This window comes from Delftia sp. Lp-1 (assembly GCF_020523835.1).
GTDB lineage: Bacteria > Pseudomonadota > Gammaproteobacteria > Burkholderiales > Burkholderiaceae_C > Comamonas > Comamonas acidovorans.
This window is the reverse complement of the sequence record NZ_JAJALJ010000001.1, coordinates 1,023,673-1,136,537: the sequence shown is the minus strand read 5'-3', so window position 1 is coordinate 1,136,537 and position 112,865 is coordinate 1,023,673. Positions and strand designations below refer to the sequence as shown.

Sequence of the window (112,865 nt, the reverse complement as noted above, 5' to 3'; positions counted from 1 at the left end):
GGTCAGCGCAGCCGCTTCCTGCAGGGTCCGCATGCGCTGGCGGCGCTCACGCCACCAGATGGCGGCGCACATGGCCGCATAGAGCAGGACCAGCACGGCGGCTGCGAGTACGCGCAGCCCGGTTTCGGACAAGGTCATGGCGAGGACCGGAAATCTACACGGCGGAAAAATGGAAGGAAACGCTCACGGCAGCAGCGCGGCAAAAGCCGTTGTCATCGCCATGGCAGGGCCTTGGGCAGTGCGCTCGCACAGCAGCGCCGCCACGCCGCGCTGCTCGGCAAAGTCCAGGCCCTCGCGCGGCCCCAGCACGGTGAGCACGGTGGCCAGGGCGTCGGCCTGCATGCATTCGGCATGCAGCACGGTGACGCTGGTCAGGCCATGCGCCACGGGCTCGCCGCTGCGCGGATCGATGGTGTGGGAGTAGCGGCGCCCGCCTTGCTCGAAGGCATGCCAGTGGTCGCCCGAGGTGGCGATGGCCATGTCGCGCAGCGGCAGCGCCAGCGGCGTGGACTGGTCCGCCATGCTGGCCACGGCCACGCGCCAGGGCTGGTTGCCAGGGCGCTGACCACAGGCCCGCAGCTCGCCGCCCACCTCGACGAGGAAATCGGTATGGCCCAGCGCCTGCAGGCGCTCGGCGACCAGGTCCACCGAATAGCCTTTGGCGATGCCGCTGAAGTCCACATGGACGGCGCCGGGCTGCAGCGCGCGCCGGCCTGCCAGGTCCAGCACGATGCGCTGGTAGCCCACGCGCTCGCGCACCCGCCGCAGCGCATCGGCATCGGGGATGCCGGCGCCCTGCGACTTTTCCGCACGCGGGCCGAAGCCCCACAGATCGACCAGCGGCCCCACGGTAGGGTCCCAGGCGCCGCCGCTGGCCTGTGCCCAATCGAGTGCACAGGTCAGCACGGTGAAGAATTCGGGCGGCAGTGCATGCCAGCTGCCGGGCTCGGCGCGGTTGAAGCGCGAGATGTCGGAGTCGGCTTCCCAGTTGCTCATCTGGCGCACGACCAGGGTCAGCGCAGCCTCTATGGCCTGGCGCGCCTCATCGAGCGGGCGGAAATCCGGGTTGTGCAGGCGCACGCTCCAGGTCGTGCCCATGGCCTCGCCGGTGAGTGTTTGTAGCGCGGCGGGGTCTGCCCGCCGCACGGCCTGCGGCGCGTAGCCGGAGACGGCAAAGGACGCCGCGCCTGTGGACACAGGCGCGGCAAGGCCCCGGCCTGCGCTGCCCTGCAACAGGGCGGGCGCGAAGCTCACGCGCACGGGCGCGGGCGCAGACGGAGCCCCGGGTGGGGACGCAAGGCTCAGGGCAGCACCTCGAACGTGCCCACGTAGGACAGGCGGCGCTCCTTGGCCTGGGGCAGCGATGTCTTGCTGTCCTGGGCATCGGCATCCACCCAGTACATGCCGGCGTTGGGCCAGGTCACGCTGAACTCGCCCTTGGCGTCGGTCGTGGCCTTGATCTCGCCCTTGTTGTCGCGGTAGCGCGTGGCGCCGGGCACCAGCACGACTTCCAGGTTGGCGGCGGGCTTGCCGTCCACATGGAAGGCGAAGGTGGCCTTCTCGCCCTTGACCAGGTCGTTGGGATGGGTCACGGGCACCAGCTCCAGCCCCTTGCCGGAAGGCTTGACGGCGCTGGGCTTGCCCACGGTCACGAAGGTCTCGATGCGGCCCACGGACTGGGTCACCTTCAGGTCCTGCGCGTCGGCGGGCACATCGGCGGCGAACTTCTCGGGCGAGCCGCGCCAGCGGCGGTTCTGGCCCGTGGCCTTGTCCTTCCAGGAGGCAAACAGGCCGTCGTTGACGATGGCCAGGCGGTAGGTGCCGCTTTGCTGCAGGTCCAGGTCGAACACGCTGCGCAGCTTGCCGCGATGGGCATTCTGCGGCGCGACGGCCGAGCCGTCCGGCGCCGAGACAACGAGGTTGTCCAGGCCCAGCGGCACGTGGTTGAAGAAGAACAGGTCGTTGGAGACAGCGGCATCCACTGTGATCCATTCGGCCTTGGACAGCACCGTGGTCGAGGGCAGCAGCCACAGGTTGTGGGCCTGCGCGGCCTGGAAGGCGCCGCAGGCAATGGCGAGGCTGGCAGCCAGACGGACGGCAAAGCGGGTCTTGGACTTCATGAAAAAATCTCCTTGGTTCATGGATGGGTCTGGCACGTGGATCCCCCGCAAGATGCGTGGCCCACCAACATGCAGGGCTCAGCTCAGGGGTGCCGAGCAAGGGCCTGGCCGCCCCGCGGCGATGGCGTCGTCCCCCTCGTGAGGGAGAAGGCGCACAGCGCCTCGGCGGCTTTCAAATTCAAGGCTTGAGCTCGACGCTGATCTCGCCCAGCTCGCTGCTGCCCTTGGCGCTCAGTTGCTCGGCCTTGGCCGCGGGCCACTTGAAGGGCACGGTGACCACTTCGCGGCCGCCGACTTCGCGCGCGGCCTCGACCACGAGCTTGTATTCACCGGGCGGCAGCTTGGCGAAGGGATTGGCGCCTTCGGTGAAGCTCAGCTGGTGCTTGCCCACGGGACGCGTGGGGCTGGTCACGCCATCGATCGGCAACGTCAGGTCACGGCCCGTGCGGCGCCACCACTGGCGCATGTCCTTGAGCCACTTCGTGCCTTCGGCATTGCGCATCTTCACGTCGTACCAGACCGACAGCGTGGAGGCCACCGAAGCGTCGGCGCGCTCGATCCACACGGCCACGTAGGGGCGGTGGTATTCGGCGACATCCAGGCGCGGAATTTCCACGCCCACGTTCAGGCCGGCGGCAAAGACCGGGACCGCGCCCAGGCAGGCGCCAAGCGCCATGGTGTAGCGCAGAGAGAAGTGCGGATTCATCAAGGCTCTTTCGGTTCTCAGTGGATCAACAGGAGGGCCAGCAGCATGGGAATCACCAGCCCCATGCCGACCATGGGCCAGGTGAAGGGGCGGTTGCCTGCATGCATCTTCAGGATGAACAGGCCCGTGACGGTGAACACCAGGCAGGCTGCGGCAAAGATGTCGATGAACCAGCTCCAGGCGGCGCCCGTGTTGCGGCCCTTGTGCAGGTCGTTCAGATAGGCGATCCAGCCCCGGTCGGTGCGCTCGTATTCGGCCTCGCCATCGGCCAGGGCAACGCGCACCCAGGCATCGCCGCCGGGGCGTGGCAGGGAGACATAGAGTTCGTCGGCCGTCCATTCGGCCTCGCGGCCCTCGGCCTCAAGGCCCCACTGGCCGCGCACCCAGTCCGCAAACGGCGCAGGCACGGGCGCCCGGTCGCGCGACTGGCTGGCCTGCTGCTGGACCAACTGCACGCGCAGCGCATCGGGCAATGCCGCCTCGCCACGCACGATGCGCGGCTTGGACTCGATCTGCCCCGCATGGTTGAGCGTGAACCCCGTGACGGCGAACAGCAGCATGCCGATCAGGCACAGCGCGGAGCTGACCCAGTGCCACTCGTGCAGTGTCTTGAGCCAGTAGGAACGGCGCCGAGGGTCCGGTTTGGGGGATGTCATCGCAACAGAAAAAGGCGGCAGCGCCACGCGGCGTCAACCATCACGGATGGCGGGCACGGGAGCCCAGGAAAGGAAAGGCCCGGGGATTCTACCGCCCACAAATAAGAATTGATCGCATTTACACAAGCTTTACCGGCTTAATCGTGCGCCACGCCAAGGCAGTGCCAGCATCACCCAAAGTAAAATAAGAATGCTTATCACTTGCATCCCCCCTCTTCACCCTTCGTGTCCTGTCCCGCCGTGACTCCCCACCAGGCCCTTGCCCATCTCTACCAGCAGCACCATGGCTGGCTGCGCACCTGGCTGCAGCGCCGGCTGGGCCATGCAGGCGATGCGGCAGATTTCGCACAGGACACCTACGTGCGCGTGATGGAGTCCCGCACCGAACTGTCCGAGATCCGGGAGCCCCGCGCCTTCCTCACCACGGTGGCCAAGCGCGTGATGGCCAACCACCTGCGCCGCCGAGAAATTGAACGTGCCTATCTGGACACGCTGGCGCTGCAGCCCGAGCCGCTGGCGCCCTCGCCCGAGGAACGTGCCATCGTGCTGGAGACGCTGTGCGAGCTGGACCGTCTGCTCGACGGCCTGCCGCCCAAAGTGCGCGCGGCCTTTTTGCACGCCCAGCTGGACGGCATGGCCTATGCCGAGATCGCCTTGCTGCTGCAGGTCTCGGTCAGCTCGGTCAAGCAGTACATGGCGCGCGCCATCCGGCATTGCTATTTCCCGGAACATGCGGCATGACACAGCGCTGCGCTGCCGGGCGCGTCCATGGCGCCGATGGCTCCACCCATAGTGCCGACCCCGCGCTGCCGCCTGACGTGGTCCACAGCGCCGTGGACTGGCTGGTGCAGCTGTGGTCAGGCGATTGCACAGAGGAACAACGCGCGCAATGGCTGGACTGGCGCGCGGCCCATCCGCTGCATGAGCGGGCCTGGCAGCGCATCGAGGCCACGAATGCGCAGCTCAGGCTGCCTGACGCACGCCCGAACAGCGGCCCCCTCAATGGACCCCTTGCCACGGCCACGCTGGCGCGCAGCCTCAAGACCGCCCAGTCACGCCGCCGCCTGCTGGCCAGCGTCGCTGGCCTGGCCGGCGCAGGTGCTGCGGCATGGACTGCGCATGAGCGCCTGCCCTGGCAGGCCTGGAATGCCGATGTCAACACCGCCAAGGGCGAGCGGCGCTCCCTGCAGTTGCCCGATGGCACGCAGCTGCTGCTCAACACCGAGACGTCCGTGGACCTTGCCTTCGACGACCAGCTGCGCCGCGTGCTGCTGTTGCGCGGCGAGCTGATGGTCACCACCGCCCATGACACGGCCCAGCCCGCGCGCCCCTTTGTGGTGGACACGCCCGCGGGCAGGCTGCGCGCCCTGGGCACGCGTTTCACGGTGCGCCATGACATGGAGACTGCGGATACGCGCGTGGCCGTTTTCGAGGGTGCGGTCGAGGCCCGCAGCCGCACGGGCGAGTTGCTGCGTGTCGACAGCGGCGAAGCCGCAAGGCTCAGTGCCACGCAGGCGCTGCCGGCCGGCGCGGCCGGCGAGGGGCCGGGCTGGGACGAAGGCGTGCTCGTGGCCTCGGACATGCGCCTGGACCGCTTCATCGACGAACTGCGCCGCTACCGACCCGGGCTGATCACGCTGGCACCCGAGGTGGCCGGGTTGCGCCTGTCGGGCGTCTTCCCGCTCGCCGATACGGACCGCATCCTGCAGTCCCTGGTACAGGTGCTACCCGTGCGCATCCATGTGCCGGTGCGCTACTGGGTGCGCATAGGTCCGGCATGAAGAAAAGGCGGCGGGACAACCCGGCCCGGTGACATCGGTCTGTACCTTTTCCCATCTCGCGTGACAAGCAGGGGAGAGGCGCTTTGCGGCGCCATGTTTCCTCCCTGATCCAAAGACCGCACCAACATGTCCGACCTCCATCACCAGCGCCGCCTCGCTACCGCGGCGGCACGCGTCCTCCGCCCCGCGCAGCCTGCGCCCGTGTTCCACCTGTCCGCATTGACCATGGCCCTGGCCGTCGCACTGGCCAGCCTGTCCGCCCTGCCCTTGCCCGCGAATGCCCAGGCCCAGACAGGTACCGAGCGCGCCCAGGCCTACGACATTCCGGCAGGACCGCTGGAGGCCGCGCTCACGCGCTTCGCCAAGGCCTCGGGCGTGCTGCTGGCCTATACGCCCGAGCTGGTGCGCGATCTGCAAAGCCCGGGCCTGCAGGGCAGCCATGCACCGGCCGAGGCGCTGACCCGCCTGCTGGCGGGCTCGGGCCTGGCGGCCGCGACCTCGGGCAACGGCGGCTATACGCTGCGCCGCTCGCAGGCATCGCCTGCGTCCTCGACAGCGCCTGCCGCCTCAGCCGTGGGCGCCACCACGCTGGGCGAGGTGCACGTCACCGCCAAGGCCGAGGTCGGCAGCGCCACGGAAGGCACGGGCGCCTACACCGCGACCGGAGCCAGCAGCACGGCCACGGGCCTGGGCCTGTCGCTGCGCGAGACGCCGCAGTCGGTGAGCGTGATGACGCGCCAGCGCATGGACGACTTCAAGCTGGAGACGCTGACCGACGTGCTGGAGCAGACGCCCGGCGTGGCCGTGGTCCGCCAAAGCGAGATGACCACCTTCAACGTGCGCGGCTCCAGCGTCAACCTGCAGACCGATGGCAACCGCCAGCTCACCAATGGCTGGGGCTGGAACACGCACATCATGTACTCGCTGGACGATCTGGCCGAGATCGACCGCGTTGAAGTGCTCAAGGGCTCGTCGGGCCTGATCAATGGCGACGGCGCCTACGGAGCCACGGTCAACCTGATCCGCAAGCGCCCCACGCGCGACTTCCAGGCCAGCGCAATGGCCAGCGCGGGCAGCTGGGGCACCTACCGTGCCGATGCCGACATTGCCGGTCCGCTGAACCAGGAAGGCAGCCTGCGCGGCCGCCTGGTGGCCTCGCGCAAGAGCGGCGACAGCTTCCGCGACCACCAGCACAGCAACAGCTCCATGCTGTACGGCACGCTGGAATACGACCTCACCCCCGACACCCTGCTGAGCGCCGGCATCACCTACCGCCAGCGCGAGCTGCGCGGCTCGGGCGGCACCACGCCCATCCAGGGCTACACGGGCACCGGCCAGTTCGTCGGCTGGATGCCGCGCTCGCTGAACATCGCCGCGCCCTGGTCGGGCTACGAGCAGGAGTCGCTCAACAGCTTCGCGCGCCTGGAGCACCGCTTTGCCAGCGGCTGGAAGGCCAAGCTGCAGATGTCGCATGAAGAGGTGAAGACGCCAGACATGCAGATCGGCCTGCTGCGCTATGCCCTGCCCAGCTCGGCCCAGTTCGCGGCCTACAAGGACATCGAGTCCCGCAACCAGAACATCAGCATCGACGTGCAGGGCCCGTTCACGCTGTTCGGCCGCCAGCATGAGTTGCTGGTGGGTGCGGGCGCCGCACGCAACCGCACCACGCTGCTGCGCGGCGCGCGCCCCGGCCTGGACCTGCCGCAGGTGGACTTCAGCCAGGGCGGCGCCGCCATCCCGGCGCCAGCGGACAACATCCCCTATTCCAACGACCTGTTCAGCAACAAGCGCAGCTATCTCTACAGCGCGGCACGCCTCAATCTGGCCGATCCGCTGAAGCTGATCGCCGGCCTGCGCGTGACCAACTACGACCAGAAGGATGTGACCGACATCAGCTGGTACAACTACAACATGCGCGAGCACGGCGTGGTCACGCCCTATGCGGGCCTGGTGTATGACGTCAGCCCGAACATCTCGCTGTATGGCAGCTACGCCAGCATCTTCAAGGCGCAAAGCGCCAAGGATCTGCAGGAACGCACCCTGCCGCCCGAGGAGGGCCTGACCTACGAGATCGGCGCCAAGGGCGAATTCTTCGACAAGCGGTTGAACGCCAGCGTCGCCCATTTCTGGATGCGCACCGACAACACGGCCGTGGAAGACGGGCTCATGCCCAATGGCGAAACGGCCTACCGCGCGGTCCAGGGCGCGCGCAGGCGCGGCTTCGAACTGGAACTGTCCGGCGAGCTGGCCAAGGGCTGGCAGGCCCAGGGCAGCTACGTGACCATCAACAGCAATCTGGACAACGCCGCCACCAGCCCGCGCCACCAGTTCAAGCTGGGCACCACCTACCGCTTCGCGCAGGGCGCGCTGTCCGGCCTGACCGTGGGTGGCGCCGCGCGCTGGCAAAGCGCCATCTCCACCAGCCGCGGCGCCGCCACGCTGCGCCAGGACGCCTACTGGGTGATGGACCTGATGGCGCGCTACCAGATCAACCGCCATCTCAGCATCGCGGCCAACGTCAACAACCTGTTCGACAAGCACTATTTCTCGGGCGTGACCAACTTCAATGCCCAGGGCCTTTACTACACCTGGGGTGCGCCGCGCAGCGTCAACGTGAGCATGCGTTACGACTTCTGAGCGCTGAGGGACCGCACCAGCGCAGGAACCCGGAGCCGCGCGGGCCGGACTGCGCTGTACTGTGTTGTGTCAAGCAGCTGACGCACATGCTTACATAATCTGCCTTTCTGATTCATTTGCGCCCACAATGGCGCGCGAACCCGATTGGAGACTGCATGCGCCTTCCGAGCTTTTCGCAAACCGCCGCCAACGCCGCCCATACCGCCGCCCATACCGCCGATGGAACGCGCCAGAACCGCCGCCAGATGCTGGCCCAGGGCGCTGCCCTGGCCATGCTGTGCTCTCCTCTGGCCCATGCCGCACCGCCAGCGGCAGCACCTGCAGCCCATGCGCCACGGGCTGCCGGCAGCGCCCAGCGCGTGGCGACCAGCCTGCGCATCGTCATTCCGGCCAATGCCGGCGGCGGCTGGGACCAGACCGGCCGCGCGCTGGGCGCGGCGCTGGTGGCCAGCGGCGCGGCCGAGCGCGTGGAGTATGAAAACGTGGGCGGCAAGGGAGGCACCATCGGCCTGGCCCAGTTTGCCGAGCGCCATGGCAAGGACTCCGACGCCTTGCTGATCGGCGGCATGGTGATGGTCGGTGCGGTGGCACTGCAAAAGCCGGCCGTCAACATGTCGCATGTGCAGCCGATTGCCCGCCTGACCAGCGACTACCTGGTCGTGGCCGTACCGGCCGACTCCCCCATCCGCAATGCCAAGGACCTGGTGGCCGCGCTGCGCAGCGACCTGGCCCACCAGTCGTTTGCGGGTGGCTCGGCCGGTGGCGTGGACCACATGTTCGCCGGCCTGCTCACGCGCGCGGCCAAGGCGGCGCCCGAGCAACTGGTCTACAAGCCCTTTCCTGGCGGCGCCCAGGTGGTGGAGGCCTTGCTCAAGGGCGATGCGCGCATGGGCGTGTCCGGCTACAGCGAGTTCAGCGAAGCGCTGGCCAGCGGTAAGCTGCGCGCCATCGGCGTGTCCTCGCGCCGCAGCCTGTTCGGCCTGCCCTCGTTCCGCGAGCAGGGGCTGGATGCGGACATGGCCAACTGGCGCGCCGTCTTCACCGGCAAGCAGGTCAGCGCCGCACGTGCCCAGGCCCTGCTGGGCGCCGTGGAGCAGGCCACGCAGCACGAGAGCTGGCAACGCGCCCTGCGCCAGAACCGCTGGGAGCCTTCCTGGCAGGCGGGCCGCGATTTCAACGGCTTTCTGGAGCTGGAGCACACCACGGCCAGCGTGATGACCTATCTGCTCAAACTCAAGAGCTGAGAAACCGCCGCGCAGCGGGCAGGCCACGTGGCGGGCCTGCAACACTGGCTTGGTCATACGCGTATTCCTCTAGCGTGGGGCATTGCCGCTGTGGGTTTTGAGCTACCAAACTTGTAGCAGAATGGATCCAGAGCTATAGTTCCCCGGGACTTGGCTCGGCGCGCGTCCCACCCGGACGCACCCGCCGGCTCACCCACACCATTGCGCAAGGAGAAGCGTCATGAGCTCCAAGGAAAACGCCGCCATCAACCAGCTGTTCGAGAAACTCGAATGCCGCTACGCGTTGCGCGTGCTGTGGGCGCTGCGTGACGGCCATCCTCAGACCTTTCGACTGCTGCAAGACAGCGTGGGCGGCATCACGCCCAACACGCTGAACACCCGCATCAAGGAGCTGCGCGAGTGCGGGCTGCTGGAGCATGGCTCCGACGGCTACACCGTGACGCTGGCCGGCCAGGACCTGCTCAAGCGCCTGTCCGATGTGCAGGCCTTTGCCAACCGCTGGGTGGCCGCGCGCGCCAAGAAGTGATGTCAGGCCGGGCGCGGCACCAGGCGCCACGGCCTCTTCCCGCGCAGGGCCACCGGCCCGCCGGGTCGTCTCCTTTCCCCCTACCGTTTCTCTCTCAAGGAATACCACCATGGCTTTCACCACCACCGCATCCGGCCTGCAGTATGAAGACACCGTCGTGGGCGACGGCGCCGAAGCCCAGCGCGGCCGCAGCGTGACCGTGCACTACACGGGCTGGCTCTACAACAACGGCGTGCAGGGCGCCAAGTTCGACTCCAGCAAGGACCGCAACGATCCCTTCGTCTTCCCCCTGGGCGGCGGCATGGTGATCAAGGGCTGGGACGAAGGCGTGCAAGGCATGAAGGTGGGCGGCCAGCGCACCCTGATCATCCCGGCCGAGCTGGGCTATGGCGCCCGCGGCGCCGGCGGCGTGATCCCCCCCAACGCCACGCTGAAGTTCGACGTGGAGCTGCTGGCCGTCTGAGCCTGCACCCACGGATTCATGCAAGGGCAAGGTGCGAAGGCGCCTTGCCCTTTTTCATGGACGGTCCGCCCCAACCCCTCTCGGGCCGCGTGCGGGCCATTCCTCATTCAAGGTGCCTTGCCGAACAGCGCCTCGTGCAGCGGCAGGTAGCTGGCAGGACTGGCCGCCTCGCGCAGGCGCGGTGCCAGCGCCACCAGCTGGTCGTAGCCCATGGCCGCTTCCACGGCAAGGTTGAGCCGGAACCCCTTCAGGCCCAGGTTGGCCGTGATGGCCACGGCCAGCGGATAGGCGTTGCGATAGCGCACGGCCAGCGATGGCTCGGACTGCGCGGGGGCATCGCCAGCCGAATCCGTGGACGAGGCAGCTGCAGCAGGCGCGGCAGGGACCGAAGGCACCGCAACGGCCACCACGCCCAGCCGGGGCTCGGCCGCGTCGCGCGGTGCCAGCCATTCGCGCTCCACCAGCGCCAGGATCTCGTCCTGCGTCACGCCCATGCCGGCGACGGCCTGCAGCACCTGCGCCAGGCTGCGTTGCCCGTCAAACAGCAAAAAGGCCGAGCGCAACCGGGGCGAGAGATCGGCATGGCGTTCCTTGAATGCCTGTTGGCCGGCGGACGTTTTCACAAAATGCATGGCGGACGGGATTCTCTGCAAGGGATCGGATCGGACACGGCTCGCAGCGTGTCATGAGCCTCCGGCTCCCAAAAGCGGGTTTTCCAGCACGCACGGGCTTCAGTGGTGCCGGCAATGATCCAGATCTGCCAAAAGCGCAAAAACGGGGCAGAAAATGGTCATCCTCCCGCCCGGCGGCCTCTGCCCGTCAGGACGCTTTTGCGGGCACGGAACGCGCCGGGGCCCGGCGGCGCGGCTCCAGGCAACTGACCAGCCAGGTCACCAGCAGGCCGGCCGGCACGCCGAAGACGCCCGACGAAATCGGCTGTATGCCCCACCACAGGCGCGCGTGCAGCGCTTCGGGCAACACGGGCTGCAGTGCCGGCACATGCGAGACCATGTAGTACAGCGTGACGCCCAGCCCGGCCAGCATGCCGGCCACGGCACCCCGGCGCGTGGTGCCACGCCAGAAGATGCCCAGCACCATGGCCGGAACGAAAGCCGAGGCCGCCAGCGAGAACGATGCCGTGACCATGGGCAGGATGTCCGAGGAACGGCGCGAGGCCACGAAGGCGGCCGACAGCGCCATCACCAGCAGCGCGAACTTGGACAGGATCACGCGCTGCTCGGGCGAGGCGCGGCGGCGGCGCTCGCGAAAGTACAGGTCGCGCACCAGCGCGTTGCTGATGGTCAGCAGCAGTCCATCGGCCGTGGACAGCGCCGCAGCCAGGCCGCCGGCCGCCACCAGGCCGGAGACCACGTAGGGCATGCCGCCCAGCTCGGGCGTGGCCAGCATGATGAGGTCGGCGCCCATGCGGATCTCGCCGAACTGCAGCACGCCATCGCCGTTGACATCCTCCACGGCCAGCAAGGAGGCATCCACCCTGGCCCACTGCGCCATCCAGTTAGGCAGCTCGTCAAAGCGGATGCCCACGAGGTTGTTCATGACCTCGAACTTGACCAGCACGGCCAGGGCCGGCGCGCTCATGTACAGCACGCCGATGAAGAACAGCGTCCAGCCCACCGAGGCCCGCGCCCCCGACACCGAGGGCGCCGTGTAGTAGCGCGTGAGCAAATGCGGCAGGCCGGCCGTGCCGGCCATGAGGCAGAACATCAGCGCCAGGAAGTTGCGCCGGCTGTCCTCGTAGATCTGCTGCTCCTGGGGCGATCCATCGGGGTTGCCGGCGAATGGCAGACTGTGCAGCGGGATGCCGCCCAGCGGCTTCTCGCGCTCGCGCATTTCCTGCAGCTGGCGTGTCCACAGCGCGCGCGCGGCCGCTTCGTCGCGCGGCATGGCGGCCAGTTCGCGGCTGGCGGCCATGATGGCGCCGATATCGCCACTGCGCGTGCGCAGATCACGTATGCGCTCGGCCAGCGCCTGACGCTCGGCGGCCAGCACGCGCGGCACGTCCTTGAGCTTGTCCTCCAGCACCTCGGCGCGCAGGCGGTAGGCGGCGATCACCTCCTGCTCGGCCGGCGAGTCCAGCAGGCGCTGCTCCATCTCCGCAATCTGGCTGAGCTGGGCCGTATAGGCCAGCGGCGCCACGGGATTGCCCATCTGCCGGTAGGCCAGCCAGGACACGGGGATCAGAAAGGCCAGCAGGATCACCACGTACTGCGCGACCTGTGTCCAGGTGATGGCGCGCATGCCGCCCAGGAAGGAGCACAGCAGCACGCCGCCCAGGCCCAGCATGATGCCGATCTCGAACTGCACGCCCGTCAGCCGCGAGGCGATCAGCCCCACGCCGTAGATCTGCGCCACCACATAGGTGAACGAGCAGATCACGGCCGCCAGCGCCGCGATCACGCGCGGCCAGCGCCCGCCGTAGCGCTGCTGGAAGAAATCGGGAATGGTGTAGAGCTTCATCGCCCGCAGGTGCGGCGCGATCAGCATGGCGACCAGGCAAAAGCCGCCCGTCCAGCCCAGCAGGTAGGCCAGTCCGCCGGCCTGGCCCGGCACGCCGGCAAAGCCCTGCAGGTACAGCGCCCCCGACAGGCTGATGAACGAGGCCGCGCTGACCCAGTCCGCCGCAGCCGCCATGCCGTTGTAGAAGGGCGGAATGCGCCGGCCCGCGACGTAGTACTCCTCGGGGTCGCTGGTGCGCAGGTACACGCCGATGGCCGCATAGACCATGACGGTGAAGAACAGGAAGATGGGGCCTATCCAGTGGCGCGACAGGCCTTGCTGCTCGGCCCAGAACATGAGGGCCAGAAAACCCAGCACGCCCAGCGTGTACAGGGCCACGATGCGGTGCAGCCGCCAGTGGGAGGCCGCCGTCAGCGGTGCTCGCTCAGCCATGGCCGGGAGGCGATGGCGGTGCGGACGGTTGCGTATCGGCCGATGGGGATGCGGGAGCCGGTGCCGTCGCAAAAGCGGCCCGGGCCTCGCGGCGCTCGAAATGGTCCATGGACAGACAATAGACGATGACGATGGCCAGGAACATCAGGACTGCCCCCTGGGCCGCGAACCAGTAGGCCAGCGGCCAGTCGGGCATCAGCGCCTGCAGGTCACGCGCGTAGTAGCAGGCGCCAAAGGAGACGGCCACCCAGACCGCGAACAGCACGGCCTTGAGCCACAGATGGCGGATGTCGTGCAGGTCGGGGGCGAAGGTCTCGCCTTCGGACGGTCCCCCGACCGCGTCGTCATGCAAGTGCGCGTTCGGCGTATGCATGGCGACGCTGCCAGCCCTTACTGCGCCAGGCGCTGCCAGGTGGCGACCACGCTGTCGGGATTCAGCGAGATGGAGGCAATGCCTTCGTCAGCCAGCCATTGGGCGAAGTCCGGGTGGTCCGAAGGGCCCTGGCCGCAGATGCCCACGTACTTGCCCTGGTCCAGGCAGGCCTTGATGGCGCGCGACAGCATCTTGCGCACGGCGGGGTCGCGCTCGTCGAAGTCGGCAGCCAGCAGCTCCAGGCCGGAGTCGCGGTCCAGGCCCAGCGTCAGCTGGGTCAGGTCGTTGGAGCCGATGGAGAAGCCGTCGAAGAACTCGAGGAACTCATCGGCCAGGATGGCGTTGGAGGGCACCTCGCACATCATGATGAGCTTGAGTTCGTTGTCGCCGCGCTTGAGGCCGTTGGCCGCCAGCAGCTGGGTGACGCGCTCGGCCTGCTTGAGCGTGCGCACGAAGGGAATCATGATCTGCACGTTGGTCAGGCCCATGTCCTCGCGCACGCGGCGCAGTGCCTCGCACTCCATGCGGAAAGCCTCGCCGAAGTCCTCGGAGATGTAGCGCGCGGCGCCACGGAAGCCCAGCATGGGGTTCTCTTCCTCGGGCTCGTAGCGGCTGCCGCCGATGAGCTTGCGGTACTCGTTGGACTTGAAGTCCGACATGCGCACGATGACGGGCTTGGGCCAGAAGGCGGCGGCAATCGTGGCCACGCCTTCGGCGACCTTGTCCACATAGAAGGCACGCGGCGAGGCATGGCCGCGGGCCACGGACTCGACGGCCTTCTTGAGGTCGGCATCGACGGCGGGGTAGTCCAGGATGGCCTTGGGGTGCACGCCGATGTTGTTGTTGATGATGAACTCCAGGCGGGCCAGGCCCACGCCCTCGTTGGGCAGCTGGGCGAAGTCGAAGGCCAGCTGGGGGTTGCCCACGTTCATCATGATCTTGGTCTTGATGGCGGGCATCTCGCCACGCTGCACTTCGGTGATCTCGGTCTCGATCAGGCCGTCGTAGATCTTGCCGGTATCGCCTTCGGCGCAGCTGACGGTGACCAGGGTGCCGTCCTTGAGCAGGTCGGTGGCATTGCCGCAGCCGACCACGGCCGGAATGCCCAGTTCGCGCGCAATGATGGCCGCGTGGCAGGTACGGCCGCCACGGTTGGTGACGATGGCCGAGGCGCGCTTCATCACCGGCTCCCAGTTGGGATCGGTCATGTCGGTCACCAGCACGTCGCCGCGCTGGACCTGGTCCATGTTGGCGATGTCATTGACCAGGCGCACGGGGCCCGTGCCGATCTTCTGGCCAATGGCGCGGCCTTCGGCCAGCACATTGCCCGTGCCCTTGAGGGCGTAGCGCTGCTCGGCCTGGCCCTTGGCCTGGCTTTTCACGGTCTCGGGGCGGGCCTGCAGGATGTAGAGCTGGCCGTCCGTGCCGTCCTTGCCCCACTCGATGTCCATGGGGCGGCCATAGTGCTGCTCGATGACCAGGGCATAGTGGGCCAGCTGCTGCACGTCCTCGTCGGACAGCGAGTAGCGGTTGCGCAGCTCATGGGCCACGTCGGTGGTCTTGACCAGCTTGCCGCTGGCGGCCTTTTCCTCGGGCGAGGCAAAGACCATCTGGATCAGCTTGGAGCCCAGGTTGCGGCGGATCAGGGCCTTCTTGCCGGCCTTGAGCATGGGCTTGTGCACATAGAACTCGTCAGGATTGACGGCGCCCTGCACCACGGTCTCGCCCAGGCCATAGCTGGAGGTGATGAAGACCACGTCCTCGAAGCCCGATTCGGTGTCGATGGTGAACATCACGCCGGCCGCGCCCAGGTCGGAACGCACCATGCGCTGCACGCCGGCCGACAGGGCCACCACGTCGTGGGCAAAGCCCTTGTGCACGCGGTAGGAGATGGCGCGGTCGTTGTACAGCGAGGCGAACACTTCCTTCATCTTGTGCAGCACCGACTCGATGCCCACCACGTTCAGGAAGGTTTCCTGCTGGCCGGCGAACGAGGCGTCGGGCAGGTCTTCGGCCGTGGCCGAGGAACGCACGGCGAACGAGGCCGCCTCGTTGCCGCCCTGCAGGCGCACGAATTCCTCGCGGATGGCCTGCTCCAGATCGGCCGGGAAGGGCTGGTTCTCGACCAGGGCACGGATTTCGGCACCGACCTGGGCCAGGGCGCGGACATCTTCCACGTCCAGGGCGGCCAGCTTGGCGCTGATCTTGTCGGCCAGGCCGTCGTGGGCCAGGAACTGGCGGAAGGCGTGGGCCGTGGTGGCAAAGCCCGTGGGAACGCGCACGCCTTGCGGCAGCTGCGAGATCATTTCGCCGAGCGAGGCGTTCTTGCCGCCTACGGACTCGACATCGGTCATCCTCAGTTGTTCAAACGGAACGACGAGGGCGGTGGCCTCGAACAGTTGAGACATGGGAAAGCTCCAGAAGTTGAAAACCGTCGTGCGCCGCCCCGGCTGCCAAAGCCGGGCACGGTCGATCCATCCACGCAGGCATGCGCGAGGCTTTGCTGTTCTGGTTGGAGGCCGGCAGCGAGCATGGATGGGAAATTGGGAATAATGGGCGCCATTGTAGGCGTTTGCCGTGAACCGACGGCAGCCCCCCCCTGTCCAGAGTCCGACCACCATGCACACCCACACCATCTTCGTCATCTCCGATGGCACTGGCATTACAGCCGAGACCTTCGGCACGGCCATCATGGCCCAGTTCGACACCAAGTCGCGCCTGGTCCGCATCCCCTTCGTGGACACCATGGACAAAGTGCACCAGGCCGTGCGCCAAATCAACCATGTGGCCGAGTCGGAAAGCCACAAGCCCATCGTCTTCACCACCCTGGTCAACCAGGACATGCTCGACCTGATCGAGAGCCAGTGCAAGGGCAAGGTATTCGACATGTTCGGCACCTTCGTGCGGCCGCTGGAGCTGGAGCTGGGCCAGAAATCGCTGCACCGCGTGGGCCGCTTCGCCGACATCAGCGAGAGCAAGGAATACCTGGAGCGCATGGAGGCCATCAACTACACGCTGGCCCATGACGACGGCCAGACCCACCAGGACCTGACGGGCGCCGACGTGATCCTGGTCGGCGTCTCGCGCAGCGGCAAGACCCCCACCAGCCTGTACCTGGCCATGCAGTTCGGCCTCAAGGTGGCCAACTACCCGCTGATCCCCGAGGATTTCGAGCGCAAGCAGCTGCCGCCCGCCCTGGTTCCCTCGCGCAAGAAGCTGTTCGGCCTGACCATCGATCCGCAGCGCCTGTCCAGCATCCGCAACGAACGCCGGCCCGACTCCAAGTACGCCAGCCTCGTCAATTGCCGCTACGAGGTGGCCGAGGCCGAATCCATGATGCGCCGCAGCGGCATACCGTGGCTGTCGAGCACGACCAAGTCCATCGAGGAAATCGCCACCACCATCCTGCAGGAGGTGCTGCCCCAGCACCTGGGGCACTAGCCTCCCCTGCGCTGCTCAGGCCGGGACGTTCCAGCGCAGCATGGGCTGCTGCGGCAGCGTCTCGACCAGGTAGTCCACCAGGGCACGCACCTTGGTCGGCACGTACTGGCGGTCGCGAAAGCAGGCGAAGAAATCCAGCGTGGTGTCCTCGAAATGCAGCTGCCCCTTGCGGGCCGGGCCCAGGGTTAGCGGCTGCAGCAGTCCTTCGCGCATGTAGCGGTGGGCAATGAAGCTGCCGATCCAGACAATGCCGCCCCCGGCCACGGCCATCTCGGTCAGGGCATCCACGTCGCTGGCGATGGCGGTCACGCGCAGCTGCGGGTCCACGCGCTTGCCGTCGCGTGAAAACGGCCAGCGCATGAAACGGCCATCGGCCTCGCGCCGGTACAGCAGGCAGGCATGGTCCAGCAGATCCTGGGCCGTCCGTGGCCTGCCATGGGCCTGCAGATAGGCCGGCGATGCACACAGCACGCGCGGCACGGCCGCCAGCTGGCGCACGGCCATGCCGGGCTCCAGCACATCGCGGTAACGCACGCTGATGTCCACATCTTCCTTGAGCACATCCACCTGCCGGTCCACCACCAGCAACTCCAGCTCCAGCCGGGGATGCTGCGCGGCAAAGGCCGGCAGCAGCGGCGCCAGCACATGGCGGCCAAAGGCTGCCATGCAGGCGATGCGCAGCCGGCCCTGCAACTCGCCGTGCAGCTGGGACAGGTCGGACTGCGCTTTTTCCAGCTCCTGCAGCACGGGGCCCACGCGCGCCAGATAGCGCTCTCCCGCCTCGGTCAACGCCATGGATCGCGTGGTGCGCGTGATCAGCCGCGTGCCCAGCTCGCGCTCCAGCCGGGCGATGTTCTGGCTGGCCGCCGCCGGAGAAATGCCCAGCTGGCGCGCAGCCGAGGCAATGGAGCCGCCTTCCAGGGCTTTGACGAAGGTCTCGATGGAACGCAGATTAGGCACAAAAAACTATGGATGAAAAATGGATTCATCAATATAGCTTACGAGTGCACCAAGCTGCAGCCCTCTACACGGCAGCACGGGCCTTGCCTACAGTCGTGCACTTGCCGCGCCGAATCGACAAGCGGCCTGACCGGATCCGTGTCCATGCCTCCTACCTCTGCTTCTGCCTCCATTTCCACTGCAGCCCCCCGCAGCCGCAAGCTGCACCGCCGCTTCGCACCCATCGTCTTTGCCTTCTACATGTCGGCAATCATGGCGTTTCTGATGTGCTGCGCCATCGTCGGCGCCAACAGCGGCCTGGGCGCCGACTACCTGCGGCGCGTGATACAGGCCTATGTGCTGGCCATGCCCGTGGCCTTTGTCTGCGTGATGGTGGTGCGTCCGCTGGTGGGCAGGCTGGTGGCCGCCACCGTGCATCTCTGACGCGGCCCGACGCAGGGCCGGATCTTTGTTTTCAGGGACTGGGTGCGCTCAGGCCAGCGCCTGCGCTGCCAGGCGCGGCAGGCCCGCCACCAGTTCGCGCCAGCCGGGCAGCTCGGCCCGGCCCGGCTTGCGCTCGCCAAAGAACATGGCCATCAGGTCGCCCTGGGCATCGAAGGCCTCGACCGAGGTGACCACGCCATCGGCCGTGGGCTTTTGCACGGCCCAGACGCTGGCGATCAGGTCGCAGCGCAGATGCAGGTTGAAATCCGGGTCCATGACATTGATCCACTGTGCGCCGCCGGGCGTGTCCATGGGCTGGATGTTGTGCACGGGGCCGGTGTGGATCTGTATGCAGCCGCCGCTATCCACGAAGACCATGATGGGCAGGCCGTCCACAGCCGCATCGCCCAGCAACTGGGCCACGGACTCGGGCGCCAGCCGCGCGCAGTGGCCGGGCACCAGGCGGAAGGCCTGCTGGCGCTCGGCGCCAAACCGGCGCAGCAGATCGAAGAATTCATGCGTGTCCTGCATGGCGGCCCAGGCCGTGCTCAGGCCGGGCACGTCGATGGCCTCGTCGGCCTGCGGCAGCGCACGCGGGCGGGCATGGCGGAACAGGTAACCAGCGCTGGGCTCGGCGAAACGCTGCACCAGCGCCTCCCACGCCTGCAGGTCGGTGGACTCGCGCGCATGGACCTTGTGCACGGCACGGCCCTGCGCATTGAAGAACTGCAGGCTGCGCATGGCTGGCCTGCCGGCCTGGGCAGGCTGCTCGGTCACGGCATAGCCGGCATGCCATTGGGCAAAGAACATTCGCAGGTCGATGTCGCGGCCCAGGGCAAGGCCCACGCCGCCGTTGGCCGAAAGCTTCTGGTAGACCCCGGTCTTTTCGTGGACCGTGGACTCGTTGCGCGTCAGCGCCATCACGGGGCCGCAGTCCTGCAAGCCCTTCAGGATGGCCAGCCATTCGGCGCGCAGCGGCACGGCCTGGAGGCTGCCCTCGTGCTGGCCCGCATGCGCGGCAATGGCGGCGCCTTCCGGCAGGCCGAGGGAATCGGCCGCCTCCTTGGCGCGCAGGCCACCCTGGCGCGCCCGCGCAAAGCGCTGGCGGACTGCGGGAGCATCGACGGGAATCAGGAGCCCGCCCTCCTCGGCATCGTGGACGGCGCTGCTCATTGCAGGGTGTCCAGCGGTGCGTGCCAGAGCGCATGGGGCACCGGCTGGGCTGCATGGGCTCCAGGCAGGGACACTCCGGCCTCGGACACGGCGCGGTGCGAGCGCGACGGCGCGTCCGCATCGGCCACTGCCTGCCAGCGTTGCTGCAGCCGCCCCAGCAGGGCGCGCATGTCATGGGACAAGCCGCCCGCGCAGGCCAGGTTTTCGAGCTGCTCGGCCACCCGGGCGGCCATGGCCGGCCTATGGGTGTCGCAGCAGCCATGGCCGAAGCCGGTCATCAGGGCCAGCGTGGCAGCCAGCGCGGCCTCGTTCTCAGGCAGCAGGTATTCCTCGTCCTGGGCAAGGCTCTCACTCTTTGATGGATGCATGGGGTTCTCCTTGCGTTTCAGTTGGCAGCGTTGCACATGCATGCGCCCGCGCCACAGGCGCATGCTTCAGAAATCCTTGACCATCGACACCCGCACATGGCGGCCGGGCTGGCTGTAGGCGTCGGCAATCGCCGTGTTGGCAGCCAGGCCGCGCACATCGGCCCAGCGCCAGTACTTCTTGTCGGTCAGGTTGTAGATGCCGGCGTTCAGGCGCAGGTCGGGGCGTATGCGCCACTGGGCGCTCAGGTCGGCCACGGTGGCCGAGGGGCTGAGCCAGGCGGCGCTGCCGTTGGACACGTCGCCGGCCTTCTTGCCACTCCAGTGCGAGACGTTGAACTGCACGCCCACGGCAGAGCGCTCATAGCGCACGCCCAGCACCAGTTGCTGGGGCGAGATGGTGTCCAGCGGCTTGTCGGTCTGGGTGTCCTTGCCGTCGGTGTACCCGTAGGCCAGGCGTGTCTGCCAGTCGCCACCGCCCCAGCGGCCCCAGTCGTAGTCGGCCTTGAGTTCGAAGCCGCTGATGCGGGCGCGGCCCACGTTGATGGACTGGTAGATGGCGGGGTTGGCCGCGTTGCCGGGCTGGCCCGCAACCAGTTGCTGGTCGACGATGAAGTCCTTGTAGCGCCCCGTGAACACGGCGGCGTCCAGGCGCAGCCTGTCCATGCGCCCGCGCAGGCCCAGTTCGAAGGTCTGGCTCTTTTCGGGCCGCAGGTTGGGATTCGGGATGTTGCGGTAGAACGCCACCGGGTTCTCGAAGAAGGCGTTGATCTGGCCAGCATTGGGCGCCCGGAAGCCCGCCGCGTAGTTGCCGTAGACCGACCAGACCGGGCTGGCCTGCAGCATCACGCCCAGCTTGGGAGAGAGCGCGGAGTCGGAGTTGCTGACCACGGTGGGCAGAAAGCCGTTCTGCCGGGGCTTGATGCTGTAGTGCTCGGCGCGCAGGCCCGGGGTCACGCTCCAGGGGCCGTTGTGCAGTTCGGCCTGGGCGAACAGGGCGGTGGCGCTTTCGGTGGTGTCGGGGAAGCGCTTGAGCGGGAAGCTCTCGCCCACGGGCGGCGTGATGCCGTTTTGCGCGTTGACCACCTTGTTGCGGAGGTAGTCCAGCCCGTAGGTGAACTTGCCACTGGCCGAAGAACTCCAGCGCAGCAGGCGGCTGGCCTGTGCGTGCAGCTGGATCGCGTCCTCGTCATAGGTCACGTCGCGCTCGCGGTAGGGCAGGCCGATGCGCGTCTCGGTGACGAATTCGCGCGCGTCGGACTTCTGGTAGCTGGCCATCAGCTGCAGTTCGTCGGCCAGCGCCGTGCCCAGCTGCTGCCACTGGCCCTGCCAGCTGGCCCGCCAGCGCTTCATGTCGGTGCGCGAGTCGGAATTGGCCACGGTGGCCGAGCGCGCGGACAGCAGGGCGTAGTCGGCGCGCTTGTCCACGTTCTCGAAGGTGAAGACATGCTTTTGCACGGCGCTGGGCGTGAAGACCAGGCGACCCATCAGCGATTCGCTGCGGTCTTTCTCGGGATTGGGCGTGGTGCGCGCCGCGCCCGTCACGTTGTTCGTGCCCATGTTCTCCAGCGCGTGCGAGCGGCCCAGGCCCGCCGACAGCAGCCACGCCCATTCGGGGCTGGCACGGCCCGCCACGGTGGCGCCCAGCTTGCGGCCGTTGTCCGAGCCGTCATAGCCGGCAGCCATGCGGCCGGCGATGCGCTTGTCCTTGCCCAGCAGATCGTCCGGCTGCACGGTCACGAAATTGACCAGGCCGCCCATGCCGTCCGAGCCATAGAGCGCCGGCGTGGAGCCGCGCAGGATTTCCACGCGCTGCACCAGGCCCAGGTCCAGGTAGTCGCGGCCGAAGCTGTTGGCGCTGAAGCTGTAGCTGCGCGGCAGGCGCACGCCATCGACCAGCATGAGCACGCGGTTGCCATCCAGGCCACGGATGTTGAAGCCGCTGTTCTGATCGCGCCCGGCCGACGAAGCCGCCAGCGAGAAGCGGGCCGGGGCACGCGGCACCTCGACATTGGGCAGGAGGTTGACCATCTCGCGGATGTCGCTGGCCTGCTCGCGTTCCATGCGGCCGGCGTCGATCACGTCGATGCTCATGGGCAGGGTGTCAGGGTCCTGCACTTCGCGCGAGGCGCTGATCACCATCTCCTTGAGGGCCGGGGCACGGGTCCGTGCCCCGGACGCGGCCTGCGCCAGCAATTGCGTGTCGGCATCTCCGGCATTTGCAACGTTTGTGGCGGCCCGCCCCGGCTCCTGGGCCAGGGCAGCGGAGGCGCACAGCAGCGCGCAGGCGGCGGCCAGGGGATGACGCGCCCGCCGGGCGCTTGATTGCATTGCGAAGTCGTAAGCCATTGCGAAGCCCTCTCTCTCTGATCAACATGGATGTGCGAGAGCTGGCTTCTGCTTGCAGCAGCTGGCGGGTGGCCCGCCAGCCGTTGGCGCGTCATGTGCTGGCTGGATGAAGAAAAATTATATGCGAATAGTTCTCATTTATTACTTTGATCTGGCGCATAGGCCCCGGAACAAACCCTGCTGGCGCTGCGTGCCGCCAGGCAGTTATCTGTGCGACACCCACAGCGACAAGGCCCGCGCCTGAAGACGCGGGCATGAAAAATAGCCCCCACCCTCCCCTTGCTGCGCCAGGCCTTCTGCCCCTGGCAGGGCGATGAAAAAAGGGCCCGGATGCCATGGCATCCGGGCCCTTTCTCCGGCTTGCTCCGCGGCATGGCGGAGCAGCGGCTGGTCAGTGGCGGATCAGGTGGTCGAAGGCCGACAGTGCAGCCGTGGAGCCGGCACCGGCAGCAATGATGATCTGCTTGTACGGCACGTTGGTGCAGTCGCCTGCGCCGAACACGCCGGGCACGCTGGTGTGGCCCTTGGCATCGATCACGATTTCGCCGAAGCGTGTCAGCTCCACCGTGCCCTTGAGCCAGTCGGTGTTGGGCAGCAGGCCGATCTGCACGAAGATGCCTTCCAGCGCCACGGTCTTGACCTCTTCCGTCGTGCGGTCCTTGTAGGTCAGGCCGGTGACCTTCTTGCCGTCGCCGTTGACCTCGGTGGTCTGGGCGTTGAGGATGACCGTGACGTTGGGCAGGCTGCGCAGTTTCTTTTGCAGCACGGCGTCGGCCTTGAGCTCGCTGGCGAACTCCAGCAGCGTCACGCTGCGCACGATGCCGGCCAGGTCGATGGCCGCTTCCACGCCCGAGTTGCCGCCGCCGATGACGGCCACATTCTTGCCCTTGAACAAGGGACCGTCGCAGTGCGGGCAGTAGGTCACGCCCTTGGTGCGGTACTTGTCCTCGCCCGGCACGTTCATGTTGCGCCAGCGCGCGCCGGTCGAGAGGATGACCGTCTTGGCCTTGAGGCTGGCGCCCGAGGCGGTCTGCACCTCGATCAGCCCGCCTTCCGTGGCGGCCGGAATCAGTTTGGACGCCGTCTGCAGGTTCATGATGTCCACCTCGTAGTCGCGCACATGGCGCTCCATGGCGGCGGCCAGTTGCGGGCCTTCGGTCTTGGAGACCGAGATGAAGTTCTCGATGTCCACGGTGTCCAGCACCTGGCCACCGAAGCGCTCGGCGGCGATGCCGGTGCGGATGCCCTTGCGCGCCGCATAGATGGCAGCTGCCGCGCCGGCCGGGCCGCCGCCGACGATCAGCACGTCGAAGGCATCCTTGGCGGAAATCTTGGCCGCTTCACGCGAAGCGGCGCCGGTATCGACCTTGGCCACGATCTCGGCCAGCTCCATGCGGCCCTGGCCGAAGCGCTCGCCGTTCACAAAGACGGTGGGCACGCCCATGACTTCGCGCTGCTCGACTTCCTTCTGGAACAGCCCGCCGTCGATGGCGGTATGGCTGATCTTGGGGTTGAGCACGGACATCAGGTTCAGCGCCTGCACCACGTCGGGACAGTTGTGGCAGGACAGCGAGTAATAGGTCTCGAAGTGCAGCGGCACGTCGATATTGCGCACCTGCTCCAGCAGCTCGGCCGATTCCTTGGACGGATGGCCGCCGACCTGCAGCAGGGCCAGCACCAGCGAGGTGAATTCATGGCCCAGGGGGACGCCTGCGAAACGCACGCCGCTGTCCACGCCGGGATTGGTGATCAGGAACGAGGGCTTGCGCACCTCGGCGTCGTTGTGCTCGACGACGGTGATCTTGTCGCTCAGCTCGCGGATTTCCAGCAGCAGTTCCTTCAGCTCGCGCGCACCCTGGCTGTCATCCAGCGAAGCCACCAGTTCCACCGGACGCTGCAGGCGCTCCAGGTAGGCCTGCAATTGGGCTTTCAGGTTGTTGTCAAGCATGTCGGACTCCTAGGGAAATACGAATTTTCGGAAAAAAAATGCCGGGCGCCAGGCACCCGGGCGTCTTCAACAGTTCAACGTGCCAATCGGCACAGCTGACTCTGCATGCGACTGGCGCTGCCCAAGCCCGGGACGCCGAGCAAGGGCCTAGGCCGGCCGCGCCGCCCCGCAGCGAGGGCGTCGTCCCCCTCCCGCAAAGCGAGAGAGGGCGCCGTGCACACGGGGGAAGCGGCACAGCCGCTCAGGGGGTGCCTCAGATCTTGCCGACCAGGTCCAGGGAAGGAGCCAGGGTCTTGTCGCCTTCTTCCCACTTGGCGGGGCAGACTTCACCGGGGTGGTTGCGGACATACTGCGCAGCCTTGACCTTGCGCAGCAGATCGACGGCGTTGCGGCCAATGCCTTCGGCGGTGATTTCCACGGCCTGGATCACACCATCGGGATCGACGATGAAGGTGCCGCGGTCAGCCAGGCCCTGGCCGGGACGCAGGACTTCGAAGTTGTTGCTGATTTCCCAGGTGGGGTCGCCCAGCATCGTGTACTTGATCTTGCGGATGGTGTCCGACGTGTCGTGCCATGCCTTGTGCACGAAGTGGGTGTCGGTGGACACGGAGAAGACTTCCACGCCCAGCTTTTGCAGCTCGTCGTAATGGTCGGCCACGTCGCCCAGTTCGGTGGGGCACACGAAGGTGAAGTCAGCGGGGTAGAAGAAGAACACGGCCCACTTGCCCAGGACGTCCTTTTCGGTCACTTCGATGAACTTGCCATTCTTGAAGGCTTGCGTCTTGAAGGGCTTGATTTGGGTGTTGATCACGGACATTGCTGTTTCCTTTGTGGTTGGTGAGTGAACACAGGACGAAGTCTAGGCCCAGGCAATCGATTGATCCAATGAATTGATTGAATTCATCCGATTGCCAAAAACTATGTGAACATCCTTGGTCTCCAGGCCTGCGGGCTTGACCAGCCCGCCACCGGCCTGAAGAGGCTATTTTGGGCCGAAATATGACAAGGCAATGCAGCAACCCCGCAGCCGGCCCGCAAACGAGAACGCGCCTCATAAGCAGCCAATGCGCGATAACAGGGGTTTGCTTGATCTGACGCAGAAACCCTAGACAATCCACCCCTATAGCGGCCGGCGATCGGCGCGGTCCCCCACGTACAACAAAGGAGTTCCCCATGCAAGGCGACGCACAAGTCATCACCTGGCTGCAAGCCCAGCTCAAGAACGAGCTGACGGCCATCAACCAGTACTTCCTGCACTACCGCATGTACAAGCACTGGGGCTTCGACAGGCTGGCCAAGAAGGAATACAAGGAGTCCATCGGCGAGATGAAGCACGCCGACTGGCTCATGGACCGCATCTTCGTGCTCGACGGCCTGCCCAACCTGCAGGACCTGGGCAAGCTGCAAGTCGGCGAGGATGTGCCCGAAGCCCTGGCTTGCGACCTGAGCAGCGAGAAAACCGCGCAGCAGACCATCAAGGACGGCATCGCCCACTGCGAAAGCGTGCGCGACTATGTCTCGCGCGATCTGCTGCAAAAGATCCTGGACGATACCGAGGAGCACATCGACTACCTCGAAACCCAGCTGGACCTGATCGACAAGGTCGGCATCCAGAACTACCTGCAGTCGCAGATGGACGAAGAGTCCTGAGCATCGGACTCAGGGGCGGCGGCACAGGCCGCACCCCGCACTCGAAACGACGGGCCTGTGTGCCCGTTTTTTCATCTTCTGGCCCGGCTATCGGTCACTCGTCGGCGTATCGCAGCGGAAACAACAGAAGAAAGGTCGTGCCGGTCTGTGCGGCCGACTGCACCTCGATCGTGGCGTCCAGCAATTCCGCCAGCCGCTTGACGATGGACAGGCCGATCCCCTCGCCTGCGCCGCTGCGGTAGCTGGCCGCCGCACCGCCTTGCTGCGGCACGCCCCCGGTGCGGACCGCCCCGGATGCCGCCGACCCCAGGTGGCCCGAAGGGTCCATGTCCGTGGCCTGCTTGAGGGCGGCAACCAAAGGCGCCGCAGGCGCCATGCCAGGGCCCGTGTCCCCGATGGAGAGCATCCAGCGGCGCCTGTCCTCCCCATCGCCCAGAGCCCACTTCACCGTGACACCGCCCTCCTGGGTGTACTTGAGCGCGTTGAGTATCAGGTTCTGCGCGATGCGGCGCAGTTTCAAGGCATCCCCTTCCACCGGCATCGTCCCCGGCCCCTGCAGGTGCAGGTACAGGCCGCGATCGTTGGCCAGGGCCTGCAGTCCCTCGCACAGATGGGTGATCACCGCGGCTGCGTCAAAGGAGGTCAGCTGGCGATGCTCGCGCCCGGCGTGCAGCTTGGCCAGCTCCGTCACGTCATCCAGCAGATGGCGCAGCGACTGGACGTTGCGGTCCAGCATGCGCAGGAGTTTCTCGCGCGACTGCGCCGGCGCATGCTGCATGCCCAGGCCATGCGTCACATTGGCCACCACGCCGACGTTGCTGCGCAGGTCATGCGCGACCTGCTCCCACAGTTGCGAGCGCTGCAGGTCCAGCGTGCTCACGTCATGCAGCGCCGCTTCCAGGTCCCGCACATGGCCCTCGGCCTCCTGCTGCTGCAGGCGGAAATACTGGGTGCTGCTGTCCTGCACGTCGCGCGTGTAGGTGGCGGCCCAGGCCTTGCGCGCAACGGGCATGGCGCCATGCGCATCGGGATGCTCCTCGGCATAGGCCTCCAGTTGCGCCACCATGACTTCGTTGAGCAGGCCCAGCTCGCGCACGACTTCATGCAGGTCATAGCCCTGTTGCCAGCGGTGCAGGCCGTGGGCGGCGGCCTGCTCGCCATCGACCGGCGGCTCGGCAGCGCCTGCCGGGGCACCGCCGAGGGCCCGCAATTGCTGCTCGAACGCGGCCAGCACTGCCGGAATGTGATCGTTCAACTGGGTGCGGGGAAGCGCCTCGCCGGCGGTCAGTGCCGGGTCCCGCCTGACGGCCTTGCGCCATGTCTGCAAGAGTCCTTCGCGCTGCGCCGCGAGGGCGTCTGCCAGTATGCAGAGTTCATTTCCTTGGCTTGTCATGGATCGGCATCCGTGGCGGTCTGTAGAGAGGAAAAAATGCGTTGCGCCAAGGATGGTAAGGCCAAAAACCCGGCCGATCGGGCTCGTGCCGGCGCGCCTACAGGCCGGTGGGAAAGTGCACGCCCGCGCGCTGGGCAGCCTGCACGATGTGCGAGGCCATGGCCTGCTGCGCCAGCTCGGGCCGGCCCTGGGACAGGGCCTCGATGATGGCGGCATGCTCCTCGGCGGTCGCATGGCGCGCGCCGCGCTTGTAATACGGCAGGCGCTGGCTTTCCTGCATGACCTCGCCGCTGCCGCGCAGCACGTCGGCAATCGCATGGTTGCCCGAGATGGTGGCGATCTGCAGGTGAAACTCGAAATCCAGGCGCGTGGCCTGCACGAAATCGGCAAGCTCGATGCTCTGCTGCATGGCCTGCAGGTTGGCCTGCAGGGCCGCCACGTCTTCGGGCTGCACCACCAGGGCGGCCAGGCGTGCGACAAAGCCCTCCAGCGCATAGCGCAGCTGATAGACATCGGTGAGCGCATGCGAGTCGGCAAAGCGCCAGGCCTCTGCGGCAGAGGCCGGGGCGTCGGTGGCCTCGGTCACGTACATGCCCTTGCCGGGCCGCGCCACGACCAGGCCCAGCCCCTGCAGCGTGGACAGCGCCTCGCGCAGCGAGGTCCGGCTGATGCCCAGTTGCTCCGACAGGTCGCGCTGCGACGGCAGCAGCGCGCCCACCGGATACACGCCGCCCTCGATCCACTCGCGGATCACGCGGGCGGCATTGCCGGCAACGGCGGTGCTGGCGGAAGGACTGGAAGCGGTGCTGGGTTCCATGCGTTGGCAGGTCTCGGGGTCGGGGGCGGCAGGTGCGCTGATCTTAGCGACTGCGCACCGCTGCCGCGTGGTCGTGTGGTCGTGCTGCGTTGGTGCCTCTACTTGTTGACCAGCTTGGCCGGCACCGTATAGGTCAGGAAGGCGCCGAACAGCAGCACGCCGGCCAGCACGAACATGGCGGCATTGGTGCTCTGTGTCGCATCCTTGATGAGGCCGATCATGTAGGGACTGATGAAGCCCGCCAGGTTGGCAAAGGAGTTGATCAGCGCAATGCCGGCTGCCGCACCCGCGCTGGACAGGATGGCCGTGGGCAGGCTCCAGAACAGCGGAGAGGTCGCCAGGCTGCCGCCCGCAGCCAGCGCCAGGGCGGCCAGCGACAGATAGACGTTGCCGCTGAAGATGGCAGACAGCATCAGGCCCGCTGCGCCCACGCAGAACGGCACGATCAGGTGCCAGCGGCGCTCGCGCATGCGGTCCGAACTGCGGCTGACCAGGTTCATGGACACCACGGCCACCGAGAACGGCACGGCCGTCAGCAGGCCGATGTGAAAGGCCCCCTCCACGCCCGACTGGCGGATCAGGCTGGGCAGCCAGAACGTGAGCCCGTACTGGCCCATGACGGTGCAAAAGCAGATCAGGGCCATCTTGATGATGCGCGGGTCGGAGAACAGCGCGCGCAGCGTCACATGGCTATCGCTTTTGCTGGCGTTCTCGCGGGCGATATTGCGCTCCAGCAGGGTCTTTTCCGCCTCGGTCAACCAGCGTGCGGCGCGGATGCCGTTGTCCAGATACCAGAGTACGGCCAGGCCCAGGATCATCGAGGGAATGGCCTCGAGCAGGAACAGCCATTGCCAGCCGCGCAGCCCCGCCACGCCCTGCATCAGGTCCATGATGCCGCCCGACAGCGGGCCGCCCAGGATGCCCGAGACCGGAATCGCACACATGAACAGCGCCACCATGCGGGCGCGCCGGTACGACGGAAACCAGTAGGTCATGTACAGGATCATGCCGGGGTAGAAGCCCGCCTCGGCCGCGCCCAACAGAAAGCGCAGCACGTAGAACTGCGTGGGCGTGCTCACGAACATCATGGCCGCCGAGATCAGGCTCCACATGATCATGATCCGCGAGATGGTGGCCTTGGCGCCTATGCGGTGCATCAGCATGTTGCTGGGCACCTCGAAGAAGAAATAGCCGATGAAGAACAGCCCCGCACCCAGGCCGTACATGGCTTCGCTGAACTGCAGGTCGGCCAGCATGTGCAGCTTGGCGAAGCCCACGTTCACCCGGTCCAGGTAGGCCGCCACATAGCAGGCCATGATGAAGGGCAGCAGGCGCCAGGCCACCTTGCGGTAGACGGCGGCCTCGGCCGGCGTTTCGCTGGCCAGCGCCGGCGCCGCGCCGGCGACCTCGGCAGATGCAGGAAGAGATGACATCAGGGAGTCCTTGGTTGAGGAGTTGCGACCAACTGGTATTACCGGTATGAAATTACGAAGCGAACGGTACCCCCAGCGCTTTGCCATGTGCACTCGCATTTACCCCAATTCAACGCAAGCAAAACTAATTCCCCGAGGTTTGACAAAAATCCGGTCCAACTGCAAACTGGTATTACCAGTACGAAAACAAGAGGCAAAACTTCGTGAACACCTTGTCAGAGACCCGCCCCGCCAGCCTTTGCCTGCGCGCCCAGCCGCTGACCGCCGAGGCCTTTGCCGAGTTTGGCGAGGTCCTGGACAGCACAGGCCACACACCGCTGCTCATCAACGATGGCATGACCGAGCGCTACCACGCCCTGGCCCGCGTGGACACGGGCGGCAGCGAAGGCCATGGGCTGATCAACCTGTTCCATGCCCGGCCCTATGCGCTGCCCCTGCGGCTGACCAGCATGGAGCGCCACCCCCTGGGCAGCCAGGCTTTCATGCCGTTGGATGCGCAGCCCTTCATCGTGGTGGTGGCCCCCCTGGGCGAACAGGTGGCAACCGCCGACCTGCGCGCCTTCATCACCAACGGACGCCAGGGCGTGAACTACCGGCGCGGTGTCTGGCACCACTCGCTGATCGCGTTGAATGCGCCGGCGCGCTTCATCGTGATCGACCGTGGCGGCCCTGGCGACAACTGCGACGTGCTGCCCATCGGCGGCGCCGAGGGCGTTGTGCTGGACCTGGGCAGCGCGCAGGCCTGAATTCGGCCCGCCCAATGAACCAATGAACAAAGCCGCCCAAGGGCGGCTTTGTGCTGCATGGCGGCCGGCGGACTCAGGCGGGCACCAGAAAGTCCCGGCTGATGCCCTGGCCCAGGTCGTGCACACGGTCCAGGAACTGCGTGAGATAGGCGTGCAGGCCCGTGGCCAGGATTTCGTCGATGCGCGCATAGCGCAGGTCGGCCAGCAGGCGGCCTGCCTTGCGCTGGGTCTCGCGCGACTGGGCGTTGGCCACACTTTCCAGGTTGGCCACCACCTCCAGCATGCTGGCCAGCAGCGAGCGCGGCATGTCGCTGCGCAGCATCAGCAGCTCGGCCACGCGCTCGGGCGTGATCACGTCGCGGTAGACCTTGCGGTAGACCTCGAAGGCCGAGACGCTGCGCAGCAGCGCGCTCCAGTGGTAGAAGTCGAACGGCGTGGCCGCCTTGCCCGATGCGCCATTGCGCGCGCTGCCGTGGTAGTCGCGCTCGATGGCGTGGAACTTCACGTCCAGCAGGCGTGCCGTGTTGTCGGCGCGCTCGATGAAGGTGCCCAGGCGCAGGAAGTGGAAGGCCTCGTCCTGCAGCATGGTGCCCAGCGTCACGCCGCGCGACAGGTGCGAGCGGTGCTTGACCCATTCGAAGAACTGGCCCGGATCGCGCTCCCAGTCGCCCTCGGCCAGCAGGCGCTTGAGCTCCAGCCAGGTCTGGTTCTGGGTCTCCCAGGCCTCGGTGGTCAGGGCGCCGCGCACGGCGCGCGCGTTCTCCCGCGCAGCGCGCAGGCAGGAGGCGATGGACGAGGAGTTGCTCTCGTCGCGCACCATGAAGTGCAGCACGGCCTCGCGCTGCACCTCGCCGTGGCGGGCGGCGTAGGAGGGGATCAGCTCGCTGATGGACAGCACGCCCTGCCAGGCCTTGCGCGCCACCTGCGGCGCCTGGGGCAGCATGGAGGTGTCATAGGAGACGTTGAGCATGCGGGCAGTGTTCTCCGCACGCTCCGTGTAGCGGGACATCCAGTACAGATGATCGGCAGTACGGCTGAGCATTCAATGTCCTCCCTCGTTTGACTCACCGGCCCCGAGCACCCAGGTGTCCTTGGTGCCGCCGCCCTGTGATGAATTGACCACCAGCGAGCCCTCCTTGAGCGCCACGCGCGTGAGACCGCCGGCCACCATGCGCACCTGGTTGCCGCTGAGCACGAAGGGCCGCAGATCGATGTGCCTTGGCGCGATGCCCTGCTCCACCAGGGTGGGGCAGGTGGACAGCGCCAGCGTGGGCTGCGCGATATAGCCGCCGGGATTGGCGATGAGCGCGCGGCGGAAATCCTCGATCTCGCCGCGCGAGGCGGCAGGCCCGATCAGCATCCCGTAGCCACCGGCGCCGTGGACTTCCTTGACCACCAGCTCGTCCAGGTGGTCAAGCACGTAGCGCAGGTCATCGGGCTTGCGGCACAGCCAGGTCGGCACGTTCTGCAGGATGGGCTCCTCGCCCAGGTAGAAGCGGATCATCTCCGGCACATAGGGGTAGACCGATTTGTCATCGGCCACACCCGTGCCCGCTGCATTGCAGATGCTCACGTTGCCGGCACGGTAGGCGCGCATGAGGCCGGGGCAGCCCAGCGTGGAGGTGGGGCGGAAGACTTCGGGGTCGAGAAAATCATCGTCCACGCGCCGGTAGATCACGTCCACGCGCTGCGGGCCGCGCGTGGTGCGCATGTAGACCACGTCCTTGTCCACCACCAGGTCCTGGCCCTCGACCAGCTCCACGCCCATTTGCTGGGCCAGGAAGGCATGCTCGAAGTAGGCGCTGTTGTGCATGCCGGGCGTCAACACCACCACCGTGGGCTCGGGCGTGCCGGCCGGCGCGCTGGCGCGCAGCGTCTCCAGCAGCATGTCGGGATAGTGGGCCACGGGCTCCACGGGATGGCGCGAGAACAGGTCCGGGAACAACCGCATCATCATGCGCCGGTTCTCCAGCATGTACGACACGCCCGAGGGCACGCGCAGGTTGTCCTCCAGCACGTAGTACACGCCCTCGCCCTGGGCATTGGCAGCGCGCACGATGTCGATGCCGGCAATGTGGGCGTAGATGCCGCCCTGCACCGCCAGGCCCCGCATCTCGGGCCGGTACTGGCTGTTGTTCAGCACCAGCTCGCGCGGCACCAGGCCCGCGCGCAGGATCTCCTGGTCGTGATAGACATCGTGCAGGAAGCGGTTGAGCGCCGTCACGCGCTGCACCAGGCCCGCCTGCATTCGCGACCACTCATGTGCGGGAATGACGCGCGGTATCAGGTCGAAGGGGATGAGGCGCTCGTTGCCGGCGCCGCTTTCGTCCTTGTCGCCGTAGACGGCGAACGTGATGCCGACGCGCCGGAAGATGATCTCGGCCTCGGCGCTGCGCGCTCGCAGCGTCTGTTCGGACTGGCGCGCAAGCCATTGCGCGTAGTCCTTGTAGTGCAGGCGCACATCGCTGCCGTCGAACGGCGTCATCGTGTACATCTCGTCAAATGGATGCATTCGTCACCTCCTGTCGCTGCATGTGTACGGGGTCTAGCAAGCTACGGGCCAGCCCTCGTATCGCACCAGTGTAGCGATAGGTAACCTCAATCCGGACAAGCGGTATCCAGCATATGCATCCTGTTCCAACATCGGCGCACGCCCTATCCGCCCTGCCCCTGCGTGACGTGCACATCCCAATAGCGGCGCGCCCTTTCCCGCTCGCAGACCAGGTGCACGGGGTCCGAAGAGCGCCAGTGCGCCGCGCCGCAGCGGGCCGACTGCACCACGCCGGCGCCATGGGCCTCATAGCGACGCACCACCTCGGGGACAGGATGGCCATAACGGCTGCGATATCCCGCCTGCACCATGGCCCAGCGCGGTGCCAGGGCCTGCACCAGGGCGGTGCTCGATGAAGTGCGGCTGCCGTGGTGGGGCACCAGCAGCCACTGCACAGGCGTGAGGGCGCCGGCCCTTGCCAGTGACCGCTCCTGCGCAGCCTCGATGTCACCGGCCAGCAAGGCCTGCACGCCAGATGCCGAGCGCAGCAACAGCACACAGCTGCCCGCATTGGCATGGGCCAGCGCCCGTGCGGAGGGCAACCGTTCGCCGGCAGACGGATGCAGCACCTCCAGCCGCACGCCATCCCATTCCCAATGCTGGCCCGCCTGGCAACGGCGCACAGCGCCCAGGCCGGCCAGCGCAGGGTCGAGGATCACGGAATCCGATCCCCAGACTTCCGCCTGCGGCTGCGCGGCATGCACGGCCAATGCACCGCCCGTGTGGTCATTGTCGCGGTGGCTGAGCCACAGGGCATCCAGCCTCAGACCCAGAGCCTGCAACAGCGGCACCAGCACCCGGTCGCCGGCATTGCTGTCCATGCCGTACTGCGGCCCCGTGTCATACAGCAAGGCATGCCGCGCCGTGCGCACCAGCACGGCATTGCCCTGGCCTATGTCCACGGCCATCAGATCGAACTCGCCATGCGCCGGTGCTGGCGACGGCCACCACAGGGCCGGCAGGCACATGGCCAGGCCCCAGCAGCGCCATCCGGCAGGCACCGGAGCCACCAGCGCCAGGCCACCGCACAGCGCAGCCAGCCCCGCCCACAGCGGCGGCTGCGGCAGTTGCACCACGGCCCATGCCCACTGGTCCAGCCATTGCAGCAGCTCCAGCAGCGGGGCCAGCGCCAGCGCCGCGCCTGTCCACAAGGGCGGCCACAAGGCCCCCAGCAGGGCCAGCGGCGTGACCACGAAGGTCACCCAGGGAATGGCCGCCAGATTGGCCAGCAGGCCCGACAGCGACAGCTGGCCGAACAGCATCAGGCCCAGCGGCGCCAGCGCCAGCGAGATGCGCCATTGCTCGCCCCACAAGGCCAGCGCACGGGCAGGCAGCGAAGGCCGCTGCGCGCCCTGCATGCGCGCATCGGTGGCCAGCAGCACGCCCACGGCCACAAAGCTCAGCCAGAAGCCGGCCTGCCACAGGGCCCAGGGGTCCAGCACCACGACCACGGCCAGCGCCAGGCACCACACGGCGGGCCAGGGCCAGCGCAGTCCGGCGCCGCGCAACACAGCCACGCTGACCAGCATGCAGACGGTGCGCTGTGCCGGCAGGCCCCAGCCGCTGAACAGCGCATAGCCGCCCGCCAGCAGCACGCCGGCCAGCAGGGCCGCCTGCGGCGCAGGGCACCACAGGCAGGCCCGTGCGCTGCAGCGCCACAGCCGCCCCACCACCAGGGCTGCCAGCCAGGCGAACAAGGTGATGTGCAGGCCGGAAATGCTCATCAGATGGGCCACGCCGGTATGCCGGAACAGCGTCCAGTCATCCCGCACAATGGCCTGCTGATCGCCCATGGCCAGGGCGGCCACCACACCCAGCATGCGCGGCGCATGGACAGGGTCCAGGCCGATGCGCTGCAGGGATGCCGCAAGCGCGGCTGTGCGACCCAAGATGGCGTCGCGCATCTGCTGGCGCCAGCGCTGCAGGGCATGGCTGCCGGTGTCGGCCAGTTGGCGTGCAGCGGGCTGTTCGCGCACATGGCCCGTGGCCTGCACGCCCTGCTCCCACTGCCACAGCTCATAGTCGAAACCGTGGGGATTGCGCGCGCCATGCGGGCGCTTGAGCCGCACGGTCAGCGCCCAGCGCTGGCCCGGCCGCAGATCGGGCAGCATGGCAACACCCCTGGACTGCCGGCCCCGGGGGGCGTACCAGGACAGTTCGATCAGTGCAGGAAACGGCGCCAAGACCTCTTCGCTGCCGGCGATCCGAGCCTGCTCCACCTCCATGCGCCAGCGCATGCCCTGGGCCATGTTCTGGGGAAGCGATGCCACGACGCCGACGATGCGCAGGTCACGCCCCTCCAACGGCGCAGACAGCGCCTGGCCCGCAAAGTCCTGGGCACGCCAGCCGGTCAACCCGCCCACCAGCAAGGCAGCGCAGACAGCGGCCCACAGGCGGTGCACACCACGGCCGCGCCGGCCTGCCCATGCCCTCCATGCCAGGCCTGCCAGCCCCATGCCCGCCAAGAGCAGATACATCCACAGCGGCCACAGGCGCGGCTGCGTGACCTGCCAGGCCGCACCGGCCACGCAGCCGAGCAGCAGGGGCGTCCAGGAAGACGGCGAGAGGGTTTGGGCAGGTGCCGCAGGGTGCATCCACACATGCTAGGAGCGGATGCCGCGCAGCCACCATGCACCGCCTCGGATTCAGACAACAATCAGACTGACGGAAGCCCAGGCCCTGACATGCCAGGGTGCAAGGGGCTGTGTCACACTGTCCACCACCCCGGCACTGGTGTCGGATTTTTCTTGTCTCGAAGGAATCAACGATGAGCGTTTACGAACAACTGAAGGCCCTGAACATCGAACTGCCGTCGCCTGCCATCCCGGCGGCGGCCTACGTGCCCTATGTGCAGACGGGCAATCTGGTGTTCCTGAGCGGCCATATCGCGCGCAAGGACGGCAAGGTCTGGGCCGGCCAGCTGGGCCGTGATCTGCAGACTGCCGACGGCCAGCAGGCCGCGCGCGCCATCGCCATCGACCTGATGGGCACGCTCCAGCATGCCGCCGGCGGCGACCTGGGCCGCGTGCGCCGCATCGTCAAGCTGATGTGCCTGGTCAACTCCACGGGCGACTACACCGAGCAGCACCTGGTGGCCAACGGCTGCAGCGAGCTGCTGGGCCAGGTCTTCGGCGATGCCGGCACGCATGCGCGCAGCGCCTTCGGCGTGGCCCAGATCCCGCTGGGCTCCTGCGTGGAAATCGAGCTGATCGCCGAACTGGCCTGATCGGCACGCCGCCGCTCGGCGCCACGGTGCTCGCAGGCGGCTAGAAGCTCTCCCATTGGCCATCCTCGGCTGCCGGTGCGGCAGGCCGGGGCGCCGAGGCCAGCTTGGGCGCCGCCGCCCTTGCTGCGGCAGGCCGCGCGGCAACCGGCCCGACAGCCGCAGGCGCCACGGCTGCTGCCGGCCGCCTTGGCGCTGCGGCCGCGCTGTGCGCAGTGCGCGCCGCCGGCGCAGCCTGCCTTGCGAGCGTCGTCGGCGAAGGCGCCAGGTGCGCCACCTTGAACACCGCCACCGTGCGCGACAGCTGCTCGGCCTGCTCCCGCAGGCTTTGCGCCGCGGCTGCGCTTTGCTCGACCAGGGCCGCGTTCTGCTGCGTCATCTGGTCCAGCTGTCCCACGGCCTGATTGACCTGGGCCACGCCCGCGCTTTGCTCCGAAGAGGCCGCCGTGATCTCGCCGATGGTGTCGGCCACGCGCTGCACGGACTGCACGATGCCCTCCATGGTGATGCCGGCATCGCCCACCAGGCGGGCGCCGTCCTCCACCCGCTCCACCGAGGCGCCGATGAGCTGGCGGATTTCCTTGGCAGCCGCCGCGCTGCGCTGTGCCAGCGTGCGCACCTCGCTCGCCACCACGGCAAAGCCCCGGCCCTGCTCTCCGGCGCGGGCCGCTTCCACGGCGGCGTTCAGCGCCAGGATATTGGTCTGGAAGGCAATGGAGTCGATGACGCCCACGATGTCGGCAATCTGCCGGCTGCTGTCGTTGATGCCCTTCATGGTCTCGACCACCCGGGCCACGACCTCGCCGCCGCGCTGCGCCACCTGTGACGCGCCCGCCGCCAGGCTGCTGGCCTGCTGCGCACTGCTGGCGCTTTGCTGCAGCGTGCTGGTGAACTGCTCCATGGCGGCAGCCGTCTCCTGCAGGTTGCTGGAGGTCTGCTCGGTGCGCACGGACAGATCCTGGTTGCCGGTGGCGATCTCGGCGCTGGCGATGGCGATGCTGTCCGTGCTCTGGCGCACCTGCTGCACCATGCCCGACAGCGATTCGCTCATGGCCTGCAGCGAGCGCAGCAGGTCGCCGAATTCATCAGCACGCTGTGCCTGTCCCTGCACGCCTGCGCTCAGGTCGCCTGCGGCAATGCGTTCGGCCAGTTCGCTGGCCTCGGCCAGGGGCCGGCGGATGCTGGCAATCAGGAAATGGGCGCCGATGACGATGCCCAGCAGCAGCAGGCCCACGGCCGCAGCGGCAAAGCCCACAGTGAGCCTGCGCGAGGCGGCCATCTCTTCCTGGCTGCTGCGCACCACCTGCTCCTGCATCTGCACGAAGTCGCGCAGCGACTGCAGATAGGCATCCACGGCAGGGTTGTAGGACTGCTTGACCAGGACCAACGCCTGCTCCTGCCGGCCATCGGCCTTGAGCTGGCGTGCCTGGGCACGCAGTTCGATCATGGTCTTGCGGGCTGCCGCAATCCTGGCCATCTGCGCCTTGTCTGCGTCGGACAGGGGCATGGCTTCCAGTGATTTCTGCACCTCGGTGATCCGCGCCGAGGTGGCGCTGATCACGTCCTTGAACTCGGCCTCGACGGCGGCATCACTGCTGACCACCACGGCCTGGGTGCGGGCTGCGTTGGTTTCGGTCAGCCCCATCCAACGCACGGCGGCCTGGACCCGCGCCTGCATCTCCTGGGTCACCGCCTCGGACCGGGCCTGGACCTGGGCCGAGCGATAGCCCGACAAGCCGACCACGCCCACCAGCGCCACCACGATGGCGGCCACTGCAAGCCACAGCTTGTGTGCCATGCGAAGTCGCAGCATATCCAGTCTCCCTCATTTTGGAAGACTCCATGTTGAGGCCTGCAGCAGGGCCCGGAGGCCGGAAAAACACAGAGAAAACCCCTGATCCGTCCCTTTCGCGGAGGGCATTGCAGGGGCGGCCGCGCTCTTACTCCACGCGCGTCACGCTTTGCGGCTTGAAGCCCAGGTCGGCCGACTTGCCCTTGCGGCCGCGCGTGCCACGGGCATTGTTGAGACTGCGGATCTCCAGCGTCTCGCTGCGCTCCTTGCCGCCGCGGCCCAGGCCATCGATGCGGATGCTGCGCGTGTAGGCGGCAGCGCCCGCCAGCGTGTCCTTGTCCTCCAGATCGAGCAGCATCAGCCCGCGACCGCCCTTGGCCATGTGCTTGAGGCTGGCGATCTCGAAGGTGAGGATGCGGCCACCCGTGGAAGCGCAGATCACATGCGTGGCCGGCAGCAGCAGGCCCGCGCCCTGCTCGCCTTCCTGCGGCTCGGCACGTGCGCCCATGGGCACGCCGTAGGCCGTGGACGGGGCGCACAGCGTCTCGCCGTCGGCCAGCGTGACGAAGGCCTTGCCCGCCTTCTGGCGCGAGACCATGTCGCTCACCATGGCCACAAAGCCGTAGCCACCCGACCCCGACAGCAGCAGCGCCGTGCCCTCGGCACCGGCGAAGTAGTACAGGATCTGGGTGCCGGCCTCCAGCTCGATGAGCGTGGTCACGGGCTGGCCATCGCCGCGCCCGCCGGGCAGTTGGGCCACCGGCACCGAATAGATGCGGCCGTTGCTGCCAAAGGCCAGCAACTGGTCCACGGTGCGGCACTCGAAGGTGCCGTGCAGGCTGTCGCCGGCCTTGAAGCTCAGCGTGCCCGCATCGACACCATGGCCCTGGCGCGTGCGCACCCAGCCCTTGTCCGAGATGATGACCGTGGTGGGTTCATCGACCACCTTGACTTCGGCGACGACCTTCTTTTCCTCCTGGATCAGCGTGCGGCGCGCATCGGCGAACTGCTTGGCATCGGCCTCGATCTCCTTGCAGATCAGGCGGCGCATGGTGCTTTCGCTGCCCAGGATGTCTTCGAGCTTGCCTTGCTCCGTGCGCAGTTCCTTGAGTTCCTGCTCGATCTTGATGGCTTCCAGCCGCGCCAGCTGGCGCAGGCGGATTTCCAGAATGTCGTCGGCCTGGCGCTCGGACAGCGCAAAGGCATCGATCAGCGCCTGCCGGGGCTCGTCGCTGGCCCGGATGATGGCGATGACCTTGTCGATGTTCAGCAGCACGGCCTGGCGGCCTTCGAGGATGTGGATGCGATCCAGCACCTTGGCCAGCCGGTGCTGGCTGCGCCGGGTGACCGTGGTCTGGCGGAAGGCGATCCATTCCTCGAGCATCAGGCGCAGGCTTTTCTGCACCGGGCGGCCATCGAGGCCGATCATGGTCAGGTTGATGGAGCTGGACGACTCCAGGCTGGTGTGCGCCAGCAGCGCCGTGATCAGTTCCTGCTGCGGCACCTTGCCGGTCTTGGGCTCGAAGACCAGGCGCACCGGCGCATCCTTGCTGGACTCGTCGCGCACGCCGTCGAGCACGGCCAGCATGCTGGCCTTGAGCTGGGTCTGTTCCTGGCTCAAGGCCTTCTTGCCGGTCTTGACCTTGGGATTGGTGATGTCCTCGATCTCTTCGAGCACCTTCTGCGCCGAGACGCCGGGCGGCAGCTCGGTCACCACGATCTGCCACTGGCCGCGCGCCAGCTCCTCGATCTTCCAGCGCGCGCGCAGCTTGAGGCTGCCACGGCCCGTGCGATAGGCGTCCTGGATGTCGGAGGCGCTGCTGATGATCTGCCCGCCACCCGGATAGTCGGGGCCGGGGATGATCTGGAACAGTTCCTCGTCGCTGAGCTGGGGCCGCTTGATCAGGGCCACGCAGGCGTCGGCCACCTCGCGCAGGTTGTGGCTGGGGATTTCCGTGGCCAGGCCCACGGCAATGCCGCTGGCGCCATTGAGCAGGGCGAACGGCAGGCGCGCGGGCAGTTGCTGCGGCTCCTGCGTGCTGCCGTCGTAGTTGGGCACGAAGTCCACCGTGCCCATGTCGATCTCGTCGAGCAGCAGGCCCGTGATCTTGGACAGGCGCGCCTCGGTGTAGCGCATGGCGGCTGCGCCGTCGCCGTCGCGGCTGCCGAAGTTGCCCTGGCCATCGACCAGCGGATAGCGCTGGTTGAAGTCCTGCGCCATGCGCACCAGCGCGTCGTAGGCCGACTGGTCGCCGTGCGGGTGAAAGCGGCCCAGCACATCGCCGACCACGCGTGCGCTCTTGACGGGCTTGGCCGCCGTGTTGTGGTTGGGACCGCTGTAGCTCAGGCCCATGCGGTCCATGGCGTACAGAATGCGCCGCTGCACGGGCTTGAGGCCGTCGGTCACATCGGGCAGTGCCCGGCCCTTGACCACGGACAGTGCGTATTCGAGATAGGCCCGTTGCGCGTACTGGCCCAGGTCCAGTGCATCGCCGGCCGCCTGTTGTGCCAGATCCAGAGAGGTTTGGTCGCTCATGAAGAAATTCGTGATCTCAAAAAATGCAATGAATGCCGCTCATTGCGGCGTGGGCAGTCCTGTGGGCAGCGTCATGCGCACCCGGGGCGTGGTGCCCGGCAACGCCGCTGCTGCAGGCGCTGCAGGGCCCGCGCGCTCGCGCCCGCCCTGCAGCTGCTCGTAGATGCCGAGCACGGCCTTCACGTAATTGCGGGTTTCCTGGAAGGGAGGGATGGCCTGGCCCGCGCGCCGCACGGCGCCCTCGCCTGCGTTGTAGGCGGCCAGCACCAGGTCCAGCCGGCCGGGGAACAGCCCCATCAGATGGTTGAGGTAGCGCGCGCCGGCCGGCACGTTGACGGCCGGATCGGCCAGTTGCTGCTGCACGCTGCGCTGGCGGCTGGCCTCCACGCCGAAGCGCTGGGCCGTGGCTGGCATCAGCTGCATCAGGCCGACCGCCCCCTTGGGCGAGATGGCCTGCGCGTCAAAGCCCGACTCGACGGCGATCACGGCCTTGAGCAGGTCGTAGTCCACGCCCGTGTGGTCCGCCGCCTTGCGCAGATGGCCGCGCACGCTCTTGTAGCGCGGCGAGATGTCAAAGAAGCTTTGCAGCCGCGTATGCGCCTGCAGCCTGCGGCCGGCATCGCCGCTGCCGTCAGCGTCGGCAGCGGCCTCGGCCTGCACCATCGGGGGCTTGAGCCCCTGCTCGGTGCTGTCATAGACCGAGCCGCGAAAGTACAGCCTGTAGCGCTCGTCCAGCGCCTCGGCAGCGAAGTGCGTGATGCCGCGCTCGTCCACGAAGGCCCAGAGATCGGCATGCGCCGGCCGCGCCAGCCCCCACAGCGCCAGGGCCAGGCCCAGCGCCGCCAGCGCGCGCGCCCCGGCGCCGCGCGCCAGGTGCGGGCGGTGCTTCAGGGCGGCGCGGAGCACAGTCATGGGTCAGATATCGACTTCAATGGCGTCGCCATGGAGCTCCATGAGCTCGCGGCGCGCTGCGGCCTCGCCCTTGCCCATGAGCTTGGTGACGACCTGCTCGGCCGCCGCGAAGTCCAGGTTCATGAACTGCACGGGCAGCAGGCGGCGCGTGTCGGGGTTGAGCGTGGTCTCCCACAGCTGCTCCGCATTCATCTCGCCCAGGCCCTTGAAGCGGCTGATCTGGCATTTCTCGCGCGGCACGCCGTCCTTGGCCGATTTGTCGAGGATGGCGGTCAGCTCGCCCTCGTCCAGCGCGTACATCTTGGCCGCAGGCTTCTTGCCGCGCGCAGGCACGTCCACACGGAACAGCGGCGGCAGCGCCACATGGATGTGGCCGGCCTCGATGAGCTTGGGGAAATGGCGGAAGAACAGCGTCAGCAGCAGCACCTGGATGTGCGAGCCGTCCACGTCGGCATCCGAAAGAATGCAGACCTTGCCGTAGCGCAGGCCCGACAGGTCGGGCGTGTCGTTGGGGCCATGCGGGTCCACGCCGATGGCCACCGAGATGTCATGGATTTCGTTGTTGGCGAACAGCCGGTCACGGTCCACCTCCCAGGTGTTGAGCACCTTGCCGCGCAGGGGCAGCACGGCCTGGGTTTCCTTGTTGCGGCCCATCTTGGCGCTGCCGCCGGCCGAGTCGCCCTCGACCAGGAAGACCTCGTTCAGGCTCAGGTCGCGGCTTTCGCAATCGGTGAGCTTGCCCGGCAGCACGGCCACGCCCGAGCCCTTGCGCTTTTCGACCTTCTGGCCCGCCTTCTGACGGGTCTGCGCGGCCTTGATGGCGATCTCGGCCAGCTTGCGGCCCCATTCCACGTGCTCGTTGAGCCACAGTTCCAGCGCGGGGCGCACATAGCCGCTGACCAGGCGCACGGCATCGCGCGAGTTCAGGCGCTCCTTGATCTGGCCCTGGAACTGCGGGTCCAGCACCTTGGCGTTGAGCACATAGCTGGCGCGCGCAAAGACGTCGTCCGGCATGAGCTTGACGCCCTTGGGCAGCAGCGAGTGCATCTCGATGAACGCCTTGACCGCCTGGAACAGGCCGTCGCGCAGGCCGCTGTCATGCGTGCCGCCGGCGGTGGTCGGGATCAGGTTGACATAGCTTTCGCGCAGCGGTGCGCCGTCCTCGGTAAAGGCCACGCACCAGGCGGCGCCCTCGCCTTCGGCAAAGCTGTCGTGGTGGCGATCGGCAAAGCCCTCGCCCTCGAACAGGGGGATGACCGCCTCGCCATGCAGGCTTTGCTGCAGGTAGTCGCGCAGGCCGCCCTTGAACTGCCAGGTCTGGGTGTCGCGCGTCTTCTCGTTGACCAGGGTCACCGACACGCCGGGCATGAGCACGGCCTTGCTGCGCAGCAGGTGCATCAGCTCGCCCATGGGCAACTGGGGCGATTCGAAATAGCGGGCATCGGGCCACACGCGCACGGTCGTGCCCTGCTTGCGTTCGCCCGCGGCCAGCGGCCGCGATTGCAGGGGCTCGACCACGTCACCGCCCGAGAAGGCGATGGTGGCCACCTTGCCCTCGCGGTGGATGCAGGCCTCAAGGCGCGTGGCCAGCGCGTTCGTGACCGAGACGCCCACGCCGTGCAGGCCGCCCGAGAAGCTGTAGGCGCCGCCCTTGCCCTTGTCGAACTTGCCGCCCGCATGCAGCCGCGTGAAGACCAGTTCCACCACGGGCGCCTTTTCCTCGGGATGCATGCCGAAGGGGATGCCCCGGCCGTCGTCTTCGACGCTGTAGGAGCCGTCGGAATGCAGGGTGAAGCGGATTTTCTTGCCGAAGCCGGCCAGTGCCTCGTCGGCCGCGTTGTCGATCACCTCCTGCAGCACATGCAGGGGGTTGTCGGTGCGCGTGTACATGCCGGGACGCTGCTTGACGGGCTCAAGGCCCTTGAGCACGCGTATCGAGCCTTCGGAGTATTCGCTGGCGGAAGTGGGAGATGGTTTGACTGCCATGGGGGCGGATTGTAGTGCGCGGCCCGGCTCAGTGCTGGATGCATTCACAGTCATTGACAGTGACTATCCCGAAAAAGCCGCTGCCATCAAGGGCCGCGCTGGCGCATGGGCGACCCAAGCGGCACAGCGCAAAACCCGGAGTTTCGCTAAAGTTTGCCGCATGCAAAAAAACAACCAACCCATGTCCATGGTGCAGATACTGCTGTGCGGGGGCGCAGTCGTGACGCTGTCCATGGGAATCCGCCATGGCTTCGGCCTGTGGCTGCAGCCCATCACCCAGGAAATGGGCTGGACGCGCGAGTCCTTCGCGCTGGCCATCGCCATCCAGAACCTGTCCTGGGGCGTGCTCGGCATCTTCGGCGGCATGCTGGCCGACCGCTTCGGCGCCTTCCGCGTGCTCCTGGTGGGCGCGCTGCTGTATGCGCTGGGCCTGGCCGGCATGGCCATGGCGCCCACGACAACCTGGTTCGCCCTGACGGCCGGCGTGGTGATCGGCGCAGCCCAGGCAGGCACCACGTATGCCGTGATCTACGGTGTGCTGGGCCGCCAGATTCCCGTGGCGCGGCGCAGCTGGGCCATGGGCGTGACGGCGGCGGCGGGCTCCTTCGGCCAGTTCTTCATGGTGCCCGTGGAAGGCAGCCTGATCTCGAACTTCGGCTGGTCCAACGCCCTGCTGCTGCTGTCGCTGTGCGCGCTGATGATTATTCCGCTGGCCTTCGGCCTGCGCGAGCCGGGCTTCCAGCCCGGCAACGCCCGTCCCGTGCGCGACCAAAGCGCGGGCCAGGCCGTCGCCGAAGCGCTGCGCACGCCCAGCTTCGTGCTGCTGACGGCCGGCTACTTCGTCTGCGGCTTCCAGGTGATGTTCATCGGCGTGCACATGCCCAGCTACCTCAAGGACTACGGCCTGGCACCGCAGGTGGCCAGCATCTCGCTGGCGCTGGTGGGGCTGTTCAACATCGTTGGCACCTACGTGGCCGGCAACCTGGGCCAGCGCCTGCCCAAGCGCTACCTGCTGTCCACCATCTACTTCACGCGCTCGGTGGTGATCGTGCTCTTCCTGCTGGCGCCGCTGACGCCCTGGTCGGTCTACATCTTCTCTGCCGCCATGGGCCTGCTGTGGCTGTCCACCGTGCCGCTGACCAATGCCACCGTGGCCCAGATCTTCGGCGTGCAGCATCTGTCCATGTTGAGCGGCATGGTGTTCTTCAGCCACCAGGTGGGCAGCTTCCTGGGCGTCTGGCTGGGCGGCTATCTCTATGACCACACAGGCAGCTACCAGGTGGTCTGGTACCTGGCCATCGGCCTGGGCGTGGCCGCCGGCCTGCTGAACCTGCCCATACGCGAAGCCCCCGTGGCACGGTTGCGCGCGGCCCAGGCCGCTGCCTGAGATGACGACATCCATGACCACATCCACCAGGCCCCGCCCACGCATCCTGCGCAGGCTGGCGCTGTGGGCCGCCGTGCTGCTGGTGCTGGGCCTGGTCTTCATGCTCTACCTGCAGCCGCAGTTCATGCTGGGCATGGCAGACCAGATCTGGGCCTGCTTCTGAAATGGAGGCGGAGCGGCGAAGGCCTGGCGGCACAATGTCGGCCGCTTTCACTTTATTTCCAAAATTGCACATGCACGCAGCCACGCCGCCCTCGCCCTGGATCCAACGCTGGTCGCACCTTCTGGCGCCCCAGGCCTCGGTGCTTGACGTGGCCTGCGGGCCCGGCCGGCACATGCGCTGGTTCCATGCGCGTGGCCACGCCGTCACCGGGGTGGACCGCGACGCCCAGGCCCTGGCCGGCCTGCAGGGCGTGGGCGAGCTGCTGTGCGCCGACATCGAAAACGGCCCCTGGCCCCTGCCCGGCCGGCAGTTCGGCGCCGTGGTCGTGACCCACTATCTGTGGCGCCCGCTATGGTCGGCACTGCTGGACAGCGTGGCCCCCGGCGGCGTGCTGCTGTACGAAACCTTTGCCCAGGGCAACGAGGCTTTCGGCAAGCCTTCCCGCCCCGATTTCCTGCTGGCGCCCGGCGAGCTGCTGCAGGCCTGCGCGGGCTGGCACATCGTGGCCTACGAGCACGGCCAGCTGGGCGAGCCCGATCGCATGGTCCAGCGCATTGCGGCACTGCGCCCCGATGCAACAGGCCGGGAACCCGTGGCCATGCTGGCGCATCAGAAGGCGTCAGGCTCTGCAATCGCCTGAATCCCTACAGGCGCCCGCCTTGGGCCTGCCTCCGACACTCGTTAGAATGATCCTTTCCCGTTTTTTCTTGCGGACATGACATCCTCCTCCGTCGCTCTCACTGGCAGCATCGTTGCCCTCATCACGCCCATGCACGAGGACGGTAGTGTTGACTACCCGGCGCTGCGAAAACTCATCGATTGGCATGTGGCCGAAGGCACGGACTGCATCGGCGTGGTGGGAACGACAGGTGAATCCCCCACCGTCAACGTGGAGGAGCACTGCGAAATCATCCGCGTGTCCGTCGAGCAGGCTGCGGGCCGCGTGCCCGTGATGGCCGGCTGCGGCGCCAACAGCACGCACGAAGCCATCGAGCTGGCCCGCTACGCCAAGAAGGTCGGCGCCGACAGCCAGCTGCAGGTCGTGCCCTACTACAACAAGCCCACGCAGGAAGGCCAGTACCAGCACTTCAAGGCGATTGCCGAAGCGGTGGGCGACCTGCCGGTGGTGCTCTACAACGTGCCCGGCCGCTCCGTGGCCGACATGCAGCACGACACCGTGCTGCGCCTGGCGCAGATCCCCGCCATCATCGGCATCAAGGAAGCCACGGGCAACATCGAGCGCGCCCAATGGCTGATCCGTGAAGTGCCCAAGGACTTCGGCGTGTACTCCGGCGATGACCCGACCGCTGTGGCCCTGATGCTGTGCGGCGGCCATGGCAACATCAGCGTCACGGCCAACGTGGCACCGCGCCTGATGAGCGATCTGTGCAAGGCGGCCCTGGCCGGCGATGTGCGCACCGCCATGGACATCCAGCTGCGCCTGATGCCCGTGCACAAGAACCTCTTCGTCGAGGCCAACCCCATTCCCGTCAAGTGGGCCGCAGCGCGCCTGGGCCTGTGCGGCCCGGCCATGCGCCTGCCGATGACACCTCTGAGCAAGAACCTGGAAGCCACCGTGGAAGCCGCCCTGGGCTCCGCTGGCCTGCTGTGAGGCGCCCCGCCCCACCGACCGAACGCACCAAGGATATTCGCGTGAAACAGCCCATTGCACGTCTGAGCCTGCTGAGCCTGGCCATCGGCCTGACAGCCTGCACGACCACGTTCCAAGAGAGCAAGATCGACTACAAGAGCGCCGGCAAGCAGCAGGCGCCCACCCTGGAAGTCCCCCCGGATCTGACCCAGCTGTCCACGGATTCCCGCTATGCCGTGCCCGGTGGCGTGGTCTCCGCCGCAGCCATGGAAGCCAACTCCAAGGCGCAAAAGCCCAGCGAAGGCCGCACGGCCACCGTTGCAATGGGCGATGTGCGCATCGAGCGCAACGGCGAACAGCGCTGGCTGGTGATCAAGCGCCCGGCCGACCAGTTGTGGGAGCCCGTGCGTGACTTCTGGTTGGAAAACGGCTTCATCTTCACCACCGAAGACCGCCAGCTGGGCATCATCGAGACCGACTGGGCCGAGAACCGCGCCAAGATCCCGCAGGACGTGATCCGCAAGACGCTGGGCAAGGTCTTCGACGGCCTGTACTCCACCAGCGAGCGCGACCGCTTCCGCACACGCCTGGAGCGCTCGGCCGACGGCTCCACCGAGGTCTACATCACGCACCGCGGCATGCAGGAGGTCTACACCAGCGCCCAGAAGGACCAGACCATCTGGCAGCCGCGCCCCTCCGACCCGGAACTGGAAACCGAATTCCTGCGCCGCCTGATGGTCAAGCTCGGCGTGAGCCAGGAGCAGGCCGATGCCGTGGCCAAGGCCAACACCACCACGGCAGCCGCCACCGGCAGCGTGCGCATGGAATCCGCCAACGGACAGCCTGTGCTGCAGATCGACGAAGGCTTTGACCGCGCATGGCGCCGTGTCGGCGTGGCCCTGGACCGCACGGGCTTCACCGTGGAGGACCGTGACCGCAGCCGCGGCATCTACTTCGTGCGCTATGTCGCGCCTGACGCCAAGGTCGAGCCCAAGGGTTTCTTCGGCAAGCTGTTCAGCCGCTCGCCCGATGCGGCCGCGCCGGTCAAGTACCAGATCCAGGTGCGCAGCGAAGGCGACAAGTCCACCGTCACCGTGCTCAACACCCAGGGCCAGCCCGAGACATCGGCCAATGCCCAGCGCATCGTGCGCGTCATCACCGACGACATGAAGTAAGCAAGCCTCTTTTCGGGCCTTGGGGCGGCAGCGTCCGCCCTTGGCTTGCAGCCACCGCGCAGTCATTTGCCGGTGGCTTTTTTACTGGACCAAAGCAAAGCGAAGACGAAAAAAACCGCAGCCCGAAGGATGCGGTTCTTTCGCGGCAAAGGCCGAAACCTCTGCCATCGGCGAGGGCCGAATTACTGCTTGGTGGCTTCCTTGGCGGCGGCGTCGGCAGCAGCCTTGGCGGCGTCTGCAGCGGCAGCGTCAGCAGCGGGAGCAGGTGCTGCAGCGTCGGCGGCAGGCGCTGCGGGAGCAGCAGCGTCGGCGGCGGGAGCAGCAGGAGCTTCTGCGGGAGCGGGAGCTGCCGGTGCGGGAGCTTCAACGGCGGGTGCGGGAGCGGGGGCCGGAGCCTCTTCCTTCTTGCCGCAAGCGGCCAGAGCTGCAGCAGCGATCACGGTAGCCAGGATCAGAGAGTTCTTCATCACAGTTTCCTAGAGAGTAGGTAAGAAGACAGTACACAGGAGGGGCCCCGCCACTTGCGCCACCGGATGCGGGCAACCGGTACGCGGCGGCCAGGCCACGTCAAACACATTCATTCGACTTGGAGCGAATTATAGGGAGATTTTTTCAAGGCTGACTGAAACTGACAACCTCTGAACAATTCCGCACAAATCCTCTTGCCAAGTCCGAATGGGGCAGCAAGAAGCTGCCTTGGCGTCCACTGTGTAACAAAACCAGGTTGCTGTCAATTTACTGACGAACCCAAGACAATTCTTTACAAATCTATCGGAGTCCGCCTTGAATCAGCAGAACGCTGTCAACGGTGAATGCCCGAACTTAGCATGACTGCGTCACAGCGTCTACCCGGTTCAGGACAGCGGCCCCCCTCGCACCCAGCCGGCGTCAAACCAGGAGGACAGCAGCTCCAGCGCGTCATCGCTGGCCTTGGCCAGATCGGCGCGTGACAGGGCGCGCGTATCGGCCAGCTTGCGCATCAGGGTGGCATCGCGGCCACCGGCCAGATAGCTTTCGCCGTTGATGAAGATGTGTTTTGCGTCATACATCATGCGCGTGCGGCGGTCGAGGACCACGCTCTCGAACATGCCGTGTTCCTCGCCATGCTCGAACCAGACATTGGCCTTGGGCTCGGTCATGTACTCGCCCAGCGCGCGCTCCAGCGCCAGCGGCTCGGCCAGCGCGCGCTCCAGCGCCTTGCGCGCGAAGTCGTGCAGGCTCGACGGAATCTCGCCCGGAGCCTCGACGGCGGGCTGGTCGGGATCGCGGTAGACCATGGGCGCTTCGGGTTCATCGGGCTCGTCGGACATGCGCAGCAGCAGCTCGCGGGCCAGTTCGTCGCGCGCGGGCGAGCGAAAGCCGATGGAGTAGGTCATGCACTCGCCCTCGGCGATGCCGTCATGGGCCCACTTGGGCGGCAGGTAGAGCATGTCGCCGGGCTCGAGCACGAACTCCTCCTCGGGCTCGAAATTCGAGAGCACCTTCAGCGGCACATCGGGTTGCAGCGAAAGGTCCTTCTGGCGGCCGATGCGCCAGCGCCGGCGGCCATGCGCCTGCAGCAGGAAGACGTCGTAGCTGTCGAAATGCGGGCCCACGCCGCCCTGGTCGGTGGCAAAGCTGATCATCAGATCGTCCAGCCGCGCCTCGGGCACGAAGCGGAACTGCTGCATCAGCTGGTGCACGCCGTCGTCGTGCAGATCCACGCCCTGCACGAGCACGGTCCATCCGGGCTTTTGCAGCGAGGGCAGGCTGCGGCGCGACAGCGGGCCGTGGCTGAGCTTCCAGTGGCCACCGTCCTGCTGCTGGATCAGGCGCGACTCCACACCGTCCTCGCCTGCCATGGCCAGCAGCCTGGCGCGGGGAATCAGGGGCTTGAAGCCCGGGATTGCCTGGCGCACCAGCAAGGGCTTCTTGTGCCAGTGGCGGCGCATGAATTGGGAAGCGGTAAGCCCGCCCAGCAGGGCAAGCGGTGTGTTGGTGTCCATGAAATGGTCCGAAGTGAGCGAAGAGACAGGGCGGCATTGTCCTATGCGGGCATTGCCCTGTCCTGGCGCCAGCGCAAGCTGCCCCGCAATGGCTTCGTGGCAGTCAGCCGGCCGGCTTGCGCATGGCCCTGAAATCCGAGGGCGACAGACCCGTGTAGATCTTGAAAGCGCGGCTGAAATGCGCGGTGCTGCCAAAGCCGCAATCCATGGCGACCTCGGTGATGGTGCGCTGCGCCTGGGCGGGCTGCAGCAGCTCGCGCATGCACAGCTCCAGGCGGCTGTGCTGTATGAAGGCGCCCAGGCTGGTCTGACTGTCCGCAAAGGCGTTGTGCAGGTGGCGCTTGCTGCAGTTGAGCGCGGCGGCCACCGACTCCACCGACAGGCCCGGGTCGCGCAGATGGGCCGCCACATGGGCGCGGATGCGGTCCTGCAGCGCCAGTTGCTGCGTGCCTGCCGTGCCCTGCCCGGCCAGTTCCTGCAGCGACAGATGGACCATGTCCACCAGCAGCTCGCCCGCGCGGCGCGCCAGATGCGGCGCCATGCCGGGCAGCTCCTGGTAGGTGCTGCGCATGGTTTCCAGCGCGATGCGGGCAATGCCCGAGCTGCCGCCCACATTGCGCCCCATCAGCCCTTCCAGCCGGATGCCCCGGTCCACGATGGCCTGGCGCGGCAGCATCACGATGAGGTGTTCGGACCATTCGGGGTTGGTGACCTCGTACTCCTGCGCCGTGTCATAGATCACCCAGCTGCCCTTGCGCACGCTGGCCTCGCGGTTGTGCTGGCGCACGCTGGCCACGCCCTCCCAGGGCGCGACGATCTTCAGATAGGGGGACTCATGGGCGCGCAGGCCCTGCATGCTGCGCATGACGCGGTGGCGGCCCGCCTCCAGCCGGGTCAGCACCACATCGCCGGCATTGGCCACGCGCACATGGCCTTCGAACAGGCGATCGCCATAGACATCGGTATCCAGGCCCGCAAACAGGCGCGACATCCAGGCGTGCCAGGCCGACGCCGTCTCGCCGGGCGGCAGTCCGTCGGTGCTCAACACCATGGCATCGGTCATGTGCGGTCTCTCCTGCTCGCCGCACGGGTGAAGGATCTGTGTGCGGCCATGGACGTGATTATGGGAAAGTGCAGGCCCGTCGCGCCCCATGGCTTTCCCCGCGGACAGCCAGGACAAGGGTAAACCCCGGAGCCTGTGCACGATCCGTCATGCGCTTTGTGCGCGCAGCGGGCTGCCTGCGCCATCGCCTGCTTCTACGATGACCGGCACGCCCGGCTGCGCCAACGCCCAGGCCACAACCGCATACCAAGGAGACAGTCATGATCGAACAAACCATGCTCATCGCAGGCCAGGCCGCACAGGCCGGCAATGGCGCCACCTTCGAGCGCCGCAATCCGCTGGACGGATCGGTGGCCACGCGCGCCCCGGCCGCCACGCCCGAAGATGCCGTGCGCGCCGTCGAGGCCGCGCAAAAGGCCTTCCCCGCCTGGGCCGCACTGGGCCCGACCGAACGCCGCCAGATGCTGATGAAGGCATCGCAGGCGCTGGAGGCCAAGACCGAGGCGTTTGCCGCCGCCATGGCCGCCGAGACCGGCGCCTCGGGCATCTGGGCCGGCTTCAACGTGCACCTGGCCGCCAACATGTTCCTGGAGGCCGCATCGCTGACCACCCAGATCAATGGCCAGATCATTCCCTCTGACGTGCCCGGCAGCCTGGCCATGGCCGTGCGCCAGCCCGCTGGCGTGGTGCTGGGCATTGCGCCCTGGAATGCGCCCGTCATCCTGGCCGTGCGCGCCATTGCCACGCCGCTGGCCTGCGGCAACACCGTGGTGCTCAAGGGCTCGGAACTGTGCCCCGCCACGCACGGCCTGATCATCGAGGCCCTGCAGGAAGGCGGCCTGCCGCCCGGCGTGGTCAACTTCGTGACCAATGCGCCCGAAGATGCGGGCGCCGTGGTCGAAGCCATGGTGGCCCACCCGGCCGTGCGCCGCGTGAACTTCACCGGCTCCACGCGCGTGGGCCGCATCCTCGGCCAGACCTGCGCCAAGTACCTCAAGCCCGCCATCCTGGAGCTGGGCGGCAAGGCGCCCTTCGTGGTGCTGGACGATGCCGACATCGACGCCGCCGTGGCCGGCTGCACCTTCGGTGCCTTCGCCAACTCGGGCCAGATCTGCATGTCCACCGAACGCATCATCGTGGATGAGTCCGTGGCCGGTGATTTCCTGGACAAGCTGGTGGCCCGTGCCACCTCGCTGCCGCTGGGCGATCCGCGCAAGGGCCCCGTGGTGCTGGGCTCGGTGGTGGACATGGCCACCGTGGAGCGTGCCAACCGCCTGATCGACGACGCGCTGGCCAAGGGCGCAAAACTGCTGTGCGGCGGCAAGGCCACCAACACCCTGATGGCCGCCACGCTGATCGACGGCGTCACACCCGAGATGGACATCTTCCGCGAGGAAACCTTCGCCCCCGTCAAGGCCATCGTGCGCGTGCGCGGCGAGGAGCAGGCCATCGCCATGGCCAATGACAACGAATTCGGCCTGTCCTCGTCCGTCTACACCCGCGACACCGCACGCGGCTGGCGCGTGGCCGCGCGCATCGAGGCCGGCATCTGCCACGTCAACGGCCCCACCGTGCATGACGAGGCACAGATGCCCTTTGGCGGCGTGAAAAACTCGGGCTACGGCCACTTCGGCGGCCAGGCAGGCATCGATGCCTTCACCGAGACGCGCTGGATCACCATGCAGACCGCACCCCGCCACTATCCGTTCTGATCGGCAGGACTCGCCGCCCGGCCTGCGCAGCAGCCGGGCAGCCGTGGGAAAATCGCGCCAACGCGGCCGCCGGCACGCCTTCGTCAAACACGGGCGCGCGCGGCGGTCTTTCTTTTTCCCCACTGCGGCATGGGCCGCACAAGCTGCACACCATGGAAATCACAGAACAATGCGTGGTCGCTCTGACCTGGACCCTCAAGGACACCCTGGGCGAGGAACTGGACGTGCTCGATGAGCCCGTGGAGTTCCTGGTCGGCGGCGACGATCTGCTCAAGCGCATCGAGGAAGCCCTGCAGGGCCACGGCCAGGGCAAGACCCTGGACCTGCACCTGGAGCCCGAGGAAGCCTTTGGCGACTACAACGAAAGCCTGATCTTCCTGGAGCCGCGCGCCCTGTTCCCGGCCGAGCTGGAGGAAGGCATGAGCTTCGAGGCCAGCGCCCTGCCCAAGGGCTGCAGCGCCGTGCAGCCCGACCTGCTCTACACCGTCACGGAAATCTATCCCGAGCATGTGGTGCTGGACGGCAACCACCCGCTGGCCGGCATTGCGCTGCGCCTGCACCTGAAGGTCGAAGGCGTGCGCGAGGCCACCGAGGAAGAAATCGGCCGCGGCTCGGCCGGTACCGGCTTCTTCCGCATCCAGCCCATGGCACCGGGCAACGACACGCTGCACTGAAATTGCCGCGCTGAAATGGCAAAGGGCTCCCTGCGGGGAGCCCTTTTTGCATGGCGCGGACCTCGCTCTCAGCGAATCAGCTGGTTGTTGTCCACGCGCACGCTCTCGCCTATGCGCAGCTGCGGATTGTTCTGGTAGTCGAACACGCGCGTGCTGCCGTCGTTCAACTGCACGGTGACGCGGTAGACATCGCGCAGGTCGCCAGGGCCGGTGTTCTTCTCGATGGCATTGCCCGCCATGGCACCGCCCACCACGCCCGCAATGGTGGCGATGTCGCGCCCACTGCCCTTGCCCACCTGGCGGCCCAGCACCCCGCCGACCACACCGCCCACCACGGCCCCGGCGCCTATGCCAGAGCCGCCAATGCCGCTGGGCTGCTGGATCTGCACCAGTTGCACATTGGTCACACGCCCCTGCTGCGCATAGCCACCGCCGCCCGGGTAGGCCGTGCCGGGCTGGCCGCCGTTGGGATAGCCACCGCTGGGGTAGCCGCTGGTCGGATAGCCCCCGGCTGGATAGCCGCCGGCCGGATAGCCACCGGCGGGGTAGCCGCCACCCGGGTATCCGCCCTGCTGGGGGTAGCCCGCGCAGGCGCTGAGCATCAGCGCGGCAATGCAGCCGGCGCCCATGGCGCTCAAGCGATGAATGGAAGGCATGAGAATCTCCTGTGTACTGTCCGTGGATCGATCAAGGGCAGCCACCGGACCGGCCAGCGACTGCATACCGCTTCAACGTCCCAGGCCGCATGCCTGCCGACCGGACAGAACACTTGCTGACAAAAATCAGCCTGCCAGCCCGGCCTCAATTGCGTGCGCGGATGCTGAGCACGTTGCCGTTGTTGCCATCGACGTAGAGCTTCACAGGGCGGCCATCGCCGGTCTGGCCCTTGACCTGGTAGAGGCCGTCCTCCCACTCGATCTCGCGCAGGTCGCGGTAGCCCAGGACTTCCATGCGCTCGAAGATTTCGCGGATGCTCAGCCCCGGCCCCTGGAAGGCGCCGCGCACGGAGGCCACCGTGGTGGCCACGGCCTCGCCGGCCTGTACGGTCACGGATGGCCCGCCCGTGGCGGCGGCCTGGGCCTGCACCTGGGCGACCAGCCCGGCAGTGGCGATCAGAACAATGCCCAGGCCCGTCAGGCCATGGCGTGCAGCGCGGGAAATCAGTTGTCGGATGGAAGGCATGAGGTTCTCCTTGGCATGTGAAGGTCGGCGACTGGGCCGGCGATTGGATCGGCGATTGGGCTGGCGATGCATCTGAAAAGGCCGCACCTGCCGGCTGCTGCGCCTTCGTTTCCGTTGGATTGCGACGGCGTGCAGCCATTGTTCGATGCAGGCCATGAACGCAAGCTGAAGCAGCCGTTCATCCGAGGTTCATCCACGCTGGGCTATAAAGTTTTCCATGCCCACTCCATCCTTCTCCATTCCTCGCAGGTCCTGGATGCTGCTGGCCGCACTGCTGCTGATGGCGACGGCCCTGGCCTCCTGGACCACGCCCTCGGACGCCGGCGACAGCGACCATGAACTCGCGCGCCAGGCCCTGCAGCAAGGCCGCGTGCTGCCGCTGCGCACCGTGCTCGACCAGGTCGAGCGCGACTACCAGGGCCAGGTCATCAAGGTCGAGTTCGAGCATGACGACGGCCGCTTCATCTACGAGATCCGGCTGCTGCAATCGGGCGGCCGCGTAGCCAAGCTCAAGATCGATGCACGCGATGGCAAGGTGCTGAGCTTCAAGCGCAAGGACTAGACGCAGATGCGAATCCTCGTGGTGGAAGACGAGCCCACGCTCTGCGGGCAGCTGGTACAGGCCTTGCAGCAGGCAGGCCATACGGTGGAGACGGCCGCGGACGGCGCAACGGCCCAGTACCTGGGCGAGGTCGAGGAATTCGATGCCGCCGTGCTGGACCTGGGCCTGCCCGTGCGCGACGGGCTCACCGTGCTGCGCGCCTGGCGTGCGCAAGGCCGGGTCATGCCCGTGATGATCCTCACGGCGCGCGGCGCCTGGCATGAGAAGGTGGCCGGCATGGATGCCGGCGCCGACGACTATCTGGCCAAGCCCTTCCACATGGAAGAGCTGATGGCCCGCCTGCGCGCCCTGCTGCGCCGGCTCAGCCCGCACGCCAGCGCCCAGTGGCAATGCGGCCCCATCGTGCTGGACTCGCGCCATGCCCGCGTGAGCGTCGCCGGCCAGCCGCTCACGCTCACCAGCCATGAATTCAAGGTGCTGGCCCTGCTGATGCAGCGCGTGGGGCAGGTGATATCGCGCACCGAACTGTCGGAACACATCTACCCGCAGGACAGCGACCGCGACTCCAACACCATCGAGGTCTTCGTCGGCCGCCTGCGCAAGAAGCTGCCGGCCGGCAGCATAGAGACCGTGCGCGGCCTGGGCTACCGGCTGGTGGAAGGCATGCCCGCTGCATGAACGCGCCACAGGAAAGACAGGTATCCCGGCTTGGCGATTCGCTGCGCCTGCGCCTGCTGGCCGGCACGCTGGCCTGGGTGCTGGCGGCCGTGCTGCTGGCTGGCTGGGGGCTGCGCGGCCTGTTCCGCGACCACATCGCGCAGCAGTTGCAGGCGCAGCTGGTGCTGCAGCTCGACCAGCTCAGCGCAGCCGTCAACAGCCTGCCCGGAGGGCGCATCGAAGTCGGACTGGCCGTGGGCGATCCGCGTCTGGCGCAGCCGCTGTCAGGCCTGTACTGGCAGATCGACCAGGTGAGCGATGGCGCGGGTCCGCCCGAGAAGGCCGGCTTGCTGCGCTCTCGTTCGCTGTGGGACCAGACGCTGGACTGGCACCAGTTCCGCGCCGATGCCGGTCGCCCGGATGAGCACCACGAGGACACGGCGCTGAACACCGGCATGCTGCCCGATGGCCAGGGCCACCAGCTCGTGGCCGTGGCCCGCCCCCTGCAATTGCCCGAGGCCGACGCGCCGCCGTTGCGCCTGATCGTTGCGGCCGACAGCGCCCTGCTGGCCGAACCCATGCAGCGCTTCACCACCATGCTGATCGCCGCACTGGGCACGCTGGCGGCCGGACTGGTGCTGGCCGTGGTGCTGCAGCTGCGCCTGGCGCTGCGGCCGCTGCAGTTGCTGCGCAAGGGCCTGTCCGACGTGCGCAAGGGGGCAACGCCGCGCCTCGAAGGCCGGTTTCCGCAGGAACTGCGCCCCCTGGTGCAGGAATTCAATCATGTGCTGGATGTGAACGCCGACATGGTGCAGCGCGCGCGCACGCAGGCCGGCAACCTGGCCCATGCGGTGAACACGCCGCTGTCCATCCTCGGCAATGCCGCCGCGCAGGAAGGCGGGGCGCTGGCCGAACTGGTCCGAGAGCAGGTCGCCAGCGCCAGCCGCCAGGTGGACCACCATCTGGCACGCGCCCGCGCTGCGGCCCGCCAGGCCACAGGCCTGCGCACGCCGCTGGAGCCGCCGCTGGCCTCGCTGGTGCGCACCATGGAGCGGCTGCACGCCGGCCGCGGCATCCGCTTCGCGCTGAAGGGCGATGCGCAGCCTTGGGACTTTCTGGGCGATGGTCAGGACCTGATGGAAATCCTGGGCAACCTGCTGGACAACGCCGGCAAGTGGGCGGCCCAGGCCGTGAGCCTGGAAGTTCAGGGCCTGGAGCACGATCAGGCCGGCGGCCCCTTGCAGCTGACGGTGGACGATGACGGCCCCGGCATCGAAGACGCCGACCTTGGGCGCATCTTCGAGCGCGGCGAGCGCCTGGACGAACGCAGGCCCGGCGCAGGCCTGGGCTTGGATATCGTGCGTGACCTGGTGCAGACCTATGGCGGCAGCATCGCGGCCAGCCGCTCGCCGCTGGGCGGACTGCGCATGCAGCTGCGCCTGCCAGGGGCAAAAAGACAGGCGTGACGGCAGGAGCCGCGCAGCAGCGGCTCTGTGCCCTCTCAAGGGCCTTTCAATGCCCTCTCAGCGCGCGCAGCACCTGCACCAGGGTGTCTGCCTGGGGAAACAGCCAGTCGGCCAGCGCGCCAAGCGCCACGGCGGCCACCAGTGCGCCCAGCACCGGCTTCCAGCTCAGGCGCAGCGCGGCCAGCAGCCAGCCCTCGCGCTCCACCACGTAGAGCGTGCGCGCCATCAGCAGCGCAAAGGCCACCTCCACCGCCACGGCCAGGAACAGGTCGGCCCCAAAGACCAGCCACAGCAGCGACCCTGCCCCCGTGACCGCGACCAGCAGCGCCGCAAACACCAGCAGCACGGGGACCAGGACGACGGCGCCGTCGTCCAGCCCATCGATGCCCGGCAGATCAAAGCCCTTCGATGCGGAAGACGCAGCCTCGGACAGCGCGCCGCCGTCATCCCAGCTGCCGCTGGAGCCACCGCCGCCATACGAGCCGCCCTGCCCGCTGTCGAATCCGCCAGTCTCCGGCGTGCGGGCCGGTGAAGAACCACTGCCGCCGGGCGTCACATCGGGAACATCGGACACATCCCAGTCGCGGCGCAGCATGCACTCGGCCCACAGGCGCAGCAGCAGCAGGTACAGCAGATAGCCGCAGGCCAGGGCCACGCCATAGCGCAGCGCCATGCTGTGCATGCCCGCGTGCAGCAGGCCCAGGCTCAACAGCGACATGCCGGCCAGGCTTAACCCACCCGTCAGTGCCGCATGCAGGCGCAGCCAGTGGCGCTGCTGCAGGCGGCGGCGCATGCGGTCTTCCTGCGTCAGCATCACGCGCGTCCATGATGCAGATGGGCAGTGGCGCGTGCGCCGGGATGGCCTGGCCATGCGGATTCCTCCCTGGAGCGATGCCCGGGCAGCGCGGCTGCGGGCGTTTTCTGGCTGAGCGCCTTATTGCTTGCCTGTAGAGCCGTAGCCGCCCGCGCCGCGCTCGGAAGCCGACTCGAACTCCTCGACCACATTGAAGCTGGGCTGCACCACGGGCACGATGATCAGCTGGGCCAGGCGGTCCATGGGCTGCAGCGTGAAGGCCGTGGTCGAGCGGTTCCAGGCGCTGACCATGAGCTGGCCCTGGTAGTCGCTGTCGATCAGTCCGACCAGGTTGCCCAGCACGATGCCGTGCTTGTGGCCCATGCCCGAGCGCGGCAGGATCATGGCCGCGTAGCCGGGGTCCTTGAGGTACATGGCCATGCCCGTGGGCACCAGTTGCCATTGGCCGGGCTCCAGCGTCAGCGGCGCATCGATGCAGGCGCGCAGGTCCAGTCCCGCGCTTCCCGGCGTGGCGTAGGCGGGCATGTTCTCGCGCAGGCGCGCGTCAAGGATCTTGATATCAACGTTCATGGAAACAATCTGGGGAGCGCCTCACGGCAGGCTCTCTTGAAAAGCAAAGCGCGCATTGTGCCCCGCGCCGTCACCCGGACGACTTGAGCCCGCTGCGAAAGCCTTTGACGATGGCATTGATGATGGTGAGCAGCAGGATGAAGGGGCCGATGCCCGGAATCACCACGGCCAGGATCAGGCCGATCACGATACCCAGCAACTGGCCCGGACCTATCTTGAAGACCGTCTTCTTGACGGCCTTGGCGGCGGAGGACGCCTGGGCTTGCTGTGCCCGCGCCGCCTGCCGGCCGCGATCGGCCCTGCCACCATTCCTGTCGCCATTCCTGTCGCCTGCAGACGGCTGGCGCCCCGGCAGGGCAGGCACCGAAGCCTGTTGCGCGGCGATGCGCGCCTTCTCGGCCGCAGCCTGCACCTGCTCGCGCACGCGCTCGACCACGGACTGGGACTGCGCGCCCGGCGTGGCCACCGCATCGGTGAAATCGCTGCGTCCCTGCGCCATCCAGCCGTGGGCCGCAGAGCGGTACAGGGGGCTGGCGCGCAGCAGCTCATCCACATAGCGCACATAGTCGCCGTGGCGGGGGCCTTCGTAGGTGTTCTGTGACATGCGGGCCTTCGGTGGTGTCAACGGACGGGCGGCAGGCGCCGGGCGATCTCGGCCACCAGCTGGCGCGCCAGCAGGGACTTGGAGGCGTGCGGCAGCTCCACGGTGCCAGCCTCGTCGATCAGCAGCAGTGCATTGTCATCCCGCCCAAAGGTTGCGGGACCGATATTGCCCACCAGCAGCGGCACCTGCTTGCGCAGGCGCTTGGCGCTGGCGTGCTGCAGCAGGTCATGGCTTTCGGCGGCGAAGCCCACGCAATAAAGCCGCCCGCTGCGCGCAGGCTCGGACTGCGCGGCGGCCGCCAGGATGTCGGGGTTCTCGACGAAGGTCAGCGTGGGCGTCTGGCCCGAGCCGTCCTTCTTGATCTTCTGGTCTGACGCCGTGGCCGGGCGCCAGTCGGCCACGGCCGCCGTGGCGATGAACACCCCGGCTTGCGGCAATTGCTGGTGCACGGCATCAAACATCTGCTGCGCCGATTGCACGTCGATGCGCTGCACGCCGCGCGGCGTGCGCAGGTGCACGGGCCCGGCCACCAGGGTCACCTGGGCGCCCGCCTCGCGTGCGGCGCGCGCAATGGCAAAGCCCATCTTTCCGCTGGAATGGTTGGTGATGCCGCGCACGGGGTCGATGGCCTCGAAGGTCGGGCCCGCCGTGACCAGCACCTGGCGGCCCTGCAGCAGCTTGGGTGTGAAGAAGGCAGCCAGCTCCTCCATGATTTCCTCGGGCTCCAGCATGCGGCCGTCGCCCACCTCGCCACAGGCCTGGTCGCCCGTTCCCACGCCCAGCACCAGCGCACCGTCGGCCGCCACCTGCGCCAGGTTGCGCTGCGTGGCCGGGTGCGCCCACATCTCGCGGTTCATGGCAGGCGCCAGCAACAGGGGCACGCGGTCCATGGGGCGAGCCAGGCACATCAGGCTCAGCAGCTCGTCGGAGCGGCCCTGCACTAGGCGCGCGATGAAGTCGGCGCTGCAAGGCGCGATCAGCATGGCATCGGCCTCGCGACTGAGGTTGATGTGGGGCATGTTGTTGGGCTCGCGCGCGTCCCACTGCGAACCATAGACCGGACGGCCCGACAGCGCCTGCATGGTCACCGGGGTGATGAACTGCTCTGCCGCCTCGGTCATCACCACCTGCACGGTGGCCCCGGCCTGCACCAGCAGGCGCACCAGCTGGGCAGATTTGTAACAAGCCACGCCTCCGGAGAGGCCGAGCACCAGATGTTTACCTGCGAACACTTCAGTCATGGCGCGCAATTTAGCAGAGCCGGAGCATCCGAGCAGCCCCGCGCGGCGCGGCGAATTCGGCGGCGCATCTATAATCCTGCTTTACCACCACCAATAAAAGACATGACCAAATTTGTCTTCGTCACAGGCGGTGTGGTGTCTTCCCTGGGCAAGGGAATCGCCTCAGCCTCCCTTGCTGCGATCCTCGAATCGCGCGGCCTCAAAGTCACCCTCATCAAGCTGGATCCCTACATCAACGTGGACCCGGGCACCATGTCGCCCTTCCAGCACGGTGAAGTGTTCGTGACCGATGATGGCGCCGAGACCGATCTGGACCTTGGCCACTACGAGCGTTTCATCGAAACGCGCATGAAGCAGTCCAACAACTTCACCACCGGCCGCATCTACCAGAGCGTTCTGGAAAAGGAGCGCCGCGGCGACTACCTGGGCAAGACCGTGCAGGTGATCCCGCACGTGACCAACGAAATCCAGGAGTACATCAAGCGCGGCGCCGGCCTGGGCACGCCTGACGCTGTCGATGTCGCCATCTGCGAAGTCGGCGGCACGGTGGGCGATATCGAGTCCCTGCCCTTCCTCGAAGCCGTTCGCCAACTGGCCCTCAAGCAGGGACCCAACAACACGGCCTTCGTGCACCTGACCTACCTGCCCTGGATTGCCACGGCCGGCGAGCTCAAGACCAAGCCCACGCAGCACACCGTGCAGAAGCTGCGCGAGATCGGCATCCAGCCCGACGCCCTGCTGTGCCGCGCGCAGCACCAGGTGCCGGAGGAGGAGAAGGAAAAGATCTCGCTGTTCACCAACGTTCCCGAGTGGGGCGTGATCTCCATGTGGGACGTGGACACCATCTACAAGGTGCCCCGCATGCTGCACGAGCAGGGCCTGGACGGCCTGATCTGCGACAAGCTGCGCCTGAACACGCCGCCCACCAACCTCAAGCGCTGGGACGACCTGGTCCACGAGACCGAGCACCCGCAGGGCGAGGTCAAGATCGCCATGGTCGGCAAGTACGTCGAGCTGTCGGACGCCTACAAGTCCGTCAACGAGGCGCTCAAGCACGCCGGCATGCAAAGCCATGTGGCAGTGAAGATCACCCACGTCGATTCCGAGACCATCAGCGACGCCAATGCGCGCGACAAGCTCTCGCAGTACGACGCCATCCTCGTGCCCGGCGGCTTCGGCTCGCGCGGCGTGGAAGGCAAGATCTCCACGGCCCGCTACGCCCGCGAGAACAAGGTGCCCTACCTGGGCATCTGCCTGGGCATGCAGGTGGCCACCATCGAATACGCCCGCCATGTGGCCGGCCTCGAAGGCGCCAATTCCACCGAGTTCGACCCCAAGTCCGCCAACCCCGTGATCGCCCTGATCACCGAGTGGAAGGATGCCGACGGCACGGTCAAGACCCGCGACGAGAACTCCGATCTGGGCGGCACCATGCGCCTGGGCGCCCAGTCCTCCGATGTGCAGGCCGGCACGCTGGCCCACAGCATCTACGGTGATGTGGTCACCGAGCGCCACCGCCACCGCTACGAAGCCAACGTCCAGTATCTGGACCAGTTGCGCGAAGCGGGCCTGGTGATCTCGGCGCTGACGCAGCGCGAGCAGCTGACCGAGATCGTCGAGCTGCCGAAGGAAGTTCACCCCTGGTACATCGGCGTGCAGTTCCACCCCGAGTTCAAGTCCACGCCGTGGAGCGGCCACCCGCTGTTCAATGCCTTCGTGAAGGCTGCGATCGAACGCCAGAAGGCGCCGCGCAAGCCCTGATCCCGCACCGCCGCCCACCATTTCCCAAGGAATCCTCACCATGAAACTCTGCGGCTTCGATGTCGGCCTCGACCGGCGCTTCTTTCTCATTGCAGGCCCCTGCGTCGTCGAGTCCGAACAGCTGCAGATGGACGTGGCGGGGCATCTCAAGGAAATCACGGCGGCCCTGGGCATCCACTTCATCTTCAAGAGCAGCTACGACAAGGCCAACCGCAGCTCGGGCGCCAGCTTTCGCGGCCCGGGCATGGACAAGGGCCTGGAGATCCTCGCCAAGGTGAAGAAGGACCTGCAGGTCCCCATCCTGACCGACGTCCACACCGAGTCCGAAATCCCGGCCGTGTCCCAGGTCGTGGACGTGCTGCAGACGCCGGCCTTCCTGTGCCGACAGACCGACTTCATCCGCGCCGTGGCCCAGTCGGGCCGGCCGGTGAACATCAAGAAGGGCCAGTTCCTGGCCCCGCATGACATGAAGAATGTCATCGACAAGGCCCGCGCGGCTGCAAGGGAAGCCGGCCTGCCCGAGGACAGTTTCATGGCCTGCGAGCGCGGCGCCAGCTTCGGCTACAACAACCTGGTCTCGGACATGCGCAGCCTGTCCATCATGCGCGAGACCGGCGCGCCCGTCGTCTTCGACGCCACGCACAGCGTGCAGCTGCCCGGCGGCAACGGCACCAGCAGCGGCGGCATGCGCGAGATGGTGCCCGTGCTCTCGCGCGCGGCCGTGGCCGTGGGCGTGGCGGGCCTGTTCATGGAAACCCATCCCAACCCTCCCTGCGCCCTCAGCGACGGCCCCAACGCCGTGCCGCTCAAGCACATGAAGGCCCTTCTCGAAACCCTGGTCGCGCTCGACGACGTGACCAAGAAGAACGGCTTCCTCGAAAACGACTTTGGAGTCTGACCCATGGCCAGCGGCTACATCATTGCGTCCGTCACCGTCACCAAGCCCGAGCAGTACGAGGAATACCGCAAGTGGAGCACCGAGGCCATGCGCGTGCATGGCGCCGAAGTCTGCGTTCGCGGCGGCAAGGTCGAAGTGCTCGAAGGCGACTGGAACCCCGGCCGCACCGTGATCCTCAAGTTCCCCAGCTTCGAGGCAGCCCGGGCCTTCTACGACACGCCCGAGTACCTGCGTGCCCGCGAGGCGCGTGAAGGCGCATCCATCATGCGCATGGTCTGCGTGGAAGGCGTCTGACGGCCAGCCATCCCGGCTCGTCAAGAGCGCAGCGCATACAAAGCCATACAACCAATTTGTGCACAATAGCCGCCGCCCGATCGCAGATACTGCGCCGCGGAGCATGGCTGTGCCCGGTGGCACGGCAGCCTGCCACGCCACCGACCACCCATACCGCTTGCCCGGCAAGCACCAGGGCGCAACCTCACCGGAACCCGCCTGCACACCGATTTCAAAAACCGCAAAGGAAATGCCATGAGTGCAATCGTTGACATCGTAGGCCGCGAAGTGCTGGACAGCCGCGGCAACCCCACCGTCGAATGCGACGTGCTGCTGGAATCGGGCGTGATGGGCCGTGCCGCCGTGCCTTCGGGCGCGTCCACCGGCTCGCGCGAAGCCATCGAACTGCGTGACGGCGACAAGAGCCGCTACCTGGGCAAGGGCGTGCTCAAGGCCGTCGAGCACATCAACACCGAGATCTCCGAAGCCGTGCTGGGCCTGGACGCCTCCGAGCAGGCCTTCCTGGACAAGACCCTGATCGACCTGGACGGCACGGACAACAAGGGCCGCCTGGGCGCCAACGCCATGCTGGCCGTCTCCATGGCCGTGGCCCGCGCCGCCGCCGAAGAAGCCGGCCTGCCGCTGTACCGCTACCTGGGCGGCATGGGTGGCATGCAGCTGCCCGTGCCGATGATGAACGTCATCAACGGCGGCGCGCACGCCAACAACAGTCTGGACCTGCAGGAATTCATGATCATCCCCGTGGGCGCGCCGTCGTTCCGCGAAGCCGTGCGCTGGGGTGCCGAAGTCTTCCACGCGCTCAAGAAGATCATCCACGACAAGGGCATGAGCACGGCCGTGGGTGACGAAGGCGGTTTTGCGCCTTCCGTGGAAAACCACGAAGCCGCCATCCAACTGATCCTGCAGGCCATCGAAAACGCAGGCTACAAGGCCGGCGAACAGATCGCCCTGGGCCTGGACTGCGCCGCCAGCGAGTTCTACAAGGACGGCATGTACGTGCTGGCCGGTGAAGGCAACCTGACGCTGACCGCCACCCAGTGGACCGACATGCTGGCCGGCTGGTGCGACAAGTACCCCATCATCTCCATCGAGGACGGCATGGCCGAAGGCGACTGGGATGGCTGGAAGATCCTGACCGACCGCCTGGCCGCCAAGGTCCAGCTGGTGGGCGACGACCTGTTCGTCACCAACACCAAGATCCTGAAGGAAGGCATCGACAAGAAGATCGCCAACTCCATCCTGATCAAGATCAACCAGATCGGCACGCTGACCGAAACCTTCGCCGCCATCGAAATGGCCAAGCGCGCAGGCTACACGGCCGTGATCTCGCACCGCTCGGGTGAAACCGAGGATTCGACGATTGCCGACATCTCGGTGGGCACCAATGCCGGCCAGATCAAGACCGGCTCGCTGAGCCGTTCGGACCGCATCGCCAAGTACAACCAGCTGCTGCGCATCGAGGAAGACCTGGGTGACATCGCCCACTACCCCGGCCGCGAGGCTTTCTACAACCTGCGCTGAAAAGCGTTAGGCTTGCAAGCCATCCGGCCTGCAAGCCTTTTTCCTTTCCGCAACATCTGCTGCCATGGTCAACCGCGTCGTCCCCCTTGTCCTGCTCGCCCTGCTCGCCGCCGTGCACGCGCAGTTGTGGCTGGGCCATGGCAGCGTGGCCTACGTCAAGGAACTGCAGCAGCAGATCCACGACCAGAACGTGGCCAATGCCCTGGAAAAGGCCGAGAACGACCGCCTGGCCTCCGAGGTCAACGACCTCAAGGACGGCCTGGCCATGGTCGAGGAAAAGGCCCGCAGCGAGCTGGGCATGGTCAAGCCCAACGAGATCTTCGTGCAGATCGTGCGGCGCTGAAGGTTGGGATTTCCTGCATCAGGGCCGGCTTCATGCCGGCCTTGTGCTTTTGCAACAAGGCGCCTGCACCCCTTAACCGGGCCTGCGCGCAAGCCGAGACAGGTACTTGGACACAGACCGCTTGCCCCCGCCCCCGGTGATTCTTCTGGGATCGCCGCCCGCGCTCGCGCTTTCCATGGCCCATGCATTGCGCCAGGCCTGGCGGCACCACGGAGCATCTCCTGCCGACTGGCAATGCCTGGCGGCCGAGCCGGGGCAGTCTCTGCCGGAACATGGGGCCGTCTACCTGCTGGGACTGGATTGGAGAGCCTCCGTCACCGAGCACGAAGGGGTGAGCAATGGCCCTGCCGCACAGCTCCAGCATTGGCGTGACCAATTGCAAAGCCAGTCACGCGACTACGTGGTGCTCTACGGCAATACCGCCCGGCAATGGCAACAGCTGGCCGAGTCGCTCAGGCTCAAGGCTCCGCAAATGGACTGGTCCTGGCTGCCCGCAAGCCCCGCGCAACGCAGCGCACGCCTTCGCCCCTACGGCTGCGAGCAATGCAGCGACCCGGACTGCGAGCGGCGATTGTTCGACGCGCTGCGCAGCGGGCGGGACTGACTCCGAGCGTATTTACTGGACGTTCGTCGAGGTCGGCGGCTGCTTGCCGGCCTCGGTGAACAGCTGGGCGGCATCGATGGGATCGAACTCGTACTGCTTGCCGCAGAAGTCGCAGCCCACCTCGATATTGCCGCGCTCCTCCAGAATGCTGTCCACCTCTTCAATGCCCAGCGAGACCAGCATGGCGCCCACGCGCTCACGGCTGCAGGTGCAGGCAAAGCGCGGGCGCTCTTCGTCCTGCTGGGGGACGAAGCGCATCAGCTTTTCTTCCCAGAACAGGCGCCGCAGGATGGTTTCCACATCCAGCGTGAGCAGTTCGTCGCGCGTCAGGCTGGCGGCCAGCGTGGCGATGCGGTTGTAGTCCTCGTTCAGGCCGATGGCGTCCTGGCCCGATTGCTCGCTTTCGGTGGCGGAGGCCAGGTTGGCCTCACCCTTGACCGGCATGCGCTGGATCAGCAGGCCGGCAGCCAACTGGTCATTGGCGGCCAGCACCAGCACGGTGTCCAGCTGCTCGGACTGCAGCATGTAGTGCTGCAGTGCATCGGACACCTTGGAGAACCTGCGGCCTTGCGCATCCTGCAACGGCACCACGCCCTGGTAGGGCTGCTGGCCCGGCTGGCGTCCCTTGGGGTCCAGCGTGATGGCGCAGCGGCCACCACCATTCACATTGAGCAATTGCTCCAGCGTGGCGCCTTCGGGCGCCTCCCCGATCAGGGTGGCGGTGGCGCGCAGGCCGAAGTCGGACTGCACCTCGGCCACGGCCAGCTTGACCGGGCCGTCGCCCATGACCTGGAAGACCAGGGCGCCGTTGAACTTGATGTTGGACTGCATGAGCACGCCGGCAGCCGCCATTTCGCCCAGCAGTTCGCGCACGGCGGCGGGGTAGGCGCCGGTCTCGCCGTTGCCCGCGCGGCGTTGCAGGATTTCCTGCCAGGCGTCGGTGAGGCGGACGATGGAGCCGCGCACGGGCAGGCCTTCGAAGATGAATTTATGCAGTTCAGACACGCTGATGGATTCCGTAAAAAAGTGCCGGGCCTCGCTCAGCCCAGCTTGCGCAACCCGGTCTTGAACCGGCGCGCATTATCGACATAGTGTTGGGCGCTGCGGCGCAAGCCTTCGATCTGCTCGGGCGTCAATTGGCGCACGGCCTTGGCCGGGCTGCCGATGATCATCGAGCCATCGGGAAACTCCTTGCCCTCGGTGATGAGGGCACCTGCGCCGACCAGGCAGTTCCTGCCGATCTTCGCGCCGTTGAGCACCACGGCACCGATGCCGATCAGCGATTCGTCGCCGATGGTGCAGCCATGCAGCATGACCTGGTGGCCCACGGTCACATGGCGCCCCACGACCAGCGGCTTGCCCAGGTCGGCATGCAGCACGCTGGCGTCCTGGATGTTGCTTCCCTCGCCGATGGAAATGCTCTCGCAGTCGCCGCGCAGCACGGCGCCGAACCAGATGCTGGCGTCTTCGGCCAGCTGCACATTGCCCATGACCTCGGCGCTGTCGGCCACCCAGGCCGATGCTGCCACTTCAGGGGCCACTCCATCCAGTTCATAAATCGCCATGGGTCTTTGTCTCCGTCAATTATTGGTGATGGCAGGAAACCTAGAATTGTAGGGATGGAGTTACGTCACCGCGCCCTTGAGGTTTTGTGCCTCCCGGACCCCGAAGAAAAGGCCGCCGCCGCGTTGGACATGTATGCACGGCAGGCGCTTTATTCAATAGCAGCGCAGGCACCGGCCCTGCCCGATCCCGCACCGGACCTGCCGGGCCGCCCGCTGCGGCCCGAGCTGCGCCACCACACCGCCGTTGCAAGGCGCTCGCCGGCCACGCCCGAAGGCCGGGCCGTGCTGATCCACGCCATTGCCCACATCGAGTTCAACGCCATCAATCTGGCGCTGGATGCCGTCTGGCGCTTTGACGGCATGCCGCAGCAGTACTACCTGGACTGGCTGCAGGTGGCCGCCGAAGAGGCCAAGCACTTTCGCCTGCTGCGCGAGCATCTGCGCGCGCACCTGGGCCATGACTATGGCGACTTCCCGGCCCACCAGGGCCTGTGGACCATGTGCGAGAAGACCGCGCATGACGTGGTGGCCCGCATGGCCCTGGTGCCACGCACGCTGGAGGCACGGGGCCTGGACGCCACGCCCCAGATCCAGAACAAGCTGCGCAACACGCGCGCGCCCGATGCGCTGGCGGCCGTGGACATCCTCGACATCATCCTGCGCGAGGAAGTGGGCCACGTGGCCATAGGCAACCACTGGTACCGCTGGCTGTGCGAGCGTGAAGGCCTGGAGCCGGAGGCGCACTACCAGCACCTGACGCAGCGCTACGAGGCGCCGCGCCTGCGCCCGCCCTTCAACGAGCGCGCGCGCCGCGCCGCTGGCTTCACCGATACCGAACTGGCCTGGCTGCAGCAGGTCTGAAGAAAGACTGCCGCAGCCGCGCGGACAGGCCCGTCCCGTCCGCATGGCCGCACAATGGTTTACAAACTAGGATGGGTCCGACTCCGCAATCGGACTTGTCCCAGCAGACACTGCCTGTCGGCATATTTATTCAGAACATTCCTACAATCAGATCTGCTGCTTACCGTGCCTCATCGACCGAACACTCCATGACCGAATTGCCCGTCCATCTCTTCAACGATGCCCCTGCGGCCAGCCCCGCGTCCACAGACCGGGGAATGATCGCGCGCCAGGCCATCGTCAACGGGGTGCAGCAGATCATCGGCTACGAGCTTTTCAATCGTTCGCGCGCCTACCCGGACCATACGGCGGCCTCGGACGTGTCCCTGGTGTTCACGGCCCTGTCGCATGCCGGCGAAGAGGACCTGGTCGGCACCAAGTTGATGTTCGTCAACTGCACGCATGAAAGCCTGGCCGGCGGGCATCTGGAGCTGCTCAACCCCGACAAGGTGGTGCTGGAGATCCCGCAGCTGGGCCTGGCCGCACAACAAGAGGTGCAGGCCCGCCTGCCCATCCTCAGCAATCTGCGCGCGCGCGGCTTCAACCTGGCCTTCAATCACACGGTGCTGGAGTCCGCCTATGCGGCCTGGCTGCCCCTGGCCGACTACATCAAGTTCGACCTGTCCGTGCTGGCCCCTGACCAGTTGGCCGTGCTGGTCAACTTCGCTGGCCGCCACACGCGCGCCGAGCTGATCGCCGAGAAGGTGGAAAGCGCCCAGCAGCATGAGCAGGTGGGCCGCCTGGGCATACAGCTGTTCCAGGGCTTCTGGTTTGCGCGGCCCACGGTGGTGCGCACCAAGCTGCTGTCGCCCTCGCAGCAAAGCATCGTCCAGCTGCTGAATCTGGTGCGCCAGCAGGCCAGCACCGATGCCATCGAGGATGTGCTCAAGAAGGATGCGGGCCTGGCCTTCAACCTGATGCGCCTGATCAATTCCGTGGGTTTTGGCGTGCAACGCGAGATCACCTCCTTCCGCCAGGCCGTGATGCTCATGGGCCTCAAGAAGCTGTTCCGCTGGGCGGCCATGCTGCTGACCGCATCGCGCAACGGCGGCCCGCCGCCGGCCATCGGTCAGACCGCCGTGATCCGCGGGCGGCTGATGGAGCTGCTGGCCCAGGAATCGCTGAGCGAGGAAGACTCCGACCAGGCCTTCGTCGTCGGCATCTTCTCGCTGCTGGGCAGCATGCTGGACCTGCCGCAGGACGTGGCCATGAGCCTGATCCCCGTGCCCGATGCCGTCTCCGCCGCCGTGCTGCGCCATGAAGGCGTGCTGGGCGAGCTGCTGATCCTGGCCCAGGCCTGCGAAGCCAGCGACGACGCAGCCTTCAACCGCAGCGCAGACGCACTGCGCCTGAGCAGCCAGCAGATCAACTGGGCCCATCTGCAGGCCCTGGCCTGGACCGATCAACTGGCAGACAGCTCGCTATAGTCATGAGCTATCGCATGCAACTCAACGCCGCCGCTCCTTCATCTTTCTCAGCTTCCAAATGACTACCAACGACAACTCCTCCGCTCCGCCACCACCCCTGCCAGAAGGAGTGGAGGACGGACAGGTGGCCGTCATTGCGCGCCAGGCCATCGTCAACGAGGCGCGCGATGTCTTCGGCTATGAACTCTTCGATCGCTCCACAGCCCAGCATGCGCACACGGCGGCCTCCGATGCCGCCCTGCTGTTCAACGCACTGTCGTATGCGGGAGCCGAGGCGCTGGTGGGCAAGAAGACGGTCTTCATCAACTGCACGCATGACAGCCTGGCTGGCGGCCACCTGGAACTGATCCACCCCGACAAGGTGGTACTGGAAGTGACCACGCTGGGTGAGAACGCCACCACAGCCGATATCGAAGAGCGCCTGCCCACCTTCCAGGCCCTGCGCCAGCGCGGCTTCCGCCTGGCCTTCAACCAGCACCTGCTGCGCCGCGCCTATGCCAGCTGGCTGCCTGCGGCCGCATTCATCAAGCTGGACATGCAGACCTTTGCACTGGCCGATGCCGAGACCCTGGTGAATTTCGCGCGCGCCCATACCAATGCCCAGATCGTGGCCGAAAAGGTCGAGACCTCCGAGCAGTTCGAGCGCATGCGCGACCTGGGCGTGCGGCTGTTCCAGGGCTTCTGGTTCGCCCAGCCGCAACTCGTGCAGGCACGCACCATCCGCCCCACGCAGGCGACCATCATCCAGCTGATCAACCTGGTGCGCCAGCAGGCCAGTACGGACGAGATCGAGGCCCTGCTCAAGAAGGACCCCACGCTGTCCTTCAACCTGCTGCGCTTCATCAACTCCTCGGGCTTCGGCCTGTCCTGCGAGATCACCTCGTTCCGCCATGCGGTGATGATCCTGGGCCTCAAGAAGCTGTTCCGCTGGGCGGCCCTGCTTTTGACCACTTCGCGCGCGGGCGGCACGCCGCCTGCCGTGGGCCAGACCGCCGTGGTGCGCGGACGCCTGATGGAGCTGCTGACGGCCGAGCTGCTCTCGCCCGAGGAATGCGACAACGCCTTCGTGGTGGGCGTGTTCTCGCTGCTGGACGTGATGCTGGGCCAGCCCATGGAAAAGGCGCTGGAATCCATCGCCCTGCCCCAGCCCGTGATCGATGCGCTGGTGCACAACAAGGGCGTGTTCGCGCCCTTCCTGGAGCTGACGCGCGCCTGCGAAAGCGGCGACGACGAAGGCTTTGCGCGCGCCGCCAACGCCTTGCAGCTGTCCAATCACCAGGTCAACTGGGCGCACCTGCAGGCCCTGGCCTGGGCCGACAACCTCACGGCGGACGACGCCACGGTCTGAACGGGTCAGCCACCATGGCAAAGGGCTTGCGGCCGGGAAGCCGCAAGCCCTTTTTGCATGCCACGCGCCGCAGCGGTATCAGTTCAGCTTGATGCCTGCAGCCTGGATGATGCGCGCGTTGGACTGGGACTCGGCCTCGATCTGGCGCGCGAAATCCTCCGCCTTGCCGCCCGTGGCCACGTTGTCGGTGGCCTCCAGCTTGGCACGCATGTCGGGCTGGGTCAGCACCTGGTTGATCTCGGCATTGAGCCTTTGCAGCACGGGCGCGGGCGTTCCTGCGGGCGCGAAGATGCCGAACACCGAGGTCATGTTGGCGCTCTTGTAGCCCAGCTCGGCCAGCGTGGGCACGCCGGGCAGCGACTCCAGGCGCTGGGGGGCGCCCACGGCCAGGGCCTTGAACTTGCCCGCCTTGATGTGCTGCAGCACGGCCGGCCCGGCGTTGGTGGAGAGCACCTCGAACTGGGCGCTCAGGCCATCATTGAGCTGCTGGCCGCCGCCCTTGTAGGGAATGTGCGTGATCTTGGCCTGCGAGGCATACATGATCTGCTCGAGCATGATGTGGCCCAGCGATGCCAGGCCGGCCGTGGCCCAGCGGACTTCGCCGGGCTGGGCCTTGGCCTGCGCCACCAGTGCCTTGAAATCGGTCGCCGTGGAGCGGGCCGTGCCCAGCAGCAGCACGGGCGAATACATCACGCTGGTCACGGGCACGAGATCGCGCTGCGGATCGAACAGCGGCTTGCCCAGGTGCGGGCTCAGCGTCAGCGGGCTGATGGAGGAAAAGCCCAGCGTATAGCCATCAGGTGCGGCCTTGGCCACCAGGTCCAGGCCGATGGCGCCGCCGGCGCCGGCCTTGTTGTCCACCACCACGGGCTGGCCCAGGCGGGCGGCCAGCTTCTCGCCCAGGGCGCGTGCCACCACGTCGCTGACGCCACCGGCCGGATAGGAAACCACCACGCGGATGGGCCGGCTGGGCCAGGCGGCATCGGCGGCCGACGCGGACATCGGCAAGGCCGCAGCAGCGACCGTCGCCGCCAGCATGGAAGTCACCAGCACATGCCGGCGCAGGAAATCAGTCATCGAAAACTCCGCAGAAACACATCGAACACGGCGGTGATTGTTCTGCAAAGCGCATATCCCCGGGACAGGCTTTGCCACTTCGACGATTTCAACGGCAGAAACACCCAAACCGGCGAACCTTCCACACTCAATCAACCACGCGGATGGTGCAAAGCGTGCAATGCCTTGAGCCGCTCGCGCGCCACATGGGTGTAGATGGTGGTGGTGGAGATGTCGGCATGGCCCAGCAGCATCTGCACCACGCGCAGGTCTGCGCCATGGTTGAGCAGGTGGGTGGCGAAGGCATGGCGCAGCGTGTGCGGCGACAGCGGTGCCGTGACGCCCGCAACCTGCGCGCAGCGCTTGACGATGACCCAGAACATCACGCGGCTCATGGCAGCCCCGCGCTGGGTCACGAAGACCGCATCGCTGCGCTGCCCGCCCAGGATGGCACCACGCGCCGTGGCCAGGTAGCGCTCGAGCCACCAGTGCGCCTCCTGGCCGAATGGCACCAGCCTTTCCTTTTGCCCCTTGCCCGTCACGCGCAACACGCCCGAGCGCAGATCGATGCCATGCAAGGGCAGATCCACCAGCTCGCTCACGCGCAGGCCGCTGGCATACATCAGCTCCAGCATGGCGCGGTCACGCAGGCCCAGCGGCGTATCGACATCGGGCGCCCTGAGCAGCGCCTCCACCTGCGCCTGCGTCAGCGTATGCGGCACGCGCGGCGGCTGCCGGGCCGCCAGCATGCGTGCCGTGGGATCGGCGGCAATGCGCTGCTCGCGCAGCGCCCAGTGGTAGTAGCGGCGCAGCACCGTCAGCCGCCGGTTGGAAGAACTGGCCTTGGTCTGCTCCACCCGCACCGCGAAATAGCCCTGCAGCTCCAGCTCGCCCGCCGCATCCAGCGCCAGCGGCGGCTGCTGGTGCGCCAGCCACCGCCCCCAGGCCGTCAGATCCCGGCGATAGGCCGCCAGCGTATTGCGCGACAGCCCGTCCTCCAGCAGCAGCGCATCCATGAACAGGTCCAGCGCATCCAGGCTGGCCGGCAGCGGCGCCGGCCAGGATGCAGGATCGGCAGCAGATTCGGCTTCGGCAGCCGATGGGGAAGCGATGGAAGCAACAGGCACTTGGGACATCCCATCAAGCCTACAACGAAAAAACCCGAGGTCCGCAAGCAGCCTCGGGTTCTGAGCCAACCGCTCAATGCGGTGCTTACTCCAGCGTGAGTTTCTGCTGAGCAACCACCTTCTTGTAGGTCTCGTACTCGTCCTTGATCTGCTTGGCGAACTCTTCAGGCGAGTTGCCGATGACCAGGGAGCCCGTGTCCTCGATGCGCTTGCGCACGGCCGGGTCCTGCAGCACCTTGCGCACGGCGGCGTTGATCTTGTCCACCACGTCCTTGGGCATGTTCTTAGGGCCCAGGATGCCGTAGTAGGCCATGCGGTTCACCGGCTCCAGGCCCACTTCCTTGAAGGTGGGCACATTGGGCAGCACGGCCAGGCGCTGGGGCGCGGCCACCACGATGGGCACCAGGCGGTTGTCCTTGATGAACGGCAGGGCCGAGGGCAGGTTGTCCAGCACCATGGGCACCTGGCCCGCCACCACGTCGTTGAGCGCCGGGCCGGCACCGCGGTAGGGGATGTGGGTGACGAAGGTGTTGGTCAGGCTCTTGTACAGCTCCATCAGCATGTGCTGGATGCCGCCCGTGCCCGAGGAGGCATAGGAGTACTTGCCCTGGGACTTCTTGAGTTCGGCCTCGAAGCTCTTGTAGTCCTTGGCGGGGAACTTGGGGTTCACCGCAATCACGTTGGGCGTGGCCGCCACGTTGATGATGGGCGTGAAGTCCGTCAGCGTGTTGTACGAGATCTTGGGGTTGATCGCGGGGTTGGTCGCCGTGGTCGAGACCGTGGCGATGCCCAGGCTGTAGCCATCGGGCTGCGAGCGCGCGGTTTCCATGGCGCCGATCACGCCACCGCCGCCGCCGCGATTGTCCACCACCACGGGCTGGCCCAGTTCCTTGGTCAGGGGTTCGGCGATCACGCGAGCGATGATGTCGGTCGTGCCACCGGGGGCGAAGGGCACCACCAGCTTGATCGGCTTGGTGGGATAGGCCTGGGCCAGGGCTCCGGTGCTTGCGAGGACCAGGGTCAGGCCCATCCAGCTGCGACGATTCATACAAGATCTCCTTTTGGGGGTCGTGTTGACGAAGAAGGTTTCATGGACATCCGCAAGGCCGTGCCTGCGGATGGATGGTCTGCGAAACGAAGGCTCGCAAACGCTGCCACGGAACAGCCATGGTGGGGCCTGGAGCCCGCTGCGCGCTTGACGGTCGTCAGGACCTGCGCTTTCGGATCGGCTGTGTGGACCCCAGCGATGCTAAGGCCCGGGGCCCGGTTGTCACAGTTTGTCGCAGCACTGATTTCCCGGTGTTTACCCCTAGCCTCGCGCCATGGTTTCTCGGGAGACGCGGCGACTGCGGGGTTGCGCTTATGCTCTGCCCCCGTGAACTACGCCGTGCTGCTCTTCCCCGATTTTTCGCTCATCGTGCTTGGCTACGTGCTGTGCCGCTTCACACAGCTCAACCGCACGGTCTGGCAGGCAGTGGAGGCACTGGTGTACTACCTGCTGTTCCCGGTGTTGCTGTTCCACTCCATCGTCAAGAGCCCGGTGGACTGGGGTGCCACCTCCCACTTGCTGGCCGCTGGCGTGTGCGCGGCCCTGGTCGGCATTGCCCTGGCCTACAGCCTGCCCTGGTGGCCGGGCCTGCGCGGCCGCATCGATGTGCGCGAGCATGCCGGCGCCGTGCAGGTGGCGTTTCGCTTCAACTCCTTCATCGGCCTGGCGCTGGCCAGCCGGCTGGCGGGGCCTGAGGGCCTGCTGTTCATCTCGGTGCTGATCGGCGTGAGCGTGCCGCTGTGCAATATCGCGGCCGTCTGGCCCATGGCGCGCGGGAGCAACCAGCATTTCCTGGGCCAGCTGGTGCGCAATCCGCTGATCGTGGGCACGCTGTCGGGCCTGGTGTTCAGCGCGCTGGGGCTGAAGCTGCCGGCGCTGATCGAGCCGTCGATCTCCCGCATAGGCGCAGCCTCCATCGCGCTGGGCCTGATGTCGGCCGGCGCCGGCATGCAGTTCGGCGCGCTGGCCGCCGGCAAGCTGCTGGCCGTGTGCCTGCTGGCCGTGCGGCATCTGGTGCAGCCGCTGATCGCCTATGCCATGGTGCGGGCGTTTGGCCTGAGCGGTGCGCAGGCCCTGATCCTGATGGCCTTCTCTGCCCTGCCCACCGCATCGTCGTGCTATGTGCTGGCCGCGCGCATGGGCTACAACGGCTCGTATGTGGCGGGGCTGGTCACGCTGTCCACGCTGCTGGGCGTGCTCAGCCTGCCGTTTGCGCTGAGCCTGCTGCAGTTCTGATGCCGCTGTGCCACGGCACCCCTACAGCACGGCACGCATGTCGTCCGTGAAGGCGGCCGTGATGTCGTCCTGGCGTGCGCGCTTCTTGGCCACCATGGTGATGTCCACGTCATAGCTGAAGAGGGATTCGTCCAGCGCATGCAACAGGCCGGCAGCCACATAGGGCGCCGCATAGTGTTCTGGCAGGTAGCCCAGGTGGGCGCCTGACAGGATGAGGATGGCCGCCGCCTCCATGTTGTCCGCCTCTGAGGTGACATGGCGCGGGCGCCCCGTCAGCGGTGCCTGCGGCAGCGGATAGGTGCGCCAGGTCCAGTCGGCCTCGCCCGCCTCCTGCGCGCCGATGCGGCCCGCGCGTGCGGCAAAGGGATGGCTGGCGCTGCAATAGGCCACCTGCCTTTCGCTGAACAGCAGCGTGTATTCCAGCGCCGGGGCGCGGTGCAGGAAATAGCCCACGGCGACCTGGAGCTCGTCGCGCAGCAGCATTTCCTCCAGCTCGCGCGGCCCGCGCACCAGCACAGACAGGCGTACGGCCTCGTCGCGCTGGCGAAAACGCTGTATGGCCCGCCCCATCAGCGCGTTGTATTCCATGGGCGCATTGCCGATCAGGCCGATGGCCAGGCTGCCGACCAGCTGCCGGTGCATGTTGCGCGCCTGCGCACTGAAGCCTTCCAGTCCCTGCAGGGCCGTGCGAGCCATATCGACGAAGCGCCGGCCCTTGGCCGTCAGGCGAAAGCCGCCGCGCCCCCGTTCGCACAAACTGAAACCCAGCCGCGTCTCCAGTGTGGACAGCTGACTGCTGAGCGTGGACTGGCCTACGCCAAGGCTGGCCTGCGCCGCCGACACGCCGCCCGCGTCAACGATGGCCAGAAACACGCGCAGCAGCCGCAGGTCCAGGTCTGAAACGGTATGGAGCATGGGGTTTTCACTCGGGAAAGATCGATTCTTATCGATGTTTGTAAATGGAACTTGAAATGGATGCAATCCGGGCTGCTGTCTAGCATCCACGGCTGTTGCAGCACATCTGGATTATCCAAAGAGGGACTGCAATACAGAACAAGAGGGACGGGCCAGGGAATTCACTTCCATGGATACCGCTGTTTCAAGAGGCCCCTGCCAACAGGGCCGCAACAAAAGGGAGACAAACCATGTTGCTCGATATCTCGGTCGTGGTGATCTACGCGGCGGCCATGCTGCTACTGGGCTGGTACGGCATGCGCCGCGCGAAGACGCAGGAGGACTTTCTCGTGGCCGGCCGCAACCTCGGGCCGGGCCTGTACATGGGCACCATGGCCGCCACGGTGATAGGCGGCGCCAGCACCGTGGGCACGGTGCGCCTGGGCTATGTGTACGGCATCTCCGGATTCTGGCTTTGCGCGGCGCTGGGCGCGGGCCTGCTGGTGCTGAACCTGTTCCTGGCCAAGCCCCTGCTCAGGCTACGCATCTGCACCGTGACCCAGGTGCTGGAGCGGCGCTACAGCGCCCGCACCAAGCAGGCCAGCGCCCTGGTGATGCTGGCCTACTCGCTGATGCTGGCGGCCACGTCGGTGATCGCCATCGGCACCGTGATGCAGGTGCTGTTCGACCTGCCGCTGTGGATCTCCATCCTGGTGGGCGGGGGCGTCGTGGTCATCTACTCGGCCGTGGGCGGCATGTGGTCGCTGACGCTGACGGACATCGTGCAGTTCGTGATCAAGACCGCGGGCCTGATGCTGATCCTGCTGCCCATCTGCCTGTACCGCGTGGGCGGCTGGGATCAGCTGGTTGCCCAACTGCCGGCGTCCAGCTTCGATGTCACCCACATCGGCTGGGACACCATCGCCACCTACTTCGTCATCTATTTCTTCGGAATCATGATCGGCCAGGACGTGTGGCAGCGCGTGTTCACGGCCCGCAGCGAACGGGTGGCCGCCGTGGCGGGCAGCCTCGCCGGCGTGTACTGCGTGGTCTACGGACTGGTCGGCGCCCTGGTGGGCATGACAGCGCGCGTGCTGCTGCCGGACCTGGACAACGCCAACAATGCCTTTGCCGCCATCGTGCAGGCCAGCCTGCCGGACGGCATCCGCGGCCTGGTGATCGCTGCCGCACTGGCGGCCATGATGTCCACCGCCAGCGCCGCCATGCTGGCCGGCTCCACCGTGCTGGCCGAGGACCTCGTGCCCCTGCTGCGGGGCGGCCGGCCGCTGGTCGATGTGCGCTGGCACCGGTTGCTGACGCTGCTGGTGGGGCTGGCCGTGCTCGGCATCGCCCTGGTGGTGGACGATGTGCTCAACGCCCTGACCACCGCCTACAACCTGCTCGTGGGCGGCATGCTGGTGCCGCTGATCGGCGCCATCTACTGGCGCCGGGCCACCACGGCGGGTGCCATCGCCAGCATGCTGCTGGGCTGCGCCACGGCCGTCGCCTTCATGGTCAGGGACGGCCTGGCCGCCAACACGCCCATCTATGCCAGCCTTGCCGTGAGCACGGCCAGCTTCATCCTCATCAGCCTGGCGCAGCGCACGCAGCAGCGTTCGCTGTCGGGCATTCAATCCTGATCCCGGCACTGAATCGGAGACGACATGACGCTTTTCACACCAGACAGGCTGCAGGCGCTGCGAGCACGCTTCGGCGGCGCCAACGAGTCCGTGATACACGACCCGCATTTCCGCGCCGTGGCCGCCCACATCATCGACGCCAGCGGCACGCGCAACGCACCCTACGCAGGCATGCCCACGCTGCTGGACGCGCCCATGCGTCCCATGGACTGGAGCCGCCCGGATTTCGGCGACCTCCAGGCCGCGCTGATCGGCGTGCCCATGGACCTGGGCATCAGCAACCGCAGCGGCTGCCGCTTCGGCCCCCGGGCCCTGCGTTCCATCGAACGCGTGGGCCCGTACAACCATGTGCTTCGATCCACTCCCACACGCGAGCTGCGCGTGGCGGACATCGGCGACGTGCCGCTGTCCAGCCGCTACAGCCTGGAGCAGTCGCACCGAGACATAGAGTCGACCTTCGCGAAGATCCATGCGGCAGGCGTGATTCCGCTGGCCGCTGGTGGAGACCATTCCATCACCCTGCCCATATTGCGCGCGCTGGGCCGCGAGCGGCCACTGGCCCTGGTGCATTTCGACGCCCACTGCGACACCGGGGGCCCCTTCGACGGCAGCCGCTTCCACCACGGCGGCCCGTTTCGTCAGGCCGTGCTGGACGGCGTGCTCGACCCCACGCGGACCATTCAGATCGGCATACGCGGCGCAGCCGAATATCTCTGGGAGTTTTCCTATGAGTCGGGCATGACCGTGATCCACGCAGAGGAGCTTCCCGCGCTGGGCGTGGACGGCGTCATTGCCCGCGCACGCGAGGTGGTGGGCGATGCGCCCGTCTACGTCTCCTTCGACATCGACTGCCTGGACCCGGCCTTTGCGCCCGGCACGGGCACGCCCGAGGTCGGTGGACTCACCGTGCGCGAGGCACAGGCCATGGTGCGCGGCCTGGCCGGCATCCACATCGTGGGCGGCGATGTGGTCGAGGTGTCTCCAGCCTACGACGCCACCACCAACACCGCCCATGCGGGCGCGCAGATGCTGTTCGAAATCCTCGGCCTGATCTGCGCACGCCACGCCGGGAGCGGCGCCGCCCAGCCTGCCTAGGCCCCCTCCCCGCCCTCCGCATCCCGCAGCAGCCCCAGCGGCGTGCTGCCGTAGCGTGCCCTGAACCGCCGGGAAAAATGCGCGGGTGAGCTGAAACCGCAGTGCTGCGAGATCTCCGCGATGCCCAGCGTTCCCGGCTCCGTGCCACGCAGCAGCGCATGGGCGCGTTCCAGGCGATAGGCCATGAGTTCGGCGCTGAGGCTGGTGCCTTCGCGCGACAGCTGGGATTGCAGCGAGCGCACGGACAGCCCCAGCCTGGACGCCACGCGCTCGGGCCCCAACGCCGGGTCCGGGTACTGGCGGGCAATGAGCTGGCGCACCCTGCGCAACAGCACGTGCATGGGCGCGCCGGGTCGGGCCATCGCCATGTCGGCGCTGGCCTGCAGCACTGTCTTCACGGTGTTGATGACCAAGTCGGACAGCCTGGCGGATTCGGCCTCGGGCAAGGGGTCCTGCCACGCGGCCAGCAATTGCATCTGCTGGACCAGCAGTTGAAGCGATGCACAGTCGGGCAGGCTGCGTGCCAGCAGTTGCGAAGCCAGGCCGCCACGCGAATCAATCAGTGCCAGCGGCACGGCCAGCACCACCAGGTCCACGGCCTCTTTCTGCCAGATGCGGTAGCCGCGCCGCTCGTCCAGCAGGAACAGCTGGCCGGGTTGTGCCTGCAGCCTCCTGCCCGCAACCGCCATGCCCGGCTCCCCGGATGACGCCGAGGCATCCGGTACGTCCGGTACGTCCGGCACGTCCGACAGGTCAGGTACGTCAGGTGCATCCGGTGCGAATACCTGGGCTCCACCTTTGGCATAGAGCACGCACAGCAGGCAGGGCGGGCCTGCGCGCTGGCCATCGGCATGCAGGCGCTCCATGCCATGTTCGGCCGCCATCTGTATGCGGTTGAGCACCACCGCGCCCACGCCGCGCGATGTCAGCACGGCCTCGAAGCGCTCGGGCTGCGCGACCAAGGGCGTGTGCGGCATCTGCGCCTCGCGGCTGGCATCGCTCCAGAACTGCGCTCGCGAAAGCGGCGCGATATGCACCGTGGACCAGCGGTTGTACGTCATACATTCCTCGCCCTGCGCTCGGCGCGCAGCCTCTTTTTTTGATGGGTTGCACGGAGAGTCGGCCGCACCCGAGTGTTGGGGCCAGGCAAGAGGCGGCAGGTCCACGCGGCAGCATGAACCCAGGATTTTCGGGATTGCGGCCCGATCAGGCCATTGGATGATTCTGAAAATTCACCGGGGTGAATTCCTAGGCCTGTGCGCCGCACCAGCCCGGATGAGCGCGTATCAGCGCGCGATGGCAGGCAGCCGCTCGCTCCACAGCGTGGACTGGTTGCGGCCGTTGCGCTTGGAGTAGTACAGCGCGGCGTCGGCACGCTCCAGGCAGCCCTGGGCCGAGGCATCGCTGCACTGCAGCTCGTACACGCCCAGGCTGATGGTGATGTGCAGGTCGCCGGCCAGGCCCGCATCGATGGCGCGCGCGGCAACGGTTTCGCGCAGGCTTTCGGCGCGGCGCAGGCCCACCTCGGCATCGGTGTCGGACAGCAGCACGGCAAACTCCTCGCCGCCCAGCCGGCCCACCATGTCTTCCTTGCGCATTTCCTGCGCCACCGAGGCCAGCAGCTCCTTGAGCACGATATCGCCCACCGCATGGCCATAGCCGTCGTTCACCTGCTTGAAGTGGTCTATGTCCAGCATGATCAGCGTGGAGTGCGCCACCAGTCCGCTGCGCAGATGGTCCAGCTCCATCGCCAGCCGCTCCATGAAGGCGCGGCGGTTGGGAATGCCGGTCAGCGCGTCGGTCAGCGCCAGGGTCTCCAGCTGGGATTCGCGCTGCTGCCGCTCCGTCGCATCGTGGAAGACCCAGCAGTGGCCGATGGAGCGATCACCGTCGCGCAGCTGCATGCCCTCGATCTCCACATAGTGGTCGTCGGGCAGCGCATGCAGGGACCGGCCAGCCACGGGCCCCGCGCTGAGCACGCCAGCCACCGAAGGCGGCAGCAGCTGGATCAGCGCCGGCATGCCCAGCCCCACCAGAGCGGCAGGCGCCATGTCCAGCCGCAGCGCGGCCGCCAGCATGCGGTTGGCGGCCAGCACCTGGCGGCCCTGGGCGTCGGTGACCAGAATGCCTGCGGGAAAGCGGTCGATGATGGCCTCCAGCCGGTGCTGGGTCTCGGCCAACGCGGTCTCGGCTCGCCGGCGCGCGTCGGTATCGATCATGGTCCAGATGACGCGGCCGTCGTCCTCGTCGGGGTCCAGCAGCGAGCCCTGCATGTCGAACCAGTGGCCCGAGCCCGAAGGCATGCGCAAAATCCATTCCGTGCGCACCGTGCCGCGTGCGTTGAGCTGTGCGTAGAGCTGGCCGAAGCGCTCGAAGCTCTCGTCGCTGACATGCAGGGCGCGAAAGTTCACGCCGCCGGGCAGCCGGTCTGTCTCGATCTCGAAGGTCTGCACCGCGCGCTCGTTGGCATAGAGGATTTCGCGCTGGGGACCGGCCATGACGATCAGGGCGCTTCCCCGGTCCAGCAAGGCCTTGATGAGCCGGGACTGCTCCACGCGCTGCTGTATGTCGGTGTGCGTCCCCAGCATGCGCACGGGCTTGCCGTCGGCATCGCGCTGGGTGATTTCGCCGCGCGACTCCACCCACAGCCAGCTGTCGGCAGAGCTGCGCAGCCGCATCTCCACGCGGAAGTCGGCCCCGGCCTCGGCATGGCGCTGCAGCCGCGCCAGCATCCGCGCCCTGTCCGAGGGATGGACCATGGCGCAGAAGGCGTCATAGCTCATGGGGAACTGCGCGGCCTCGAAGCCCAGCATCTGGTAGCAGCGGGCATCCCATTCCACATGGCCGCTGCGGCAGTCCCACTGCCACAGGCCGTCGCGCACGGCGCCCACGGTCAGGCGCAGGCGTTCCTCGCTGTGGCGTATGGATTCCTGCATGGCCTGGTCCTGCGTCACATCGTGCACATAGCCATGCCACAGCAGGGAGCCGTCTTCCTCCTGCTGCGGCCGGGCGTGACCATGCAGCCAGCGCAGCTCGCCTGCAGGGCCGTAGACGCGGTACTTGTGCTCCCAGACACCCTTGCTGCCCACGCTGGCCTGCACCGAGGCCGCCAGTGCCGGCAGATCCTCGGGGTGGACCCGCTTGAGCAGTTCATGGTCGGCAAACCTGGCGGCATCGGCCTTGGCGCCATGCAGTTCGAAGAATCCGGGGCTGGTGAAAGGGAACCGGAACTGTCCATCCGCGCCTATTCGGAACTGGAACAGCCCGCCCGGCACCTCCTGCGCCAGCCGCGCAAAGCGCCGCTCACCCTGCAGCCGCATGCGCTCGCTGAGCTGGCGCTGGCGCGCCAGCCACAGCGTCAGCAGCATGCCCAGCAGCAGCACGGCCGTGCCTATGCCGTTGCGCAGCAGGCCGCGCTCCAGCGATGCCTCCAGCGACTCGAAGATGGCTTTCTTGTCCAGCCCTGCACTGACGATCAGCGGATAGCCCTCCACCCGGCTCCAGGCATACATGCGCTGCACGCCATCGACGGACGATTCGGCCTCGTAAGTGCCGCGCTCCAGGGCCGGTGCGAACAGCGCCACGCGCACATCGGAGACCGAGCGGCCCATCACCTGCTCCTGCCCCTGCGAGCGCGCCAGGTAGGCGCCATCGGTGCGCAGCAGCAGGATGACGTCGTTGGCGCCATCGAAGATGGACTGGAAATAGCGCGAGATGTATTCGGGCGACAGCGACAGCACCAGCACGCCCGAGAACTGCCCCTGGCGGTACAGCGCGCGGCTCAGCTGTATGGTCCATTTGTGGGAGACACGCCCCTGCACGGGGCGGCCGATGAACATGCCCATGTTCTCGCGGTTGGCATGCACCTGGAAATGCTCGCGGTCCCGGATGGAGACCTTGGCAGCCCGCGTCTGCGCCTCCTGCTGGAGGTTGGAGTACACGATGTCCCCTTTCTCGTCGGCCACGGCGATCTGCAGAAAGGTGCCGGCCGGGTAGGCGTCGAACGTGGTCTGCACGGCACGCCGGAACCCGTCGACATCGCCACCGGCAAAGTCGGACTCCAGGCCGCGCATGGTGTAGTCCAGGCCGGACAGCAGGGTCTGCACCTGCACCGACACCGCATGCGACATTTGCCCCACCCGCAGCCAGGACTGGGACTCGGTAAAGCTGCGCTGCGTGCGGTGGCTGTCCACCAGCACCGTCCAGTACGCCACCGTGGCCAGCAGCACGCAGCACAGGCCCACCCAGACGGCCACAGCGGTCTGGGTCAGCGGTTCTGCGTTCAGCAGGCGGGACAGGCTGCGGGGAGGCTTTGCGCGCATATCAAACATCATGTTGAGTCACACAGGCCCCGCGCCTTCAAGGGCAGTGGCCCGCAACAGGCCGCCGGGGGGCACTCCGACAGAGCGCAACAATTGTTTCACACACAAGCGCCCTGGTCTTATCAGCTCAATCCGATCTTTGCGACAGCGCCCAGGCTACGTGCTCGCGCACCAGGGCGTCCGGATGTTCGGCGCGGCTGGACAGCGCCTGCTGCAATGCCGCGTTGCCGGTGTCACGCCAGGCATTGCCCAGCGCCACGGCCACATTGCGCAGCCAGCGCGCATGGCCTATGCGCCGGATGGGACTGCCTTCGGTCAGGCGCAGAAAGGTCGGCTCGTCCCAGGCAAAGAAGTGCACCAGCTGCCCGCCGGACAGGGCCTCGCGCGCATCGAAGTCGGGCAGGAGGCTGGGCTGGGCGAACTTGTTCCAGGGGCAGGCCAGCTGGCAGTCGTCGCAGCCATAGATGCGGTTGGCCATCAGCGGCCGCAGCTCCTCGGGAATGGCGCCCGCATGCTCGATGGTCAGATAGGAGATGCAGCGCCGCGCGTCCACCCGGTGCGGCGCCACGATGGCGCCCGTGGGGCAGGCCGTGATGCAGGCCGCGCAGCTGCCGCAGTGCGCGGTCACCGGCGCCGTGGGCTCCAGCGCAAGGTCCACATAGATCTCGCCCAGGAAGAACATGGAGCCCGCTTCGCGATTGAGCACAAGCGTGTGCTTGCCGCGCCAGCCCTGGCCGCTGCGCCGGGCCAGCTCGGCCTCCAGCACGGGCGCGGAATCGGTGAAGGCGCGGTGCCCGAAGGGGCCGACTTCCTGTGCAATGCGCTCGGCCAGCTTCTGCAGCCGGTTGCGCAGCACCTTGTGATAGTCGCGCCCCCGGGCATAGACGGAGACAATGCCCTCGTCGGGCCGCTGCAGCCGCGCCCACTCCACCGCTTGCCAGGCGCCCGGCGCATCGGCAGGCGTGTCGCGCGGCAGGTAGTCCATGCGCGCCGTGATCACGCTGACCGTGCCCGGCACCAGCTCGGCAGGCCGGGCGCGGCGCAGGCCGTGGGCCTGCATATAGTCCATCTCGCCATGGAACCCTTGGGCCAGCCACTGCATCAAACCCGGCTCCGCAGAAGACAAATCCACGCCGGCCACGCCAATTTGGGAAAATCCCAGCTCGCGGGCCCAGCCTTGCATCAAAGGAACCAATTGACTGCTGCACAACATACTCCCTCGATTGTAGAAAGCGCCCAGCCGCAGGATGCGGAAACTGCGGGCCGTCGCTGGATATGGGGCAGCGAGGAAGACACGCAGCGGTTTGCGCAGCAGCTTGCAGACCATCCCGCGCTGCGCAACGCCTACGTCACGCTGCACGGCGACCTGGGTGCAGGCAAGACCACGCTGGTGCGGCACTGGCTGCGCGCACTGGGCGTGCAGGGCCGCATCAAAAGCCCCACCTATGCCGTGGTGGAGCCGCATGAGGCGCCGGACCTGGCCATCTGGCACTTCGACTTCTACCGCTTCGATGATCCGCGCGAGTGGGAGGATGCAGGATTTCGCGATATTTTCGCCAGCCCCGGTCTCAAGCTGGCAGAATGGCCCGAAAAGGCCGCAGCGCTTACGCCTGCGGCAGATATAGCTATTCATATCGAAGCAATCGACGAGACGCAGCGCCAGGTGACCTTGCTCGCCGGCACGCCCGTCGGACGCGCCGTGATCCAAGCACTCAAGGCATGAGCGACGCCAACTCCTCCTCCTATCCGTCCGGCCTGTCGCGCCGCAATCTTTTGCAGGCGGGCTCCATCGTGCTGCTGCTGGGCCGCCAGCACATCGCGCACGGAGCCACCATCGTGGCCGTGCGCGTCTGGCCCGCGCCCGAATACACGCGCGTGACCATTGAGTCCGACCGGCCGCTGGCTGCCAAGCAGTTCTTCGTGGACCAGCCCCCGCGGCTGGCCGTGGACATCGAGGGCATCGACCTCAATCCCGCGCTGCGTGAACTGGTGGCCAAGGTCCGCTCCGACGATCCCAACATCGCCTCCATCCGCGTGGGCCAGAACTCCCCTAGCGTGGTGCGCCTGGTCATCGACCTCAAGCAGCCCGCAAAGCCCCAGGTCTTCACGCTGCAGCCCGTGGCGGCCTACAAGCACAGGCTGGTGTTCGACCTGTACCCCGCCAAGGCCGTGGACCCGCTGGAGGCGCTGATCAGCGAGCGCCTGCGCGATGCCTCCGGCGACGATACCGCTGTCGCATCGGCACCGCCGCCGCCTCCACCACCGCTGCCCCGGCCCTCAGGCTCCACGGCGCCAGCCCCCGACCCGTTGGGCGACCTGATCGCCCAGCACAGCAGCGGCTCCGGCGGCAAGACGCCTGCACCGCCCGCCGTGGTGGCACAGGCACCTTCCCCTTCCGCTCCGGCCCCGGCGCCTCGCCCTCCCGCGCCTGCGCCCGTTCCGGCCCCTGCCCCCATTGCCGCGCCCAACATCGCCACCTCGCGCCAGACCGACCGCATCATCATCGTGGCGCTGGACCCCGGCCACGGCGGCGAGGACCCCGGCGCCACCGGCCCCAGCGGCACGCGCGAAAAGGACGTGGTGCTCAAGATCGCCCACCTGCTGCGCGACCGCATCAACGACACCCGCATCGGCGGCAGCCCCATGCGCGCCTTCATGACGCGCGATGCCGACTTCTTCGTGCCCCTGGCTACGCGCGTGGAAAAGGCCCGGCGCGTGCAGGCCGACCTCTTCATCAGCATCCACGCCGACGCCTTCACCACGCCGGCCGCGCGTGGTGCCAGCGTCTTTGCGCTCAGCGACAAGGGCGCCTCCAGCACGGCCGCGCGCTGGCTGGCCAACAAGGAAAACCAGTCCGACATCGTCGGTGGCCTGAACATGGGCTCGCAGGACCAGCATGTGCAGCGCATGCTGCTGGACATGAGCACCACGGCCCAGATCAAGGACAGCCTCAAGCTCGGCGGCGCCCTGCTCGGCGAGATCGGCAACATGGCCAAGCTGCACAAGCCGCGCGTGGAGCAGGCCGGGTTTGCCGTGCTCAAGGCGCCCGACATTCCCAGCGTGCTGGTGGAAACCGCCTTCATCAGCAATCCCGAGGAAGAGGCCCGCCTGCGCAGCAGCGCCTACCAGGTGCAACTGGCCGACGCGCTGATGCGCGGCATCCGCAACTACTTCGCGCACAACCCGCCGCTGGCACGCAGCCGCTCCGTCTGACAGAGCCAGGCGAAGGGCGCGGGCGATGCCGCCCGCAGCCGCTGTCGGACGGCAAAGACGCGACACTTCCGAGCCGCCCGGCGGCAGCTCGGGCAGATCTCCTACCGCTGCCGCAAGCCCTGAATGAGAGCATGCAAACATGTTCCACACAGTGCTTGCGCCATACGCCACTCACGGCGACAAGGCAGGCCATCACAGGAGATGAACATGAAGACACGCCTTTATTCCATTGCCGCCGCAGCAGCCATTGCCCTGTTCTCTGCCGGCTGTTCCACCAATCCCAGCAGTGCACAGATCGGTACCGGCGTAGGCGCCGTGGCCGGTGGTGTCGTGGGAGATGCCCTGTTCGGCAGCACGCTAGGCACCGTGGGCGGTGCAGCCGCCGGTGCACTGATCGGTAACGAGGTGGGCAAGCGCAACGACCGCCGTTGATCCCCACTCCCGCTCCATGAAAAAACCCCTTGCGCCGTGAAGGTGCAAGGGGTTTTTTCTATGCGCGGAAAGCTCAGACGGCCGTCTTGGGCGCGCGCCCCGCGCGCCAGGCGCCAAAGATGGCAATCAGGCCCGGCACCAGGATCAGGCCCCAGATGATCTTCTCCAGGTTCTCGCGCACCCAGGGCAGGTTGCCGAAGAAATAGCCGGCTGCGCTGATGCCGAACACCCAGACAATCGCCCCGCCCACATTGAAGGCAGTGAACTTGCCCCGGTTCATCGCGGCCACCCCGGCCACGAAGGGCGCAAACGTGCGAATGAACGGCATGAAGCGCGCCAGCACGATGGTGATGCCGCCATAGCGCTCGTAGAACGCGTGGGCCTGGTCGAAGGCGCGACGGTTGAACCAGCGCGAGTCCTCCCACTGGAACACCTTGGGCCCTATGTAGCGGCCGATGGTGTAGTTGCACTGGTCGCCCAGCACGGCCGCCACCAGCAGAACGGTGCAGGCGATCGAATAGTCCATGAGGCCCACGCCGCACAGCGCGCCGACGATGAACAGCAGCGAGTCGCCAGGCAGAAAGGGCATGACCACCACGCCTGTCTCCACGAAGACGATGAGAAACACCAGCGCATACACCCAGGGTCCATAGGCCACGACAAAGGCCTCCAGATGCTTGTCGATGTGCAGGATGAAGTCGATCAGGAACTGAATGATTTCCAAAAGAGAGTCCTCCGCGGCGGGCGCCGCACCGGCCCGTACTGTACTTCGCCGACATGCCCCCACGGCCGAGCCGGAGCGGGTCACGCCCTCGCACATACCGTCGCTTGCAGGAATCTACAAATGCTTGAAATCAAGCTTGTTTTGTTACACAACTTGATAAAACTCTACGAAAAACTCATGAGTGCGTCAGCTTTTTGCAGGCAAAGTGCTTCCATGCCGTCGGCAATGCCGGCCCGGCCTCACCACCATCGCCAAGACACAAGGAAGCAAGCCATGAACAAGACCCTTCGCACTTTCGCGCACAAGTCCGAACGCCAGTCCGGCTCCACGATGGGCCGCACCCTGGCCATCGCCGCCCTGCTGACCGGCGCGCTCGCGATGGGCGGCTGCGCCCACCGTCCCAACAATGCGCAACTGGGCACGGGCGTGGGCGCCGTGGCCGGTGGCGTGCTGGGCAGCGCGCTGTTCGGCACCACGCTGGGCACCGTGGGCGGCGCCGCAGCCGGTGCGCTGGTCGGCAACCAGATGGGCAGCAACAGCGACCGCGCAGGCCGCCGCCGCTGACCCTGCAGCCACCCTCATTCAAAGAGTGCCCCCGGCTCCGGCCTTTGTTGCCGGGGACGCCTCTTGGAGCCGCTTTCGCGGCTCCTTTTTTTTTGCGGGCGCCGGCGCCCCACACCCCATTCCCACAGCCCGCAAGCGGTGGATGCCAGCCCCTAGAATTGCCGCGTGAACGCATCCATCCCCTCCTCCGACACCCTCCCCCGCCGCCCCATCCGCGACCTGCCCGACGAGCTGATCAGCCAGATCGCGGCCGGCGAAGTCGTCGAGCGCCCTGCCTCGGTGGTGCGCGAACTCGTGGACAACGCACTGGATGCGGGCGCCCGCCAGATCAACGTGCGGCTGCTGGCCGGCGGCGTGCGGCTGATCTCGGTGGAGGACGACGGCGGCGGCATCCCGCGCGATGAGCTGCCCGTGGCATTGCGCCGCCATGCCACCAGCAAGATCACCGATCTGCACGACCTGGAGACCGTGGCCACCATGGGCTTTCGCGGCGAGGCGCTGGCGGCCATCTGCTCGGTGTCGGAGGCGTCCATCCTCTCGCGCCCTGCGGGCCAGGACTCGGCCTACCTGCTCGATGCGCGCAGCGGCGAGCTGCGCCCCGCCGCCCGCAACCAGGGCACGACGGTCGAGGTCAAGGAGCTGTTCTTCTCCACGCCGGCCCGCCGCAAATTCCTCAAGAGCGACGCCACGGAGCTGGCCCACTGCATCGAGTCCGTGCGCCGCCATGCACTGGCCCGGCCCGACGTGGGCTTTGCCATCTGGCACGAAGGCAAGCTGGTCGAGCAGTGGCGTGCCGCCGGCAGCATGTCGGACGAAGCCCTTGCGCGCCGCCTGGGCGATGTGCTGGGCGACGCCTTCGTGCAGAACTCCGTGACGGTGGAGCATTGGTCGGGCGCCGTCCATGTCACGGGCCGCGCCGGTGTTCCCGATGCGGCGCGCTCCCGGCCCGACCATCAGTTCTGCTACGTCAATGGCCGGTTCGTGCGCGACAAGGTGCTGACCCACGCCTCGCGCAGCGCCTACGAGGATGTGCTGCACGGCCACAAGCAGCCCGTCTATGCGCTGTATGTGGAGATCGACCCTGCGCGCGTGGACGTGAACGTGCACCCTACCAAGATCGAGGTGCGCTTTCGCGACAGCCGCGAGGTGCACCAGGCCGTGCGCCACGCCATAGAAAACGCGCTGGCTGCCCCGCGCGCTGCGGCGGCCGCCGCCGCTGCCGCCGAGGAAGCCGCCCGCACCCCGGAGCTGGCCCCTGCCGCACCGGCCACCGCGCCCAAGGTGGCGGCTCCCGCCTGGCCCCAGGCGCGCATGAGCTTTGGCGATGAACAGGGCGGCCACAAGGTCAGCAACATGGCGGGCCTGTGGGCTCCCATGCGCGAAGCCGCGCCGGCCCCGGTGGCGCTTCCCGCACAGACGGCCATGCAGACTGCCGGTGCCGCCGAAGTCGCGGTGGACAGGCCCGGCGTGCAATGGCCTGCCGGCAATGTGCCCGCCAGCTACGCACCCGCTGCACAGCCCCAGCCAGCCGCTGTCTCCGAGCCTTCACCTGCGAACCTCACGCCCCCGGCAGCGGACACCCCTGCCGCTGCCGAGGAAACCATCTGGCCCCTGGGCCGCGCCGTCGCCCAGATCCACGGTGTCTACATCCTGGCCGAGAACGCCCAGGGCATGGTCGTGGTGGACATGCATGCGGCGCACGAGCGCATCGTCTACGAGCAGCTCAAGAATGCCGTCAACGCGGCAGAGCAGATCCCCAGCCAGCCGCTGCTGATTCCCGCCACCTTCGCCGCCACACCCGAGGAAGTGGCCACGGCCGAGGCCCATGGCGACACGCTGCAGGCCCTGGGCATGGAGGTTTCCCCCTTCTCGCCCAAGACGCTGGCCGTGCGTGCCGTGCCCGCCACCCTGGCCCAGGGCGATGCCGTGGAGCTGGCGCGCAGCGTGCTGGCCGAGCTGGCCCAGCACGACGCCAGCACCGTGGTGCAGCGCGCGCGCAATGAGATCCTGGCCACCATGGCCTGCCACGGCGCCGTGCGCGCCAACCGCCGCCTGACGCTGGACGAGATGAACGCCCTGCTGCGCCAGATGGAAGTCACCGAGCGCTCCGACCAATGCAACCACGGCCGCCCCACCTGGCGGCAGATGAGCATGAAGGAGCTGGACGCGCTGTTCCTGCGCGGTCGCTGAACCTGCGCGGCTGCCGTCAGCACCGTCAACACCGTCAGTCACGCATGTTCGCGAAGGCCGCGAGCTGCTCGTATTTGCGGTCTTCCTCGGCGATCAGGCGCGCCAGGTCCTCGCGGCCCGAGGCGGGCACCATGCCTGCATCTTCCAGGCGCTTGCGCACGGCGGGCTCGGCCAGCGCCTCCTGAAGGGCCGCCGTGATGCGCTGCGCGGTGGCGGCGGGCAGCCCGCGCGGCGCCATCAGCGCAAACCAGCCCACCAATTCATAACCGCGCAGCGGCGCCAGCTCGGCCATGGCCGGAACCTGGGGCAAGGCGGACAGTCGCTGCGCGCTGGTGACCGCCAGCGGCACGATGCGCCCGCTCTGCAGAAACGGTTGCGCTGCCGTGGGCGAGAGCATGGCCAGGTCCAGGTTGCCGCCCGCCAGGTCGCTGGTCAACGGCGCCACGCCGCGGTAGGGCACATGGGTGATGGAAACACCCGCGCGCTGCTTGAACAGCTCTCCCGCGAAATGCAGGGTCGATCCCACGCCCGAGCTGCCGTAGCTGAGCTTGCCGGGCTGGCGGCGCGCCAGCTCCAGCAGCTCGGCCAGGGTCTTCACGCCCAGGCCCGGGCGTGCGGCCAGGATCAGCGGGCTGGTGGCCACCAGGCCCAGCGGCGTGAAATCGCGGCGGCCGTCGTAGCGCTGCGCGGGGTTGACGATGCGCGTGGCCACCAGCTCGTTGCTGGCCCCCACCAGCAGCGTGTAGCCATCGGCCGGTGCCGAGGCCACGCGCTGGGCCGCAATGGCACCCGCCGCCCCGCCCACGTTGTCCACCACCACCGTGCCGCGCAGCCGCGCGGCCAGCGCATCGCCCACCACGCGGGCGGCCAGGTCCACCGAACCACCGGCCGGGTATCCGACGACCAGCTTCAAGGGCTTGGCAGGAAAGCTGCCCTGGGCAGCAGCCGGCAAGGCCAGCCCCAGCGCGGCTGCGCCCAGAAGGCTGCGGCGGCTCAGGACCTGGCGGGCCTCGGAGGAGAGAGGAAATGCAGTGCGCATGGTGGCAATCACAGATGGGTAGGTGAGATCGTGAAAGGGAATCCGGTGCGGGCGCGGCGCCTCAGGCGGCGGACAGAAAACGCCGAGCCAGCTTCACCCAGTAAGTGGCGGCCAGCGGCAGGATGCGGTCGTTGAAGTCGTAGCCGGGGTTGTGGACCATGCAGCCGCCCGTGCCATGCGTGTCGCCCACGCCGTTGCCCACGATCAGATAGCTGCCAGGGCATCGTTCGAGCATGAAGGAGAAGTCCTCGCTGCCCGTCAGCGGCTGCAGGTCGGCGATCAGCCCCTGCTCGCCCAGCCAGTCGCGCGCCACCTCGCGGGCAAAGGCCGTGCTGGCCGCGTCGTTGACCAGGGCCGGATAGCGCCAGCGGTAGTCCACCACGGCCTCGGCCCCCAGCGTGGCAGCCTGGGCATGGGCCAGCGCGGTGATGCGTTCGCGCAGCAGGGCACGCACCTCGGGCCGGTAGGCGCGCACGGACAGGCGCAGCTCCACCTCGCCGGGGATGACATTCGGTGCATCGCCGCCATGGATGGCGCCCACGCTGACCACGGCCATGTCGCGCGGATCGACATTGCGCGAGACCACGGTCTGCAGCGCCAGCACCAGGTGAGCCGCCGCCACCACCGGGTCGGCCGACAGGTGGGGCGCCGAGCCATGGCCACCCTTGCCGCGCACGGTGATGATCACCGTGTCCGACGAGGCCATGAACGAGCCCTCGCGAAAGCCGAACTGCCCCTCTGCAAAGCCCGGCATGTTGTGCAGCGCAAAGATGGCATCGCAGGGGAAAAGATCGAACAGGCCTTCCTCCACCATCTTGCGGCCCCCGCCCAGGCCCTCCTCGGCCGGCTGGAAGATCAGATGCAGCGTGCCGTCGAAGCCGCGCGCCTGGGCCAGCTCGCGCGCGGCGGCCAGCAGGATGGCGGTATGGCCGTCGTGCCCGCAGGCATGCATGCGGCCCGCGTGGCGGCTGGCATAGGGCAGGCCGGTCTGCTCGTGGATGGGCAGCGCGTCCATGTCGGCGCGCAGGCCCAGGCGCCGCGTGCCTGCTCCGACCCGCAGCGTGCCGACCACGCCCGTGCCTCCCAGGCCCCGGTGCACTTCGTAGCCCCAGGAGGCCAGGCGCTCGGCCACCAAGTCGCTGGTGGCGAACTCCTCGAAGGCCAGCTCGGGATGGGCATGCAGGTGATGGCGCAGGGCCACCATCTCGGCCTGCGTGGCGCGTATGCCGGCAAGCACCGGATCGGCGGCTTCGGCCGTGGTGGAAACGGGCGGGTCAATGTTCATGCCCGCAGTCTAGGAAGCGTGGGCAGCGGGCGGAAGACCGCCAGCGCCTGCCCTGCCAGGCATTGCCTGTCATCCCCTGAACACCTGCACGCGCCAATCACGGGCATGGCACACATGGCACGAAACCTGCAAGATCGGCCCATGCATTCCCAGCCCCACCCCGATGCCGGTCCCGCCATGAAGCTGCACCAGATGCGCTACCTCGTCGCCGTGGCCGGCTGCGGCAGCGTGCGCGCCGCCTCACGCGCGCTGGGCATCACTCAGTCGGCCATCACCCAGGCCCTGCGCGAGTTGGAGGAAGGCCACCGCCTTGCGCTGTTCGAGCGCCAGAGCAGCGGCATCGTCCTCACGCCGGCCGGGCGCACGCTGCTGCGCCATGCCCAGCTGATCACCGGGCAGATGGCCCAGGCCGAGGATGAAATGGCCCGCCTGCGCGACACCTGCGCCGTGGCGCGCCTGTCCGTGGGCGTGACGCCCTGGGTGGGCCAGAGCCTGCTGCCCCATGTGCTGCGCGCCTTCCGCGCCGAACTGCCCCAGGTGCGGCTGGAGCTGTTCGAGGGCCTGTCGGCCGTGGCCCATCCGCGCCTGCGCGAAGGCACGCTGGACCTGCTGATCGGCCGCGTGCCCTCGGGCCCCTCGGGCGGCGACCTGCATGGCACGCCGCTGTTCCGCTATGACGCCACTGTCGTGGCCCGCACCGGCCACCCGCTGGCAGGCGCCCGTTCGCTGGCCGAGCTGATGGACTGCGACTGGCTGCTCAACTACACGCCGCCTGAAGAAGACGATCTGGTGCGGCGCCTGTTCCTGCGCCATGGCCTGCCCGTGCCCGTGGGCCACATCCACCTGGTGCATTCGGCATCGCTGCTGCTGCACCTGATCGCGCACAGCGACATGCTCTCGTTCTGCCCCTGGCCGCTGATCGAATCGGGCGTGCCCCAGGGCACCCTGGTGCCACTGTCCCTGCGCGAGCAGTTCGAGCCCCACACGGTGGGCGTGGTCCAGCGCGGCCACGGCCCCCTGCCCTGGGTGGCCGAGCGCTTCGTGCACCACCTCATGGAGCAGGTCCACGCCTGCCGCCACAGCCCGGACCCTGTGCTGCAGCGCGTGTTCCGCTCCATTGACGTGCTGGCTTGAGGGCGGCTCAGCGCAGCGCGGCCTGGGCCACCGGCACGTTCGCCGATTCGCCGGCCGGCGCGTCAGCCGGAACATCCCAGCCCCCGCCCAGCGCCCGGATCAGGCCCACGGCTGCCTGGTACTGCGCGGACTTCACCTGCAGCGCCTGGCGGCGGTTGCGCAGTTCGCTGCGGCGAGCGTCCAGCAGGTCGAGCTGGCTGACGTAGCCATTGCGGTAGCGCGTGTCCGAAAGGCTGGTGGCACGCTTGGCGGCCACCACGGCCTGGCCCTGCACGGTGGACTGCTCTTGCAGGATGCGGATGGACGACAGCTGGTCCTCCACCTCCTGAAAGGCCACCAGCGCCTGCTGGCGGTAGGCGGCCAGCGCGGCATCGAGCTGTGCGCCTGCGGCCTGCACGCCGGCCTCGCGCCGGCCGCCGTCGAACAGCGGCAGCGACAGCAAGGCGCCCACGCCCCAGGATCGCATGGACCACTTGAACAGGTCACCGACCTCGGGCGAGGCGTGGCCGGCCGCGCCGGTCAGCGAGATGCTGGGGAACCATGCCGTCTTCGCCACGCCCACGCGCGACTGCGCGGCGAATACGGCGCGCTGGGCGGCCGAGATGTCGGGCCGGCGCATCAGCACCGTGGCCGGCACGCCGGCTGGGATGGAGGGCAGAGCCGTGGTCCAGGCGCCTTCGCCCAGGCCGAAGCGCGAGGCCGAGTCACCCACCAGCACGGCCAGCGCATGCTCGACCTGGGCGCGCTGGCGGTCCAGTGCCAGCGCGTCCGATTCGGTGGCCGACAGCTCGGCCTGAATGCGCGCCACGTCCAGTTCGGCAATGTCGCCGGCCTGCAGCCTTCGCTCCGACAGGCGCAGCGTGTCGCGGTAGGCCTCCACGGTCTCGCGCATCAGGGCGCGCTCGGCGTCCAGCGCGCGCAGCTGCAGATAGGTCTGCGCGACCTCGGCCTGCACGGCCAGCCGCGTGCTTTGCAGCAGGGCTTCGCGGCCCTCGGCGTCCAGCCTCGATGCGTCGGCCGCCTGGGAAATGCGGCCGAACAGATCGACCTCATACGACAGGTTCAGTCCCGCATTGACCAGGGTGGCAGGCCGCGTGCCCGAGGCCTTGTCCAGCCCCGCGCCGCGCGTGGCCCCTGCGCCCAGGCCCAGTTGGGGCAGGCGCTCGGCATTGGCGCTGCGCGCCAGGGCACGGGCCTCGGCCAGGCGTGCGGCCGCAGCCTGGATGCTCTGGTTGTCCAGCGTGGCCTTGTCCACCAGCGCGTCCAGCGCCGGGTCGGCAAAGGCCAGCCACCATTGGCCGCGTGCCTGGGCTTCGGCGGGCAGGGCCTGGGTCCAGCCCGCCTGCGGCGCGGCGCCCTGCTCCTTGAAGGCGGGGGCGGCCGGCAGCTCGGGCAGGCTCTGGGACACGCTGGCGCAGCCGGCCAGGGCCAGCGCCGCCACCAGGGGCAGCAGACGCCTGGACAGTTTCGAAAGCGATGGGATCTTCATGATCGGTTCCTGTTCTTGTGGTGTGGGCTCATTCATGCTCGCCACGCGCAGCAGAGGGCATGGGCAGCGCGCCGCCACCTGAGGCATGGCCATGGGCGGGTGCATGTGCAGGGGCCTCTTCCTCCACCTCGGGCCCATGCTGCTTGAGCGGCCGGTTGCCTGCCAGGCGGCGCATCAGCACGTAGAACACGGGCGTGAGGAACAGGCCGAAGGCCGTCACCCCGATCATTCCCGAGAACACGGCCACGCCCATGGCACGGCGCATTTCCGAGCCCGCGCCCGTGGACAGCACCAGGGGCAGCACGCCCATGACGAAGGCCAGCGAGGTCATCAGAATGGGGCGCAGGCGCAGCCGGCTGGCCTCGATGGCGGCCTGTATGGGCGTGCGGCCCTCGAACTCCAGCTCCCGTGCGAACTCCACGATCAGGATGGCGTTCTTCGCACTCAGCCCCACCAGCACGATGAGCCCGATCTGCGTGAAGACATTGCTGTCCCCGCCCGATAGCCACACGCCGGTCATGGCCGCCAGCAGGCCCATGGGAACGATCAGGATGATGGCAATCGGCAGGGTCAGGCTCTCGTACTGCGCGGCCAGCACCAGGAAGACCAGCAGCAGGGCCAGCGGGAACACGATCACCGCCGAATTGCCGGCCAGGATTTCCTGGTAGGTCAGGTCGGTCCATTCGAAATCGATGCCCTTGGGCAGGGTCTCGGCCGCGATGCGCTTGATGGCGTCCTGCGCCTGGCCCGAAGAGAAGCCTGGTGCGGCACCGCCGTTGATGTCGGCCGTGAGGTAGCCGTTGTAGCGCATGGCGCGCTCGGGGCCGAAGCTGGAGTCCACCTTCATCAGCGCCGACAGCGGAATCATCTCGCCCGAGCTGGAGCGCACTTTGAGCATGCCCACGTCCTCGGCACGCGCGCGGTAGGGCGCGTCGGCCTGCACGCGGACGCTGTAGGTGCGGCCGAACTTGTTGAAGTCGTTCGCATACAGGCTGCCCAGGTAGATCTGCATGGTGTCGAAGATGTCCGTCACCGGCACGCCGAGCTGGCGCGCCTTGGTGCGGTCGATGTCGGCATACAGCTGGGGCACGTTGACCTGCCAGCTGGTGAACATGCCGGTCAGCTCGGGCGTCTGGTAGGCCTTGGCCATGAAGGCCTTCACGGCCGCGTCCATCTGGTCATAACCCAGGGAGGCGCGGTCTTCCAGCTGCAGCTTGAAGCCGCCCGTCGTGCCCAGGCCCGCCACGGGTGGCGGCGGGAACATGACGATGAAGGCGTCCTGGATGCCTGCGAAGGCCTGGTTGAGCTGGCCGGCCACGGCGCCGCCGCTCTGGTCGGCGCGCTTGCGCTCATCAAAGGGCTTGAGCGTGGCGAAGACGATGCCCGAGTTGGAGCTATTGGTGAAGCCGTTGATGGACAGGCCCGGGAAGGCGATGGTGTCCTCCACGTTGGGGTTGTCCTTCATGATCTCGCCCATGCGGCGGATCACCTCGTCCGTGCGGTCCAGCGTGGCGCCGTCGGGCAGTTGGGCAAAGCCGATCAGGTACTGCTTGTCCTGCGCGGGCACGAAGCCCGAAGGCACGGCCTTGAACAGGCCGAAGGTCACGGCGATCAGCGCCAGGTAGATGGCCAGCATCAGCGCCTTGCGCGAGATCACGCGGCCCACGCCGTCGCTGTAGGCCTCGGAGCCCCGGTGGAACATGCGGTTGAAGCCGCGAAACAGCCAGCCGAAGGCCCGGTCCATGCCGCGCGTCAGCGCGTCCTTGGGCGCATCGTGGCCGCGCAGCAGCAGGGCCGCCAGCGCGGGCGACAGCGTCAGCGAGTTGATGGCCGAGATCACCGTGGAGATGGCGATCGTCACCGCGAACTGCTTGTAGAACTGGCCCGTGAGGCCGCTGATGAAGGCCAGCGGCACGAACACCGCCACCAGCACCAGGGCGATGGCGATGATGGGGCCGGACACTTCGCGCATGGCGCGGTAGGTGGCGTTGCGCGGCGTGAGACCGGCCTCGATGTTGCGCTCCACGTTCTCGACCACGACGATGGCGTCATCCACCACGATGCCGATGGCCAGCACCAGGCCGAACAGGCTCAGCGCGTTGATGGAAAAGCCCAGCAGATGCAGCACGGCGAAGGTGCCGATCACCGACACCGGCACGGCCAGCAGCGGGATGATGGAGGCGCGCCAGGTCTGCAGGAACAGGATCACCACCAGCACCACAAGCACGATGGCCTCCAGCAGCGTGTGCACCACCGATTCGATGGAGGCGCGCACGAACTGCGTGGGGTCGTAGGCGATGCGGTACTCCAGGCCCTCGGGCATGTTCTTGTTCAGGGCCTCCATGGTCTTGCGCACGTTGGCCGAGATTTCCAGCGCATTGGAGCCCGGCGCCTGGAACACGCCCATGCCCACGGCCGGGTCGTTGTTCAGCAGCGAGCGCAGCGAATAGTCGGCCGCGCCCATCTCCAGGCGGCCGATGTCGCGCAGGCGGGTCACGGCGCCGTCGGAGCCGCTCTTGACGATGATGTCGCCGAAGTCCTCCTCGCTTTGCAGGCGGCCCTGGGCGTTGATGGACAGTTGCATGTCCACGCCCGGCAGCCCCGGCGAGGCGCCGACCACGCCGGCCGCAGCCTGCACGTTCTGGCCGCGGATGGCGGCCACCACATCGCTGGCCGACAGGCCGCGCTGCGCCACCTTCTGCGGGTCCAGCCACACGCGCATGGCGTAGTCGCCGCCGCCGAAGATCTGGATCTGGCCTACGCCCTCGATGCGCGCCAGCGGGTCCTTCACGTTCAGCACCGCGTAGTTGCGCAGGTAGTTGATGTCATAGCGCTGGTTGGGCGAGACCAGGTGCACCACCATGGTCAGGTCGGGTGCGCTCTTGACCGTGGTGATGCCCAGGCGGCGCACCTCCTCGGGCAGGCGCGGCTCGGCCTGCGAGACGCGGTTTTGCACCATCTGCTGCGCCTTGTCGGGGTCGGTGCCCAGGCGGAAGGTGACGGTCAGCGTCATCACGCCGTCGCTGGTGGCCTGGCTGCCCATGTAGAGCATGCCTTCGACGCCGTTGATCTGCTCTTCCAGCGGCGTGGCCACGGTCTCGGCGATCACCTTGGGATTGGCGCCCGGGTACTGGGCGCGCACCACCACGGACGGCGGCGCGACCTCGGGGTATTCCGAGATCGGCAGCCCGCCCATGGCGATCAGGCCGGCGATCAGCATCAGCAGCGAAAGCACGCCTGCGAAGATCGGCCGGTCAATGAAGAATTTGGATAGGTTCATGGTGTTTGGCTCCGCCACGGCAAAGCGCGGCCCATGCCGCCTGCGGTCAGGCGGCATTTCAGAGGCAGGAAAGGTGTGCGGCTAGATCAGGACTTGGTTGCGTCAGCCACTTGTTCGGCCGCCTGCCGGGTGCCCGGCTGGCGGGCATCGGCCCGCGCATCCATGGACACCTCCTTGGGCGCGACCAGGGCGCCGGGGCGGATGTGCTGCAGGCCGTTGACGACCACGCGCTCGCCGGGCTGCAGGCCCTGGGTCACGTTGCGCAGGCCGTTGACCGAGGCGCCCAGGGCCACCTCGCGGTAGACGGCCTTGTTGTCGCCGCCCACCACCATCACGTACTTCTTGCTCTGGTCCGTGCCGATGGCGCGCTCGCTGACCAGCAGCATGCTGCTGTCGCGCGCCTGGCCCATGCGGATGCGGGCGAACTGGCCGGGCATGAGGGCGCCGTCCTTGTTGTCGAAGGCCGCGCGCACGCGCACCGTGCCGCTTCGGGCATCGACCTGGTTGTCGATCAGCTGCAGCCGGCCCTCGAAGGGCGTGCTGCCGGCCGTGGCCGTGCCCATCTGCACGGGAATGCTGTCGATCTTGGCGCGGTTGCCCGCGCCGCCGCCGAGCTCCTTGAGTGCGCGCGTGATGACCTGCTCATCGGCATCGAAGCTCGCATAGATGGGGCTGACCGAGACCAGCGTGGTCAGCACCGGCGCGCCCGGGCCTGCGGCCACCAGGTTGCCCACGGTGATCTCGCGCTTGCCGATGCGGCCCGACACGGGGGCGCGCACCTGGGTGTAGCCCAGGTTCAGCCGCGCCGATTGCAGGGACGCCTGGGCCGCGCGCAAATTGGCCTCGGCCTCGCTGCCTGCGTTGATGCGCTCGTCCAGCTCGCGCTGGGCAATCGCCCGCTCGTCCCACAGGCGGCGTGCGCGCTCCTGCTCGCTGCGCGCATAGGACTGGCGCGCCTGGGCCGAGGCCACCTGGGCTTCGGCCCGCTCGACCTCGGCCGCATACGGTGCGGGGTCGATGGTGATCAGCAGATCGCCCTGCTTAACCAGCGCGCCCTCGCGAAAGTGCACGGCCTGCACGGCGCCAGCCACGCGCGAGCGGATGTCCACGCGCTCCACGGCTTCAAGGCGGCCCGAGAACTCGTCCCAGGCGGTGACTTCGCTTTCGGCGACCGTGGCCACCGACACGGGCGTGGCGGCGGGCTGGGCGCTGGCGGGCGCGTCATCGGCCTTGGCCTCGATGCCGTGCAGGCCGAACAGGCCGGCGCTGACGGCGAGGATGGCCGCAGCGGCGGCAGGCAATCTCCAGCCCTTGCGCTGGACGGAGACGGAGGAAGAGGATGAGGTGGATTCGGTGGACATGGTGTTTTTTTGCGAAATTCAGGGAACACGATGCCCGCCCGGCGCCTGAACGCGCCGGGAAGGCGGAAGGGGAAAACGGGGCAGCAGGTGTCGCCGGCTGCGGCGGCGCGGGGCCTAGCCCGGTGCTGCGGGCTTGTTCATGGTGGCCTCGAAGAAGTCATGCACATGCTGGGACACGGCGGCGCTGCAGGCCGTACAGGCCTCGGCCTCGGACAGGGCCTGCGGCCAGTTCGACGCGCTGGGCAGCACATGGCTGCTGGCTGTCACCCCGGCCGCGCGCAGGCGGGCCGCATAGGCCTGGGCCTCGTCGCGCAGCGGGTCGTCGCCACCCACCAGCACCAGGGCCGGCGGCAACTGGGCCAGGCGCAGCGAGCTGCCGGGCACGGCATAGGGATGCATGGCGTCCTTGGGGCAGCTCAGGTACTCGCGCCAGCCCGTGGCCCAGCGGCATTCGCCGGCCTCGGGCGTTGCCTCGCGCTGCGAGGCGGTGCCGGTGCAGGGATCGAGCATGGGCGACACCAGGATCTGGCCCGCCAGCGGCGGATGGCCCCGATCGCGCGAGATCACGGCCACGGCGGCGGCCAGGTTGCCGCCGGCTTCTTCACCCGCGAGGAACAGCGGCGCGCCCTTGCCCGCCATCTTCACGCGGTGCTTGTACAGCCACTGCAGCACGGCGTAGCCCACCTCGATGGGCTGGGGAAACGGATGCTCGGGCGCCAGCGGGTAGGCCAGCGACACCACGACGGCGCCCGCCTCGGCCAGCAGCCGGCCGATGTAGCGCCCGTTGTCCAGCGTGCCGCAGACAAAGGTGCCGCCATGGAAATGCAGCACCAGCGGCGAGACCGTGCCGGGCCTGCGCTGGCCATAGGCGCGCGCAGCCACGGTGCCGTGCTCGGGCAGCTCGATGGAGAATTCTGTTTCGGCAATCTGCGCCCCGGCGGCGGGGCCATTCGGGAGCGACGGGGAAGTGGACATGGCGCGAACCTGCGGCAATGGTCGATGGTTGGAATATAGGCGGCGCCGGCCATGTCTGAAATAGCAACGCAGCCATCGCTCTGTTTCCGTTTCACGAACAATCGCCCGATACCGCGCATGTGAGAATTCCGCCGAGCCGGCATTCCCTTGCCGGGCGCTGCAGGAGCAACTTTCCATGGACCAGATCCAGGCCATGCGTGTCTTCGTTCGCGTGGTGGAAGCCGGCAACTTCACCCGCGCCGCCGATTCGCTGGACCTGCCCAAGGGCACGGTCACCAAACAGATACAGGCGCTGGAGGCGCGCGTGCGCGTCAAGCTGCTCAACCGCACGACGCGGCGCGTCACCGTCACGCCCGATGGCGCGGCCTACTACGAACGCGCGGCACGCCTGCTCAACGACTTCGACGATCTCGAAGCCAGCATGGTCAACACCCAGACCGCGCCCAGCGGGCGGCTGCGGCTGGACGTGGGCAGCTCCATGGCCCGGCTGATCATCATTCCGGCGCTGACCGAATTCTGCGAACGCTACCCCGACATACAGATCGACCTGGGCGTGGGCGACCGCCTGGTGGACCTGATCAGCGACAACGTGGACTGCGTGATCCGCGGGGGCGAGCTCAGCGACCAATCCCTGGTGGCGCGGCGCATCGGCTCGATGAACTGGGTCACCGTGGCCTCGCCCGCCTACCTGGCACGCCACGGCGTGCCCCAGCACCCTTCCGAGCTGGATACGAAGCACCAGATCGTCGCCTTCTTCTCAGGCCATACGCGGCGCATGTACCCGCTGGAATTCCAGCGGGGGGATGAATCCATCGAGGTGGCGGGCAACTACCGCATCGCGGCCAACGACAGCAATGCCTACACGGCCGCCGTGCTGGCGGGCTTCGGCATCGCGCAGCTGGTCACGGCCTTTGCCCAGCCGCTGATCGACAGCGGCGAACTGGTCGAGGTCCTGCCCGAATGGACCCAGCCGCCGCTGCCCATTCACGTGGTCTATCCGCCCAACCGCCACCTCAGCGCCAAGGTGCGGGCCTTCGTGGACTGGGCGGCCGACCTGTTCGCGCGCCATCCCCAGCTGCAGCGCAGCTGAAAGGCCGGCGATGGGATGGCCGGGCGGGCCCAAGCCCCGTCCGGCTGCAAGGCCTTCCTAGCCACTCTTCATGTCAGTTGGCATGGCGCCAGCCATTCCCATTCGCCATGGCCATGCACGCCACCGGATACGGCTGATCCAGGCCGCAGCCTGCCCGCACACTGCGGCACGCAGGCCCTGCCCATGCACCAAATACCGTCGGCACCTCTCTGGAAATGCACCGAAAAACGGCATTCAGGCACCAAGCACGGGCACCGTTCACCAAAACGATGCATGAAGGCATAACTTTTTGGCATAATTTTGGTTTGCACTCACCCCTTCCCGCAGCCGTTTTTTAGTCAGAGGTTTTTTCCATGAAGTACGAGTCCGTCGGCCAATTCCTTGAAGAAGTGGCGCAACGCAACCCCGGCCAGCCCGAATTCCTGCAAGCCGTCACCGAAGTGATGGAAAGCCTCTGGCCCTTCATCGAGAAGAACCCCAAGTACGCCGAACTCGGCCTGCTGGAGCGTCTGGTCGAGCCCGAGCGCGTGGTCATGTTCCGCGTGAGCTGGACCGACGACAAGGGCCATGTGCAGGTCAACCGCGGTTTCCGCATCCAGCACAGCATGGCCATCGGCCCCTACAAGGGCGGCCTGCGTTTCCACCCCTCGGTCACGCTGTCCGTGCTCAAGTTCCTGGCCTTCGAGCAGACCTTCAAGAACGCGCTGACCACGCTGCCCATGGGCGGCGGCAAGGGCGGCTCGGACTTCGATCCCAAGGGCAAGAGCCCCGCTGAAGTCATGCGCTTTTGCCAGGCCTTCGTCACCGAACTGTTCCGCCACGTGGGCCCGGACACCGACGTGCCGGCAGGCGACATCGGCGTGGGCGGCCGCGAAGTGGGCTTCATGGCCGGCATGTACAAGAAGCTGTCCAACAGCGCCGCCAGCGTGTTCACGGGCAAGGGCCTGTCCTTCGGCGGCTCGCTGATCCGCCCCGAAGCCACCGGCTACGGCACCGTCTACTTCGCCCAGGAAATGCTGGCCACGCGCGGCCAGTCCTTCGCAGGCAAGACCGTCTCCGTCTCGGGTTCGGGCAATGTGGCCCAGTACGCCGTGGAAAAGGCCCTGCAACTGGGCGCCAAGGTGGTGTCGGTCTCCGACTCCTCGGGCACCGTGTATGACCAGGACGGCTTCACCACCGAGAAGCTGGCCATCCTGATGGACGTGAAGAACCACCGCTACGGCCGCGTGGACGAGTACGCCAAGCTGGTGGGCGCCGAATTCCTGCGCGGCAAGACGCCGTGGCACCTGAAGGTGGACGTGGCCCTGCCCTGCGCCACGCAGAACGAACTGACCGAGGAAGACGCCAAGGTGCTGATCGCCAACGGCGTGGTCTGCGTGGCCGAAGGCGCCAACATGCCCTCGACCATCGAAGCCGCCAAGGCCTTCGAGAAGGCCGGCGTGCTGTACGCACCGGGCAAGGCCAGCAACGCCGGTGGCGTGGCCACCTCGGGCCTGGAGATGAGCCAGAACGCGGCCCGCCTGTCCTGGCCCGCCGAGGAAGTCGATGCCCGCCTGCTGCAGATCATGCAAGGCATCCACGCCGCCTGCCTGAAGTACGGCAAGCGCGAGGACGGCACGGTCAGCTACATCGACGGCGCCAACATCGCCGGTTTCGTCAAGGTGGCAGACGCCATGCTGGCCCAGGGCGTGATCTGAGCATCAACGCTCCCCATCCCTGACGAAAGCCCATGCAGCCTGCTGCATGGGCTTTTTTCATGGCTGGGCCGCACCACAGAAAGCGCGACGGCCTTGGCCACTGAAAGCCAATTCTCAGAATTGCTCAGATTCGCCGGCCAACGGGAGAGGACACTCAGCGCGCCCTGACTCCACCCCCGTTCCCCATGCTCCCTGGACCCATCACCAAAGCGCTGCTCGTCGGCGCCGCTGCCCTGTCGCTGGGCAATGCCTTCGCCTACGAATCCCTCGGCTTCAAACCCAATCTGGATGCCAACGGCTACTGCATATCCACGACTGACACGACGCCTTCATCGCCCAGCTATCTTTTCTCTGCACAGATGACCAGTGGCGTCATCCGCTGCGGAACCGACAGCAGCGGCTGGATGAGCTTTCGCATCAGCGGCGCGGCCTATCCCTTTGCCTCCTGGTCCGTGACGGCTCTCTCCGGAAAGATCAATTTCCAATCATTCGTGATGCGCAACAGCACGGCCAATCCGTTGCCACTGACCATCACATCGGGCGCCGTGACGTACAGCAAGACGGCGCCTGTGGGCATCTCCACCATCACGCTGGACGAGCCCATCACCAACAGCGGCGCCGTGAAGATCACTTTCTCGGCCACCGACATCGTGGGCGTGGACCTGCAGTCCGTTTCCGTCGAACCCTTCATTCCCCTGAGCATCAGCCCCTCGACCTTGCCCAGCCCCCAGGTCGGCAGCCTGTACTCCCGGACGCTGACGGCAACCGGCGGTCTGGGCGCACCCTACACGTTTGCACTGCAAAGCGGAACGCTGCCTGCAGGACTTGAACTGGACCCCGCCACAGGCACGATCAGCGGCACGCCCACGGCCGCAGGCAGCACCTCGTTCACGATCCGGGTCACCGACAGCAAAGCCAATACGCTGGACCGCAGCTACACGCTCAATCCCATCAAGATCCCCGAGCCCCAGGCAGCCACCGTGACCGCGACGCCGACAGCCGTCGCCGTGGGCGAAACCACCACCCTGGCCCTGAGCGGCGGCATAGGCAATGCCGTCCCCGCCTTCCAGCTCCTGAGCGGGCCATGCACGGTCAGCGGCAACCAGCTGACCGGCACAGCCACCGGCACCTGCGTCGTGCGGGGGACCAAGGCCAGCAGCGATCCCTTGAACTACGCAGCCGCAACCGGCACCGTCTCCGTGACTGTTCTCGGCCTCACACAGCACGCCGATGGAACGAGCAGGACACAGTTCACGCAAGGCCTGCCCAATGGCACCTGCACCTTCCGCCATGTCGCATTCACCAGCGCCCTGCCCGGCCCCTTGCCCGCCGGCTTCACGGCCGTGCCCGACATGCCCAGGCCCGTGCTGGAGTTTGAGACCCGGGACTGCACCGTCGGCGACACGCTGACCATGCAGGTGACGCATGCAGACGTGCCCGCAGGTGCCGTTCTGCTGAAATGGAAGCCGCTGGCAACGCCTGCCCAGTGGGTGAAGATTTCCAGCTTCAATGGTGGCACTGCCAGCTACACCGTCACGGACGGCGGCGATGGCGACGATGACGGAGCCCAGGACGGCGCCATCCTCGACCCCGTGGTCGTGGCCATGCCTGCGGCAGCCGCCACCACCACCGCAGTGCCCACCCTGTCGCAGTGGTGCCTGATAGCCATGTCGGCCCTGCTGGCCCTGTTCGGCATGACCCGGATGCGGCGCCGCCAGGTCTGACGCGCGTGCTCCATTGCGGGCCGTCCCAGGTGGTCAGAAACCGGCCCGGCCTGCCCACGGGCAGAAGGCAACGTGTTTGCGCACGCTGCCTTTTTTCCTGCCTGCGACCTGTTCCTGCTACCTTTCGCGCACCGAATCGGCCAGCGCCGCCCAGGCCTTGAGCGTCAGCGCATGCGTGAAGGCCGCGCCCGCCACCGGGTGCGATGACAGCTTGACCACCACCATCTGCGCGGCCGGGTTCACGTGGATGAACTGGCCGTGTATGCCGGCGGCCTCGTAGGCGCCATCGGCGTTGTGCAGCACCCACCACTGGTTGCGGTAGCTGTAGCCGGGCCGCGCGGCCTGGATGCCGCGGAACTTGAACTGCTCGCGGTCGCCGCCGCGCGCAATGTCGTCCAGCACCGCCTTGTCGAAGATCTTGTGGCCGTTGAAGCTGCCGCCCAGGCGCAGCATCTCGCCCACGCGCGCCAGGTCACGCGCCGTGGCGTTCAGGCCCGCGCCCTGCAGCGGCGTGCCGGTGCTGTCCACCATCACATAGGCGTCTTCCTGCATGCCCAGCTTCTGCCAGATGTTCTCGCTCATGAGATCGCTCCAGCGCCGGCCCGTGACGCGCGAGACGATCCAGCCCAGCACCTCGGAATGCACGGTGCGGTAGACAAAGCCCTCGCCATGCGTGCCTTCCTTGGGCAGCGTCTTGAGGAAGTCGTAGACATTGGTCGGCCCCGCGTAGCCGGGCGGACGCGGCAGCATGCCCGAGGCCCAGGAGTAGCCGAAGATCTCGGTCTTGGGGTCGGTGTAGTCCTCGCGAAAGCGCACGGCGCCCGTCATGTCCATGACCTGGCGCACCGTCATGTCGCCCCAGGCCGAGCCTTCCAGCTCGGGCACGTACTTCGTCACCAGCGCCTGGGGGTCGATGCGCCCCTCGTGGGCCAGTTGCGCGGCCATCAGGCCGGTGAACGATTTGGTGACCGAGAACAGCAGGTGCGGCGAGCTGGCCTGCATCTGGTTCTGGTAGCGCTCGAAGACCACCCGCCCCTTGTGCAGCACCACGATGGCGTCGGTATAGGTGCGGTCCAGCCACTGGTCCACGGTGACGGGCTGGCCCTTGTCGTCGTCAAAGCGCAGGCCGCCCAGGGCCATGGGCGCTTCGGGCAGGGCCGAGGGCGCCGCCGTGCCGCGCCGGATGTTCTGCGTGGGCTGGATTTCGCGCAGGTGCTGCACCACCCAGCGCAGCTGCGGATAGCGGTAGCCGTTGGACACGTCCACACGCTTGTCTGCGGCCGGCGGAAAGCCCTGCATCAGCCCCAGTTGCTCCAGGCGCACGCTGTCGGGCGGCGGCAGCGCAGGTGCTGCCGGGGCCTGGGCTGCAGCCCAGCCGGGCAGCAGCGCCAGCAGGGCCATGGCATGCCGGGAACGCCGAAAGAGCTGACTGACCATCGCTGTCTCCTTGATTTTTTGGAAACAGCCAGTCTTGCAGAAAGACCCCTGCGGGTCATGGGTGTTCGCCCACCCGCAGGCCGCAAGGCTGTCGTCTGCGCGACGAAGGTTTCAGCGGCGCATCAAGGCCGCATCGCACCAGCGCTGCGCCACGGCCGGAGAAGTGGTGCAGACCGTGTCGTGCGTCACCGTGGTCACGGCGCGCTCCAGCAGCTGGATGTCGGCCTCGTGCTGGCGCGCCACATGCGGGTCCTCGAAGAAGATCACGCGCTGGCAGCGGCGGTCCAGCACCAGGTCGGCGATCTGCGCATCGCCGCCCAGCGGGCCGCTGTTGTAGCGGTCCACCCAGGGCCGGTCCTCGGGCCAGCCACGGCTCCAGGCCATCTCGTTGAGCCTCTGGCCCGTGGTGCCCGTGCCCACGCGCCGGCCAAAGCGCGACAGCAGCTCGAAGTTGCGCGCCGCGAAATCCAGCATGGTGGGCTTGAGCGCATCGTGGGCGATCAGCGCCAGCGTCTGCTGCGCATAGTCATGGAAGCGCTGCGCGCCCGCATCCCTGGGAAGGCCGGCATGGATGCGCTCCATCTCGATCCAGTCGCGCGCCGAGGCCACGGTGGACAGGAAGGGCTTGCCGTGGATCACGCATTGGCGCTTGAGAGCCACGGCCTCGGGGAAGATGGAGGAGGGATCAACCGGGTCGGTCAGATAAATGGCGCCGTCAATCGTGCGCTCGTCGCCTTCCACGCCCACCACCTCGGCCACCAGCTTCATCAGCCCGCCTTCGCGGCCATAGGGATAGCGGCGCAGGCCCCGGTAGGACGCCAGCATGCCGGCGGCCTGGATGGCGTCGAAGGTACGGCCCACGGCATGCAGGCCCAGCTGCAGCTCGCGGATGCCGGACTCGCAGGCGCGCAGCCAGCCGAACAGTGCGGCATCCTCGGTTTGGTGGTGGATTCGGTTGGCGGCCAGGCCCAGGCGTATCGGCATACAGGTTCACTCATCAACAGTGGGGAGAGGTCCGCATCGCCTTGTCGGCCCGCGAACCAGCGGCAAGAATAGCGCCAATCCATGACAGCGCCGGCCCGCAGGGCAGCGGCGCTGAACTTTTGGCCGGCCCGTGCATCCATTGTTGCGTCATGCCCTCAATGCTTCCCTTTCTGTGGCCCCGAAGGCGCCTGCACCGGATCACGGCGGCGCTGGGCGTGGCCGCGCTGCTGGCGGCCAGCGGCTGCTCCGTGCTGGACACCAAGCAGCGCGAATGGATCTTCCAGCCCAGCGACCGCAGCTGGCCCGGCGCCAACACGGCCGGCATGGAGGATGTCTGGATCGACATGCCCGCACGCGACGGCGCCCGCCTGCATGCGCTGTGGCTGCCCCAGCCGACCACGGCCGGCAACGCCCCCGTGCTGCTGTACCTGCATGGCGCGCGCTGGAACGTTGCCGGCTCCTCGCCGCGCATCCGGCGGCTGCACGAGCTGGGCTTTTCGGTGCTGGCCATCGACTACCGGGGCTTCGGCAAGAGCAGCGCCGGCCTGCCATCCGAGGAATCGGCCGCCGAGGACGCACGCGCAGGCTGGGACTGGCTGGGCCGGCACGCGCCGGACCGGCCGCGCTTCATCTTCGGTCATTCGCTGGGCGGTGCCATCGCCATCGACCTGGCGCGCAGCGTCCAGGATGAGGCCGGCGTCATGGTCGAGGCCACCTTCACCAGCATTCCCGACGTGGTCCGCAGCTTCCGCTGGGGCTGGCTGCCCGTGGGGCCGCTGATCACCCAGCGCTTTGCCTCCATCGACAAGGTGGCCGGCATAGGCTCGCCGCTGCTGGTCGTGCACGGCAGCGCCGATCCGCTGATCCCCGCCACGCTGGGCCGCCAGCTGTTCGAGGCGGCCAGCGAGCCCAAGCGCTTCGTGCTCATCGAAGGCGGCAACCACCACAACACCCAGTCGCGCGCCATGGAGCAATACCGGCAGGCGCTGGACGAGCTGTTCGGGCTGCGCCTGCTCGCACAGGCGCCCACAGCGCCAGCCAGCCCGCGCTGAGCGGCGCAGCCTGCGCCGCCTTCCACGCTACGGGCAGCTTGCCGCGTTCTGCGAGATCACGGCGCGCAACTGCCGCGTGGTGGTGCTGTCATCCGGGCCCAGCGTGTTACGCGTGTAGCGGCAGCCATAGGTGGGCGCGGCCACCGTGGCGGCCGTCTGCACATCGTCACCGCCCGGCTTGGCGCCCCCCTGCTCCCACTGCACCATGGCATCGAAGGCTTCCACTTGTTCGGCCACGGTGAAGTCGCAGTGCGATGCGCCGCGGATGGCGCGCTGCACCAGCCACTGGCTCCGGCCCTTGTCGGCCACGCGGCGCTGGTAGATCTGCTCCATGCTGAAGGGCACATACAGATCGCCCAGCGTATGCAGGGTCACCACGGGGATGTTGATATCGCCGGAAGTCACGGGAATCCAGCGCAGTCCGTCGCGGCGCGGCCGGTTGGCATCGGGCGCGGCCGTGCGCTTTTGCGCGGCGGCATTGAGCGCGGCCGAGGCCGCGGCATCCCCGTCGATGCGGTAGGTGAAGCGGTTGGTATCAGTCACATTGCGGTTCAGGATGCCGTTGACCGAGCCATCGCTGCCGAACACGCCCCAAACCGGCGCGAACGAGCCGCCCACGGCCACGCCCAGATCGAACAGCGGGCGCGGGCCACCCGTGAGGTTCTGGATGACGGACAGATAGGCGCGCCCCGTCGCGGTGGGAGCCGAAGGAAAGGTGGTGAACAGGGCCGAGGTCACCTGGCCCTGGATGGCTGCCCACTCGGTGACAGGGCGCTGGGCCACGCCGGCCATGGCCTGCGCGGTGACCTGGGCCGCGGCGAAGTAGTCGAACAGTTCGGTATCTCCCGTCACGCCGCACATGGGCACGGCGCCCTGGTAGCGCACCTTGTTCCTCGCGGTGGCCTGGGCCTCGGCCTCGATGGCCGCCGCCGTGACATGGCCGCCCATGGAATGGCCGGTGATGTACAGGCGCTGCGGCTGCGCCAGCGGCCGGCCGTGGGATGCGGCCAGGCGGTTGAAGGCCAGCGCCAGCGCATTCGTGTCCTCCACGCCGGCGCGCACGTCGTAGTAGTTCTTGCTGTAGCTGGACGCCGCCCAGGCATAGCCGTTCTGGATCAGGTAGCGGCGTATGGACGGATTGGTGACGTTGAGCGCACTGCCCTCGCCCGCATAGCCGTGGGCATACATCACCAGGCGGCCATTCCAGTTGGCCGGCACCTCGATGCGGTAGGCCGCGCCTTCCAGCACACCGGCCCAGCGGCTGGTGCTGGCGTTGTCGACCACATCGCCCGAAGCGGCGGCCAGCGCGTCGAAGCTGGTGGCCGAAGGATTGGCCGGCGCAAAGCTGCGGCTGTCCTGTGCCCGCGTCTCCTCGGGCGCATCACCGTCCCCCCCGCCGCAGGCCGCAAGGCCCGTGGCCGCCAGCAGACCGAGATACTTCCAACGATTCCAACGCAGGGCTCGCATAAGACTGTCTCCTTGGGATAAAGGTTTGGAGGGGAACGCGCGCAAAAAATCCGTTTCAAGGGGGAGTGCCGACGCAGCCTATGCCAGACGGCAGGGCGGGCATGCCGGTAGGAACCCGCAAGCACGGCCCCCGGGCTGTCACCCACATGACTCCTGCCTTGCGCTAACATCCGCGCCTGCGGTGCAGGCCGCACCCGGACCCGCGGGAAGGGTTGAACCCACCTGTATGCGCCCCTGCGGCGCGTTCTTTCTTGCCACATACCTTTGTGCTGCCAGATTGCGGGTCGTTGGCCTCAGGGGCCTGTTCACACGGATCCAGGGATCCGTGTGAACAGGCCCCTTGCACGGAGGTATTCCTGTGAAACGCATTCCCGCCCGGCCCGACATGGGCCACCTCAAGAAACAGGCCAAGCAACTGCTGGCCGCCTATCGCTCAGGCTCGTCCCAGGCCATGGAGTCCTTGCGCTCCCACCTGCCAGCGGCCAAAGGCCTTGCCGATGAGGCACTGGCCGCCAAGGACCTGCGGCTGCACGACGCCCAGTCCTGCGTGGCGCGCGAGCACGGTTTCGCTTCATGGAGCGAGCTGTCAGGCTACGTCGAGGCATGCCAGCGCCTGGCGGCGGACCCCGAGAAATCCCGGCTGCACTGGCTGGCCCTGGTCTATGCCGGCGATGTGGCGGGCGGCACGCACCGCGCGCAGCCCGCGCTGGCCCGGCGCCTGCTGGACGAGCGGCCGGAACTGGCGGGCAGTGATGGCAGTGATCCCTGGGTGGCCTGCGCCACCGGCAATCTGGCCGTGCTGCGCGAGGTCGGGCGCAACGACCCCGGCTGGCTGCGCCGTACAGGCGGGCCATTGGCGCTGCCGCCGCTGATGGCCGTCACCCATTCCTGCCTGCTGCGCCTGCCCGAATTCACCGAGCACCTGCACGCATGCGCGCGCTGGCTGCTGGACGCGGGCGCCGACCCGCTGCAGACCATAGGCAACCGCTGGCCACCCGCCTCGCTGCAGTCCCCCTCCGATACCGAGCGGCTGTCGGCCCTCTATGGAGCAGCAGGCCAGAACCATGATGCGCAACTGACGCAGATGCTGCTACAGGCCGGCGCCGACCCCAACGATGGCGAATCGCTCTACCACTCGCTGGAAGGCACGCCCGCCAGCCGCGAATGCACGCGGCTGCTGCTGCAAGCCGGCGCACGCGTGGACGGCAGCAATGCCCTGTTCCGCGTGCTGGACCTGGACGATGTGCAGGCCCTGCGCCTGCTGCTGGACCACGGCGCCGATCCGAACGAGGACAACGGCCAGGGCGAATGGGGCCGCCCGCTGCTGTGGGCCATCCGCCGGCGCCGCTCGCCCGCCCATGTGCAGGCGCTGCTGGATGCCGGCGCCGATCCGTCGGTCCGCACGCCGCAAGGCCTGCGTGCCGCTGCACTGGCGCGGCGCTTTGGCCTGGCCGACGTGGCCGCCCTGCTGGAACAGGCGGCGGGCAGCGAGCCCACCACGCCGCAGGAGCAGCTCCTGGCCGCCTGCGCCGTGGGCGACGCAGCACAGGCTCGCCGTCTTGCCGCAGCCCACCCCGGGCTGCTCCAGGGCCTGGCACCCGAACAACTGCGCATGCTGCCCGAACTGGCGGCCCTGGGCTGCATGGACGCCGTGCGCTGCATGGTGGAACTGGGCTGGCCCATCGCCGCGCGCGGCGGCGACTGGGATGCCTCCGCACTGAACCAGGCCGTGTTCCGTGGCGATGCCGCCATGGCGCGCTTCCTGCTGGAGCACGGCGCGCAATGGACCGAACGCCACGCCTATGGCGACAACTGCGCAGGCACCCTGTGCTGGGCATCGCTGAACCGGCCCGAATCCACGGAACCCGGCGGCGGCGACTGGCTGGGCTGCGCCCAGGCACTCATCGACCACGGCATGCCCCTGGCCAGGCCCGACCCCGAGGCGCCCGGCTGCGTGCTCATCGACGGAAGTCGGCAGCGGTATCCGGAGGAGATCGCGGATCTGCTGCTGGGGGTTGACGCGGACTAGGTCCGCCCGACCCGAAAACCCGTCCTGCCGGCTGGCCCGGCAGGATTCAGCTGCAGGGCCTGCATGGGTCAGAACAGATCAAACCGGCTCATGTAGGCATCGCATGCCAGCAGCCACGCATGTTCATCATTGGACCCCGAAGGCGGCGGGCCGATGAAGTTGTTGAGCCGGGATCTGGCACGGACAGGCTTGAGCAGGCGTGCCGCCTCGCCAAAGGCGGGCAGCGTCAGCCCCTGGTCCATGTCCCCCAGCCCAGGAAAATCTCCTGCGCGGATTCCCAGACAGTTGCCCACATCCCCGGCCGAAAGATACTGGCTGGCCTCCACCTGCTTGCGCACCGCTTCCCGCCCGCCCAGTTTCTCCAGCAAGGCATCGCTGACAAAACTGAGCCAGTTGATGCTGTACATGGCGTTGTTGAAGTCATGGCTCATCAACGCAAGACTGCCCAGGGCATTCAAGCCTGGAAAACGCTGCAGATAGGGGTACAGCATCTGCTGGCCCTTGCCATCGGGATCGATATTGCGCTCCTCCACTGCAGGCATGACACCCCATCCGGCAATGGCCCAGAAAGGCTGCATCAACTCCACCACCTGGGTGGTAATGCGGCCCACATTGTTTTCGGGCAGCTGATCCAGGACCCACCATGCAGGAAATGCCATG

At 67.5% G+C, this 112,865-nt stretch carries 98 protein-coding genes (2 of these 98 only partly in view); 44 read left to right on the top strand and 54 right to left on the bottom strand.

The window, feature by feature from the left end; all coding sequences use genetic code 11:
• The 5 genes from LGR64_RS05000 to LGR64_RS04980 all read right to left on the bottom strand — a co-directional run.
• On the bottom strand, window positions 1-138 hold the start of the coding sequence (locus LGR64_RS05000; RefSeq protein ID WP_230355038.1) for a sulfite reductase subunit alpha. 1,248 nt of this gene lie to the left of the window's left edge; the window shows 138 of its 1,386 coding nt (coding positions 1-138); the start codon lies at window positions 136-138; its stop codon lies beyond the left edge, outside the window.
• Between the two features lie 45 nt (window positions 139-183).
• Window positions 184-1,260, bottom strand: a complete 1,077-nt coding sequence (locus LGR64_RS04995) for an FAD:protein FMN transferase (protein ID WP_230355037.1) — start codon at window positions 1,258-1,260, stop codon at window positions 184-186.
• 41 nt (window positions 1,261-1,301) lie between these two features.
• Window positions 1,302-2,120, bottom strand: a complete 819-nt coding sequence (locus LGR64_RS04990) for a DUF4198 domain-containing protein (protein WP_230355036.1) — start codon at window positions 2,118-2,120, stop codon at window positions 1,302-1,304.
• Between the two features lie 178 nt (window positions 2,121-2,298).
• Entirely contained in the window at window positions 2,299-2,826 is a 528-nt protein-coding gene (locus tag LGR64_RS04985) for a DUF2271 domain-containing protein (RefSeq protein ID WP_034396360.1), read from the bottom strand.
• A gap of 17 nt (window positions 2,827-2,843) precedes the next feature.
• Window positions 2,844-3,482, bottom strand: coding sequence for a PepSY-associated TM helix domain-containing protein (locus LGR64_RS04980; RefSeq protein WP_230355035.1), 639 nt, complete (start codon window positions 3,480-3,482; stop codon window positions 2,844-2,846).
• 240 nt (window positions 3,483-3,722) lie between these two features.
• Here LGR64_RS04980 and LGR64_RS04975 point away from each other — a divergent pair, with 240 nt between their 5' ends.
• From LGR64_RS04975 to LGR64_RS04950, 6 genes are all read left to right on the top strand, one after another.
• Window positions 3,723-4,223 carry a sigma-70 family RNA polymerase sigma factor gene (locus LGR64_RS04975; RefSeq protein ID WP_230355034.1) on the top strand — a complete coding sequence of 167 codons (501 nt, stop codon included), beginning with the start codon at window positions 3,723-3,725 and terminating at the stop codon, window positions 4,221-4,223.
• The gene (locus LGR64_RS04970; RefSeq protein ID WP_230355033.1) at window positions 4,220-5,263 is read left to right on the top strand and encodes a FecR domain-containing protein; all 1,044 of its coding nucleotides are present in this window, start codon (window positions 4,220-4,222) and stop codon (window positions 5,261-5,263) included. The genes LGR64_RS04975 and LGR64_RS04970 overlap by 4 nt, the downstream gene beginning before the upstream one ends.
• Window positions 5,264-5,389: 126 nt before the next feature.
• Window positions 5,390-7,900, top strand: coding sequence for a TonB-dependent siderophore receptor (locus LGR64_RS04965; protein WP_230355032.1), 2,511 nt, complete (start codon window positions 5,390-5,392; stop codon window positions 7,898-7,900).
• Window positions 7,901-8,055: 155 nt separating this feature from the next.
• Complete coding sequence (locus LGR64_RS04960; protein WP_230355031.1) at window positions 8,056-9,144, top strand: Bug family tripartite tricarboxylate transporter substrate binding protein; 1,089 nt, start codon at window positions 8,056-8,058, stop codon at window positions 9,142-9,144.
• Between the two features lie 220 nt (window positions 9,145-9,364).
• On the top strand, window positions 9,365-9,670 hold the full coding sequence (locus LGR64_RS04955) for a winged helix-turn-helix transcriptional regulator (protein WP_012206858.1): 306 nt from the start codon (window positions 9,365-9,367) through the stop codon (window positions 9,668-9,670).
• A 109-nt stretch (window positions 9,671-9,779) separates the two neighbouring features.
• Window positions 9,780-10,133, top strand: coding sequence for an FKBP-type peptidyl-prolyl cis-trans isomerase (locus tag LGR64_RS04950; RefSeq protein ID WP_012206859.1), 354 nt, complete (start codon window positions 9,780-9,782; stop codon window positions 10,131-10,133).
• 107 nt (window positions 10,134-10,240) lie between these two features.
• Here the strand turns inward: LGR64_RS04950 and LGR64_RS04945 are convergent, their stop codons facing one another.
• The 4 genes from LGR64_RS04945 to ppsA all read right to left on the bottom strand — a co-directional run bounded on the left by LGR64_RS04945 (window position 10,241) and on the right by ppsA (window position 15,824).
• Window positions 10,241-10,765 (bottom strand): hypothetical protein, encoded by a 525-nt coding sequence (locus tag LGR64_RS04945; protein ID WP_012206860.1) that lies wholly within the window; start codon window positions 10,763-10,765, stop codon window positions 10,241-10,243.
• Between the two features lie 187 nt (window positions 10,766-10,952).
• Window positions 10,953-13,043: a VC_2705 family sodium/solute symporter gene (locus LGR64_RS04940; protein WP_230355030.1), complete on the bottom strand. Its 2,091-nt coding sequence runs from the start codon at window positions 13,041-13,043 to the stop codon at window positions 10,953-10,955.
• A complete protein-coding gene (locus LGR64_RS04935) occupies window positions 13,036-13,416 on the bottom strand; it encodes a DUF4212 domain-containing protein (RefSeq protein WP_230355029.1) in 381 nt (126 codons plus the stop codon). The genes LGR64_RS04940 and LGR64_RS04935 overlap by 8 nt, the downstream gene beginning before the upstream one ends.
• Window positions 13,417-13,433: 17 nt before the next feature.
• The gene (ppsA, locus tag LGR64_RS04930) at window positions 13,434-15,824 is read right to left on the bottom strand and encodes a phosphoenolpyruvate synthase (protein WP_230355028.1); all 2,391 of its coding nucleotides are present in this window, start codon (window positions 15,822-15,824) and stop codon (window positions 13,434-13,436) included.
• A 211-nt stretch (window positions 15,825-16,035) separates the two neighbouring features.
• Between ppsA and ppsR the strand changes: the two genes are divergently transcribed.
• A complete protein-coding gene (gene ppsR, locus LGR64_RS04925) occupies window positions 16,036-16,857 on the top strand; it encodes a posphoenolpyruvate synthetase regulatory kinase/phosphorylase PpsR (RefSeq protein ID WP_012206864.1) in 822 nt (273 codons plus the stop codon).
• Window positions 16,858-16,872: 15 nt separating this feature from the next.
• Here ppsR and LGR64_RS04920 read toward each other — a convergent pair whose 3' ends face one another.
• Entirely contained in the window at window positions 16,873-17,817 is a 945-nt protein-coding gene (locus tag LGR64_RS04920; RefSeq protein ID WP_096913731.1) for a LysR family transcriptional regulator, read from the bottom strand.
• A 144-nt stretch (window positions 17,818-17,961) separates the two neighbouring features.
• On the opposite strand from LGR64_RS04920, the gene LGR64_RS04915 reads away from it, so the two are divergent.
• Window positions 17,962-18,240 carry a DUF2798 domain-containing protein gene (locus LGR64_RS04915; protein WP_141834364.1) on the top strand — a complete coding sequence of 93 codons (279 nt, stop codon included), beginning with the start codon at window positions 17,962-17,964 and terminating at the stop codon, window positions 18,238-18,240.
• Between the two features lie 48 nt (window positions 18,241-18,288).
• Here LGR64_RS04915 and LGR64_RS04910 read toward each other — a convergent pair whose 3' ends face one another.
• The 5 genes from LGR64_RS04910 to ahpC form a co-directional block, all read right to left on the bottom strand.
• Window positions 18,289-19,413, bottom strand: coding sequence for a hemin-degrading factor (locus LGR64_RS04910; protein WP_043819161.1), 1,125 nt, complete (start codon window positions 19,411-19,413; stop codon window positions 18,289-18,291).
• Window positions 19,410-19,781 (bottom strand): hypothetical protein, encoded by a 372-nt coding sequence (locus tag LGR64_RS04905; RefSeq protein ID WP_230355027.1) that lies wholly within the window; start codon window positions 19,779-19,781, stop codon window positions 19,410-19,412. The genes LGR64_RS04910 and LGR64_RS04905 overlap by 4 nt, the downstream gene beginning before the upstream one ends.
• 66 nt (window positions 19,782-19,847) lie before the next feature.
• Complete coding sequence (locus tag LGR64_RS04900) at window positions 19,848-22,127, bottom strand: TonB-dependent hemoglobin/transferrin/lactoferrin family receptor (protein ID WP_141834361.1); 2,280 nt, start codon at window positions 22,125-22,127, stop codon at window positions 19,848-19,850.
• Window positions 22,128-22,518: 391 nt separating this feature from the next.
• Complete coding sequence (ahpF, locus tag LGR64_RS04895; RefSeq protein WP_012206870.1) at window positions 22,519-24,075, bottom strand: alkyl hydroperoxide reductase subunit F; 1,557 nt, start codon at window positions 24,073-24,075, stop codon at window positions 22,519-22,521.
• A 253-nt stretch (window positions 24,076-24,328) separates the two neighbouring features.
• On the bottom strand, window positions 24,329-24,892 hold the full coding sequence (ahpC, locus tag LGR64_RS04890) for an alkyl hydroperoxide reductase subunit C (RefSeq protein ID WP_012206871.1): 564 nt from the start codon (window positions 24,890-24,892) through the stop codon (window positions 24,329-24,331).
• A 356-nt stretch (window positions 24,893-25,248) separates the two neighbouring features.
• Here ahpC and bfr point away from each other — a divergent pair, with 356 nt between their 5' ends.
• On the top strand, window positions 25,249-25,725 hold the full coding sequence (gene bfr, locus LGR64_RS04885) for a bacterioferritin (protein ID WP_012206872.1): 477 nt from the start codon (window positions 25,249-25,251) through the stop codon (window positions 25,723-25,725).
• 94 nt (window positions 25,726-25,819) lie between these two features.
• On the opposite strand, the gene LGR64_RS04880 is transcribed toward bfr, so the two are convergent.
• The 3 genes from LGR64_RS04880 to LGR64_RS04870 all read right to left on the bottom strand — a co-directional run bounded on the left by LGR64_RS04880 (window position 25,820) and on the right by LGR64_RS04870 (window position 29,368).
• Window positions 25,820-27,118 carry a sensor histidine kinase gene (locus tag LGR64_RS04880; protein ID WP_141834356.1) on the bottom strand — a complete coding sequence of 433 codons (1,299 nt, stop codon included), beginning with the start codon at window positions 27,116-27,118 and terminating at the stop codon, window positions 25,820-25,822.
• A 97-nt stretch (window positions 27,119-27,215) separates the two neighbouring features.
• Complete coding sequence (locus LGR64_RS04875) at window positions 27,216-27,935, bottom strand: FadR/GntR family transcriptional regulator (RefSeq protein ID WP_141834354.1); 720 nt, start codon at window positions 27,933-27,935, stop codon at window positions 27,216-27,218.
• 98 nt (window positions 27,936-28,033) lie between these two features.
• Entirely contained in the window at window positions 28,034-29,368 is a 1,335-nt protein-coding gene (locus LGR64_RS04870) for an MFS transporter (RefSeq protein WP_013801125.1), read from the bottom strand.
• Between the two features lie 203 nt (window positions 29,369-29,571).
• Here LGR64_RS04870 and LGR64_RS04865 point away from each other — a divergent pair, with 203 nt between their 5' ends.
• Complete coding sequence (locus LGR64_RS04865; RefSeq protein WP_043782625.1) at window positions 29,572-30,114, top strand: ureidoglycolate lyase; 543 nt, start codon at window positions 29,572-29,574, stop codon at window positions 30,112-30,114.
• 73 nt (window positions 30,115-30,187) lie between these two features.
• On the opposite strand, the gene LGR64_RS04860 is transcribed toward LGR64_RS04865, so the two are convergent.
• The 3 genes from LGR64_RS04860 to LGR64_RS04850 all read right to left on the bottom strand — a co-directional run bounded on the left by LGR64_RS04860 (window position 30,188) and on the right by LGR64_RS04850 (window position 35,259).
• Window positions 30,188-31,156, bottom strand: coding sequence for an alpha-E domain-containing protein (locus tag LGR64_RS04860; RefSeq protein WP_012206877.1), 969 nt, complete (start codon window positions 31,154-31,156; stop codon window positions 30,188-30,190).
• Window positions 31,157-32,626, bottom strand: a complete 1,470-nt coding sequence (locus LGR64_RS04855) for a circularly permuted type 2 ATP-grasp protein (protein ID WP_012206878.1) — start codon at window positions 32,624-32,626, stop codon at window positions 31,157-31,159.
• 143 nt (window positions 32,627-32,769) lie between these two features.
• Window positions 32,770-35,259, bottom strand: coding sequence for a DNA internalization-related competence protein ComEC/Rec2 (locus LGR64_RS04850; RefSeq protein WP_141834352.1), 2,490 nt, complete (start codon window positions 35,257-35,259; stop codon window positions 32,770-32,772).
• A 173-nt stretch (window positions 35,260-35,432) separates the two neighbouring features.
• Between LGR64_RS04850 and LGR64_RS04845 the strand changes: the two genes are divergently transcribed.
• Window positions 35,433-35,891 (top strand): RidA family protein, encoded by a 459-nt coding sequence (locus tag LGR64_RS04845; protein ID WP_012206880.1) that lies wholly within the window; start codon window positions 35,433-35,435, stop codon window positions 35,889-35,891.
• 40 nt (window positions 35,892-35,931) lie between these two features.
• On the opposite strand, the gene LGR64_RS04840 is transcribed toward LGR64_RS04845, so the two are convergent.
• The 4 genes from LGR64_RS04840 to LGR64_RS04825 form a co-directional block, all read right to left on the bottom strand.
• Window positions 35,932-37,701 carry a methyl-accepting chemotaxis protein gene (locus LGR64_RS04840; RefSeq protein WP_141834349.1) on the bottom strand — a complete coding sequence of 590 codons (1,770 nt, stop codon included), beginning with the start codon at window positions 37,699-37,701 and terminating at the stop codon, window positions 35,932-35,934.
• Between the two features lie 127 nt (window positions 37,702-37,828).
• Window positions 37,829-40,216, bottom strand: coding sequence for a DNA topoisomerase IV subunit A (gene parC / locus LGR64_RS04835; protein ID WP_034396406.1), 2,388 nt, complete (start codon window positions 40,214-40,216; stop codon window positions 37,829-37,831).
• Window positions 40,217-40,255: 39 nt separating this feature from the next.
• Window positions 40,256-41,128: a lytic transglycosylase domain-containing protein gene (locus tag LGR64_RS04830; protein ID WP_230355025.1), complete on the bottom strand. Its 873-nt coding sequence runs from the start codon at window positions 41,126-41,128 to the stop codon at window positions 40,256-40,258.
• Between the two features lie 3 nt (window positions 41,129-41,131).
• A complete protein-coding gene (locus tag LGR64_RS04825; protein ID WP_012206884.1) occupies window positions 41,132-43,114 on the bottom strand; it encodes a DNA topoisomerase IV subunit B in 1,983 nt (660 codons plus the stop codon).
• A 160-nt stretch (window positions 43,115-43,274) separates the two neighbouring features.
• On the opposite strand from LGR64_RS04825, the gene LGR64_RS04820 reads away from it, so the two are divergent.
• The 5 genes from LGR64_RS04820 (at window position 43,275) to bamC (ending at window position 47,430) form a co-directional block, all read left to right on the top strand.
• Window positions 43,275-44,501 carry an MFS transporter gene (locus LGR64_RS04820; protein WP_071956565.1) on the top strand — a complete coding sequence of 409 codons (1,227 nt, stop codon included), beginning with the start codon at window positions 43,275-43,277 and terminating at the stop codon, window positions 44,499-44,501.
• A gap of 13 nt (window positions 44,502-44,514) precedes the next feature.
• Window positions 44,515-44,664 carry a hypothetical protein gene (locus LGR64_RS04815; protein ID WP_013801118.1) on the top strand — a complete coding sequence of 50 codons (150 nt, stop codon included), beginning with the start codon at window positions 44,515-44,517 and terminating at the stop codon, window positions 44,662-44,664.
• Window positions 44,665-44,734: 70 nt separating this feature from the next.
• Entirely contained in the window at window positions 44,735-45,304 is a 570-nt protein-coding gene (locus LGR64_RS04810; protein WP_216294202.1) for a class I SAM-dependent methyltransferase, read from the top strand.
• 75 nt (window positions 45,305-45,379) lie between these two features.
• Window positions 45,380-46,276, top strand: a complete 897-nt coding sequence (dapA, locus tag LGR64_RS04805) for a 4-hydroxy-tetrahydrodipicolinate synthase (RefSeq protein ID WP_012206888.1) — start codon at window positions 45,380-45,382, stop codon at window positions 46,274-46,276.
• Window positions 46,277-46,317: 41 nt separating this feature from the next.
• Complete coding sequence (gene bamC / locus LGR64_RS04800; RefSeq protein ID WP_013801116.1) at window positions 46,318-47,430, top strand: outer membrane protein assembly factor BamC; 1,113 nt, start codon at window positions 46,318-46,320, stop codon at window positions 47,428-47,430.
• Window positions 47,431-47,612: 182 nt separating this feature from the next.
• Here the strand turns inward: bamC and LGR64_RS04795 are convergent, their stop codons facing one another.
• The 3 genes from LGR64_RS04795 to LGR64_RS04785 form a co-directional block, all read right to left on the bottom strand.
• Window positions 47,613-47,897: a hypothetical protein gene (locus tag LGR64_RS04795; RefSeq protein ID WP_012206890.1), complete on the bottom strand. Its 285-nt coding sequence runs from the start codon at window positions 47,895-47,897 to the stop codon at window positions 47,613-47,615.
• Between the two features lie 387 nt (window positions 47,898-48,284).
• Window positions 48,285-49,415, bottom strand: coding sequence for a cupin domain-containing protein (locus LGR64_RS04790; RefSeq protein ID WP_013801115.1), 1,131 nt, complete (start codon window positions 49,413-49,415; stop codon window positions 48,285-48,287).
• A 103-nt stretch (window positions 49,416-49,518) separates the two neighbouring features.
• Window positions 49,519-50,478 carry a helix-turn-helix domain-containing protein gene (locus LGR64_RS04785; protein WP_034396427.1) on the bottom strand — a complete coding sequence of 320 codons (960 nt, stop codon included), beginning with the start codon at window positions 50,476-50,478 and terminating at the stop codon, window positions 49,519-49,521.
• Window positions 50,479-50,738: 260 nt separating this feature from the next.
• On the opposite strand from LGR64_RS04785, the gene LGR64_RS04780 reads away from it, so the two are divergent.
• Window positions 50,739-52,190: an aldehyde dehydrogenase gene (locus tag LGR64_RS04780; protein ID WP_088164026.1), complete on the top strand. Its 1,452-nt coding sequence runs from the start codon at window positions 50,739-50,741 to the stop codon at window positions 52,188-52,190.
• Between the two features lie 152 nt (window positions 52,191-52,342).
• On the top strand, window positions 52,343-52,864 hold the full coding sequence (locus LGR64_RS04775) for an FKBP-type peptidyl-prolyl cis-trans isomerase (protein WP_012206894.1): 522 nt from the start codon (window positions 52,343-52,345) through the stop codon (window positions 52,862-52,864).
• Window positions 52,865-52,932: 68 nt separating this feature from the next.
• Here the strand turns inward: LGR64_RS04775 and LGR64_RS04770 are convergent, their stop codons facing one another.
• Window positions 52,933-53,520, bottom strand: a complete 588-nt coding sequence (locus LGR64_RS04770) for a glycine zipper 2TM domain-containing protein (RefSeq protein WP_141834334.1) — start codon at window positions 53,518-53,520, stop codon at window positions 52,933-52,935.
• A 145-nt stretch (window positions 53,521-53,665) separates the two neighbouring features.
• A complete protein-coding gene (locus LGR64_RS04765; protein ID WP_013801111.1) occupies window positions 53,666-54,046 on the bottom strand; it encodes a PepSY domain-containing protein in 381 nt (126 codons plus the stop codon).
• Between the two features lie 256 nt (window positions 54,047-54,302).
• Between LGR64_RS04765 and LGR64_RS04760 the strand changes: the two genes are divergently transcribed.
• From LGR64_RS04760 to LGR64_RS04750, 3 genes are read left to right on the top strand one after another with little or no spacing between them, the layout of a single operon-like run.
• Window positions 54,303-54,608, top strand: a complete 306-nt coding sequence (locus LGR64_RS04760; RefSeq protein WP_141834789.1) for a PepSY domain-containing protein — start codon at window positions 54,303-54,305, stop codon at window positions 54,606-54,608.
• Between the two features lie 6 nt (window positions 54,609-54,614).
• Window positions 54,615-55,286, top strand: coding sequence for a response regulator transcription factor (locus tag LGR64_RS04755; RefSeq protein ID WP_141834331.1), 672 nt, complete (start codon window positions 54,615-54,617; stop codon window positions 55,284-55,286).
• Entirely contained in the window at window positions 55,283-56,731 is a 1,449-nt protein-coding gene (locus LGR64_RS04750) for a sensor histidine kinase (protein ID WP_088164023.1), read from the top strand. Before LGR64_RS04755 ends, LGR64_RS04750 begins: the two co-directional genes overlap by 4 nt.
• Window positions 56,732-56,777: 46 nt before the next feature.
• Here the strand turns inward: LGR64_RS04750 and LGR64_RS04745 are convergent, their stop codons facing one another.
• From LGR64_RS04745 to coaBC, 4 genes are all read right to left on the bottom strand, one after another.
• Window positions 56,778-57,602, bottom strand: coding sequence for a hypothetical protein (locus LGR64_RS04745; RefSeq protein WP_088164022.1), 825 nt, complete (start codon window positions 57,600-57,602; stop codon window positions 56,778-56,780).
• A gap of 63 nt (window positions 57,603-57,665) precedes the next feature.
• Window positions 57,666-58,115 carry a dUTP diphosphatase gene (gene dut, locus LGR64_RS04740; RefSeq protein WP_034396440.1) on the bottom strand — a complete coding sequence of 150 codons (450 nt, stop codon included), beginning with the start codon at window positions 58,113-58,115 and terminating at the stop codon, window positions 57,666-57,668.
• 70 nt (window positions 58,116-58,185) lie between these two features.
• Complete coding sequence (locus LGR64_RS04735; protein ID WP_123690719.1) at window positions 58,186-58,719, bottom strand: hypothetical protein; 534 nt, start codon at window positions 58,717-58,719, stop codon at window positions 58,186-58,188.
• A 17-nt stretch (window positions 58,720-58,736) separates the two neighbouring features.
• The gene (gene coaBC, locus LGR64_RS04730; RefSeq protein ID WP_141834328.1) at window positions 58,737-59,960 is read right to left on the bottom strand and encodes a bifunctional phosphopantothenoylcysteine decarboxylase/phosphopantothenate--cysteine ligase CoaBC; all 1,224 of its coding nucleotides are present in this window, start codon (window positions 59,958-59,960) and stop codon (window positions 58,737-58,739) included.
• Window positions 59,961-60,062: 102 nt separating this feature from the next.
• Here coaBC and LGR64_RS04725 point away from each other — a divergent pair, with 102 nt between their 5' ends.
• The 6 genes from LGR64_RS04725 to LGR64_RS04700 all read left to right on the top strand — a co-directional run bounded on the left by LGR64_RS04725 (window position 60,063) and on the right by LGR64_RS04700 (window position 65,381).
• On the top strand, window positions 60,063-61,721 hold the full coding sequence (locus LGR64_RS04725) for a CTP synthase (RefSeq protein WP_012206904.1): 1,659 nt from the start codon (window positions 60,063-60,065) through the stop codon (window positions 61,719-61,721).
• Window positions 61,722-61,761: 40 nt separating this feature from the next.
• Window positions 61,762-62,619 (top strand): 3-deoxy-8-phosphooctulonate synthase, encoded by an 858-nt coding sequence (gene kdsA / locus LGR64_RS04720; protein WP_013801105.1) that lies wholly within the window; start codon window positions 61,762-61,764, stop codon window positions 62,617-62,619.
• A 3-nt stretch (window positions 62,620-62,622) separates the two neighbouring features.
• On the top strand, window positions 62,623-62,913 hold the full coding sequence (locus LGR64_RS04715; protein WP_012206906.1) for a DUF1330 domain-containing protein: 291 nt from the start codon (window positions 62,623-62,625) through the stop codon (window positions 62,911-62,913).
• A 234-nt stretch (window positions 62,914-63,147) separates the two neighbouring features.
• Window positions 63,148-64,434: a phosphopyruvate hydratase gene (gene eno / locus LGR64_RS04710; protein WP_012206907.1), complete on the top strand. Its 1,287-nt coding sequence runs from the start codon at window positions 63,148-63,150 to the stop codon at window positions 64,432-64,434.
• Window positions 64,435-64,498: 64 nt separating this feature from the next.
• Window positions 64,499-64,777: a cell division protein FtsB gene (gene ftsB, locus LGR64_RS04705; RefSeq protein WP_012206908.1), complete on the top strand. Its 279-nt coding sequence runs from the start codon at window positions 64,499-64,501 to the stop codon at window positions 64,775-64,777.
• Window positions 64,778-64,952: 175 nt separating this feature from the next.
• On the top strand, window positions 64,953-65,381 hold the full coding sequence (locus LGR64_RS04700) for a hypothetical protein (protein ID WP_034396449.1): 429 nt from the start codon (window positions 64,953-64,955) through the stop codon (window positions 65,379-65,381).
• A 12-nt stretch (window positions 65,382-65,393) separates the two neighbouring features.
• On the opposite strand, the gene hslO is transcribed toward LGR64_RS04700, so the two are convergent.
• Window positions 65,394-66,386 carry an Hsp33 family molecular chaperone HslO gene (gene hslO / locus LGR64_RS04695; RefSeq protein ID WP_012206910.1) on the bottom strand — a complete coding sequence of 331 codons (993 nt, stop codon included), beginning with the start codon at window positions 66,384-66,386 and terminating at the stop codon, window positions 65,394-65,396.
• 35 nt (window positions 66,387-66,421) lie between these two features.
• Window positions 66,422-66,946, bottom strand: a complete 525-nt coding sequence (locus LGR64_RS04690) for a gamma carbonic anhydrase family protein (RefSeq protein WP_012206911.1) — start codon at window positions 66,944-66,946, stop codon at window positions 66,422-66,424.
• 54 nt (window positions 66,947-67,000) lie between these two features.
• Between LGR64_RS04690 and LGR64_RS04685 the strand changes: the two genes are divergently transcribed.
• The 3 genes from LGR64_RS04685 to LGR64_RS04675 all read left to right on the top strand — a co-directional run bounded on the left by LGR64_RS04685 (window position 67,001) and on the right by LGR64_RS04675 (window position 70,621).
• A complete protein-coding gene (locus tag LGR64_RS04685; RefSeq protein WP_013801101.1) occupies window positions 67,001-67,807 on the top strand; it encodes a ferritin-like domain-containing protein in 807 nt (268 codons plus the stop codon).
• A 188-nt stretch (window positions 67,808-67,995) separates the two neighbouring features.
• Window positions 67,996-69,273 carry an EAL and HDOD domain-containing protein gene (locus LGR64_RS04680; protein ID WP_230355024.1) on the top strand — a complete coding sequence of 426 codons (1,278 nt, stop codon included), beginning with the start codon at window positions 67,996-67,998 and terminating at the stop codon, window positions 69,271-69,273.
• A 58-nt stretch (window positions 69,274-69,331) separates the two neighbouring features.
• On the top strand, window positions 69,332-70,621 hold the full coding sequence (locus tag LGR64_RS04675) for an EAL and HDOD domain-containing protein (protein WP_012206914.1): 1,290 nt from the start codon (window positions 69,332-69,334) through the stop codon (window positions 70,619-70,621).
• Between the two features lie 78 nt (window positions 70,622-70,699).
• Here LGR64_RS04675 and LGR64_RS04670 read toward each other — a convergent pair whose 3' ends face one another.
• The 3 genes from LGR64_RS04670 to LGR64_RS04660 all read right to left on the bottom strand — a co-directional run bounded on the left by LGR64_RS04670 (window position 70,700) and on the right by LGR64_RS04660 (window position 73,852).
• The gene (locus LGR64_RS04670; protein ID WP_013801099.1) at window positions 70,700-71,698 is read right to left on the bottom strand and encodes a Bug family tripartite tricarboxylate transporter substrate binding protein; all 999 of its coding nucleotides are present in this window, start codon (window positions 71,696-71,698) and stop codon (window positions 70,700-70,702) included.
• Window positions 71,699-71,829: 131 nt separating this feature from the next.
• Window positions 71,830-72,813, bottom strand: coding sequence for a site-specific tyrosine recombinase XerD (gene xerD / locus LGR64_RS04665; RefSeq protein ID WP_012206916.1), 984 nt, complete (start codon window positions 72,811-72,813; stop codon window positions 71,830-71,832).
• 76 nt (window positions 72,814-72,889) lie between these two features.
• Entirely contained in the window at window positions 72,890-73,852 is a 963-nt protein-coding gene (locus LGR64_RS04660; RefSeq protein ID WP_012206917.1) for a tripartite tricarboxylate transporter substrate binding protein BugE, read from the bottom strand.
• 327 nt (window positions 73,853-74,179) lie between these two features.
• Between LGR64_RS04660 and LGR64_RS04655 the strand changes: the two genes are divergently transcribed.
• Window positions 74,180-75,088: an AEC family transporter gene (locus LGR64_RS04655; protein ID WP_185750996.1), complete on the top strand. Its 909-nt coding sequence runs from the start codon at window positions 74,180-74,182 to the stop codon at window positions 75,086-75,088.
• Window positions 75,089-75,109: 21 nt separating this feature from the next.
• On the opposite strand, the gene LGR64_RS04650 is transcribed toward LGR64_RS04655, so the two are convergent.
• Complete coding sequence (locus tag LGR64_RS04650) at window positions 75,110-76,003, bottom strand: LysR family transcriptional regulator (RefSeq protein WP_012206919.1); 894 nt, start codon at window positions 76,001-76,003, stop codon at window positions 75,110-75,112.
• 230 nt (window positions 76,004-76,233) lie between these two features.
• On the opposite strand from LGR64_RS04650, the gene LGR64_RS04645 reads away from it, so the two are divergent.
• Together LGR64_RS04645 and speB are read left to right on the top strand one after the other, a co-directional pair.
• Window positions 76,234-77,622 (top strand): sodium:solute symporter, encoded by a 1,389-nt coding sequence (locus tag LGR64_RS04645; RefSeq protein WP_034396462.1) that lies wholly within the window; start codon window positions 76,234-76,236, stop codon window positions 77,620-77,622.
• Between the two features lie 24 nt (window positions 77,623-77,646).
• Window positions 77,647-78,717 (top strand): agmatinase, encoded by a 1,071-nt coding sequence (speB, locus tag LGR64_RS04640; RefSeq protein WP_230355023.1) that lies wholly within the window; start codon window positions 77,647-77,649, stop codon window positions 78,715-78,717.
• On the opposite strand, the gene LGR64_RS04635 is transcribed toward speB, so the two are convergent.
• From LGR64_RS04635 to queG, 3 genes are all read right to left on the bottom strand, one after another.
• Window positions 78,714-79,778 (bottom strand): helix-turn-helix transcriptional regulator, encoded by a 1,065-nt coding sequence (locus tag LGR64_RS04635; RefSeq protein WP_230355022.1) that lies wholly within the window; start codon window positions 79,776-79,778, stop codon window positions 78,714-78,716. The two genes, speB and LGR64_RS04635, sit on opposite strands and share 4 nt — an antisense overlap.
• Window positions 79,779-80,003: 225 nt before the next feature.
• The gene (locus LGR64_RS04630; RefSeq protein WP_328511960.1) at window positions 80,004-83,051 is read right to left on the bottom strand and encodes a diguanylate cyclase; all 3,048 of its coding nucleotides are present in this window, start codon (window positions 83,049-83,051) and stop codon (window positions 80,004-80,006) included.
• 115 nt (window positions 83,052-83,166) lie between these two features.
• Window positions 83,167-84,222, bottom strand: a complete 1,056-nt coding sequence (gene queG, locus LGR64_RS04625) for a tRNA epoxyqueuosine(34) reductase QueG (protein ID WP_230355020.1) — start codon at window positions 84,220-84,222, stop codon at window positions 83,167-83,169.
• Between the two features lie 12 nt (window positions 84,223-84,234).
• Between queG and tsaE the strand changes: the two genes are divergently transcribed.
• The 3 genes from tsaE (at window position 84,235) to LGR64_RS04610 (ending at window position 86,684) form a co-directional block, all read left to right on the top strand.
• Window positions 84,235-84,762 (top strand): tRNA (adenosine(37)-N6)-threonylcarbamoyltransferase complex ATPase subunit type 1 TsaE, encoded by a 528-nt coding sequence (gene tsaE, locus LGR64_RS04620; RefSeq protein ID WP_034396474.1) that lies wholly within the window; start codon window positions 84,235-84,237, stop codon window positions 84,760-84,762.
• Window positions 84,759-86,252, top strand: coding sequence for an N-acetylmuramoyl-L-alanine amidase (locus LGR64_RS04615; RefSeq protein ID WP_230355019.1), 1,494 nt, complete (start codon window positions 84,759-84,761; stop codon window positions 86,250-86,252). Before tsaE ends, LGR64_RS04615 begins: the two co-directional genes overlap by 4 nt.
• 207 nt (window positions 86,253-86,459) lie before the next feature.
• The gene (locus tag LGR64_RS04610) at window positions 86,460-86,684 is read left to right on the top strand and encodes a glycine zipper domain-containing protein (RefSeq protein ID WP_012206927.1); all 225 of its coding nucleotides are present in this window, start codon (window positions 86,460-86,462) and stop codon (window positions 86,682-86,684) included.
• Window positions 86,685-86,757: 73 nt separating this feature from the next.
• Here LGR64_RS04610 and LGR64_RS04605 read toward each other — a convergent pair whose 3' ends face one another.
• Window positions 86,758-87,408: a DedA family protein gene (locus LGR64_RS04605; RefSeq protein ID WP_141834310.1), complete on the bottom strand. Its 651-nt coding sequence runs from the start codon at window positions 87,406-87,408 to the stop codon at window positions 86,758-86,760.
• A 273-nt stretch (window positions 87,409-87,681) separates the two neighbouring features.
• On the opposite strand from LGR64_RS04605, the gene LGR64_RS04600 reads away from it, so the two are divergent.
• Both LGR64_RS04600 and mutL read left to right on the top strand, forming a co-directional pair.
• Window positions 87,682-87,972, top strand: coding sequence for a glycine zipper 2TM domain-containing protein (locus LGR64_RS04600; RefSeq protein WP_013801089.1), 291 nt, complete (start codon window positions 87,682-87,684; stop codon window positions 87,970-87,972).
• A 165-nt stretch (window positions 87,973-88,137) separates the two neighbouring features.
• Complete coding sequence (mutL, locus tag LGR64_RS04595) at window positions 88,138-90,162, top strand: DNA mismatch repair endonuclease MutL (protein WP_141834307.1); 2,025 nt, start codon at window positions 88,138-88,140, stop codon at window positions 90,160-90,162.
• 34 nt (window positions 90,163-90,196) lie between these two features.
• On the opposite strand, the gene LGR64_RS04590 is transcribed toward mutL, so the two are convergent.
• Both LGR64_RS04590 and LGR64_RS04585 read right to left on the bottom strand, forming a co-directional pair.
• Window positions 90,197-91,201, bottom strand: coding sequence for a Bug family tripartite tricarboxylate transporter substrate binding protein (locus LGR64_RS04590; protein ID WP_141834305.1), 1,005 nt, complete (start codon window positions 91,199-91,201; stop codon window positions 90,197-90,199).
• 61 nt (window positions 91,202-91,262) lie between these two features.
• Entirely contained in the window at window positions 91,263-92,486 is a 1,224-nt protein-coding gene (locus tag LGR64_RS04585) for a M20 aminoacylase family protein (RefSeq protein ID WP_141834302.1), read from the bottom strand.
• A gap of 114 nt (window positions 92,487-92,600) precedes the next feature.
• On the opposite strand from LGR64_RS04585, the gene LGR64_RS04580 reads away from it, so the two are divergent.
• A complete protein-coding gene (locus LGR64_RS04580; protein WP_096916762.1) occupies window positions 92,601-93,620 on the top strand; it encodes a LysR family transcriptional regulator in 1,020 nt (339 codons plus the stop codon).
• Window positions 93,621-93,627: 7 nt separating this feature from the next.
• Here the strand turns inward: LGR64_RS04580 and LGR64_RS04575 are convergent, their stop codons facing one another.
• The 4 genes from LGR64_RS04575 to LGR64_RS04560 form a co-directional block, all read right to left on the bottom strand.
• Entirely contained in the window at window positions 93,628-95,109 is a 1,482-nt protein-coding gene (locus LGR64_RS04575; RefSeq protein WP_012206934.1) for an efflux transporter outer membrane subunit, read from the bottom strand.
• 28 nt (window positions 95,110-95,137) lie between these two features.
• Window positions 95,138-98,389 (bottom strand): efflux RND transporter permease subunit, encoded by a 3,252-nt coding sequence (locus LGR64_RS04570; protein WP_141834299.1) that lies wholly within the window; start codon window positions 98,387-98,389, stop codon window positions 95,138-95,140.
• A gap of 86 nt (window positions 98,390-98,475) precedes the next feature.
• Window positions 98,476-99,750 (bottom strand): efflux RND transporter periplasmic adaptor subunit, encoded by a 1,275-nt coding sequence (locus tag LGR64_RS04565; protein ID WP_065347716.1) that lies wholly within the window; start codon window positions 99,748-99,750, stop codon window positions 98,476-98,478.
• A gap of 114 nt (window positions 99,751-99,864) precedes the next feature.
• Window positions 99,865-100,725 carry an alpha/beta hydrolase gene (locus LGR64_RS04560; protein WP_043819199.1) on the bottom strand — a complete coding sequence of 287 codons (861 nt, stop codon included), beginning with the start codon at window positions 100,723-100,725 and terminating at the stop codon, window positions 99,865-99,867.
• Between the two features lie 175 nt (window positions 100,726-100,900).
• On the opposite strand from LGR64_RS04560, the gene LGR64_RS04555 reads away from it, so the two are divergent.
• The 3 genes from LGR64_RS04555 to LGR64_RS04545 all read left to right on the top strand — a co-directional run bounded on the left by LGR64_RS04555 (window position 100,901) and on the right by LGR64_RS04545 (window position 105,236).
• Window positions 100,901-101,815 carry a LysR family transcriptional regulator gene (locus LGR64_RS04555; protein ID WP_012206938.1) on the top strand — a complete coding sequence of 305 codons (915 nt, stop codon included), beginning with the start codon at window positions 100,901-100,903 and terminating at the stop codon, window positions 101,813-101,815.
• Between the two features lie 353 nt (window positions 101,816-102,168).
• Window positions 102,169-103,512, top strand: a complete 1,344-nt coding sequence (gene gdhA, locus LGR64_RS04550) for an NADP-specific glutamate dehydrogenase (RefSeq protein WP_013801081.1) — start codon at window positions 102,169-102,171, stop codon at window positions 103,510-103,512.
• A 185-nt stretch (window positions 103,513-103,697) separates the two neighbouring features.
• The gene (locus tag LGR64_RS04545; RefSeq protein WP_141834783.1) at window positions 103,698-105,236 is read left to right on the top strand and encodes an IPTL-CTERM sorting domain-containing protein; all 1,539 of its coding nucleotides are present in this window, start codon (window positions 103,698-103,700) and stop codon (window positions 105,234-105,236) included.
• Window positions 105,237-105,353: 117 nt separating this feature from the next.
• Here the strand turns inward: LGR64_RS04545 and LGR64_RS04540 are convergent, their stop codons facing one another.
• Window positions 105,354-106,673, bottom strand: coding sequence for a serine hydrolase domain-containing protein (locus LGR64_RS04540; protein WP_141834296.1), 1,320 nt, complete (start codon window positions 106,671-106,673; stop codon window positions 105,354-105,356).
• A 111-nt stretch (window positions 106,674-106,784) separates the two neighbouring features.
• On the bottom strand, window positions 106,785-107,657 hold the full coding sequence (locus LGR64_RS04535) for a methylglyoxal synthase (protein ID WP_012206945.1): 873 nt from the start codon (window positions 107,655-107,657) through the stop codon (window positions 106,785-106,787).
• A 149-nt stretch (window positions 107,658-107,806) separates the two neighbouring features.
• On the opposite strand from LGR64_RS04535, the gene LGR64_RS04530 reads away from it, so the two are divergent.
• Window positions 107,807-108,709 (top strand): alpha/beta hydrolase, encoded by a 903-nt coding sequence (locus tag LGR64_RS04530; protein ID WP_096913761.1) that lies wholly within the window; start codon window positions 107,807-107,809, stop codon window positions 108,707-108,709.
• Window positions 108,710-108,736: 27 nt separating this feature from the next.
• Here LGR64_RS04530 and LGR64_RS04525 read toward each other — a convergent pair whose 3' ends face one another.
• A complete protein-coding gene (locus LGR64_RS04525) occupies window positions 108,737-110,176 on the bottom strand; it encodes an alpha/beta hydrolase (RefSeq protein WP_043819206.1) in 1,440 nt (479 codons plus the stop codon).
• Between the two features lie 358 nt (window positions 110,177-110,534).
• Between LGR64_RS04525 and LGR64_RS04520 the strand changes: the two genes are divergently transcribed.
• Window positions 110,535-112,205: an ankyrin repeat domain-containing protein gene (locus LGR64_RS04520; RefSeq protein ID WP_141834293.1), complete on the top strand. Its 1,671-nt coding sequence runs from the start codon at window positions 110,535-110,537 to the stop codon at window positions 112,203-112,205.
• Window positions 112,206-112,273: 68 nt separating this feature from the next.
• Here LGR64_RS04520 and LGR64_RS04515 read toward each other — a convergent pair whose 3' ends face one another.
• Window positions 112,274-112,865 carry the 3' portion of a type VI immunity family protein gene (locus LGR64_RS04515; RefSeq protein ID WP_141834290.1) on the bottom strand. It continues 497 nt past the right edge of the window, so 592 of the gene's 1,089 nt are visible here — the last part of the coding sequence; its start codon lies off the right edge, out of view — the gene reads right to left on this strand; the stop codon is at window positions 112,274-112,276.

What these genes read in the sequence shown, in the direction of transcription:
- LGR64_RS04840 (WP_141834349.1), bottom strand. Translation starts at nt 37,701, where the DNA reads ATGCTGCGACTTCGCATGGCACACAAGCTGTGGCTTGCAGTGGCCGCC.
- LGR64_RS04735 (WP_123690719.1), bottom strand. Translation starts at nt 58,719, where the DNA reads ATGTCACAGAACACCTACGAAGGCCCCCGCCACGGCGACTATGTGCGC.
- LGR64_RS04560 (WP_043819199.1), bottom strand. Translation starts at nt 100,725, where the DNA reads ATGTCCACTTCCCCGTCGCTCCCGAATGGCCCCGCCGCCGGGGCGCAG.
- LGR64_RS04785 (WP_034396427.1), bottom strand. Translation starts at nt 50,478, where the DNA reads ATGACCGATGCCATGGTGTTGAGCACCGACGGACTGCCGCCCGGCGAG.
- LGR64_RS04635 (WP_230355022.1), bottom strand. Translation starts at nt 79,778, where the DNA reads ATGACGTACAACCGCTGGTCCACGGTGCATATCGCGCCGCTTTCGCGA.
- LGR64_RS04600 (WP_013801089.1), top strand. Translation starts at nt 87,682, where the DNA reads ATGAACAAGACCCTTCGCACTTTCGCGCACAAGTCCGAACGCCAGTCC.
- LGR64_RS04765 (WP_013801111.1), bottom strand. Translation starts at nt 54,046, where the DNA reads ATGCCTTCCATCCGACAACTGATTTCCCGCGCTGCACGCCATGGCCTG.
- LGR64_RS04825 (WP_012206884.1), bottom strand. Translation starts at nt 43,114, where the DNA reads ATGGCAGTCAAACCATCTCCCACTTCCGCCAGCGAATACTCCGAAGGC.
- dut (WP_034396440.1), bottom strand. Translation starts at nt 58,115, where the DNA reads ATGAACGTTGATATCAAGATCCTTGACGCGCGCCTGCGCGAGAACATG.
- LGR64_RS04530 (WP_096913761.1), top strand. Translation starts at nt 107,807, where the DNA reads ATGCCCTCAATGCTTCCCTTTCTGTGGCCCCGAAGGCGCCTGCACCGG.
- ftsB (WP_012206908.1), top strand. Translation starts at nt 64,499, where the DNA reads ATGGTCAACCGCGTCGTCCCCCTTGTCCTGCTCGCCCTGCTCGCCGCC.
- LGR64_RS04610 (WP_012206927.1), top strand. Translation starts at nt 86,460, where the DNA reads ATGAAGACACGCCTTTATTCCATTGCCGCCGCAGCAGCCATTGCCCTG.
- queG (WP_230355020.1), bottom strand. Translation starts at nt 84,222, where the DNA reads ATGCAAGGCTGGGCCCGCGAGCTGGGATTTTCCCAAATTGGCGTGGCC.
- LGR64_RS04745 (WP_088164022.1), bottom strand. Translation starts at nt 57,602, where the DNA reads ATGGCCAGGCCATCCCGGCGCACGCGCCACTGCCCATCTGCATCATGG.
- LGR64_RS04535 (WP_012206945.1), bottom strand. Translation starts at nt 107,657, where the DNA reads ATGCCGATACGCCTGGGCCTGGCCGCCAACCGAATCCACCACCAAACC.
- LGR64_RS04570 (WP_141834299.1), bottom strand. Translation starts at nt 98,389, where the DNA reads ATGAACCTATCCAAATTCTTCATTGACCGGCCGATCTTCGCAGGCGTG.
- LGR64_RS04875 (WP_141834354.1), bottom strand. Translation starts at nt 27,935, where the DNA reads ATGGAACCCAGCACCGCTTCCAGTCCTTCCGCCAGCACCGCCGTTGCC.
- LGR64_RS04750 (WP_088164023.1), top strand. Translation starts at nt 55,283, where the DNA reads ATGAACGCGCCACAGGAAAGACAGGTATCCCGGCTTGGCGATTCGCTG.
- LGR64_RS04855 (WP_012206878.1), bottom strand. Translation starts at nt 32,626, where the DNA reads ATGCATCCATTTGACGAGATGTACACGATGACGCCGTTCGACGGCAGC.
- LGR64_RS04775 (WP_012206894.1), top strand. Translation starts at nt 52,343, where the DNA reads ATGGAAATCACAGAACAATGCGTGGTCGCTCTGACCTGGACCCTCAAG.
- LGR64_RS04795 (WP_012206890.1), bottom strand. Translation starts at nt 47,897, where the DNA reads ATGAAGAACTCTCTGATCCTGGCTACCGTGATCGCTGCTGCAGCTCTG.
- LGR64_RS04580 (WP_096916762.1), top strand. Translation starts at nt 92,601, where the DNA reads ATGGCACGAAACCTGCAAGATCGGCCCATGCATTCCCAGCCCCACCCC.
- LGR64_RS04940 (WP_230355030.1), bottom strand. Translation starts at nt 13,043, where the DNA reads ATGGCTGAGCGAGCACCGCTGACGGCGGCCTCCCACTGGCGGCTGCAC.
- coaBC (WP_141834328.1), bottom strand. Translation starts at nt 59,960, where the DNA reads ATGACTGAAGTGTTCGCAGGTAAACATCTGGTGCTCGGCCTCTCCGGA.
- LGR64_RS04960 (WP_230355031.1), top strand. Translation starts at nt 8,056, where the DNA reads ATGCGCCTTCCGAGCTTTTCGCAAACCGCCGCCAACGCCGCCCATACC.
- LGR64_RS04810 (WP_216294202.1), top strand. Translation starts at nt 44,735, where the DNA reads ATGCACGCAGCCACGCCGCCCTCGCCCTGGATCCAACGCTGGTCGCAC.
- LGR64_RS04700 (WP_034396449.1), top strand. Translation starts at nt 64,953, where the DNA reads ATGGCCCATGCATTGCGCCAGGCCTGGCGGCACCACGGAGCATCTCCT.
- LGR64_RS04585 (WP_141834302.1), bottom strand. Translation starts at nt 92,486, where the DNA reads ATGAACATTGACCCGCCCGTTTCCACCACGGCCGAAGCCGCCGATCCG.
- ppsR (WP_012206864.1), top strand. Translation starts at nt 16,036, where the DNA reads ATGCACACCCACACCATCTTCGTCATCTCCGATGGCACTGGCATTACA.
- LGR64_RS04780 (WP_088164026.1), top strand. Translation starts at nt 50,739, where the DNA reads ATGATCGAACAAACCATGCTCATCGCAGGCCAGGCCGCACAGGCCGGC.
- LGR64_RS04820 (WP_071956565.1), top strand. Translation starts at nt 43,275, where the DNA reads ATGCAAAAAAACAACCAACCCATGTCCATGGTGCAGATACTGCTGTGC.
- LGR64_RS04915 (WP_141834364.1), top strand. Translation starts at nt 17,962, where the DNA reads ATGCCTCCTACCTCTGCTTCTGCCTCCATTTCCACTGCAGCCCCCCGC.
- LGR64_RS04970 (WP_230355033.1), top strand. Translation starts at nt 4,220, where the DNA reads ATGACACAGCGCTGCGCTGCCGGGCGCGTCCATGGCGCCGATGGCTCC.
- LGR64_RS04860 (WP_012206877.1), bottom strand. Translation starts at nt 31,156, where the DNA reads ATGCTCAGCCGTACTGCCGATCATCTGTACTGGATGTCCCGCTACACG.
- LGR64_RS04660 (WP_012206917.1), bottom strand. Translation starts at nt 73,852, where the DNA reads ATGAATCGTCGCAGCTGGATGGGCCTGACCCTGGTCCTCGCAAGCACC.
- LGR64_RS04525 (WP_043819206.1), bottom strand. Translation starts at nt 110,176, where the DNA reads ATGCGAGCCCTGCGTTGGAATCGTTGGAAGTATCTCGGTCTGCTGGCG.
- LGR64_RS04945 (WP_012206860.1), bottom strand. Translation starts at nt 10,765, where the DNA reads ATGCATTTTGTGAAAACGTCCGCCGGCCAACAGGCATTCAAGGAACGC.
- xerD (WP_012206916.1), bottom strand. Translation starts at nt 72,813, where the DNA reads ATGTCCCAAGTGCCTGTTGCTTCCATCGCTTCCCCATCGGCTGCCGAA.
- LGR64_RS04685 (WP_013801101.1), top strand. Translation starts at nt 67,001, where the DNA reads ATGGAGTTACGTCACCGCGCCCTTGAGGTTTTGTGCCTCCCGGACCCC.
- LGR64_RS04630 (WP_328511960.1), bottom strand. Translation starts at nt 83,051, where the DNA reads ATGATGTTTGATATGCGCGCAAAGCCTCCCCGCAGCCTGTCCCGCCTG.
- LGR64_RS04900 (WP_141834361.1), bottom strand. Translation starts at nt 22,127, where the DNA reads ATGGCTTACGACTTCGCAATGCAATCAAGCGCCCGGCGGGCGCGTCAT.
- LGR64_RS04815 (WP_013801118.1), top strand. Translation starts at nt 44,515, where the DNA reads ATGACCACATCCACCAGGCCCCGCCCACGCATCCTGCGCAGGCTGGCG.
- LGR64_RS04715 (WP_012206906.1), top strand. Translation starts at nt 62,623, where the DNA reads ATGGCCAGCGGCTACATCATTGCGTCCGTCACCGTCACCAAGCCCGAG.
- ppsA (WP_230355028.1), bottom strand. Translation starts at nt 15,824, where the DNA reads ATGTCTCAACTGTTCGAGGCCACCGCCCTCGTCGTTCCGTTTGAACAA.
- LGR64_RS04545 (WP_141834783.1), top strand. Translation starts at nt 103,698, where the DNA reads ATGCTCCCTGGACCCATCACCAAAGCGCTGCTCGTCGGCGCCGCTGCC.
- LGR64_RS04565 (WP_065347716.1), bottom strand. Translation starts at nt 99,750, where the DNA reads ATGTCCACCGAATCCACCTCATCCTCTTCCTCCGTCTCCGTCCAGCGC.
- gdhA (WP_013801081.1), top strand. Translation starts at nt 102,169, where the DNA reads ATGAAGTACGAGTCCGTCGGCCAATTCCTTGAAGAAGTGGCGCAACGC.
- LGR64_RS04650 (WP_012206919.1), bottom strand. Translation starts at nt 76,003, where the DNA reads ATGCTCCATACCGTTTCAGACCTGGACCTGCGGCTGCTGCGCGTGTTT.
- dapA (WP_012206888.1), top strand. Translation starts at nt 45,380, where the DNA reads ATGACATCCTCCTCCGTCGCTCTCACTGGCAGCATCGTTGCCCTCATC.
- LGR64_RS04845 (WP_012206880.1), top strand. Translation starts at nt 35,433, where the DNA reads ATGAGCGTTTACGAACAACTGAAGGCCCTGAACATCGAACTGCCGTCG.
- LGR64_RS04880 (WP_141834356.1), bottom strand. Translation starts at nt 27,118, where the DNA reads ATGACAAGCCAAGGAAATGAACTCTGCATACTGGCAGACGCCCTCGCG.
- LGR64_RS04755 (WP_141834331.1), top strand. Translation starts at nt 54,615, where the DNA reads ATGCGAATCCTCGTGGTGGAAGACGAGCCCACGCTCTGCGGGCAGCTG.
- LGR64_RS04760 (WP_141834789.1), top strand. Translation starts at nt 54,303, where the DNA reads ATGCTGCTGGCCGCACTGCTGCTGATGGCGACGGCCCTGGCCTCCTGG.
- LGR64_RS04990 (WP_230355036.1), bottom strand. Translation starts at nt 2,120, where the DNA reads ATGAAGTCCAAGACCCGCTTTGCCGTCCGTCTGGCTGCCAGCCTCGCC.
- ahpC (WP_012206871.1), bottom strand. Translation starts at nt 24,892, where the DNA reads ATGTCCGTGATCAACACCCAAATCAAGCCCTTCAAGACGCAAGCCTTC.
- eno (WP_012206907.1), top strand. Translation starts at nt 63,148, where the DNA reads ATGAGTGCAATCGTTGACATCGTAGGCCGCGAAGTGCTGGACAGCCGC.
- speB (WP_230355023.1), top strand. Translation starts at nt 77,647, where the DNA reads ATGACGCTTTTCACACCAGACAGGCTGCAGGCGCTGCGAGCACGCTTC.
- parC (WP_034396406.1), bottom strand. Translation starts at nt 40,216, where the DNA reads ATGAGCGACCAAACCTCTCTGGATCTGGCACAACAGGCGGCCGGCGAT.
- LGR64_RS04905 (WP_230355027.1), bottom strand. Translation starts at nt 19,781, where the DNA reads ATGCATCCATCAAAGAGTGAGAGCCTTGCCCAGGACGAGGAATACCTG.
- LGR64_RS04955 (WP_012206858.1), top strand. Translation starts at nt 9,365, where the DNA reads ATGAGCTCCAAGGAAAACGCCGCCATCAACCAGCTGTTCGAGAAACTC.
- LGR64_RS04950 (WP_012206859.1), top strand. Translation starts at nt 9,780, where the DNA reads ATGGCTTTCACCACCACCGCATCCGGCCTGCAGTATGAAGACACCGTC.
- ahpF (WP_012206870.1), bottom strand. Translation starts at nt 24,075, where the DNA reads ATGCTTGACAACAACCTGAAAGCCCAATTGCAGGCCTACCTGGAGCGC.
- LGR64_RS04830 (WP_230355025.1), bottom strand. Translation starts at nt 41,128, where the DNA reads ATGACTGTGCTCCGCGCCGCCCTGAAGCACCGCCCGCACCTGGCGCGC.
- LGR64_RS04935 (WP_230355029.1), bottom strand. Translation starts at nt 13,416, where the DNA reads ATGCATACGCCGAACGCGCACTTGCATGACGACGCGGTCGGGGGACCG.
- LGR64_RS04680 (WP_230355024.1), top strand. Translation starts at nt 67,996, where the DNA reads ATGACCGAATTGCCCGTCCATCTCTTCAACGATGCCCCTGCGGCCAGC.
- LGR64_RS04850 (WP_141834352.1), bottom strand. Translation starts at nt 35,259, where the DNA reads ATGCACCCTGCGGCACCTGCCCAAACCCTCTCGCCGTCTTCCTGGACG.
- LGR64_RS04645 (WP_034396462.1), top strand. Translation starts at nt 76,234, where the DNA reads ATGTTGCTCGATATCTCGGTCGTGGTGATCTACGCGGCGGCCATGCTG.
- LGR64_RS04575 (WP_012206934.1), bottom strand. Translation starts at nt 95,109, where the DNA reads ATGAAGATCCCATCGCTTTCGAAACTGTCCAGGCGTCTGCTGCCCCTG.
- LGR64_RS04910 (WP_043819161.1), bottom strand. Translation starts at nt 19,413, where the DNA reads ATGAGCAGCGCCGTCCACGATGCCGAGGAGGGCGGGCTCCTGATTCCC.
- LGR64_RS04870 (WP_013801125.1), bottom strand. Translation starts at nt 29,368, where the DNA reads ATGTCATCTCTTCCTGCATCTGCCGAGGTCGCCGGCGCGGCGCCGGCG.
- LGR64_RS04725 (WP_012206904.1), top strand. Translation starts at nt 60,063, where the DNA reads ATGACCAAATTTGTCTTCGTCACAGGCGGTGTGGTGTCTTCCCTGGGC.
- LGR64_RS04980 (WP_230355035.1), bottom strand. Translation starts at nt 3,482, where the DNA reads ATGACATCCCCCAAACCGGACCCTCGGCGCCGTTCCTACTGGCTCAAG.
- kdsA (WP_013801105.1), top strand. Translation starts at nt 61,762, where the DNA reads ATGAAACTCTGCGGCTTCGATGTCGGCCTCGACCGGCGCTTCTTTCTC.
- LGR64_RS04790 (WP_013801115.1), bottom strand. Translation starts at nt 49,415, where the DNA reads ATGGACACCAACACACCGCTTGCCCTGCTGGGCGGGCTTACCGCTTCC.
- LGR64_RS04965 (WP_230355032.1), top strand. Translation starts at nt 5,390, where the DNA reads ATGTCCGACCTCCATCACCAGCGCCGCCTCGCTACCGCGGCGGCACGC.
- LGR64_RS04770 (WP_141834334.1), bottom strand. Translation starts at nt 53,520, where the DNA reads ATGCCTTCCATTCATCGCTTGAGCGCCATGGGCGCCGGCTGCATTGCC.
- LGR64_RS04690 (WP_012206911.1), bottom strand. Translation starts at nt 66,946, where the DNA reads ATGGCGATTTATGAACTGGATGGAGTGGCCCCTGAAGTGGCAGCATCG.
- LGR64_RS04540 (WP_141834296.1), bottom strand. Translation starts at nt 106,673, where the DNA reads ATGGTCAGTCAGCTCTTTCGGCGTTCCCGGCATGCCATGGCCCTGCTG.
- LGR64_RS04590 (WP_141834305.1), bottom strand. Translation starts at nt 91,201, where the DNA reads ATGCGCACTGCATTTCCTCTCTCCTCCGAGGCCCGCCAGGTCCTGAGC.
- LGR64_RS04615 (WP_230355019.1), top strand. Translation starts at nt 84,759, where the DNA reads ATGAGCGACGCCAACTCCTCCTCCTATCCGTCCGGCCTGTCGCGCCGC.
- LGR64_RS04675 (WP_012206914.1), top strand. Translation starts at nt 69,332, where the DNA reads ATGACTACCAACGACAACTCCTCCGCTCCGCCACCACCCCTGCCAGAA.
- bfr (WP_012206872.1), top strand. Translation starts at nt 25,249, where the DNA reads ATGCAAGGCGACGCACAAGTCATCACCTGGCTGCAAGCCCAGCTCAAG.
- LGR64_RS04670 (WP_013801099.1), bottom strand. Translation starts at nt 71,698, where the DNA reads ATGACTGATTTCCTGCGCCGGCATGTGCTGGTGACTTCCATGCTGGCG.
- LGR64_RS04985 (WP_034396360.1), bottom strand. Translation starts at nt 2,826, where the DNA reads ATGAATCCGCACTTCTCTCTGCGCTACACCATGGCGCTTGGCGCCTGC.
- LGR64_RS04555 (WP_012206938.1), top strand. Translation starts at nt 100,901, where the DNA reads ATGGACCAGATCCAGGCCATGCGTGTCTTCGTTCGCGTGGTGGAAGCC.